Origin of the sequence: Synechococcus sp. H55.7 (genome assembly GCF_047462395.1) — a bacterium.
Lineage (GTDB): Bacteria > Cyanobacteriota > Cyanobacteriia > Thermostichales > Thermostichaceae > Thermostichus.
Window position 1 is genome coordinate 1 of sequence record NZ_JANSJD010000002.1, and the last position, 113,923, is coordinate 113,923.

At 60.8% G+C, this 113,923-nt stretch carries 101 protein-coding genes and 2 tRNA genes (1 of these 103 cut by a window edge); 50 read left to right on the forward strand and 53 right to left on the reverse strand.

Features of this window, described 5'->3' with window-relative positions; genetic code table 11:
• Window positions 1-338: 338 nt before the first annotated feature.
• Window positions 339-2,054 (reverse strand): HD domain-containing protein, encoded by a 1,716-nt coding sequence (locus NW851_RS00925; protein WP_414336061.1) that lies wholly within the window; start codon window positions 2,052-2,054, stop codon window positions 339-341.
• 176 nt (window positions 2,055-2,230) lie between these two features.
• On the opposite strand from NW851_RS00925, the gene thrS reads away from it, so the two are divergent.
• The 3 genes from thrS to NW851_RS00940 all read left to right on the forward strand — a co-directional run bounded on the left by thrS (window position 2,231) and on the right by NW851_RS00940 (window position 6,000).
• On the forward strand, window positions 2,231-4,042 hold the full coding sequence (thrS, locus tag NW851_RS00930; protein ID WP_414336613.1) for a threonine--tRNA ligase: 1,812 nt from the start codon (window positions 2,231-2,233) through the stop codon (window positions 4,040-4,042).
• 411 nt (window positions 4,043-4,453) lie between these two features.
• A complete protein-coding gene (fmdA, locus tag NW851_RS00935; RefSeq protein WP_414334726.1) occupies window positions 4,454-5,659 on the forward strand; it encodes a formamidase in 1,206 nt (401 codons plus the stop codon).
• A 65-nt stretch (window positions 5,660-5,724) separates the two neighbouring features.
• Entirely contained in the window at window positions 5,725-6,000 is a 276-nt protein-coding gene (locus tag NW851_RS00940; RefSeq protein WP_414334727.1) for an FmdB family zinc ribbon protein, read from the forward strand.
• 226 nt (window positions 6,001-6,226) lie between these two features.
• On the opposite strand, the gene malQ is transcribed toward NW851_RS00940, so the two are convergent.
• From malQ to NW851_RS00985, 9 genes are all read right to left on the reverse strand, one after another.
• Window positions 6,227-7,828 carry a 4-alpha-glucanotransferase gene (gene malQ / locus NW851_RS00945; RefSeq protein ID WP_414336616.1) on the reverse strand — a complete coding sequence of 534 codons (1,602 nt, stop codon included), beginning with the start codon at window positions 7,826-7,828 and terminating at the stop codon, window positions 6,227-6,229.
• A gap of 116 nt (window positions 7,829-7,944) precedes the next feature.
• Window positions 7,945-8,817 carry a polysaccharide deacetylase family protein gene (locus tag NW851_RS00950; RefSeq protein ID WP_414334729.1) on the reverse strand — a complete coding sequence of 291 codons (873 nt, stop codon included), beginning with the start codon at window positions 8,815-8,817 and terminating at the stop codon, window positions 7,945-7,947.
• Between the two features lie 29 nt (window positions 8,818-8,846).
• Window positions 8,847-9,467 (reverse strand): orotate phosphoribosyltransferase, encoded by a 621-nt coding sequence (gene pyrE, locus NW851_RS00955; RefSeq protein WP_414334730.1) that lies wholly within the window; start codon window positions 9,465-9,467, stop codon window positions 8,847-8,849.
• A 13-nt stretch (window positions 9,468-9,480) separates the two neighbouring features.
• A complete protein-coding gene (locus NW851_RS00960; RefSeq protein ID WP_414336619.1) occupies window positions 9,481-10,026 on the reverse strand; it encodes a GTP-binding protein in 546 nt (181 codons plus the stop codon).
• Window positions 10,027-10,084: 58 nt separating this feature from the next.
• The gene (locus tag NW851_RS00965; protein WP_414334732.1) at window positions 10,085-10,633 is read right to left on the reverse strand and encodes a protoglobin domain-containing protein; all 549 of its coding nucleotides are present in this window, start codon (window positions 10,631-10,633) and stop codon (window positions 10,085-10,087) included.
• A 52-nt stretch (window positions 10,634-10,685) separates the two neighbouring features.
• Window positions 10,686-11,054 (reverse strand): roadblock/LC7 domain-containing protein, encoded by a 369-nt coding sequence (locus tag NW851_RS00970; protein WP_414334733.1) that lies wholly within the window; start codon window positions 11,052-11,054, stop codon window positions 10,686-10,688.
• Between the two features lie 100 nt (window positions 11,055-11,154).
• The gene (locus tag NW851_RS00975; RefSeq protein WP_414334734.1) at window positions 11,155-12,042 is read right to left on the reverse strand and encodes a DUF4388 domain-containing protein; all 888 of its coding nucleotides are present in this window, start codon (window positions 12,040-12,042) and stop codon (window positions 11,155-11,157) included.
• A gap of 334 nt (window positions 12,043-12,376) precedes the next feature.
• Window positions 12,377-13,210: a DUF4388 domain-containing protein gene (locus tag NW851_RS00980; protein WP_414336622.1), complete on the reverse strand. Its 834-nt coding sequence runs from the start codon at window positions 13,208-13,210 to the stop codon at window positions 12,377-12,379.
• A gap of 279 nt (window positions 13,211-13,489) precedes the next feature.
• Window positions 13,490-15,946 (reverse strand): heavy metal translocating P-type ATPase, encoded by a 2,457-nt coding sequence (locus NW851_RS00985; RefSeq protein ID WP_414336624.1) that lies wholly within the window; start codon window positions 15,944-15,946, stop codon window positions 13,490-13,492.
• A 251-nt stretch (window positions 15,947-16,197) separates the two neighbouring features.
• On the opposite strand from NW851_RS00985, the gene NW851_RS00990 reads away from it, so the two are divergent.
• The 7 genes from NW851_RS00990 (at window position 16,198) to NW851_RS01020 (ending at window position 22,888) form a co-directional block, all read left to right on the forward strand.
• On the forward strand, window positions 16,198-16,695 hold the full coding sequence (locus NW851_RS00990) for a hypothetical protein (protein ID WP_414336626.1): 498 nt from the start codon (window positions 16,198-16,200) through the stop codon (window positions 16,693-16,695).
• A gap of 53 nt (window positions 16,696-16,748) precedes the next feature.
• Window positions 16,749-18,395, forward strand: a complete 1,647-nt coding sequence (locus NW851_RS00995; RefSeq protein ID WP_414336628.1) for a CTP synthase — start codon at window positions 16,749-16,751, stop codon at window positions 18,393-18,395.
• Window positions 18,396-18,426: 31 nt separating this feature from the next.
• Complete coding sequence (locus NW851_RS01000) at window positions 18,427-18,588, forward strand: DUF2256 domain-containing protein (protein ID WP_414334739.1); 162 nt, start codon at window positions 18,427-18,429, stop codon at window positions 18,586-18,588.
• 40 nt (window positions 18,589-18,628) lie between these two features.
• Window positions 18,629-19,084 carry a phosphate-starvation-inducible PsiE family protein gene (locus NW851_RS01005; RefSeq protein WP_414334740.1) on the forward strand — a complete coding sequence of 152 codons (456 nt, stop codon included), beginning with the start codon at window positions 18,629-18,631 and terminating at the stop codon, window positions 19,082-19,084.
• 241 nt (window positions 19,085-19,325) lie between these two features.
• Window positions 19,326-19,805 carry a peptidylprolyl isomerase gene (locus NW851_RS01010; RefSeq protein ID WP_414334743.1) on the forward strand — a complete coding sequence of 160 codons (480 nt, stop codon included), beginning with the start codon at window positions 19,326-19,328 and terminating at the stop codon, window positions 19,803-19,805.
• 110 nt (window positions 19,806-19,915) lie between these two features.
• Window positions 19,916-21,175 carry a gas vesicle protein GvpJ gene (gene gvpJ / locus NW851_RS01015; protein ID WP_414336631.1) on the forward strand — a complete coding sequence of 420 codons (1,260 nt, stop codon included), beginning with the start codon at window positions 19,916-19,918 and terminating at the stop codon, window positions 21,173-21,175.
• Window positions 21,176-21,319: 144 nt separating this feature from the next.
• Window positions 21,320-22,888 carry an NAD(P)H-quinone oxidoreductase subunit N gene (locus NW851_RS01020; protein ID WP_414336633.1) on the forward strand — a complete coding sequence of 523 codons (1,569 nt, stop codon included), beginning with the start codon at window positions 21,320-21,322 and terminating at the stop codon, window positions 22,886-22,888.
• Window positions 22,889-23,044: 156 nt separating this feature from the next.
• Here NW851_RS01020 and NW851_RS01025 read toward each other — a convergent pair whose 3' ends face one another.
• From NW851_RS01025 to NW851_RS01050, 6 genes are all read right to left on the reverse strand, one after another.
• Entirely contained in the window at window positions 23,045-23,614 is a 570-nt protein-coding gene (locus tag NW851_RS01025) for a photosystem I assembly protein Ycf4 (RefSeq protein WP_414336635.1), read from the reverse strand.
• Window positions 23,615-23,937: 323 nt separating this feature from the next.
• Window positions 23,938-25,092, reverse strand: coding sequence for an S-layer homology domain-containing protein (locus NW851_RS01030; protein WP_414336636.1), 1,155 nt, complete (start codon window positions 25,090-25,092; stop codon window positions 23,938-23,940).
• Window positions 25,080-25,394 carry a DUF3181 family protein gene (locus NW851_RS01035; RefSeq protein ID WP_414333375.1) on the reverse strand — a complete coding sequence of 105 codons (315 nt, stop codon included), beginning with the start codon at window positions 25,392-25,394 and terminating at the stop codon, window positions 25,080-25,082. Before NW851_RS01035 ends, NW851_RS01030 begins: the two co-directional genes overlap by 13 nt.
• A gap of 51 nt (window positions 25,395-25,445) precedes the next feature.
• Complete coding sequence (locus NW851_RS01040) at window positions 25,446-26,039, reverse strand: hypothetical protein (RefSeq protein ID WP_414333377.1); 594 nt, start codon at window positions 26,037-26,039, stop codon at window positions 25,446-25,448.
• Between the two features lie 35 nt (window positions 26,040-26,074).
• Complete coding sequence (locus NW851_RS01045; protein WP_414336638.1) at window positions 26,075-26,659, reverse strand: anti-sigma factor family protein; 585 nt, start codon at window positions 26,657-26,659, stop codon at window positions 26,075-26,077.
• 2 nt (window positions 26,660-26,661) lie between these two features.
• Entirely contained in the window at window positions 26,662-27,324 is a 663-nt protein-coding gene (locus NW851_RS01050) for a sigma-70 family RNA polymerase sigma factor (RefSeq protein WP_414333379.1), read from the reverse strand.
• Window positions 27,325-27,524: 200 nt separating this feature from the next.
• Between NW851_RS01050 and NW851_RS01055 the strand changes: the two genes are divergently transcribed.
• The 3 genes from NW851_RS01055 (at window position 27,525) to NW851_RS01065 (ending at window position 30,870) form a co-directional block, all read left to right on the forward strand.
• Window positions 27,525-28,250, forward strand: coding sequence for a Crp/Fnr family transcriptional regulator (locus tag NW851_RS01055; RefSeq protein WP_414336639.1), 726 nt, complete (start codon window positions 27,525-27,527; stop codon window positions 28,248-28,250).
• Window positions 28,251-28,281: 31 nt separating this feature from the next.
• Window positions 28,282-28,776 carry a DUF427 domain-containing protein gene (locus tag NW851_RS01060; RefSeq protein WP_414333382.1) on the forward strand — a complete coding sequence of 165 codons (495 nt, stop codon included), beginning with the start codon at window positions 28,282-28,284 and terminating at the stop codon, window positions 28,774-28,776.
• 99 nt (window positions 28,777-28,875) lie between these two features.
• The gene (locus NW851_RS01065) at window positions 28,876-30,870 is read left to right on the forward strand and encodes an SH3 domain-containing protein (protein ID WP_414333384.1); all 1,995 of its coding nucleotides are present in this window, start codon (window positions 28,876-28,878) and stop codon (window positions 30,868-30,870) included.
• A 42-nt stretch (window positions 30,871-30,912) separates the two neighbouring features.
• Here the strand turns inward: NW851_RS01065 and NW851_RS01070 are convergent, their stop codons facing one another.
• The 3 genes from NW851_RS01070 to groES form a co-directional block, all read right to left on the reverse strand.
• Window positions 30,913-31,698, reverse strand: a complete 786-nt coding sequence (locus NW851_RS01070; RefSeq protein ID WP_414336640.1) for a DUF429 domain-containing protein — start codon at window positions 31,696-31,698, stop codon at window positions 30,913-30,915.
• Between the two features lie 289 nt (window positions 31,699-31,987).
• A complete protein-coding gene (gene groL / locus NW851_RS01075) occupies window positions 31,988-33,622 on the reverse strand; it encodes a chaperonin GroEL (protein ID WP_414333388.1) in 1,635 nt (544 codons plus the stop codon).
• Window positions 33,623-33,720: 98 nt separating this feature from the next.
• Window positions 33,721-34,032, reverse strand: coding sequence for a co-chaperone GroES (groES, locus tag NW851_RS01080; protein ID WP_011433225.1), 312 nt, complete (start codon window positions 34,030-34,032; stop codon window positions 33,721-33,723).
• A gap of 248 nt (window positions 34,033-34,280) precedes the next feature.
• On the opposite strand from groES, the gene NW851_RS01085 reads away from it, so the two are divergent.
• A complete protein-coding gene (locus tag NW851_RS01085) occupies window positions 34,281-35,093 on the forward strand; it encodes a PhzF family phenazine biosynthesis protein (RefSeq protein WP_414336641.1) in 813 nt (270 codons plus the stop codon).
• Between the two features lie 55 nt (window positions 35,094-35,148).
• On the opposite strand, the gene NW851_RS01090 is transcribed toward NW851_RS01085, so the two are convergent.
• Both NW851_RS01090 and NW851_RS01095 read right to left on the reverse strand, forming a co-directional pair.
• Window positions 35,149-36,132: an apocytochrome f gene (locus NW851_RS01090; protein ID WP_414333392.1), complete on the reverse strand. Its 984-nt coding sequence runs from the start codon at window positions 36,130-36,132 to the stop codon at window positions 35,149-35,151.
• A 250-nt stretch (window positions 36,133-36,382) separates the two neighbouring features.
• Entirely contained in the window at window positions 36,383-36,901 is a 519-nt protein-coding gene (locus tag NW851_RS01095; protein ID WP_414333394.1) for a cytochrome b6-f complex iron-sulfur subunit, read from the reverse strand.
• 153 nt (window positions 36,902-37,054) lie between these two features.
• On the opposite strand from NW851_RS01095, the gene NW851_RS01100 reads away from it, so the two are divergent.
• On the forward strand, window positions 37,055-37,372 hold the full coding sequence (locus tag NW851_RS01100; RefSeq protein WP_414333396.1) for a DUF3067 family protein: 318 nt from the start codon (window positions 37,055-37,057) through the stop codon (window positions 37,370-37,372).
• Between the two features lie 3 nt (window positions 37,373-37,375).
• On the opposite strand, the gene NW851_RS01105 is transcribed toward NW851_RS01100, so the two are convergent.
• The 4 genes from NW851_RS01105 to NW851_RS01120 form a co-directional block, all read right to left on the reverse strand.
• On the reverse strand, window positions 37,376-38,722 hold the full coding sequence (locus tag NW851_RS01105; RefSeq protein WP_414336642.1) for a hypothetical protein: 1,347 nt from the start codon (window positions 38,720-38,722) through the stop codon (window positions 37,376-37,378).
• A 232-nt stretch (window positions 38,723-38,954) separates the two neighbouring features.
• On the reverse strand, window positions 38,955-39,467 hold the full coding sequence (locus tag NW851_RS01110; protein WP_414336643.1) for a tetratricopeptide repeat protein: 513 nt from the start codon (window positions 39,465-39,467) through the stop codon (window positions 38,955-38,957).
• A 16-nt stretch (window positions 39,468-39,483) separates the two neighbouring features.
• Window positions 39,484-40,038 carry a phycobiliprotein lyase gene (locus NW851_RS01115; RefSeq protein WP_414333401.1) on the reverse strand — a complete coding sequence of 185 codons (555 nt, stop codon included), beginning with the start codon at window positions 40,036-40,038 and terminating at the stop codon, window positions 39,484-39,486.
• A 164-nt stretch (window positions 40,039-40,202) separates the two neighbouring features.
• Window positions 40,203-41,504: a S41 family peptidase gene (locus NW851_RS01120; protein ID WP_414333403.1), complete on the reverse strand. Its 1,302-nt coding sequence runs from the start codon at window positions 41,502-41,504 to the stop codon at window positions 40,203-40,205.
• Between the two features lie 187 nt (window positions 41,505-41,691).
• Here NW851_RS01120 and petB point away from each other — a divergent pair, with 187 nt between their 5' ends.
• The 3 genes from petB to leuB all read left to right on the forward strand — a co-directional run bounded on the left by petB (window position 41,692) and on the right by leuB (window position 44,225).
• Window positions 41,692-42,339 (forward strand): cytochrome b6, encoded by a 648-nt coding sequence (gene petB / locus NW851_RS01125; RefSeq protein ID WP_414333405.1) that lies wholly within the window; start codon window positions 41,692-41,694, stop codon window positions 42,337-42,339.
• Between the two features lie 75 nt (window positions 42,340-42,414).
• A complete protein-coding gene (petD, locus tag NW851_RS01130; RefSeq protein ID WP_414333407.1) occupies window positions 42,415-42,927 on the forward strand; it encodes a cytochrome b6-f complex subunit IV in 513 nt (170 codons plus the stop codon).
• A 188-nt stretch (window positions 42,928-43,115) separates the two neighbouring features.
• The gene (gene leuB / locus NW851_RS01135; RefSeq protein WP_414333409.1) at window positions 43,116-44,225 is read left to right on the forward strand and encodes a 3-isopropylmalate dehydrogenase; all 1,110 of its coding nucleotides are present in this window, start codon (window positions 43,116-43,118) and stop codon (window positions 44,223-44,225) included.
• Window positions 44,226-44,284: 59 nt separating this feature from the next.
• Here the strand turns inward: leuB and dusB are convergent, their stop codons facing one another.
• The 5 genes from dusB to rnz form a co-directional block, all read right to left on the reverse strand.
• Window positions 44,285-45,364, reverse strand: coding sequence for a tRNA dihydrouridine synthase DusB (gene dusB / locus NW851_RS01140; RefSeq protein WP_414336644.1), 1,080 nt, complete (start codon window positions 45,362-45,364; stop codon window positions 44,285-44,287).
• A gap of 27 nt (window positions 45,365-45,391) precedes the next feature.
• Window positions 45,392-45,607, reverse strand: coding sequence for a 30S ribosomal protein S18 (gene rpsR, locus NW851_RS01145; RefSeq protein WP_414333413.1), 216 nt, complete (start codon window positions 45,605-45,607; stop codon window positions 45,392-45,394).
• A gap of 29 nt (window positions 45,608-45,636) precedes the next feature.
• Window positions 45,637-45,831 (reverse strand): 50S ribosomal protein L33, encoded by a 195-nt coding sequence (rpmG, locus tag NW851_RS01150; protein ID WP_011430486.1) that lies wholly within the window; start codon window positions 45,829-45,831, stop codon window positions 45,637-45,639.
• Window positions 45,832-45,921: 90 nt separating this feature from the next.
• On the reverse strand, window positions 45,922-46,794 hold the full coding sequence (locus NW851_RS01155; RefSeq protein ID WP_414333415.1) for an RDD family protein: 873 nt from the start codon (window positions 46,792-46,794) through the stop codon (window positions 45,922-45,924).
• A gap of 47 nt (window positions 46,795-46,841) precedes the next feature.
• Window positions 46,842-47,798 carry a ribonuclease Z gene (gene rnz / locus NW851_RS01160; RefSeq protein WP_414333432.1) on the reverse strand — a complete coding sequence of 319 codons (957 nt, stop codon included), beginning with the start codon at window positions 47,796-47,798 and terminating at the stop codon, window positions 46,842-46,844.
• Between the two features lie 141 nt (window positions 47,799-47,939).
• Between rnz and NW851_RS01165 the strand changes: the two genes are divergently transcribed.
• The gene (locus NW851_RS01165; RefSeq protein WP_414333417.1) at window positions 47,940-48,296 is read left to right on the forward strand and encodes a HesB/IscA family protein; all 357 of its coding nucleotides are present in this window, start codon (window positions 47,940-47,942) and stop codon (window positions 48,294-48,296) included.
• Here the strand turns inward: NW851_RS01165 and NW851_RS01170 are convergent, their stop codons facing one another.
• The 4 genes from NW851_RS01170 to NW851_RS01185 form a co-directional block, all read right to left on the reverse strand.
• Complete coding sequence (locus tag NW851_RS01170) at window positions 48,297-49,493, reverse strand: response regulator (RefSeq protein WP_414336645.1); 1,197 nt, start codon at window positions 49,491-49,493, stop codon at window positions 48,297-48,299.
• A gap of 10 nt (window positions 49,494-49,503) precedes the next feature.
• Entirely contained in the window at window positions 49,504-53,412 is a 3,909-nt protein-coding gene (locus NW851_RS01175) for a PAS domain S-box protein (RefSeq protein ID WP_414336647.1), read from the reverse strand.
• 151 nt (window positions 53,413-53,563) lie between these two features.
• Window positions 53,564-56,314, reverse strand: a complete 2,751-nt coding sequence (locus tag NW851_RS01180; protein WP_414336763.1) for a cation-translocating P-type ATPase — start codon at window positions 56,312-56,314, stop codon at window positions 53,564-53,566.
• Window positions 56,315-56,556: 242 nt separating this feature from the next.
• Window positions 56,557-56,907 carry a hypothetical protein gene (locus NW851_RS01185; protein WP_414336649.1) on the reverse strand — a complete coding sequence of 117 codons (351 nt, stop codon included), beginning with the start codon at window positions 56,905-56,907 and terminating at the stop codon, window positions 56,557-56,559.
• 227 nt (window positions 56,908-57,134) lie between these two features.
• Between NW851_RS01185 and gltX the strand changes: the two genes are divergently transcribed.
• From gltX to NW851_RS01200, 3 genes are all read left to right on the forward strand, one after another.
• Window positions 57,135-58,574, forward strand: a complete 1,440-nt coding sequence (gltX, locus tag NW851_RS01190) for a glutamate--tRNA ligase (RefSeq protein ID WP_414333424.1) — start codon at window positions 57,135-57,137, stop codon at window positions 58,572-58,574.
• 42 nt (window positions 58,575-58,616) lie between these two features.
• The gene (locus NW851_RS01195; protein WP_414336651.1) at window positions 58,617-61,616 is read left to right on the forward strand and encodes a GAF domain-containing protein; all 3,000 of its coding nucleotides are present in this window, start codon (window positions 58,617-58,619) and stop codon (window positions 61,614-61,616) included.
• Window positions 61,617-61,778: 162 nt separating this feature from the next.
• Window positions 61,779-62,867, forward strand: a complete 1,089-nt coding sequence (locus NW851_RS01200) for an isocitrate/isopropylmalate dehydrogenase family protein (protein ID WP_414336653.1) — start codon at window positions 61,779-61,781, stop codon at window positions 62,865-62,867.
• A gap of 25 nt (window positions 62,868-62,892) precedes the next feature.
• Here NW851_RS01200 and NW851_RS01205 read toward each other — a convergent pair whose 3' ends face one another.
• The gene (locus tag NW851_RS01205; RefSeq protein ID WP_414336655.1) at window positions 62,893-63,819 is read right to left on the reverse strand and encodes a D-isomer specific 2-hydroxyacid dehydrogenase family protein; all 927 of its coding nucleotides are present in this window, start codon (window positions 63,817-63,819) and stop codon (window positions 62,893-62,895) included.
• Between the two features lie 659 nt (window positions 63,820-64,478).
• Here NW851_RS01205 and NW851_RS01210 point away from each other — a divergent pair.
• The 4 genes from NW851_RS01210 to queA all read left to right on the forward strand — a co-directional run bounded on the left by NW851_RS01210 (window position 64,479) and on the right by queA (window position 69,340).
• Entirely contained in the window at window positions 64,479-65,615 is a 1,137-nt protein-coding gene (locus NW851_RS01210) for a phosphodiester glycosidase family protein (protein ID WP_414336657.1), read from the forward strand.
• Window positions 65,616-66,591: 976 nt separating this feature from the next.
• Window positions 66,592-67,224 (forward strand): cob(I)yrinic acid a,c-diamide adenosyltransferase, encoded by a 633-nt coding sequence (locus NW851_RS01215; protein WP_414333855.1) that lies wholly within the window; start codon window positions 66,592-66,594, stop codon window positions 67,222-67,224.
• 24 nt (window positions 67,225-67,248) lie between these two features.
• A complete protein-coding gene (gene dcd / locus NW851_RS01220; protein WP_414333857.1) occupies window positions 67,249-67,830 on the forward strand; it encodes a dCTP deaminase in 582 nt (193 codons plus the stop codon).
• A 328-nt stretch (window positions 67,831-68,158) separates the two neighbouring features.
• The gene (queA, locus tag NW851_RS01225) at window positions 68,159-69,340 is read left to right on the forward strand and encodes a tRNA preQ1(34) S-adenosylmethionine ribosyltransferase-isomerase QueA (RefSeq protein ID WP_414333858.1); all 1,182 of its coding nucleotides are present in this window, start codon (window positions 68,159-68,161) and stop codon (window positions 69,338-69,340) included.
• Here the strand turns inward: queA and NW851_RS01230 are convergent.
• From NW851_RS01230 to NW851_RS01245, 4 genes are all read right to left on the reverse strand, one after another.
• Window positions 69,292-70,113 (reverse strand): HAD family hydrolase, encoded by an 822-nt coding sequence (locus NW851_RS01230; RefSeq protein WP_414333860.1) that lies wholly within the window; start codon window positions 70,111-70,113, stop codon window positions 69,292-69,294. The genes queA and NW851_RS01230 overlap by 49 nt on opposite strands.
• Window positions 70,114-70,224: 111 nt before the next feature.
• Window positions 70,225-70,494: a hypothetical protein gene (locus NW851_RS01235; protein WP_414333861.1), complete on the reverse strand. Its 270-nt coding sequence runs from the start codon at window positions 70,492-70,494 to the stop codon at window positions 70,225-70,227.
• A 12-nt stretch (window positions 70,495-70,506) separates the two neighbouring features.
• On the reverse strand, window positions 70,507-71,787 hold the full coding sequence (gene fabF, locus NW851_RS01240) for a beta-ketoacyl-ACP synthase II (protein ID WP_414336660.1): 1,281 nt from the start codon (window positions 71,785-71,787) through the stop codon (window positions 70,507-70,509).
• 33 nt (window positions 71,788-71,820) lie between these two features.
• Entirely contained in the window at window positions 71,821-72,066 is a 246-nt protein-coding gene (locus tag NW851_RS01245; RefSeq protein WP_041436540.1) for an acyl carrier protein, read from the reverse strand.
• 210 nt (window positions 72,067-72,276) lie between these two features.
• Between NW851_RS01245 and rpsF the strand changes: the two genes are divergently transcribed.
• The 4 genes from rpsF (at window position 72,277) to NW851_RS01265 (ending at window position 74,468) form a co-directional block, all read left to right on the forward strand.
• A complete protein-coding gene (gene rpsF, locus NW851_RS01250) occupies window positions 72,277-72,567 on the forward strand; it encodes a 30S ribosomal protein S6 (RefSeq protein WP_414333865.1) in 291 nt (96 codons plus the stop codon).
• A 74-nt stretch (window positions 72,568-72,641) separates the two neighbouring features.
• Entirely contained in the window at window positions 72,642-73,040 is a 399-nt protein-coding gene (locus NW851_RS01255; protein ID WP_414336663.1) for a single-stranded DNA-binding protein, read from the forward strand.
• An 18-nt stretch (window positions 73,041-73,058) separates the two neighbouring features.
• The gene (locus NW851_RS01260) at window positions 73,059-73,751 is read left to right on the forward strand and encodes a M14 family zinc carboxypeptidase (protein WP_414336665.1); all 693 of its coding nucleotides are present in this window, start codon (window positions 73,059-73,061) and stop codon (window positions 73,749-73,751) included.
• A 183-nt stretch (window positions 73,752-73,934) separates the two neighbouring features.
• Window positions 73,935-74,468, forward strand: coding sequence for a universal stress protein (locus NW851_RS01265; RefSeq protein ID WP_414333870.1), 534 nt, complete (start codon window positions 73,935-73,937; stop codon window positions 74,466-74,468).
• Between the two features lie 26 nt (window positions 74,469-74,494).
• On the opposite strand, the gene NW851_RS01270 is transcribed toward NW851_RS01265, so the two are convergent.
• The 5 genes from NW851_RS01270 to purM form a co-directional block, all read right to left on the reverse strand.
• Window positions 74,495-75,880, reverse strand: coding sequence for a DUF4340 domain-containing protein (locus tag NW851_RS01270; RefSeq protein WP_414333872.1), 1,386 nt, complete (start codon window positions 75,878-75,880; stop codon window positions 74,495-74,497).
• Between the two features lie 18 nt (window positions 75,881-75,898).
• Entirely contained in the window at window positions 75,899-77,470 is a 1,572-nt protein-coding gene (locus tag NW851_RS01275; RefSeq protein ID WP_414336667.1) for a GldG family protein, read from the reverse strand.
• Window positions 77,471-77,491: 21 nt separating this feature from the next.
• Complete coding sequence (locus tag NW851_RS01280; RefSeq protein ID WP_414333876.1) at window positions 77,492-78,277, reverse strand: ABC transporter permease; 786 nt, start codon at window positions 78,275-78,277, stop codon at window positions 77,492-77,494.
• On the reverse strand, window positions 78,274-79,308 hold the full coding sequence (locus NW851_RS01285) for an ABC transporter ATP-binding protein (RefSeq protein WP_414333877.1): 1,035 nt from the start codon (window positions 79,306-79,308) through the stop codon (window positions 78,274-78,276). The genes NW851_RS01280 and NW851_RS01285 overlap by 4 nt, the downstream gene beginning before the upstream one ends.
• A gap of 205 nt (window positions 79,309-79,513) precedes the next feature.
• Window positions 79,514-80,569: a phosphoribosylformylglycinamidine cyclo-ligase gene (gene purM / locus NW851_RS01290; protein ID WP_414336670.1), complete on the reverse strand. Its 1,056-nt coding sequence runs from the start codon at window positions 80,567-80,569 to the stop codon at window positions 79,514-79,516.
• A gap of 145 nt (window positions 80,570-80,714) precedes the next feature.
• On the opposite strand from purM, the gene NW851_RS01295 reads away from it, so the two are divergent.
• A complete protein-coding gene (locus NW851_RS01295; protein WP_414336672.1) occupies window positions 80,715-81,818 on the forward strand; it encodes a septal ring lytic transglycosylase RlpA family protein in 1,104 nt (367 codons plus the stop codon).
• A 1-nt stretch (window position 81,819) separates the two neighbouring features.
• Here the strand turns inward: NW851_RS01295 and NW851_RS01300 are convergent, their stop codons facing one another.
• From NW851_RS01300 to NW851_RS01310, 3 genes are all read right to left on the reverse strand, one after another.
• Window positions 81,820-82,818: a response regulator gene (locus tag NW851_RS01300; protein WP_414336674.1), complete on the reverse strand. Its 999-nt coding sequence runs from the start codon at window positions 82,816-82,818 to the stop codon at window positions 81,820-81,822.
• Window positions 82,815-85,859 (reverse strand): PAS domain S-box protein, encoded by a 3,045-nt coding sequence (locus NW851_RS01305; RefSeq protein ID WP_414336676.1) that lies wholly within the window; start codon window positions 85,857-85,859, stop codon window positions 82,815-82,817. Before NW851_RS01305 ends, NW851_RS01300 begins: the two co-directional genes overlap by 4 nt.
• A gap of 195 nt (window positions 85,860-86,054) precedes the next feature.
• Window positions 86,055-87,053 (reverse strand): ribose-phosphate pyrophosphokinase, encoded by a 999-nt coding sequence (locus tag NW851_RS01310; protein WP_414333885.1) that lies wholly within the window; start codon window positions 87,051-87,053, stop codon window positions 86,055-86,057.
• A 132-nt stretch (window positions 87,054-87,185) separates the two neighbouring features.
• Between NW851_RS01310 and NW851_RS01315 the strand changes: the two genes are divergently transcribed.
• The 7 genes from NW851_RS01315 to NW851_RS01345 all read left to right on the forward strand — a co-directional run bounded on the left by NW851_RS01315 (window position 87,186) and on the right by NW851_RS01345 (window position 97,387).
• A complete protein-coding gene (locus tag NW851_RS01315) occupies window positions 87,186-87,368 on the forward strand; it encodes an ATP-binding cassette domain-containing protein (protein WP_414336679.1) in 183 nt (60 codons plus the stop codon).
• Window positions 87,358-87,603 carry a hypothetical protein gene (locus NW851_RS01320; RefSeq protein WP_414336680.1) on the forward strand — a complete coding sequence of 82 codons (246 nt, stop codon included), beginning with the start codon at window positions 87,358-87,360 and terminating at the stop codon, window positions 87,601-87,603. Before NW851_RS01315 ends, NW851_RS01320 begins: the two co-directional genes overlap by 11 nt.
• Before the next feature lie 74 nt (window positions 87,604-87,677).
• Window positions 87,678-92,006, forward strand: coding sequence for an NINE protein (locus NW851_RS01325; RefSeq protein WP_414336682.1), 4,329 nt, complete (start codon window positions 87,678-87,680; stop codon window positions 92,004-92,006).
• Window positions 92,007-92,039: 33 nt separating this feature from the next.
• Window positions 92,040-93,359 carry a rod shape-determining protein RodA gene (gene rodA / locus NW851_RS01330; protein WP_414333893.1) on the forward strand — a complete coding sequence of 440 codons (1,320 nt, stop codon included), beginning with the start codon at window positions 92,040-92,042 and terminating at the stop codon, window positions 93,357-93,359.
• A 158-nt stretch (window positions 93,360-93,517) separates the two neighbouring features.
• The gene (acs, locus tag NW851_RS01335; RefSeq protein WP_414336040.1) at window positions 93,518-95,476 is read left to right on the forward strand and encodes an acetate--CoA ligase; all 1,959 of its coding nucleotides are present in this window, start codon (window positions 93,518-93,520) and stop codon (window positions 95,474-95,476) included.
• A gap of 57 nt (window positions 95,477-95,533) precedes the next feature.
• Entirely contained in the window at window positions 95,534-96,754 is a 1,221-nt protein-coding gene (locus NW851_RS01340) for a cysteine desulfurase family protein (RefSeq protein WP_414336684.1), read from the forward strand.
• Window positions 96,755-96,787: 33 nt separating this feature from the next.
• Window positions 96,788-97,387, forward strand: a complete 600-nt coding sequence (locus NW851_RS01345; RefSeq protein WP_414336036.1) for a CPP1-like family protein — start codon at window positions 96,788-96,790, stop codon at window positions 97,385-97,387.
• A 271-nt stretch (window positions 97,388-97,658) separates the two neighbouring features.
• Here NW851_RS01345 and NW851_RS01350 read toward each other — a convergent pair whose 3' ends face one another.
• The 3 genes from NW851_RS01350 to lysA form a co-directional block, all read right to left on the reverse strand.
• Entirely contained in the window at window positions 97,659-98,405 is a 747-nt protein-coding gene (locus NW851_RS01350) for an isoprenyl transferase (protein ID WP_414336686.1), read from the reverse strand.
• A 5-nt stretch (window positions 98,406-98,410) separates the two neighbouring features.
• Window positions 98,411-99,334, reverse strand: coding sequence for a diadenylate cyclase CdaA (gene cdaA, locus NW851_RS01355; protein ID WP_414334907.1), 924 nt, complete (start codon window positions 99,332-99,334; stop codon window positions 98,411-98,413).
• Window positions 99,335-99,546: 212 nt separating this feature from the next.
• Window positions 99,547-100,923, reverse strand: coding sequence for a diaminopimelate decarboxylase (gene lysA, locus NW851_RS01360; RefSeq protein ID WP_414334906.1), 1,377 nt, complete (start codon window positions 100,921-100,923; stop codon window positions 99,547-99,549).
• Between the two features lie 185 nt (window positions 100,924-101,108).
• Between lysA and NW851_RS01365 the strand changes: the two genes are divergently transcribed.
• Together NW851_RS01365 and NW851_RS01370 are read left to right on the forward strand one after the other, a co-directional pair.
• A tRNA-Tyr gene (locus NW851_RS01365) sits at window positions 101,109-101,194 on the forward strand.
• 8 nt (window positions 101,195-101,202) lie between these two features.
• A tRNA-Thr gene (locus NW851_RS01370) sits at window positions 101,203-101,274 on the forward strand.
• Here the strand turns inward: NW851_RS01370 and miaB are convergent.
• Complete coding sequence (miaB, locus tag NW851_RS01375) at window positions 101,274-102,635, reverse strand: tRNA (N6-isopentenyl adenosine(37)-C2)-methylthiotransferase MiaB (RefSeq protein WP_414334905.1); 1,362 nt, start codon at window positions 102,633-102,635, stop codon at window positions 101,274-101,276. The two genes, NW851_RS01370 and miaB, sit on opposite strands and share 1 nt — an antisense overlap.
• A gap of 112 nt (window positions 102,636-102,747) precedes the next feature.
• On the opposite strand from miaB, the gene NW851_RS01380 reads away from it, so the two are divergent.
• The 4 genes from NW851_RS01380 (at window position 102,748) to NW851_RS01395 (ending at window position 106,940) form a co-directional block, all read left to right on the forward strand.
• Window positions 102,748-103,182, forward strand: coding sequence for a BlaI/MecI/CopY family transcriptional regulator (locus NW851_RS01380; RefSeq protein ID WP_414336689.1), 435 nt, complete (start codon window positions 102,748-102,750; stop codon window positions 103,180-103,182).
• A complete protein-coding gene (locus NW851_RS01385) occupies window positions 103,179-104,057 on the forward strand; it encodes a M56 family metallopeptidase (RefSeq protein WP_414336691.1) in 879 nt (292 codons plus the stop codon). Before NW851_RS01380 ends, NW851_RS01385 begins: the two co-directional genes overlap by 4 nt.
• A gap of 83 nt (window positions 104,058-104,140) precedes the next feature.
• Window positions 104,141-105,088, forward strand: coding sequence for an acetylglutamate kinase (gene argB / locus NW851_RS01390; RefSeq protein ID WP_414336693.1), 948 nt, complete (start codon window positions 104,141-104,143; stop codon window positions 105,086-105,088).
• 19 nt (window positions 105,089-105,107) lie between these two features.
• The gene (locus NW851_RS01395; RefSeq protein ID WP_414336695.1) at window positions 105,108-106,940 is read left to right on the forward strand and encodes an ABC transporter ATP-binding protein; all 1,833 of its coding nucleotides are present in this window, start codon (window positions 105,108-105,110) and stop codon (window positions 106,938-106,940) included.
• Here NW851_RS01395 and NW851_RS01400 read toward each other — a convergent pair.
• Window positions 106,937-107,143, reverse strand: a complete 207-nt coding sequence (locus tag NW851_RS01400) for a hypothetical protein (RefSeq protein WP_414334899.1) — start codon at window positions 107,141-107,143, stop codon at window positions 106,937-106,939. The two genes, NW851_RS01395 and NW851_RS01400, sit on opposite strands and share 4 nt — an antisense overlap.
• A gap of 179 nt (window positions 107,144-107,322) precedes the next feature.
• Here NW851_RS01400 and NW851_RS01405 point away from each other — a divergent pair, with 179 nt between their 5' ends.
• The 3 genes from NW851_RS01405 to NW851_RS01415 all read left to right on the forward strand — a co-directional run bounded on the left by NW851_RS01405 (window position 107,323) and on the right by NW851_RS01415 (window position 109,860).
• Entirely contained in the window at window positions 107,323-107,694 is a 372-nt protein-coding gene (locus NW851_RS01405) for a hypothetical protein (RefSeq protein ID WP_414334898.1), read from the forward strand.
• Window positions 107,695-107,881: 187 nt separating this feature from the next.
• Window positions 107,882-109,393 (forward strand): AAA family ATPase, encoded by a 1,512-nt coding sequence (locus tag NW851_RS01410; protein ID WP_414336698.1) that lies wholly within the window; start codon window positions 107,882-107,884, stop codon window positions 109,391-109,393.
• 116 nt (window positions 109,394-109,509) lie between these two features.
• Entirely contained in the window at window positions 109,510-109,860 is a 351-nt protein-coding gene (locus NW851_RS01415; protein ID WP_414334896.1) for a DUF1257 domain-containing protein, read from the forward strand.
• A gap of 119 nt (window positions 109,861-109,979) precedes the next feature.
• Here NW851_RS01415 and NW851_RS01420 read toward each other — a convergent pair whose 3' ends face one another.
• Window positions 109,980-111,218 carry a phosphoglycerate kinase gene (locus NW851_RS01420; protein WP_414334910.1) on the reverse strand — a complete coding sequence of 413 codons (1,239 nt, stop codon included), beginning with the start codon at window positions 111,216-111,218 and terminating at the stop codon, window positions 109,980-109,982.
• Window positions 111,219-111,389: 171 nt separating this feature from the next.
• On the opposite strand from NW851_RS01420, the gene pds reads away from it, so the two are divergent.
• The 3 genes from pds to NW851_RS01435 form a co-directional block, all read left to right on the forward strand.
• Window positions 111,390-112,802, forward strand: coding sequence for a 15-cis-phytoene desaturase (gene pds, locus NW851_RS01425; RefSeq protein ID WP_414334909.1), 1,413 nt, complete (start codon window positions 111,390-111,392; stop codon window positions 112,800-112,802).
• A 116-nt stretch (window positions 112,803-112,918) separates the two neighbouring features.
• Window positions 112,919-113,797 carry a phytoene synthase gene (locus NW851_RS01430; protein ID WP_414336700.1) on the forward strand — a complete coding sequence of 293 codons (879 nt, stop codon included), beginning with the start codon at window positions 112,919-112,921 and terminating at the stop codon, window positions 113,795-113,797.
• 74 nt (window positions 113,798-113,871) lie between these two features.
• Window positions 113,872-113,923, forward strand: partial view of an ABC transporter permease gene (locus tag NW851_RS01435; protein WP_414334894.1) — the start only. 749 nt of this gene lie beyond the right edge of the window; only the first 52 of its 801 coding nucleotides appear in the window; the start codon lies at window positions 113,872-113,874; its stop codon lies off the right edge, out of view.

Here is a 113,923-nt window from a genome sequence, read left to right on the forward strand (position 1 = left end):
GCTAGGCTTTGGCATGATTTGCTCCCTAGAAATTGTGAAGCAATACATCCAGAATCAGTCAGAGGGTGCTATCCATCCCCACTGTATAGACGGTGGGGAATTCCGCACCTTACGTTAAAGGCATACGATCCGATTGCCCAGCTATTGGCGATCACCGGCAGCCTGGTAGTTATAGCCATCTCAAATGGTAATAAAACATTTCTCTGCGTCGTCATTACTACGCAATGCTGTCGCGAACGCGCCGCTCTAACTCCCCTCTCCCTCTGGGAGAGGGGCTGGGGGTGAGGGCCAGCGGCAAAGTGTCTTCGTCTTGTTTGAAACGACTATATGCCCCTTGGCTAGACGGCTGCCTCAAAGGGATCCGCGCTGCGCTGAAGCTGGGTGGATAATTTGGGAATCACCTGCAGCTTGAACTGTTGCTCGAAGGCCTTTTTCTTCTCGTTCAAGCTCCACAGCTCCAGGGCACAGTCGTCGTTGGGATGCCTGGGATCCAAAATCAGCTCCATCTGGCGGGGGCCTTCTCCCAGAAGCTGAAAGCGGCAGTGGAGCCCTTGGATGGCCTGCAGGCGGCGGCGATCCAGAGCACAGGCCATGCGCAACAAGGGGCTAAGTTCCAACACCACTTGGCGATCCCGCTCGTCGCTGAGGCGCTGGAAGTTCTCGTGCTTCTTCTTGGGGGGCGACTTGCGGTGGTAGCGGGCCAGGTTGGCGATCACCTCCACCTCTTCTTCGTTAAAGCCCAACAGCTCCCCGTGGCGGATCAGATAGTAGGAGTGCTTGTGGTGGGCGGCATGGCTGATGAAATGGCCGCAGTTGTGCAGCATGGCGGCCGCCCAGAGAAGAGCCCGCTCCCGGGATCCCCAGGAGTGCAGGATGCCGCGGGTTTGATCGAAAAGGCTGAGGGCAAACTCCGCCACCCGCTCGGCATAGGGGATCTCCACCTGATATTTTTCCGCCAACTTGAGGACGCTGCGCCGCCGCACCGAGCTGTGGTAGCGCAGCCGATCTTCAATGAGCCCCTGGCCGATCATCCAATCTACGATCAGCCCTTCCCGCAGCGCCCGCTCGCAAAACTGGATCCGCTCCACCCCCAGCAGGCTCATCACCTCCTCCAAGATGACCGCCCCGGCCAGGATGATCTCCCCGCGTCTTTCTCCCAGACCGGGCAGCTTTTGCCGCTCGGCTACCGTGAGAGAGCGCAGCTCTTTGACATAGCCCCGCAGGGCTTCCAGGCTGAACTCATACCCCTGCAGGCGAGTGGGGGGAGCACCCAACCGGCGGCGGGCATCCAACTGGGCCAGGCACTCGATGGTGCCGGAGGTGCCCACCAAGGTCAGGGATCCCGGCTGTTGGGAAGCAGCAACGATGCGCCTCATCTGCTCGATGGGAGCTTCCAGCATGCCGCGGATGTGTTGTCGCAGGGCCTGCAGCTCGGCAGGGGTGGGTGGGTCGTGGCGCAAAAACGCTTGGGTCAGGCGCACCGCTCCCACCTTGATGCTGCGCAGGAACTCCGGCTCTTGGCCGTTGCCCAGAATCAGCTCGGTGGAGCCGCCACCGATATCCACCACCGCGTGCAGCCGGTTGTGGAACTCCATGGCCGAGAGCACGCCCAGGTAGATGCGGCGGGCTTCCTCCTGGCCTGAGATCAGCTCTATCCGCAGGCCCAGCTCCCGCTCGATCCGCTTCAAAAACTCCGGCCCATTGGGGGCTTCGCGCACGGCACTGGTGGCCACCGCAACAATATCTTGCACCTGAAAGCTTTCGGCAAGGCGGCAAAACCGCTCCAGAGCCACCCGCGCCCGTTCCATGGCGGCAGGCGTCAGGGCGCCCGTTTGGCTGCAAAACTCTCCCAGGCGGACGGTGGCTTTTTCGCGGGAGATGATGGTGAAGCTGGGGATGTGGGGGTTGATGCGCACCACCACCATGTGCAGGGAGTTGCTGCCCACATCGATGGCGGCGATAACCGGAGCAACTCCAGATTCAGAAGAGGAGACCGGTTTCGCTTCAGAGGCGGCGGCAGAGCGTTCGGCAAGGTTGGCGAGCGAAGAGACCATGAATCGAAGGGGTTGCCACACTTCTAGAATACTGTGTGCTTTCCCCCCTTTTTCCTGGCCGGGTTGTGGGTTGAGGTTCGAGGGGGCAATTCCCCCTGCCTGGGATCCCGTCTGCCCTGGGCTCAGCCTAAGATAGGGACACGGATAGTCGTTTTTTTGTCGTTAAGCGGGTTCCGATGTCTCAACCAGCCGCGTCGCCTCAGCAGGCCAACAGCCCTCTCAAGCTGCTGCGTACCCACGAATCTCCCAAGCTGGAGCGCATCCGCCACACCACTTCCCACGTTTTGGCGATGGCGGTGCAAAAGCTGTTTCCCAAGGCCCAGGTCACCATCGGCCCGACGACCGACTACGGCTTCTACTACGACTTTGACCATCCCCAGCCCTTCACCCCGGAAGATCTGGAGCGCATCAAAAAAGAGATGCAGGCGATCATCAAGAAAGGATTGCCGGTGATCCGCGAGGAGGTGAGCCGGGAAGAAGCCAGGCGCCGCATTGAAGCCCTCGGCGAGCCTTACAAGTTGGAGATCCTGGACAGCATCCCCGAAGGCGAGCCGATCACCATTTATCATCTGGGGGACGAGTGGTGGGATCTCTGTGCCGGCCCCCACGTGGAAAACACTAAGGAGATCAACCCCAAAGCTTTTGACCTGCTCAGCGTGGCCGGCGCCTATTGGCGCGGGGATGAGACCAAGCCCCAGCTTCAACGCATCTACGGCACCGCCTGGGAGACGCCAGAGGAGCTGAAGGAATACAAGCGGCGGCTGGAAGAGGCCAAACGGCGGGATCACCGCAAGCTGGGCAAGGAGCTGGGCCTTTTCATCTTTTCCGACGAGGTGGGGCCGGGCCTGCCCCTTTGGACCCCCAAAGGAACTACCCTGCGCTGGGTGCTGGAGGATTTTCTCAAGCAGGAGCAGCTCAAGCGGGGCTATCTGCCGGTGGTGACGCCCCACATCGCCCGCGTGGATCTGTTCAAGATCTCCGGCCACTGGCAAAAGTATCGAGAAGACATGTTCCCTATGATGGCGGAGAATGAGCAGGCGCGGGCGGCAGAGCAGGGCTTTGTCATGAAGCCGATGAACTGCCCTTTTCACATCCAAATCTATAAATCGGAGCTGCGCTCCTACCGCGATTTGCCGCTGCGCTATGCCGAATTCGGCACCGTCTATCGCTACGAACAATCGGGGGAATTGGGAGGCTTGACCCGCGTTCGCGGCTTCACAGTGGACGACGCCCATTTGTTTGTCCGCACCGATCAGTTGGAAGAAGAGTTTCTCAAGGTTGTCGATCTCATTCTGGTTGTTTTCGAGAAGCTCAGACTCAAGGATTTTCGCGCCCGCCTCAGTTTCCGCGATCCCAAGTCCGATAAATATCTGGGATCCCCGGAAGAGTGGGACATGGCCGAAAATGCCATTCGGCGAGCGGTGGAGAAGCTATCAATGCCGCATTTTGAAGGGATTGGGGAGGCGGCTTTCTACGGGCCAAAGCTGGACTTTATTTTCCGCGACGCGCTGGATCGGGAGTGGCAGTTGGGCACGGTGCAGGTGGATTATCAAAACCCGCAGCGCTTTGATTTGTACTATGTAGCCGAAGACGGATCCCGGCAGCGGCCGGTGATGATCCACCGCGCTCCCTTTGGCTCGCTGGAGCGGCTCATTGGGATCCTCATCGAGGAATATGCCGGGGATTTTCCTTTCTGGCTGGCACCGGAACAGGTGCGCATTTTGCCCGTTTCCGACCAATACCTGGGCTATGCCACCCAGGTGCGGGATCACCTGCGGGAACAGGGGATCCGCGTCCACATCGATGCCGACAGCGACCGCCTGCCCAAAAAGATCCGCAACGCCGAGAAGGCCAGGATCCCCTTCATGCTCATTGTGGGAGAACAAGAACAGGCAACCGGCACAGTGAGCGTGCGCCAGCGCCACGGCCAAGACCTGGGATCCCTGACGGTGGCGGAGTTCCTGGCCCAGGCGCGAGCGCTGGACTAGCGGCGGTTAGGCTACCTGTTCCAGCAGCAGCTTCTCGTTTGAATCTGGTTGAAATGTCCATAGTCGTTTCAAACAAGGTTAAGACTCTTCGCTGCCGTCCCAAGCGCTCCGCGCCGCTGACGCGTTCGCCTTTGCCGGCAGGGGGTGTTGGTACCCCCGACCCCTCTCCCGCAAGGGGAGAGGGGAGCTAGAGATCAACCAGCAAGCTGTTTCATAACCGTTTGCAATGACTATAGTTACTTTGAACCGAGGTGAAACAGCCTGTCGATCTAAGCCGTTCTCCTGCCCATACGATTGTAGACAACAGCACTATCAACTGTAGCCCTTACTACAGTATTGCTTCCTTCATCGGAGATACACTTTTAGGCATCTGCAGCCTGACTCCAGAGCGACGGCTCAAGGATAGATCCGATGCCCAAAACGCTGTTTAAAGTTGACCTGACCAAGCCGATGGATCAACAGGATCTGCCAGGTCACAACCGCTGGCATCCTGACATCCCTGCGGTGGTTTCTGTGAACCCCGGCGAAGTCTTCCGAATTGAGTGTAAAGACTGGACGGATGGACAAATTAAGAACAACGATGATCCTTCCGACATTGAGCAGGTTGACCTAAGTGTTGTTCATGTTTTAAGTGGGCCTATTTGGGTTAACGGCGCCCAGCCTGGAGATATCCTGATCGTCGATCTGCTGGACATTGGGCCACTGCCGGGAGACGAGTGGGGGTTTACAGGTATTTTTGCCAAAGAAAATGGCGGAGGATTCCTCACCGATCATTTTCCCAATGCGGCCAAGGCCATCTGGGATTTTCAGGGTATTTACACCACTTCCAGACACATTCCTCATGTGCGCTTTGCCGGCATTATCCACCCTGGCCTCATCGGCTGCGCTCCATCCCACAAGTTGCTGGCAACTTGGAACAAGCGGGAGGCTGAGCTGGTTGCTTCGGCTCCTGATTTGCGCACTTACGGCGCGGGCCTATCTGGTAATCAGCCTGTGCTGGCCGCCTTGCCCAATCCCAAGAACGCGATTTTGGGAACCCTGCCCAAGTCAGAGTATGAGCGGGTTGCTGCCGAAGCGGCCCGGACGGTGCCCCCACGGGAGCACGGCGGTAACTGCGATATCAAAAACTTGTCTAAGGGAACACGGATCTACTTTCCGGTTTACGTGGAGGGTGCCAAGCTGTCGATGGGAGATATTCACTTCTCACAAGGGGACGGAGAGATCTCTTTTTGTGGCGCCATTGAAATGTCAGGCTATATCGATCTCCATGTTGATCTAATTAAGGGTGGCGTTGAGAAGTACGGATTGGTTAATCCCATCTTTAAGCCTGGCCCTGTAGAGCCGCGTTACTCAGAATATCTTGTCTTTGAGGGCATTTCTGTGGACGAGTTTACAGGTAAGCAACATTATATGGATGTTCACATTGCTTACCGACGTGCCTGCTTAAATGCCATCGAATATCTGAAAAAGTTTGGCTTTACGGGAGAACAAGCTTATCTCCTGCTCAGTTCTGCACCCGTGGAGGGCAGGGTGAGCGGGATCGTCGATATTCCTAATGCTTGCTGTACGGTGGCCGTTCCTACACAAATCTTCGAGATAGATATCCTACCCAGGTAAATCCTTAGCTGTTCTTAGATGTTTCGAGCCATCTTGATATCTTTCTCAAGTGTTGGAGTAAGAAGATGCCCCTGTATGAGTTTAAGTGTCAAAGCTGTGGTGAGTTTGAGTTATGGCGACCTCTGTCTCAATACCGGGATCCAGCGTACTGCCCCACTTGTAAGCAAGAGGGTAAGCGTCTTATTTCGGTTCCCATGATTCAACTTTCTAGTTCCTTGCCAGCTCCAAAGGGTGAAAGAGAACCTAAGTTGATCAGGCGGGAACAGCACTCAAACTCTGACTCAAACTCCCGAAGGTATCGACTCCAATCTTGTGGGCGACCCTGGATGTTGCATCATTAGTCGTTTGTGGGCTGGTCAGACCAGATGAAGGAGCCCTGCAGACAATAGCAGCTATCAGGAGCCACAGCCCCGCTCTATTCGGCTGGGAAGCAACATGATGAATCAGCGCTTTATTTCATTTATTGGTGATTCGTAAGGGCCGCCTTGTGGGCGAACTCGCGCCCAAAGAGGCCACTGAAGAGCGTCTGGAACTGCTGATGGGAGATACCCAGGATTTTTCAGCAGCTCAGGAAAAGTTGGGGGTAGTTTGAGAAGACCCTGTTGCCCGCTCTTGGGCCAAAGCTGCCCGCCGCTGCTCCAAGTCTTGCGGGGAGATGCGCCCGTAGGTGACGCTCAGCTCCGCCAGCCGCTGGGCCAGCTCCGGCCGCAGCATCTCCTCGCGGTAGCGCCAGGCCCAGTTGTTCTCGGCCCTGCCGGGGAAGTTCATGCGCGCCTCTGCCCCCAGGCCCATCACATCTTGCAGGGGAATGATGGCCAGGTCGGCCACGGAAGCCAGGGCCAGGCGAATCAGATCCCAGTGGATGCCGTCAGATCCCTGGCAGCCCAGGTAGCGCAACAGATTTTGTTTTTCCCACTCCGGGCGTTCTGGGTCATGAAACCAGCCCACCACGGTGTTGTTGTCGTGGGTGCCGGTATAGACGACGAAGTTGCGCTCATAGCTATGGGGCAAATAGGGGTTATCGGGCCCCGAGCCAAAGGCAAAGAGCAGCACTTTCATGCCGGGCAAGCCAAATTGATCCCGCAGTTGCAACACTTCCGGTGTGATGTCCCCCAGGTCTTCGGCAATCACCGGAATTTCCCCCAGCCGGTCGGCCAACGCCTGAAAGAAGTCGGCCCCCGGCCCTTTCTGCCACTCGCCTTCTACTGCTGTTTCCGCCTCGCCAGGGATGGCCCAGTAGCTCTCGAAGCCGCGGAAGTGGTCGATGCGGACGCAATCCACCTGCTTGAGAATGGCCTGGATGCGCCGGATCCACCAGTCGTAGCCGCGAGCCTTGAGCACCTCCCAGTTGTAGAGAGGGTTACCCCAGCGCTGCCCAGTGGGGCTGAAATAGTCGGGGGGCACGCCGGCTACCTGCAGGGGCCGTCCCTGCTCATCCAGGTGAAACAGCTCGCGGTTGGCCCACACATCGGCACTGTTGGGGGCGACATAGATGGGCAAGTCGCCGATCAGCCGCACCTGATGCCGATGGGCATACTCCCGCAGGGATCCCCACTGTTGGGCAAATAGGTATTGCCAAAACATCTGTTGGGTAATGGCATCGGCATGGCGGTCGCGGGCCTCTTGCAAGGCCAGGGGATCCCGTTGTGCCAGGGCCGGATCCCATTGGGTCCACTCCTGGTCACCATACACCTCTTTGAGGGCCATGAATAGAGCGTAGTCCGGCAGCCAGTCGGCCTCGGCAGCACAGTAGGCTTGAAAGGCTTCCCAGTCGGCGGCGGTGGCCTTGTCTTTGAAAGTGGCCCAGGCGCGGCGCAGCAGGCCCAGCTTGAAGGGGATCACGGCTTCGTAGTCCACCTGCTCGGCATTCCCCGCCTGGATGGCCGGCCATTGGAGCAGATCCTGCCAGCCGCTGGGTTCCAGCCAACCGGCTTTGACCAGCAGCTCTGGGCTAATCAGCAGCGGGTTGCCGGCAATGGCAGAAAAGCTCATGTAGGGGGAGTTGCCCCAGCCGGTGGGCCCCAGAGGCAGCACCTGCCAGAGGCGCTGGCCGCTCTCCACCAGAAAATCCACAAACCGGTAAGCAGCCGGCCCCAGATCGCCAATGCCAAAGGATCCCGGTAGCGAGGTGGGGTGCAAGAGGATCCCGCTGAGTCTGCCCATGCGCATGGCTAAGCCTTTTTGCCCTGAGTGGTTTCACCGCCTATCGTGTCACTTTTGCAGCCCGATGGACAGCTCCAGAGGAGACAAAGTCCCAACCAAGTTGCAAAGGTGCCGGGATCCCGTCAGGCCATCTCAGGTGCAGGGCAGGCTTGGGCATACCAGTTGTAGAGGCCATCGCCGGTGGTGAGCCAAGTGTGGGGACGGGATTGGATGTGCTGCAGCGCTTTTTTCAAGGATCCCATGCGCAGAGGCTGCCCGACGATGAAGGGGTGCAGGCCAATGGCCATGATGCGGGGGGAGCGTTCCCCATCCTGCCAGAGGCGGTCGAACTGGTCGATGAGCGCTTGGGCAAAGGTTTCTGCCGGCAGGCGGGCGCTGAGACAGAGGCTGATGTCATTGGCCTCTAGCGTATAGGGGATCCCCAAGAGGGGGCCGGCGGCAGTCGGGAACCAATAGGGTTGATCGTCGTTCACCCAGTCGGTGGTGTAGCGGATCCCGGCAGCCTTGAGCAAGTCAAAGGTGTTCTCGCTAACGGAAAACCCCGGCGTCAGCCAGCCCCAAGGCCGGGAGCCCGAAACCTGCTCCAACAGGGACAAGCTGCGCTCGATCAGCTCTTGTTCGGCTGCGCGGGCCAGGCCGCTGTGGCCAGTGGAGTTGTTCCAGCCATGGGCCAGCACCGACCAGCCGTAGTGGCGGATCCCTTCGATGATGGGGGGGTAAAGCTCTACCATTTCCGCGTTCAGGGCGGCAGTTACCGGGATCCCCAGCTCGGCAAACAGCTCAAACAAGCGCCAAATGCCCACCCGATTGCCGTAGTCCCGCCAGCCGTAGTTGGCGATCTCAGGAGAGCTGGTGAGATGGGGTTGAATGGCCGTGCCCAGCCTGCCGAAGGTGAAGTGCTCGATGTTCATGACCACGTAGACGGCCACCCGCGCCTGATCCGGCAGGCTCGGCAACTTGCGGCTGGGCAGAGCTGAGTAGGCAGGCGGCAGCATCCCCCTCTCTCCAGACACTCCATACCACCTTAGCGGGCCAGCCGGCCTTTCGATTCCCCGGCAAAGGACAAAGCCCGCACCTCTTCCAGGGTAAACAGGCGACGAAACGGGATCCCCATCTCGCGGCAGCGGTCTTCTGCCCCTTCCAGCCGATCCACCAGCGCCAGGATCCCTTCCGCCTGATAACCTGCTGCCCGCACCCGCTCGACAGCCTTCAAGGCCGAGCCGCCGGTGGTCACCACATCTTCCAAGATCCACACCCGGCTGCCCGCCGGCAACTCCGGCCCCTCAATCCAGGCCTGGGTGCCGTGACCTTTGGGCTCTTTGCGCACGATCAGGGCAGGTAGGTTGGCAGGCTCAGCGTGCAGAGAAGCCAGGCTCACCGCCGTCACCAGCGGATCCGCCCCCAGCGTCATCCCGGCCACAGCTTCGGTTTCGGGAGGCAACAGCCGATGGAGCAGGGATCCCACCAGGTAGGCACCCTGGGGATGAAGGGTGACCGGCTTGCAGTTGATGTAGTAGGGGCTCTGTTGCCCAGACGTGAGAGTAAAAGATCCCTCCCGGTAAGCCAGTTGAGCAAGGAGATACAAGAGTTTCTCCCGCGCTTCCTCTGAAGAAAGGGTCAGGGGAGAGCAATCGAGAAGCAGCACAGCAGGGATCCCCTCAGACAACCACCTGAGCCATCAGTTGCTCGACCAGCAGAAGCAGTGTGTTGGCAACAGAAGCCGGCTCTTGGGCATTCAACGTGGCGTAGGGAATTGAGCCATCTTGAGGGTTCAAAAGCAACAAAATATCTTCTGGATCCCAGGCATTGGGGTGATCGACATGGGTGATCCCGATAACCGAGGGGACATTTGACCTCGCCTTCATAAAAGCTTGGATGGCCTGGGCATTGCGAAACTGTCCGGGCAAGTGGGCGGGCACCAAAAGGATGTACCCATGGGCGCGCTTGATCAAAATATCCCACATAAAGCTAAAACGGGCCTGGCCGGGGGTGCCGTAGAGATGCAGCCACATCTCTTCTTCCTCTTCGCCAATTCTCAGGCGGCCAAAGTCCATGCTGACTGTTGTGCTCTTCTTAAGTTCTGCCACCTCATCGGTGGCCTTGCAATCCGTATCGACCACTTCGATCTCGCTAATGGTGCGGATAAAAGTGGACTTTCCAGCCCCCACCGGCCCGGTTACAACAATGCGGAGAATATTGTCCATAGTTAGCCTCAGTCGTAAGCCCCCAGCGCAGACCCGCCTGTACAAGCTTAATGAATATTTAAGAGGAAGCTAAGCTGGTAGCGATCAGGCGTTTAAACAAAGCCTCGCTCATGCCCGTTTCTTGCTGAACAGCGTTATAGGCCACCTCAAGATAGGCTTGCTCAATAAAGGAAAGGTCGATCATACAAACTTTGCTTAGACTCATCCGCAGCTGCTCGGGCTTGCCCTCTTTGACCAGCCGGCGGCTCACCTCCTGCACAACCGTAGCCATAGCCGGCACCACGTGTTGAGGGCCGATGCCAACCCGCACATGAACTAGGCCGATTTTCCAGCGGCGCTCGGCATACTGGGGGCCCCAGTTATCCATGCCTGTGAACATTTCCTTAAACCAGTCGGCAAAAGTCTGGCCCAGCCGCTGCCGGTTATGCTTGGCAATGACAGCCGCCATCTCGGCATCGCGATCCAAATAGCCGTAAAAGGCATCCGACATTTCTGCGGCGATGCTGCTGCCCCAGTCGGCACTCTGCTGCAAAATCCTCTTATCTTCATCTGTAAATTGGGTGCGCGACATCAGGACTTGCAGCAGCTCCAGAGGTTTGATAGCCATAGTTCCCTCAAAATCAAGTCAAAATCAAACTTAGCTTCCCCACTTAGCCTCTCTACTTCATGGCTTCCGCAATGCTTGCTGCCACACGCTTCATCTCCAAAAACAGCAAGCCCTGCTTTACCTCAGCGCTGGCAATCGTCAGCAAGACAGCATCGGGGCCGCAACTGGCTAAAACTCCGTATCCTTTTTCTCCCTGCACAAAGATTCTCTCTATGGTCCCACGACCCAACTCTTTCCCAATCCGCTCCCCCAAAGAAAGCATGGCAGCAGACATGGCCGAGGTTCTTTCCTCGTCCATGCCTATGGGCAATGTGGATGCCAAGGGTAGTCCATCAGGAGTGACCACAGCCGCTCCTTGAATTTCTGGCGTGCTGGAAACGTAGTTCTGGAGAATTGCCTGCAAAGAGGATAAATTAGCCATCCTTTCTCTCCCCGCTTTCAAGTCTTTTTATCATCTTCCCGCCCACTTTACGGTTACTGATGATCCTGCCCGCTGCAGAAGATACTGCCACAAAACCCTCTCACTTATCACGGACTCCCTTCAGTAAAGTAGCCAGTCGCGCAACCAGTGAGGGCTTGACCCGGTCGCCTCCTTCCTGGAAAGACTTAGTGCCCAGCTTTTCTTTCGCAGCTTCCAATTCCAAACTGTCTGCCACCGCTGCCGACTTATCTGAGAAAACCAGAGGCGAAGAGGGAACAATGGCCGTTGGTCTGTCACAGGGGCTGATGAGCCCCAGCTTGGCCAGGCGGGCGCAGGCATAGCGAACTTCCAGAAGATCTGCACCCAACAGCCGGGCCAAGTCAGTCAGCCGGCGCGAAGGCGAAACCTGCTCCAGGATCCCCCACTCCAAGGCAGAGAGCTTGTACAAGGGCAGCTCAGTGCTGGTGCGCCAGAAATAGCTGTCCGGCTGCGGCAGGTTCTCCTCAGGAAGCTGATCGAGCTTAAGCTGCTGTAGCCCTTCTAGAACCACAGCACTGGCCCCCTTGCTCAGGCCAGTCATCTCCCGATAAGGCATAGGTGAGTTAGGTAGGAAGCTGAAGTGGCCCGCTTCCAGAGCAAACAAGCTGTAGAGACCCACCTGCAGTTGGTGGCGGAAGAGCTTGGCCAAAGCTGCCGGTGAGATCAACCCTTGCCGCTGCAAACACCGCCCCAGCGGCTCTTCCAGTCCACAGAAAGAAGCCAGCTTTTCCACCACCCGCTCGCTGACCAGGCCGGAACGGGCCAACAAACTCTCCAAGCGATGCTCCTCTTCGGGGGGCAGAGCCGCAATCACCCGACCTTGATAAAACCAGATTTTGTAGATGCCGTTTGGGGCCCAGATGGAAAGTTGCCCTGTCTTGCTGCCCCTTTCGATCAGTTGCAACAGATCGGGCAAAGAAAATTCCTGGAGGTCTCCAACGATGGCCATAGCAATTCTTTAGCCTCCCTTAAGTTGAGTATTGGCGCTTTCAGGGATCCTCAAAGACACCACCATTCTCATTCGCTGATTCCCTGTCAACAACCGTGTAGCAACGGCAAAGCCATCTTCGCTCAAGTACTCAACCTGGCAGCAATTTTACTGACGAACGATTTCATTGAAGAGATAGGGTCTAGGCATTGAGCTGCGTAGGATTTTGGCATCAATTCCTATCACTATTGTGTCGCTCTGATCTAGATCCGTTACAACCATTCAGCTCATCTTTACCTAAATTAACTTCGTAAAGCCAGCGTGGGGAAATAGCATAAGATTTTACCCTACCGGCTTATTTTTCGCGAATGGTTTTGAGGAGGGTGGAGAGGCGGCTGACCAAAGAAGGCTTAACCAGCTCCTTCTCTTCCCGAGGGTTGGGGAGAAGCTTAGAAGCCGCCGCGAGCGCAGGCTGGGGTGAAGCCGCCGAGCTGTCGCAGGGGCTGAGCAACCCCAACTTGGCCAAGCGGGCACAGGCATAGCGCACTTCCAAGAGATCTGCCTTCAGGGATTGGGCCAACTCAACCAGGTTGCGAGTGGGGGAAATCTGCTCTAGGATTGCCCACTCCAGCGGCGAGAGTTTGTACAAGGGCAGCTCGGTGCTGGTGCGCCAGAAGTAGCTGTCCGGCTGGGGCAGGTTTTCTTCCGGGCGCTGCTCCAACCGAAGTTGCTGCAGCGCTTCCAGAACCACGGCGCTGGCCCCTTTGCTTAGGCCGGTCATCTCGCGGTAGGGCAGGGGCACGTTGGGCAAAAAGCTAAACTGGCCAGCTTCTAGAGCAAAGAGGCTGTAGAGCCCCACTTGCAGTTGATGGCGGAAGAGCTTGGCCAGAGCTGCTGGCGAGATCAACCCTTGCCGCTGCAGGCAAAGGCCTAGAGGCTCCTGCAAGCTGCAGAGGAAGGCCAACTCCGCCACCACCTGCTCGCTGACCAGGTTTAAGCGCACCAGCAAGCGCTCCAACCGGTGCTCTTCTTGGGGAGACAAGGCCGCCACCACTCGCCCCTGATACAGCCAAACTCGATAAATGCCAGTAGGTGCCCAAACCGACAGTTGGCCCGTTTTTTTTCCTTTCTCCATCAAATGCAACAGGTCGGCTAGGGAAAATTCCTGAAGATCTCCGAGCATTGCCATGTTTCCGCGCTCCCTCCACCTATTGGATCCCGCCTTTTCAGTATTTTCTCGGTTTTTCCCTTGCTAAGCAAGTTACAAAAAAGGGCAACTCCGGGCAAGCTTAAGCTCGATTCTACACTTAGATGCTCAAAAGTTACAGCCAATTCATCTTTTCAATCAAACTTAACCAGAGTCCCCACTCTCTCGGCCTCAATGGAGCGGAAGTTGTGGCAAAAATCCAACAAAACTTCGGAAACAGCAACAGATAGCAGGTAGGCTATTTGTAGTTTTTAATACTTTTTAACTCTGACCATCAGAGGATCCACTGAATACAAAAGTTCGCTTGAGAAGGAGCGAATTGAGGACTACACTGAGGGAGCTAAAGGCCATGAGGCCGCCTGCTAGAGCGGGGCTGAGGCCGAGGCCGAATCCGGGCAGAAGCGCGCCGGCGGCCACCGGGATCCCGACCAGGTTGTAGGCGAAGGCCCAGAGGAGGTTTTGCTGGATTTTGCGGAAGGTGGCGCGGCTAAGGCGGATGGCTTCCACAACGTCCCAGAGGCGGTTGCGCATGAGGATGATATCGGCAGTCTCTAGGGCGGCAGCGGTAGCAGAGTGCAGGGCCATGCCCACATCGGCTTGGGCCAAGGCGGGAGCGTCGTTGATGCCATCGCCCACCATGGCAACTCTCTGGCCCTGGGCCTGCAGATCTCGGATAACCTGGGCTTTATCTGCCGGCTGCACCTCGGCAATGACGCGGATCCCTGGCACCTGTAGAGCCTGGGCCACCTGCTGGGCCACCTCGGCCCGATCCCCAGTCAGTAAGACCACCTGCAGGCCCATTTTCTGGAGCTGTTGCAGGGTTGCCGGGGCATCGGGCCGCAAGGGATCCTGCACCGCCAACAGCCCCACCAGAGATCTGTTCAGGGCCACGCCCACCACCGTTTTGCCGGCTTGCAGCAGCGCCTTGGCTTGGGTCTGCGCCTCAGGAGAAAGCGGGATCCCCAGGGCGGCAAGCCCCTCTAGGGAGGCCAAGAGGACCTCTTGCCCTTCCACCCGGGCCGAGGCCCCCACTCCCGGCTGGGTGTGAAACTCGTCGGCAGAAAGCAAGGGCAGTCCCTGCTCGCGGGCGGCCCCCAAAATGGCTTGGGCTAGAGGATGGCGGGTGCCGCTTTCTACTGTGGCCGCCAGTTGCAGCAGCCGAGCCGGATCCAGGGCAGGGTCGAGGGCAAGGCAATTCGTCAGGTGCGGATCCCCCTGGGTGAGGGTGCCGGTTTTGTCGAAGACGACTGTTTGCAGGCGGTGGGTTTTCTCCAGGATGTCGCCGCCGCGGATGAGCAGTCCCCGTTCCGCGCCCAGTCCGGTGCCCACCAAAATGGCTACGGGCGTGGCCAATCCCAGCGCGCAGGGGCAGGCCACCACCAGCACCGAGATGGCCAGCTTAAGGCTGAGGAGCAGAGGGGTAGGATGGGGGGGGTGATCCCCTAGGTGCAGAGAGGAGTGGAGACCAACCCCCATCAGGATCTCGCTTCCCCAGAGCGGGATCCCGATCCAGTACCAGAAGGCAAAGGTGAGAAGAGCCAGTGCCACCACGCCGTAGGTGAAGTAACCGGCCACCCGGTCGGCCAGGCTCTGGATGGGGGCCTTGCGGGCTTGGGCTTCTTCCACCAGGCGGATGATCTGGGCCAGGGTGGTGTCTTTGCCGGTGCGCGTAGCCCGACACAGCAGCAATCCCGATTGGTTGACCGTCCCGGCCACGACCGGATCCCCTGGCTGTTTGAGCACGGGTAGGGATTCGCCGGTGAGCATGCCCTCGTCCACCGTGGCCTGGCCGGCAATCACTTCTCCATCCACCGGGATCTGCTCCCCGGCCCGCACCTGCAGCCAATCCCCCACCTGCACTTGTTCGAGGGGGCACCACTCTCCCTCTGAGGTCAGGGATCCCGCAGTCTCTTGGGGTGGCACTCGGCGAGCCAAGTTGGGGCGCAGGCTCACCAAAGCTTGCAAGCTGCCGGCGGCCCGCAGACGGCTCTGCTGCTCCAGGGCCCGCCCCAGCAGGATGAAGCTAAGCAGCATCACCGGCTCGTCGAAAAAGCACTCCCAGCCCACCTGCGGGGCCAACAACCCCACCAAACTGGCCAGGTAGGCGGATCCGGATCCCAGGGCGACTAGGGTGTTCATGTTGGGGGCCAGCCGCCGCGCCGCCCGCCAGCCGTCCAGGACAAGGTTGCGGGCCGGGCCGACGAAGGTCAACGTCGCCAACCCCCAGTGCAGCCAGACGTCGTTGAGGACGGCCAAGCCCAGGCGGGCGAACAGATCCAGGTGGCCGGCAGCAGAGATGAGCAGTAAAAAAGCGGCGGTGAGGGCCTGGCGAATCTGGGCTTGGGTTTGCCGCCGCTGCCGCGCGATGGGATCAGCGGGCGCATCCAAGGCATGATCCCATCCATCTGGGGAAGGAGCTCGATCTTGGGGAGAATCGGCAGCGCAGGAGCTGGGAAACCCCGCCTCTGTCAAGATGCGGGCCAGATGCTCGGGGTCAGGGCGGCTGCCAGGGGCAAATTCCACAAGGGCCGATTCGGTAACTAGGTTAACGCTGGCTTTGACCACCCCCACCTGCTCGAGCAAGACTTGCTCGACGGCCCGAACACAGCCGGCACAGCTCATGCCGCCCACGTGGAGCAGCAGGGATCCCTCCTGAGGGAGCTCAGCCGGATCCCTTGGCCTGTCTGTCGCGTGGGTCATTGCATCTGTGGTGGCCATCTTCATCCTCACGTGGTTGACACCCTCCTAACTTGCCGCAACTGCGAGGAACTCCATAGCAGCTCTTGCGGGCAGCCCTTCTTCAAAGGAGCCTGTTCAAGGATGCTAGCAACCTCCGGGAGAGGGTGCGCAGACAGCCCCCGCCCTTGACCGTCCTTGGCAGCAGAGGGCAGGCTTTTCCCTCTGCTTTTGAGGAGAGAGACTCAGTAGAGTAATTCCAGCTAGATCAAAAACTTTGCCAGGAATTGCCCATGAAGTTCATTTTCCCTCTCTGCTTGGCTGGATCCCTATTGTCTGCCCAGGCACAGGGGATCACCCCTCTTTTCCCAGAAACTTCCCGAACTCCTATCCCGGTGGAGCCGCTGCCCCCCAGCCAGGATATTCCCACCCTGCCGATCGTGCCGGATCCCCAACCCCGACCAGCCCCCCCTGGATCCCGGAGACCGCTGCCCAGGGGCAGTTTTGAAGAGGTGAGCCGCTACTTCCGCGATCTCAACCGGGCCAAAAACCTGGCCCGCCAAGCGGCTGAAATTGCCAACGGGGGCTTGCAGCGCTACCGCGCCGAAGCTTCCATGCACGGGGCGGCCATCGACGCGCCGTTTGAAGAGTTTGCAGATGCCTGGATCTTCACCTTCCGCGGCGGCGAGCCCGGCTTTACTCGGCCCAGCATCGAAACCCAGGTGCGGGTGGATCGGCGCACCTTCCAGACCACCATCCTCTACAACGGCCCCATCCGTTCTCTGCGCTAATGGGATCCCCGCCATCCCTGGCATAATTCAGAAGAGGGCAAGGGATCCGGGGTATGACCAAGTTTGTCTTCGTCACCGGCGGAGTCGTCTCCAGCATCGGCAAAGGCATTGTGGCGGCCAGCCTGGGCCGTCTGCTCAAGTCCCGCAACTACACTGTGTCGATTTTAAAGCTGGATCCCTACATCAATGTGGATCCCGGCACCATGAGCCCCTACCAACACGGGGAAGTGTTCGTCACCGACGACGGCGCCGAGACGGATCTGGACTTGGGCCACTACGAGCGCTTCACCGACACCAACATGTCCAAGCTCAACAACGTCACCACCGGCGCCATTTACCAGGCGGTGATCTACAAGGAGCGGCGGGGCGACTACCAGGGCAGCACAGTGCAGGTGATCCCGCATGTTACGCAGGAGATCAAAGAGCGCATCCGGCGGGTGGCGCGCGAGACCAACGCCGATGTGGTGCTGGTGGAGGTGGGGGGCACGGTGGGGGACATCGAGTCGCTGCCCTTCTTGGAGGCTATCCGCCAATTTCGCAAAGATGTGGGCCGAGCCAATGTGGCCTACGTGCACGTGACCCTGGTGCCTCTCATCAGGGCGGCGGGGGAGATGAAAACCAAGCCCACCCAGCACTCGGTCAAGGAGCTGCGCTCGATCGGGATTCAGCCGGACGTGCTGGTGTGCCGCTGCGAGCAGCCCCTGCCCCGCGGCCTCAAGGAGAAGATCTCCGAGTTTTGCGACGTGCCGGTGGAATGTGTCATCCAGGCCCAGGATGCCCCCAGCATCTACGATGTGCCTTTGGTGCTGGAGCAGGAAGGGTTGGCGCAGCGGGTTTTGCAGATCCTCACCCTGGATCCGCAGCAGCCGGATCTGCGCGAGTGGGAGCTCTTGGTGCAGCGGCTGCACCACCCTCAAGAGCGGGTAGAAATTGCCATTGTCGGCAAATACGTGCGCCTCACCGATGCCTACCTCTCAGTGGCGGAAGCCCTGCGCCATGCAGGCCTGGCCCTCAATGCCGGCGTTACCTTGCGCTGGATCTCTTCTGAAGAAGTTGAGGAGCGGGGGCCAGAAGCCCTGCTGGCCGGTGTGGACGGCGTGGTGGTGCCGGGGGGGTTTGGCAGCCGGGGCATCGAGGGCAAGGTGGCCACCATCCGCCATGTGCGCGAGCGGGGCATCCCCTTCCTAGGGCTGTGCCTGGGCATGCAGTGTGCGGTGATCGACTGGGGATGCCACATTGCCCATCTGGAGCGGGCCAACAGCTACGAGTTCGATCCCGACACCCCCCACCCCGTCATCAGCCTGCTGCCGGAGCAGAAAGATGTAGAGGATCTGGGCGGAACCCTGCGCCTGGGCCTCTATCCCTGCCGCATTTTGCCCAACACCCTGGCGGCCAAGCTCTACGGCGAGGCCATCATCTACGAGCGCCACCGCCATCGCTACGAGTTCAACAACGCCTACCGCAGCCTATTGCTGGATTCCGGCTACGTCATCAGCGGCGTCTCGCCCGATAACCGCCTGGTGGAAATCATCGAGCTGCCCAGCCACCCTTTCTTCATTGCCACCCAGTTCCATCCCGAGTTTCGCTCCCGCCCCAACCGCCCCCATCCCCTCTTTTTGGGATTGATCCAAGCTGCCCTGCACAACCGTTCCCGGCCTCAAGCCTTGCAGTTGCAGAACACAGGGCAGTTATCTGGTTAAGTTATCCAAGGGTTGTTGTTTCCAGCGCGCCATGCCCCGCCACCGGAAGAAGTCGGATTTGCCGAGCAAAATCTGTCTCACCTGCGGCAGGCCCTTCACCTGGCGCAAGAAGTGGGCCGACTGTTGGCCGGAGGTGAAATACTGTTCTGAGCGGTGTCGCAACCATCGCTCCAAGGGATCCCGATCCTCCTAGACGTCTGGGGCAGATAATGGGGTCGTCAAAGGGGGGTGGCATGCGGTTTCTCAAGTGGCTCTTGCACAATCCTCACGAAACGGAAGAGGAGGATCCCTTTCTGCGGGCCATTACCCGCCTAGAAAGTCTGATCTCGAAGCTGCTTTCCATCTTGATGATCGGGCTGATTGGGGTGGCCGTGGTGGATTTGGCCCGCTTCCTGGTGGCCGATCTGCTGCAGGAGCCGACTGGCTTTTTCTCCACCACTTTGATCGAGATCTTCGGCCTTTTTTTGAATATCCTGATCGCGCTGGAGATTCTGGAGAACATTACCGCCTACTTGCAAAAGCAGGTGGTGCAGGTAGAGCTGGTGATTGTGACTTCTTTGATCGCGGTGGCGCGCAAGATCATTATTTTCGATTTTGAGAAGCTGGGGGGCCTGGATCTCATTGGGCTGGCAGCAGCGACGCTAGCTCTCTCCGTCAGCTACTGGCTGGTGCGACGAGCCAAGCCTTGATCCCTGTCGAGCGAAGGGCGGGCCTGGACAAATCCTGATAGGATAGGGGCGGAGCTTTCTGGCAAGAGAGATGCGCGTGCCCTCAGGGGTTGCCCACCTGTTGAAGCTAGCTGTGCTGGCGGTGCTGCTTTGGGTGGGATCTGGCTTTCTTCCCGCTCTGGCCCGCCCGCATTCTTCTTACGATTTGCTCCTGGCACAACAGTTGGGCAAAACCGTGAAAACCTACAACAGTCCCCCGCCAATGGTGATCGACCCGGCCAAGTCCTATACAGCCACGCTGGAGACCACCGCCGGCACGATGGTTTTGGAGCTGTTCCCACAGGAAGCTCCCCTTGCCGTCAACAACTTTGTCTTCTTGGCCCGAGATCATTTCTACGACGGCGTCATCTTTCACCGGGTCATTCGGGGCTTCATGATTCAGGGCGGGGATCCCACTGGCACGGGGCGAGGCGGGCCAGGCTACCGCTTTCCCGATGAGCCGGTGCAGCGCTCCTACACGCGAGGAACCTTGGCCATGGCCAACGCCGGCCCCAACACCAATGGCAGCCAGTTCTTCATCATGCATGCCGACTACCCGCTGCCGCCCAACTACACGATCTTCGGCCAACTGATCGAGGGGGAGGACGTGTTGGATAAAATTGCCACGGCGCCCACAGGCCCTCAGGATCGCCCGCTGAATCCGGTCGCGATCAAGTCTGTTCGCATCTCGGAATCGAACTAGGTTGGGCCAATCCGGCGAAACAGTTTGGTTAAATTAACTTGGCCTCTGGCCCCATTTTTGCAACTTGCTCTATGGGGGACTCAGTTATGGAGTTCGCTAGGCCCCGGCGAATGTCCCCCCGCATTCTAGTTCTGGATTTTGATGGTGTGCTCTGCGACGGACGGTCGGAGTACTTTGCTTCTTCCTGTCGAGTTTGTAGTCAGGTGTGGGGTTTAGCCCCTGCCCAGTTGGAGCCATTGCGCCCTGCCTTCGACCGCCTGCGACCCCTAATCGAGATTGGCTGGGAGATGCCTCTGCTGCTGTGGGGGCTACAGCAAGGGATCCCCGAAGAGGACTTGCGCCAAGACTGGCCGGGCTGGCGTCAGCAGTTGTTGCAGCAGGGGGGGGTTTCCGAGCGGGCTTTGGCCCAAGCCCTGGATAAGGTGCGGGATCGCTGGATCGAAGAAGATCTGCAGGGCTGGCTGGGGCTGCACCGCTTTTATCCAGGGGTGACGGCCTGGATGCGCCAGATCCAGGCTGCCGGAGAGCCGCGCCTGGCCATTCTCAGCACCAAAGAGGGGCGGTTTATCCAGCAGCTTTTGCTCCGCGAAGGGATCCAACTGCCGCGCCACCGTATTCTGGGCAAGGAGGTGCAGGCCCCCAAGGCCACCACCTTACAGCGGCTGCTAGCAGCGACCCAGGTAGCGCCTGAGGAACTCTGGTTTGTCGAGGATCGCCTGCAGACGCTGCGCCAGGTGCAGAGCGTACTGGAACTGGAGCAGGTGCTCTTGTTTTTAGCCGAGTGGGGCTACAACCTGCCGGAGGAGCGGGAAGCGGCCGCTCGGGATCCCCGTCTCCATTTGCTCAGCCTAGAACAGTTTTGCCAGCCCTTTGAGCAGTGGTTGGCCCTGCCTGTTCCTTCCCCTCGCCTTGCTGTCAGCCCGGCCAGCCCGGAAGACTTCACCCCTACCCGGAAACGCCCGGAAGCCGGTTTGGCCTCGCTGGTGCTGACCTTGGTGGAGCTGCTGCGGCAGTTGATGGAGGCCCAAGTGGTACGCCAGATGGAAGCCAATCGCCTCTCTGCAGAGCAAATTGAGCGGGCCGGCAGCAGCCTGCAAGCCCTGCGAGAGCAAATTCGGCAACTCTGCGCCCTGCTGGAGATCGACCCAGCGGATCTCAACCTGGACTTGGGAGATCTGGGCTCTCTCTTGCCCCGCCAGGGGGACTACTACCCCGGCCAGCCCCACGGCGAGGGATCCCTGCTGGAACTCCTGGATCGGCTGATTAACACCGGGATTGTTATCGACGGCGAGATCGACCTGGGCTTGGCGGACTTGGATCTCATCCACGCCCGCCTAAAACTGGTGCTCACCTCTAGTGCCAAGCTCTAGCGGGGCTGTGATCAAGAGTGGCCTGAGCATTGAGAGTCTTGATTGAGATGATTGGGAGAAGCCATGCCTGAAGCGAGAAGAGAACCCAGAAATCGCGGTATGCTGGCTTTGAATCCCGTTAATCTCTCTTCATAGTCTTCTCCTATGGATGTCTTCGCCCCAACCGGAAACCTGCATGCCGACGCCATTTGGCCAGAGGTGGTGGTCACCCTCACGCTGTTGATTGTCTTGGTGGTGGATCTGGTGGGTGGGTCGGCGGCGCGCAAAAGTCTGCCGGCCCTCTCCCTCTTCGGCTTGATCGGAGCCTTGGTGACCTTGGTGTTGCAATGGCAGCAGCCCCAGTTGGAGAGCTTCTTGGGCAGCTTTGCCGCGGATCCAATTAGCATTCTCTTCCGCGGCCTGGTGGTGGCAACGGCAGCTCTGACGGTGATGATGGCGGAGCGCTACATCGCCCAGGCAGGGACACCCACCGGCGAGTTTTATGTGCTGCTGCTCACGGCCACCTTGGGGGGCATGTTCCTCGCCGGGGCGACGGATTTAATCATGGTGTTCGTCTCCTTGGAAACGCTGGGCATCGCCAGCTACCTGATGGCTGGCTACACCAAGCGGGATCCGCGTTCTTCCGAGGCAGCCCTGAAGTACCTTTTGACGGGGGCCAGCAGCACGGCCATCTTCCTCTACGGCATGTCGCTGCTCTACGGCCTGTCGGGGGGGCAGACCCAATTGGCGGCCATCGCGCCCTACCTGGCCAATGCCGGCCTGGTGGGGATCCTTGCCTTGGTGTTCTGCCTGGGCGGCATTGGCTTTAAGCTGGCGGCGGTGCCTTTTCACCAGTGGACTCCTGATGTTTATGAGGGATCCCCGACGCCGGTGGTGGCCTTTTTGTCGGTGGGATCCAAAGCGGCAGGTTTTGCCCTGGCCATTCGCTTTCTGGCCACTGCGTTCCCGGCCATGACGGAAGAGTGGCGGGCGGTGCTCTCGGTGCTGGCCATTTTGACCATGGTGCTGGGGAACGTGGTGGCCATCGCCCAAACCCGCCTCAAGCGCCTGCTGGCCTATTCTTCCATTGGGCAGGCGGGTTTTGTCTTGATTGGGTTGGTGGCGGGCACCGAAGCGGGCTATGCCAGCTTGATTTTTTACCTGATGGTCTATTTGGCCATGAACCTGGGAGCCTTTCTCTGCGTCACCCTGTTCAGCCTCAAGACCGGCACCGACGAAATCAACGAGTACAGCGGCCTCTATCAGAAGGATCCCTTCCTCACCCTTTGCCTGAGCATTTGTCTGCTCTCTCTGGGCGGGTTGCCGCCGCTGGCGGGCTTTTTCGGCAAGCTCTATCTTTTCTGGGCCGGCTGGCAGGCAGGGGCTTACACGCTGGTGCTGGTGGGCTTGGTGACCAGCGTCATCTCCATCTACTACTACGTGCGGGTAGTGAAAACCATGGTGGTGAAAGAGCCGCAGGAGATGTCGCTTTCGGTGCAAAACTACCCTGAGACGAACTGGCAGGCCGAAGGCATGCCGGCTTTGCGGGTGGGCATGGTGCTGACGCTGGTGGCCACGATCTTTGCCGGGATCCTCTCCAATCCGCTCTTTACTCTCTCCACCCAGGCGGTGGAGCAAAGCCCGTTTTTGGGGTTCCCGACAGCCCAGGCTTTTGCTCCAGAGGCGACCAGCCCTTCTCTGACAGTTGCGGGACGAGTCCTAGACCTTTCTTGAGCACTCTGCAAGGCAGGGATCCCTCACCCCCAACCCCTCTCCCGAAGGGAGAGGGGAGTTTACTTGGACAATTGACCCGATGTTGTTGAGCCGGTTTCTGGGCTATCTCAATTCCTGGGATCCCTGACCAGCAGCCGTCCACAATCCAAGAGAATTTCAAATACCCTCTAGGCTGACATTGAGAAAGCGGGCAATCTCGGCTGCTTGGTTTTCGATCTCCGTCAGGGAAGGGGGCTGGCCAACGCCGGTGAGGGGGATGTCGCCGCGTCCTTTTACCCGCAAGTAGATAACCCGGCGGGGGTTGAGGCCTTCTCGCAGCTCGACCCGCAGGCTTTGCACCTCGGCAAAGTCGTATTCCAGCCGCACCTCGCGGTTTTTGCCCGGAAAGCCCTGCCGCACCAGCGTTATCTTCTGGGTGCGGCGGTTGAACTCGTTGTAGCCGCCCCCCAGGTTCCAGTACAGGCTCAGCCATTGATACAGCCCCGCCAGGGATCCGAGCACACCGTAAAAGAGCATGGCAATGCCCTGGGGAATGAACACCAGGCTGGCGGGATCGGAAAAGGGAAGCAAGTTGCGGTGGAAATAGCTGGAAAGACCGGCCAGGGTAAAGCCCAGCCCACCCCCTGTCAGCGCCACCGCCCAAAAGTAGACGCTGGGCCGCCGCGACCCAATCACGGTGTAGCGCAGCAGCTCTTCAGAGCGAATTTCGGGAACAGTCGCAGACACAGACGGGATCCCTGTCGATTTTCCAAAGTTGGCTTCTCCCATTTTATTTAATTGCAAACTAGAGCGAGACACTTCCCAAGCGCTCCGCGCCGCTCGACCCTCACCCCAAGCCCCTCTCCCAAGGGGAGAGGGGAGTTGGGGATAGTAGCGCGTTCGCGACAGCGTTGCGTAGCAATAACGACGTAGAGAGCGGCAACAGATCCTTTCCCGCCTTCTACAACAAGAGTCGCGGGGATCCTGGCTCCCCCTTGAGCGGTTGGATCTTTGCAATGAGCGCCAGCGCTTTAGACCTCTCTGCTCCCGCAGCTTGGGATCCCTCTAATTCAGGGTTGAGGCTGGCGCGGCGTAACGATTTCCCCTGCCCCTGGAGCAACTGCTGGGATCCTGAGTGGTGGGGATGGCTCAGGGTTGCTAGCAGCGCCGGGAGAAGGTTCGCCCTCAGGGGTGGGAGCGGGGGAAGGGGTCGGGTCTGGTTCGGCAGCAGGGGGAGAAGGCTCAAGATCGAGGGGCTTGGCTGCGGGAGTTGCGGTTGGCAAGGCAGCTTCTTGAGCCGTCCGCTCTCCAAAGGCCGACAGGGCAATTGCCGCTTCCCCGCGGCTGACGGGCTCAAAGGGGTTAAAGGTGCGGATGGGGCCGAAGGTGCGCAACACGGTGGAAGCATTCTCCAGGCCGCGATCCGCCACCAGGGGGGCAACCGCCTCCTCAGGGATCTGCGCCGCATCGGTAAAGCCCCAACGCTCCTCCAGCTCTAATCGGGATCCCTTGATTTGGCCGGGAGGCAAATCCAGAGGTGCCTTCATGCGGATCAGCTCTGCCCGCGACAGCAGGCTGTTGGGGCGAAACTCGCGGTTGGTATCGCCGCTAACGATGCCGGCAGCTCCCAGGGCCTGGATGTAGCGAAAGTTGGGATCCTCCTCCGGCACATCCAAAAAGAGGGGGCGCTCGCTGGCGGATCCCAAACGGATTTGGCGGCTGGGCTGGTCGGCGTGAATGGCGTTGTTGGCCAGCACCAACCAGCGGGCAAATTCGCCGCGACGAACGCTGCGCTGCGGCTGAAACTCACTGCCAACAACATCGGCAAAGACCCCCAGCCGATCCAAATCAGAGACAGCACGGGCCACCAGGGATCCGGGCTCCAGATCCGCAAAGCGGCTGCTGACCTGGCTGGGCGGAGGCGTGAAGGAAGCAGGGGGAGTCGCAGGAGCAGAGGGGACAGAGGTAGAGGAGGAGCGGGATCCCGGCAGAGGCGTGGGCGTCTCCGGTTGGTCTCCAGAGGGGAAGGTAGGCAGGCTCACCGGTCGCACCGCTCGTTGCAGCCGTTCTCCCCACTCGGTTCCCTGACAGGCCGACAACAGCCCCAGCAGCAGGACAAAACCAGCGGCCCTGAGCCAGGTGCCGGCTGGAGGCGGCGATCGCCTAGACTGCTTGAACCGATTGAGCTGATGCTGCAATGCTTTCTCCCCCTCTACTGAGCCCATTTGCGGCTGAACTCCTCCAGCACATCCAGTAAGTTCAGCAGGCTTTGCATGGGCAGCAGATCCGCCAGGGGCAGCTCTTTGCGCCCGCCCCCCACTTTCACCGGGATCCCTTGCAGGATCTCTGTAACGGCATTCTCATCCACCTTGCCTGCCATCACCTGGGGGGCCAGTTGTTCTGCCAAGAGGGTGTGCAGGTGGGCATCCCGCAGGTAGAGGTGCCACCGGGCCACATCGATGTAAACTTCCTCGCCAATGGCAGCGGCCAATTGCTCGATCTCTGGGTTGCTGGGCACTTGGGCCATTGCTCAGCTCCATCAGTGGTTGCCCTCTGCCGATCATAACCTGCTCCCACCTCAGGGAGAGCTGGCGGCAGAGCGGCCCGGTAGAGGCAGGGCAAAGTTCTCCTGCAACTGCCGCAGCAGCAACAGGTGCTCCAGCGCCAGGCGATCCCGTTCTGTGCGCAACTGGCTCAGTTGGGACTGAATTTGACGGATATCGGCCTCGTCAGAGTCCCAGTCTTGCAACAGGCGGTAGAGGCGCTCTTGTTGGTTGGCAATCTGCCGGTTCAGGCGGGCCAGGCGGCGGTTGAACTCCCTATCCATTGCTTCTGCCAGCTCGGGATCCGGCAGCAGGGCCAGGTGATCCCAATGGATGCCCAAGTCGGCCAAGGTTGGTGAGGGTGGATCCAACTCCTTAAGGAGGGGGAAATCGGGAAAAGGCGATAGCTCTATCCCGGGAGAGGTCGGTTGGTTTTGGGCGGGGGTGGGAGTGAGACGGGATCCCGGTGAGGGCAGGTTGGTGGGCTCCAGGGCATTGGGATAGGGACGTGAGTCCTGCGGCGCTGCAAAATGGCTGCCACTGGGGTCAGCCTGGGCCGGCAGGGATCCCAGACTGCATAGCCAAAGGCAAACCGCCAGACCGCAAGCTCTGCGAACGGCTTTTTCCACCCTCTACTCCTCAGTCTTTCTCAAGCCTGCTCAGGTCATTCCCGGCCCGTCTCGGCTCCGATCGCGCTGACAGGACGGAGTCCACGGTTGGGCGTTGTCTCAAACAAAATCGAGTAGGCATCTTGCTTTTGCCCCAGCTCGAACAGGTAGCGCTGGGCAACCCGGGCAGAGGCCGGCACGATGGCCACCCGCACCGGCGGATTTTCTAGCGATACCAAGGGCTGAGGATGCGACCAACGCCATCCCGCCCAGCCGGCTCCCGCCAAGGCCACCACAGCGGCTGCCACCCGTCCCCAAGGGGTGCCCCTGCGCCACCGCCAGCCCAGATCGAGCGCCGGCCTTTGGTCCAGCTCCTCGAACACGTGGCTGATCAGCAGCTCTGTCTGGATGGGATCCAAAGTTGGGGCCTTGAGATTGGCCAAACCGGCCTGCAAGGCTGCCAGTTGGCTGTACAGTTGCCGCGCTTGGGGATCGCTGGCCAGCCAGTCTTCCACCTGCCGCGCTTCTTGAGAGGACAACTCCCCATCCAGGTAGGCGCTCAACTGTTCAAAGCGCTCCTCCACCAGCGGCATCTCCTGCTGGGAATCCCTGGGATCGGGGTTGCGGTTGCCGCGAACCATGGTCATTCACCGTTGAGGTAGGGTTTTAGGGTGGATTGTAAGCGGGCGCGGGCGCGGGCAATGCGAGACTTAACGGTGCCCAAAGACACGCCTGTGATCTCGGCAATTTCCTCGTAGGCCATCCCCTGAATTTCCCGCAGCAGGATTGTCTGGCGAAAAACCTGAGGCAGGTCGCGGACGGCCTGGTGCAACTGCTCGTAAAACTCGCAGGTGGTGAGGTGCTCATGGGGGCTGGGGCTCTCGCTGGGCAGCTCCCATTCCATCTCACTGTCTCGCATTGCAATCGGCGCATCCAAAGAAAGAGGCTGCTGCTGCCGCTTGCGCCTGCGCAGCTCGTCATAGAACAGGTTGGTGGCAATCCGCCCCAACCAACTGCGAAATTTCGCCGGCTCCTGCAGCCGCTTTAGGTGGCGGTAGGCCCGGATCCAGACTTCCTGGGCCAGGTCGTGCCGGTCGGGCCAGTCCGGGGCGAGGTGGTAGAGCACCTTGTCCACATGGGCCTGGTGACGACGCATCAGCTCAGCAAAGGCCTCGCGGTGGGGCTGGGATCCCTGCTGACAGAGCAGCACCAGATCCCCATCGGCGAGCTTTTCGGGCCGCGCAGGCACGTTCTTCACCGAGACCGACCAGCGCTGGCCAGTGATGTCGCTGAGGGCAGCATCCATAGGCATCCATAGGTTATTGAACGACGGAGGGATCCCCTCCCAAGCAGAACCTCTGTTTCCTGACGCAACGGGGGAAGTTAGGTTCCCTCTCCCGATCTTGGCTCAAGGGGGCAGGGCGGTGCGAGAACCCTTTGCAGGATAGCCCTTGAGCCGGCGGCTGGGCTACAGTGGGCTTGCGGTACGGTCAACCTCCCTCCGGCATGACTCCTGATGTCTCTGCTGCCCTCCTCTCCGAGCTCAAGGTGGTGCCGACGCTGGCCCAACTCTCGGCAGCGTCCTTGCAATGGCTGGGATCCCAGGTGAAGCTGCGGGATATTGCGGCAGGACAAGCGCTCTTGATGCAGGATGCCTGGGGCAGTGTGGTTTATCTGATCCTCTCCGGCTGGGCCAAAGTGCGGCGGCCTGTGCGGATCGGCACAACAGAAGGGATACAAAGCAGCGCCCAAACCCTAGCTTTGCTCGGGCCGGGCGCTTGGGTGGGGGAAATGGCGGTACTGGACGAGGCCCCCCGCTCGCGGGATGTGCTGGCCCTGACCCCGGTGCGGGCTGTCGGGATCCCGGCGGCCACCTTCAAGGCGCTGATGCTGCAGGAGCCGCACCTGTGTTACCAGCTAGCCCGCAGCCTCTCCCGCCGCCTACGCCTGGCCAATTTGCAGGCCGATCTGGATCGACAAAGCCCCCCGCTGCGGGTGGTACATGCGCTGGTGCAACTGGCAGAGGCCTTTGGCGAGAAGACCGCCCAGGGAATGCGCATTGTTTACCCTCCCCTCCAGGATTTGGCCGATATCAGCCAGGTCAGCCGAGAGGTAGCGGCGGCGGTGCTGGGCCGTCTGCAGCAGCAGGGGGTGATTCAGGTGTTGCCGGAGCAACAGTCTCTGCTGCTGGTGCAGTACGCCAAACTGGTAGAGGCCAGCCGTCTGCTTTAGGTGCTGTCAGATCCTGCTTTGGAGACTGCCCATGCGCCCCCAGCCCATCCCGCCCCGGCCCGGACAAGAATCCGTCTGGGACTACCCGCGCCCGCCCCGCTTGGAGCCCACCGCTGAGCGGGTGGAAGTTCTCTTCAACGGCGAGCTCATCGCCCACAGCTGCCGCTGCTACCGTATCCTGGAAACCAGCCACCCGCCCACCTACTACATTCCCCCCAGCGACGTGCGGCTGGAGTATCTCCGCCCCAGCGCCCGCACCTCCTTCTGCGAGTTCAAAGGAACTGCCCGCTACTGGACGATCCAGGTCGGCTCCCAAGTGGCCGTGGATGCCGCCTGGAGCTATTCGGATCCCAGCCCAGAGTTTTGGCCCATCCGCGACTACCTTGCTTTTTATGCGGGCCGCGTGCAGGAGTGCCGGGTGGATGGAGAGCGAGTTCGGCCCCAGCCGGGAGATTTCTACGGCGGCTGGATTACCTCCAAGGTCGTAGGCCCCTTCAAGGGGGAGCCGGGGAGCTGGGACTGGTAGGTTCTAAGCAAGAGGGGATCCCTTTTGCTGAGGAAAAGACTACAGTTAAGTCGAGGCGGGTTCAGGGATCCGACGCGATTAGGAGAGCCGACAACAGCCATGACGGTGCGAGTGCCCCTCGACTACTACCGAGTTTTGATGCTGTCGCCACGGGCGGACGAGCATCAGATCGAGCAGGCCTACCGGGAGCGGCTCGATCCCAAACCGGGCGAGCGCTCTTGGCTGCTGGGGTTTTCGCCGCAGGCCGTGGCAGCTCGCGCTCAGCTTATCCAAGAGGCAGCCTCGGTGTTGCTTAACCCAGAGGCGCGACGAAACTACGACGAACACCTCATGCCGGCGGATCCCACCCTGACGGTGGAAGAGACCCTCTTGCCAGGCGTGCTGTGTTTGTATTGCGAAGCCGGAGACTACCAAGCGGCTTTGGATTTGGCTCAACAGATGTTGGAGCAGGGCCACCCTGCCCGTTCCGATGCCATTTTGGCGCGGGCCATCGCCCGTTTGGAGCTGGGCCGGGAAGCCTGGCAGCAGGGATCCTACGAAGAGGCGGCGCGTTCTTTGCAGGCGGGCCTGGCCGAGCTGGAGGAGTACCAGGCCTTTCCGCAGATGCAAGCAGAGTTCCGCCTTGATCTGGGCAAGCTGCGCCCTTACCGCATTTTGCAACTCCTCAGCCACGAGGCCAATGTTTTCTCCCGAACTGGCCAAGAGGCTGCCGATGCGAACGGGGAGCGACAGCAGGGACTGGCTCTCCTCAAAGCCATGCTGGACGAACGGGGCGGCATCGAGGGGATGGGTCAAGATGGCTCTGGCCTCAGCACCGAGGATTTCCTGCGCTTCATCCAGCGGGTACGTCGCCACCTCACCCTCAAAGAACAGCAGGAGTTGTTTGAGCGGGAGGCTGAGCGTCCCTCGATGGTGGCCGCCTACTTGGCCGTGCAGGTATTGCTGGCAGCAGGGTATCTGGAAAATCGTCCGGCCCTGGTGCGGCGTGCCCGCGGTTACCTGGTTCGCTTGGCGCAACGACAGGATGTGCATCTGGAGCAGGCCATCTGCAGTCTCTTGCTGGGACAAACCGAAGAGGCGCTCGAACATCTGCGCTCCACCCAAGAAGCAGAGGCCTTGCAGTTTATCGAAGAACACTCCGCCGGCTCCCCCGACCATCTGCCGGGTCTGTGCCGCTTCACAGAAAGGTGGTTTCAAGAGGAGGTGTTCCCAGAGTTTCGTGGCCTGGAAACTGCCCAAGCGACTTTGCAAGCCTACTTCGACAACCCCCAAGTCCAAGCCTACCTGGACGAGATGCCCAGCCGCGAAGACCCGCCGGCAGGGATGCTATCTCCGCGAGCCCCCTATCCCCCCCCTCATTTGCCGGCTATGGTGGGTGGCCCGCGACTGCTTGAGCAGACTCAAGAATGGCCTCGCCCACCCTCCCCCTTGCAAGGGGGAGGAACCATGCCCGAACCCCCGCGCCTCTCGGATTTGCCCTCTTACCGGGGCACCCCTAGGCCGGGTGTCTCTGCCCTTGCGGATCCCGCCAGCGGGACGGAGTCCTTTGAGGGGCTCCCTGCTCAGAACCCAGGTTTGCAGGATGGGGAACGTTACCGCCGCAGCCGCCTGGGATCCCGCCGTGGCCGGAGTGAGCGCCCTGCCCTTCCCGCCGGCATTCGTTTGGCCGGGGTGGTTGGTGTCGGCATCCTCTCCCTGCTGATCATCTGGCAAATGCTGCGGGGCCTGTTCACGCCACCGCCGGCGCCACCGCTGGAGCAGCCCCAGGTGCAAGTTGAGCAGCCGCCGGTTGCCCTCAGCCGTCCTGATCAGGCAGAGCCCACTCCTGAACCTGAGCCCACCGGCCCTCTGGCCGAGTGGCAAGGAGTTCAACAGGTGCGGGTGATCTCCAACGATGGCATCAACATCCGCCAGCAGCCCAGCCTGAGGGGAGCCATTGTCGGGACAGCCCCCCGCCAAGCTCTGCTGCGGGTGGTAGAAGTGCAAGCCGGCGAAGGACAGGTGCCCGTCTGGTTGCGCGTCGAGCGAGATGGGGCTCCGGGGGGATGGGTCGCTGCCCAATCCGGCTCAACCCGTTTGGTGGAACGGCCCTGAGCTGTCGGCTTTTGCTCTCTTGTTCAGGGGTTCGGTGGCCTATCAGCCCTTTGAGATGGGCAGGGGCGTGAAGATGTGTCCTTCTTGCAGGCTGCCGAAGCTGTGGCAGCGCTCGGATCCCCAGCGAAAGCCGTAGAGGGCGATGTAGGCGCACATCAGGGCATCGATTTGGTCTTCGTAGTTTTTGAGTTGGCGGCCCCTAAGGGATCCCACCTCCACCTGGAGCAGGGTTTCGTGGCCGCGCAGGGCAGGGTCGGCGTTGGTCAGGGAGCGCAGGTGCTGCCGGTAAAGTTGCCAAGCTTGTTCCCGTTCCGGCCAACTGCGTCGAGGGCGGGCCTTGTATTTCAGGGTGCGGCGGAGGCCGAAGAGGCTCACCATGGCGCTGTGGGGGAAGACTTCGGTGATCTGGCGGGCCAAGGATCCCCGCTCGATGCTGGCCTGCTCCCGAAAGCCATGGCGGGAGAGGGCTTGCACCAGGGCTTCCCCTCGCACTTGGCCGTTTTTTTCTAAGAGCCGGCGGTTGGCGGGGTGGGCGCCGGCGGCGTAGGCGCGAAACAGCTGGTTCAGCTCGGCTTCGGCCCGCCGCTGGCCGCTGAGGTTGGGGACGCGCAAGGGGGCGTCCACCGCCACCAGGCAGGGATCCCCTCCGGCTTGGGCTTGGATGTAGTCCACAATTTCCGGGTCGGTTTGCAGGATGCGACTGTCCAGCAGGCGGCCCGTCAGGTTCTGGGCTTTGGCATCCCCCATTTCGACCTGCAACGTCGCCACCCCAGAGGGGTTGCGGTTTGACCAGGCCAGGTCTAGGCCAATACAGATTAACCGAGCCATACCGCTTTCCCCTTTTCCACACGCTCGATCGAGGATTCCCTCACCCCCAGCCCCTCTCCCTCAGGGAGAGGGGAGTAGGGTTCCCTCGCTGTTCGACTGCCAGTAGCGCCCTCGCACGGCCTCTATCCAATTTGGAACCGTCCTCTAACATCCACCTCAAAACCTAAGAAGGGATCCCGCTAAGGGGGATCCCGAAAGATCTATCCTATTCAGGGCAGTGGACTACGAACCGGCGAGGCAGTAGGTTTTCTGATGAGTGGAGAAACCTCACCCTGCCCTCGCCAGAGGATTAGTAGTCGTAGTCACCCATGCCGCTGCCGCTGCTGGCCGGCGTGTTGGTTTTGGGCTCGGGCTTGTCCACCACGATCGCTTCGGTGGTGAGCACCATGCTGGCAATCGAGGCAGCGTTTTGCAGAGCAGAACGGGTCACTTTGGCCGGGTCAACGATACCCGCTTCAAACATGTCCACATAGGCGTCGTTCTGGGCATCGTAACCCACCGTGAAGGGTTTCTCTTTCACCCGCTCCAGCACGATCGAGCCGTTCTGGCCGGCGTTCTCGGCAATGCGGCGCAGCGGAGCGCCCAGCGCACGGGCAACCAGGTTGGCCCCCACCAGCTCATCGCCGGACAGGTTGGCCTGCGCCCACTCGGTGACCACCGGCATCAGGTGCGCCAGGGTAGTGCCGCCGCCCGGGACGATCCCTTCTTCCACCGCCGCTTTGGTGGCGTTGATGGCGTCCTCCAGGCGCAGCTTGCGATCCTTCATCTCGGTTTCGGTGGCCGCGCCCACTTTGATCACCGCCACACCGCCGGAGAGCTTGGCCAGGCGCTCCTGCAGTTTTTCTTTGTCGTAGGTGGAATCGGTTTCTTCAATTTGGCGACGGATTTGCTCGCAGCGGGCTTTGACGGCCGCTTCGTTGCCTTCCGCCACGATGGTAGTGTGGTCTTTGGTTACCGTGACGCGACGGGCCGAGCCGAAGGAGTCAAGACGGGCGTTCTCCAGCTTCAGGCCGCGTTCTTCGCTGATGACCTCACCGCCGGTGAGGATGGCGATGTCTTCCAGCATGGCCTTGCGGCGATCCCCAAAGCCAGGCGCTTTCACCGCTACCACGCTCAGCACGCCCCGCAGCTTGTTTACCACCAGGGTGGCCAGGGCTTCTTTCTCGATGTCTTCGGCGATGATCAGCAGCGGACGACCGGCGCGGGCCACTTGCTCCAGAACCGGCACCAGGTCTTGCACCAGGGTGATTTTCTTATCGGTAATCAGGATGTAGGGGTTTTCCAGAACCGCCTCCATCCGCTCCGTGTCGGTGACGAAGTAGGGAGAGATGTAGCCTTTGTCAAAGCGCATCCCCTCCGTCACTTCCAGCTCGGTGGTCATGGACTTGCCTTCTTCCAGGGAGATCACCCCTTCGCGGCCCACTTTGTCCATGGCCTCGGCAATCATGCGGCCCACTTCCTCATCGTTGCCGGCGGAAATGGACGCTACTTGGGCAATGGCTTTGGAGTCTTCCACTGGGCGGGCATGTTCGGCGATCTTGTCCACCAGGAACTTCACCGCCTTGTCAATGCCGCGCTTGAGGGCAATCGGGTTGGCGCCGGCGGCTACGTTTTTCAGCCCTTCTTTAACCATGGCATGGGCCAAGACGGTGGCGGTGGTGGTGCCGTCACCAGCCGTGTCGTTGGTCTTGGAAGCCGCCTGACGGATCAGGGAGACGCCGGTGTTTTCAATGTGGTCTTCCAGCTCGATTTCTTTGGCGATGGTTACCCCATCGTTGATGATTTGGGGCGCGCCAAATTTTTTCTCCAGTACAACGTTGCGCCCTTTGGGGCCAAGAGTAACGGCTACTGCTTCTGCCAATACATCCATGCCGTGCTCAAGGGCGCGACGAGCGTCTTCGCTGAAAATGATCGATTTGGCCATAGTTAACCTCTGACGTACAAACGCCGGTAAGGGTGAAACAAAGACTCAACGGCTCGACTGCTGAATTGCAGTTGAGTTGCTACCGAAGCACTGATGAATTACTGAACAATGGCGAGAATGTCCCGCTCGGCCAGCAGCACATATTCATCGCTGCCCAGCTTCACTTCTGTGCCGGCGTACTTGGAGTAGAGCACTTTATCGCCGGCCTTCAGTTCCATCGGGATCAACTTGCCCTCGTCATTGCGCTTGCCAGGCCCAACTGCGACCACTTCCCCCACTTGGGGTTTTTCTTTGGCGGTATCGGGCAAAAAGATGCCGCCTGCGGTTTTCTCGTCCTGCTGGGCAATCTTGACCAGCACGCGGTCGCCCAGCGGCTTCAGCGTAGAGACGTTCAGAGCTACTGCAGCCATGACAATTTTCCTCCGTGATCCGAAAGCACGAAGCTGAAGGGTTTAACCTATGAGTCGAGACCTTAAGCTTGTGCAAATCGAGGTTTTAGCACTCTCGACTTACGAGTGCTAGTTTATCAGCCAACTTTCTGGCCTGACAATAGCCCCTGTGGGCGGGATCCCGCTTTTGGGCAGGTACGGTTGGGTACGGATCTCTCTACTTCTGGGCCTGTTGTGGGATCATGGCCTGAGGGGGGTGGAGCAAGCAGGTGCGGATCCCGTTGTTTCAAGTGGATGCCTTTACGGCCGTGCCTTTTAGGGGCAACCCGGCGGCGGTGTGTTTGCTGCCCCAGGAGCTGCCGGCAGCTTTGATGCAAGCGATTGCGGCGGAGAACAATTTGTCGGAGACGGCTTTTTTGCTGCCCCAGGGATCCCTGGGCGCTGTTCCCCACTATGGGCTGCGCTGGTTTACTCCGACGACGGAAGTGGATCTCTGTGGCCATGCCACCTTGGCCGGTGCCTATGTGCTCTTGACCGGGGTGCACCCGGAAGCTCAGGAGGTGGCCTTTTCCACCCGCAGTGGCCGGTTGTCGGTGCGGCGGCAGGGGGAGCGGCTGGCGATGGATTTTCCCGCCCAGGCTCCCCAGCCCTGGCCGGAAGCGCAAGAGCAGGTGGCAGCGGCTTTGGGGATCCCACCTGTAGATCTGTGCCGCGGAGGCATGGGTATGGCGGTGCTGGCTTCGGCCCAGCAGGTGCAGCAGGTGCAGCCGGATTGGGCCCAGGTTCAGGCGCTCCCCGTTTCCGGCTTGATCGTCACCGCCTCTGGGGAGGATCTGAAGGATGGGCCGGATTTCGTCTGCCGCGTTTTCGCCCCCCAGTTGGGGATCGTGGAGGATCCGGTGACGGGATCTGCCCAGTGTCTTTTGATGCCCTATTGGTCGAGGCGCCTGGGCCGGGCTGAGCTCAAAGCCCGCCAGCTCTCGACGCGGGGAGGCGAGCTGTGGTGCCGCGATCTCGGCCCTCGTGTGGAGATTGCCGGCCAAGCGGTGTTGGTGATTGTGGGAGAGCTGCGGATCCCCTAGAAAAAAGCACCCCGGCTGGTTCCGGGGTGGTGGAAAAAGTATGGGAACGGTTGGGCTAGCCCAAAAGTTCTGCCGCCTGAATGAGTTCCACTTGCTTTTTCTTGAGCACCAGCAGGAGCTGGGTGATGGCCACCGCTGCCAGGAAGGCCACCAGCCATTTCACCCGATCCGGGCTTTGCAACACCAGATCCCGCTCTGCTTGGCCAAAGCCGCCCACGTTGGGGTTGTTGGTGACCGGATCCCCCTCTTGGACGCTGTCGCCCACGTTAACCACCAACTCCGGCCCCGGCGGCACTACCAAGTTTTGGATCCCGTTTTCGGTCTCGAAACTGAGCACCCGCGTGCCCGGCAACTCGTATTCGGGCGGCACCAGGGCGGCCAGCTCAGCTGGCAGGTCGCTGAGATCCGACTCGACGGTGGCAATGCTGGCCAGGCGACCGGTGGCGGGAGCGCGGAAGACGTTGTTGTTGCTGAGGCTGCCGTCGGGGTTGATCTGGCCACGACCGCGGTTGGCGCCGACATAGACCCGATATTTCATGAAGGCCACCGAGGGATCCTCTTTCGGGTCAGGCGCTACCACCGGGAAGACGATTTCCTGGTGTTGCTCGCCGGGCAAAGGGCCCACCAGAAGGATGTTGGGCTTCTCGTCGCTGTAGGGGGTGATGTAGGTCTCGGCGGTTTCCTGCCGCTGTTCCTCGGTCATCTCCTCTTCGGTAGCCAAACGGAAGCCCTCCGGCAACACCACCACAGCACCCACATTCAGCCCGCCTTTGCTGCCATCCCCCAGCACCTGCTGTTTGCTCAGGTCATAAGGGATCCCGACCTTGATGGTGAACACCTGGCCAGGGGTAACCGCCTGCGGCACTTCGGCACGGGCGGGCATGGCGTTCAGGTGGCAGTTGGCGCAGACAATTTTTCCGGTGGCCTCGCGGGGGTTGTCGTAGGCCATCTGGGCGTAATAAGGGTAGGCTGCCGCCGGACGGGATCCCATCCCCAGCAACAGCAGCAGCGCACACACGGCTAAGCAAATTCGCTTCATAAGTTCAGCTCAGAATGGATTGCAATCACAGTTTTGGAACACAATTGGGGAAGAGCGATCTCGATCATTCGCCCCACCTCGCTCGGCAGAAGCTGACCTAACCACAAGCGGCTCACCTCGCCATCGGGATCCTGACTCACCGTTTTAAAAGGACTCCATCCCGCTAGCACGACCGGGAATTCAGTTAACCTCAGTTAACAGTTGAACCCAATTGCCGCCGTAGAGCTGTCAGGATCCCTTGCTCCTTCAGCTAGGCCTCGCGGAAATCGGGGCCTTGCCAGGGGCTGAAGCGAACGTTGTCGCCATCCACCGTGGCGCTCACCAGCTCCAGCGAGCGGGGAGCCGGCCCCCGGATCACCTTGCCGTTGGCCGCGTACTGGGATCCGTGGCAAGGGCACTTAAACAAGTTTTCTCCCACATTCCAGGGCACCACACAGCCGAGGTGGGTGCAAACAGCATTGAGGCCGTAATTGGCCACCGCCCCGTTGTCGATCACGATATAGGTGGGATCCCCTTTCAAGCCTTGGGCCAGCACCCGATCCGTGGCGGCATGGGTGGCCAACAGTTCACTGACGCTGATGGGCTTGCCGAGGGCGTCCTGAGCGATGAGGCCCTCACCCCCTCCCCCGGACGAGGGCGGAATAAAATACTTCACCACCGGGTAGAGGGCGCCCACCACCACCACTCCCACCGAGCCACTGAGCAGGGCATTCAGAAAAACCCGCCGGCTCATGGGGGGGGCTTCAAAGTTGCTAACCGCTTCCGTCATAATGGCAAATGCAGACCTGAGAAGTTTTAACGTTCGTTGACAAGCGACACCATCCTAACCGACCCCTTTGGCCAATATCGTTAAGAAATGCAACGGTGAACCCAAGGCCTTCAGCCTACCCGGCAACATTGAAGCCAGTCTCAAGCCAGTGCGATGACGGGATCCGACTTTCAAGCTTTGCTGCAAGACAAGTGGGGCTGCTCCTACGACGTGCAGTTGCGGCGTATCCAGCAAAAGGTGGTGTTGCTGGTGATGTGGCGCTACCTGGAGCAGCCCTCTTTTCCCTTGAGCGAGGCCGAGTACCTGGCCCACTTGGAGAAGGTGATGGCCCATTTACAGGCTTGGGGGGTGTGGGAAACCGTGCGCCGCGAAATCGAAGCCACCCGTCAGAGGCCTCGCATGGGCAAAGCGGTGGCCATTCCTCTAGATTTGCAAAAGGTGGGGGAGCGGGCCTCCGAGTGGTTGCTGTAAGTCCTAGAGGGGACGCTGCTTGCGCACTGGTTCGGTTTCGGGGCGATCCTCCTGAGCTTCTGATTCCAGTTCCAGCAGCGTGCGGAATGCCGGCTCGTCCAGACGGTAGTCCCGCTGCTCGATCAGATCTCGGTCGGTCGAGTAAATGGTGTCGGACTCGGACACAACTTCCTGACGGCGGAAGCGGCGGGCAAAGTTGAGTTTGCGCAGCAGCGCCTCTGTGGGACGCTTCAGTTGCTCTCGCCAAAGCTGCCGGATGCGATTGCGCCGCTCCACCCCTTGATTGCGAATTTGCAAGGCCAGCCAGCGAACGGCAGGCACGGCCAAAAACAGCGTGCCGTAGAGGAAGAGGAATCCAATCAGCGGGTAGATAAACGCCAAAAAGGCGTTGCTGCCGGCGGCGGCGGCCACCTCTTCCCGCGCTCCGTAGAGAATGGCGGCCAGAAAGAAATTGAGCACCCCCAATCCCCCCGACAGGGTCAGTTGACCAGGTGTAGCGCGGCTAAACACCCAGGGTTTCTCTTGCAACACTTCAGGGATCCCCTTGGGCTGGCGCTCTGAGGCGGCCACCTGCAGCTCCGGGAAGCGGTAGACGATATCCCCGTCGTCGCTCACCTCCGGCTGACCGTCGAACTTGAGCAAAATCGGCAGCATGTAGTCTTCATACTCCAGGGCCGGGGATCCCGGCTCCACATCCAGATAGGGCAACACCTGCTCTGCTGTGATCACCCCTCCATTGGCGCGAATCAGTTGGCCGATGAGGGCATAGCGCTCCTCCTCTAGGTTGGCATTGGGATCCCCATCCCCAAACAGGAAGCTGTACACCGCCTCCAAAAAGTTCATCTCTGCTTGTTCCTGGCGGGGGCGCGCCCGACCGGAATAGTCCCTGTAGTAGTAGGGATAGGGATCCCAGAAGGGGTTGCCAACCCAAAGGTTGGGAAAGTAGTAAAACCCTATCCCCCGCGACCGGCTGCGATTGTCCTCCTCGCGGCTACTGGCCATCTGCAGAGCAATCAAGGCCAAAACGATCAAAACAATCGACACCACCAGCAGGATGCCAAAGGAGATGCGCAGCCCATAGAGAAAGCCCCCCCACAGCTTGCGACGCAGGGCGGCAAGCCGATCCTGCTGCTCTTTGCGCTTGAGAATGCTGCGAAAATCAGGCGGGAAAACGTAGGCGATCTCCCCCTGCCGGGAAACTTGCAGATGCCCCTCCGCCTTTTGGGCCAAATTCAGCAGCTCTTGTTTGGCCTCGTGTAAAGATAGGCCCGTGCTGGAGGCAATATCTCCCAGAGTGACCCGCAGGCCCAACTGTTCTACTGCGTCCATCACCAATGTTTGGGTAGCCACTCTTAACCTCCGCTTTTCGCCAAGACGCGCCGGGGAGCCTATCGGAACCCTTGACCCCGATCCGCTCCCGCATCGATCTATTTCCAGTATCTCCCCTCAACTCCGCGGCGGCGAGGGTCGTTGTTCCTCCCGCCAGCTTTTAACTGGGATCCCCATGAGGTGCCCTGCTGTTTTCTCCACAGCTTGCCGACCTGCCGCAACCTAAGCTTGGGGGAGTCTTATGTACCCCCATCTAGGGCAGCCAGGCCATCACGGCCAGCAGGGCAGAGAGGATCCCGATTAACGCCCAGGTGAGCGGCTTTGTATCCAACGGGGGAGCGGCTTCGCGAGGATCAAGGGAATCGCCAGATTTGGGGGAAGAGCCCTTGCGCTGAGATTGCCCATAGTCCAAGCGGTACGCCGGGGTGTCAGCTTCCTCGAGCCGGCTGAGATCGGGAATTTCGCTCAACCACTCCGCCGGACGCCGCAGACGGGGAGCTTGCCAGATGCCCAAAACATAGCGAGCCTGCTGGGCAACTTCTGGATCCGGGTTGCGCAGCAGGGTTTGGGCCAACCGGATGGCCTCCTGCGTTTCGCCAAGGGCTTCTTGGGCCAGGGCCTGCCAGAGCCGTAGCTTGCCCGACTGTGGGTAGCGGCTTTGGGCCTGCTTTATCTGTTCCAGTGCCTGCCGATAGTCTCCTCGCTCGAACTTCGACTGGATCAGGGCCAGGTGCTGGGTCAATCCCAGGTTTTCGGGAAGGGCCATCTTCGGGCTCCGCAGGCTAGGTCAGCTTCTGTTCTACTCCAAACCCCACCAGCAACAGCTCCTGCAAAGGCTGACCTTGAGGGGGGCGTCGGTAGGTGAGGATCTGCCGCAGGCGCAGACGAGGATTGAGTAGGGTGATGGTATCTACGGCAACCACGCGCGTGTAGGTGGTGGTCATCACCAGTTGCAGGGATCCAGGATCGAACCGGAAAACCGCCACCATCGGGCGATCTTCCTCATAGGCCCGATCCCGCAGATAGTCTCCCTCCAGACCCAGGGAGGTTTCTTGCCGAGGGACAAACAGCATGTTCAGCTCTTGCCCGGCCTCCTCCCCCGTTTCGGAAACCGTCTCAAAAGCCAAGTGAAAGCCCAAAAAACCATCCACGTTGTGGTTGGGGTAGTTGTTGTCGGCCAGCACCTTGTGCTTCAGCTCAGGGGTGAGGGTGCGAATGGTGAACTCGGTGCGGGAGCGCTCCACCTCGCCACGGTCTAGGTAATGGTAGGTGCGCTCGGTGCGCCAAGCCCCGATGCAGCAGTTGAAAAAGTGGTGGAATTGTTGGATGGCGTTCATGCAGGCGGGAGCGGACAAAGTCAGAGATCGACGCCGGAGCCGAGAAGTGGCCCAGGCAACTCTGCTCCCGATCCTAAAACGAATCGAAAACAAACAGGAGTCCCCATCCCGAATGCCAAAGATTGAGATCTCCACGGGGTGGAGACCTGGAACGCAATCCCCTCCTAGCGGCCTTGTGCCACCGGGATCCCCTGGGGCTGCCCCAACAGCTCCAGGGCTCGCTGAAGCTGGATGTCCTCCGGCCCGGCCAGGGTTTCTGCCGTTAGGGGAACGGATCCCTCCCCCACCACCACATCCGGCTGGATCCCCTGGTGATGGATGTTATGGCCGCTGGGGGTGAGGTACTTGGCCGTCGTCACCGCCAGCCCAGAGCCATCTGCCAGCTCCAGCAGGGATTGGATCAGCCCCTTGCCAAAGGTGCGCGTTCCCACCAGTCGGGCTCGCCCACTGTCCTGAAGTGCCCCGGCCAACACTTCACTGGCACTGGCGCTGCCCTGGTTCACCAAGACCACCAGCGGCGCCTCTGTGAGCACCTCGCCGGTGGCGGGAATGCTGTCTTGAATGCCGTGGCGATCCGTCACCAGCACGATGTCGCCCTTGGGGATCCAGAAGCGGGCGATCTCGATGGCCGCCTGTAAGAGTCCCCCTGGGTTGTTGCGCAAGTCGAGAATGTAGCCCCGCACCCCCTGAGCTTCAGCGGCCCGAATGGCTTGACGAACCTGAGCGGCAGCATTGCCGTTGAACTGGCTGAGGCGAATGTAGGCCACCGTTCCCTGAGGCAGCTCAAAAAAACGGGTGCGCACGGGGTTGATGGTGATCGACTGGCGCACCAGCTCCACCTCCCAAACGCGATCCTGCCGCTTCAGCTTCAGAGTAACCGGCGTGCCGCTGCGCCCCCGCAGCCGTTCGGCCACTTCGTCTAAGCTCAGCCCTGCCACCGGCACCCCATCCACGGCCAAAATCTCGTCCTGAGGTTGAATCCCGGCCTGCTCGGCAGGAGTGCCTTCCATAGGCGCAATTACCCGCACCGAGCCCTGCTCGTCGATGGCGATCTGCAAACCGACACCGCTCAGCTCCCCGGCTGTAGAGGTCTGCAAGCTAAGGTAGTGCTCTTTGTCCAGAAAGCGGGTAAAAGGATCCCCCAGCGTCGCCAACATCTCCTCAATAGCGCGGTAGGTCTCTTGCCGATCCTTCAGGGGCCGGGAGAGAAACCGTTGCCGCACCTGCCACCAGTTTTGCCCGTTAAACCCCGGATCTACATAGGCTCGATCCACATAGGCCCAGGCCTGCGCCAGCAGTTGCTGCTCTTCTCCCCAGCGACTGGCCTGAACTGGACAGGCATCCATGCCCAAACTCGCCCAGAGCAAACACCCCAGCAGAACAATGCGGATGCCCCAGGCCAACCTTGCTCGGATCCCCCACCATCTCCGATGGAGCCCTGTGTGTCTCAGCTTCTGCACAACCATCTATCCTAAAAAGTTAAGAAATGTGAACAAAACACAGCATTGAAAAGTCGTCTGGCCTGTCGGGATCGAGATCTGGCTCCCAAAGCTGAGCCTTGCGTCAGGATGGTGTTAAAGAATTGTGTTAGATTGCTGAGTGGAGCAGGCCTGCCCTGCCCTCAAGATCCACTTTTCAAAAACTGCAGGCATCATGAGCAAAGTTTACGACTGGTTGGACGAGCGGCTGGAGATTACGCCTTTCGTCGACGACGCAACTGGGAAATTCATTCCGCCTCACGTTAACATCTTCTACTGCCTTGGCGGGGTGACGCTGGTGTGCTTCCTTATTCAGTTTGCCACCGGCTTCGCCATGACCTTCTACTACCGTCCGACGGTGGCCGAGGCCTTTGAGTCGGTCAACTACATCATGACCCAGGTCAACTTCGGCTGGCTGCTGCGCTCCATCCATCGCTGGAGCGCCTCCATGATGGTGTTGATGATGATCCTACACACCTTCCGGGTTTATCTGACAGGAGGGTTCAAGAAGCCTCGCGAGCTGACCTGGGTGACCGGTGTGATCTTGGCGGTGCTGACAGTTTCTTTTGGCGTTACCGGCTACTCCCTGCCCTGGGATCAGGTGGGCTACTGGGCAGTCAAGATCGTCTCCGGTGTGCCCAGTGCGATTCCGGTGGTGGGTGACTTGTTGGTGCAGCTTATCCGTGGCGGCGAAGCTGTCGGCCAAGCGACTCTGACTCGCTTCTACAGCTTGCATACTTTTGTGTTACCCTGGCTGGCTGCGGTCTTCATGACCATGCACTTTCTGATGATCCGCCGCCAAGGGATTTCTGGGCCTTTGTGAGCAAAGTTTGTCTCTTGGCTCCGCAAACGGTGACCCTTTAGCTTCTGGTTCAGGATTTTTGCAAGGAGAACTCTCATGGCTATCTCAAAGCAGGTCATAGCGACTGAGGCCATTACCCGCAAAGTTGACCTAGACAACCCCAAGGTTGTAGCCAAGCTGAAGAAAAACATGGGCCATATGACCTATGGTGAGCCTGCTTGGCCCAACGATTTGCTTTTTATGTTTCCGGTGGTGATCCTGGGTACCATCGGTCTAATCGTCGGCCTGGCGGTCATGGATCCCGCAGGGGTGGGCGAGCCGGCGGATCCCTTTGCCACACCGCTGGAAATTCTGCCGGAATGGTATCTCTACCCCGCTTTTCACATTTTGCGTATTGCTCCCAACAAGTTGTTGGGGATTGCTCTGATGTCTGCTATTCCTGTCGGTCTTTTGTTTGTGCCCTTCATCGAAAACGTCAACAAGTTCCAAAATCCGCTGCGCCGCCCGGTGGCGACGACGGTGTTTTTGATCGGCACCTTGGTTACCCTCTACCTGGGTATCGGTGCCACTTTGCCCTTGGATAAGTGGGTCACCTTGGGCTTGTTCTAGAGCTTTAGCTTGAGGGTTTGCTCATCATTATTGTTATAGGGTGCAGCAGGTCAGTGGCCAGGCTGCACCTTATATCATCCCTGGAGAGAGCTTTTTGGGGGAGTTCTCCACAAACCTGTGTGCCAAGGGATGGCTGAGCCCGCTGAAATGGTAGTATTTCTACGCCATTGTCTTCAGCTTGACTGCTCATGAGCGCCGCAACTGCTCGAACCTATCGGATCACGGCCCTAGCCGGCGATGGGATTGGCCCAGAAATCATGCGGGTGGGGCGGGCTGTCTTGGATGCGGTTGCTGCCCAGATGGGGTTTTCCATTCAGTGGCAGGAGGGTCTGATCGGCGGGGCGGCCTATGAGGAAACGGGGGATCCCTTGCCGCCAGAAACCCTGAAAATGGCCCAGGAGAGCGACGCCGTCTATCTGGCAGCGGTTGGCGACTTTAAGTACGACACCCTGCCTCCTGAGAAACGCCCAGAACGGGCTTTGTTGGGCTTGCGGGCCGGCCTGGGGCTCTTTGCCAACTTGCGCCCGGTGAAAGTCTTCCCCCAACTGGTGGCGGCCTCTTCCCTGAAGCCGGAGGTTATCGCGGGGATCGACCTGGTGGTGGTACGCGAGCTAACAGGGGGCATCTACTTTGGTCAACCCAAAGGGATCTTCACAGATGCCAAGGGATCCCGGCGCGGCGTGAACACCATGGTCTACAGCGAGGCCGAGGTCGATCGCATCGCTCGTGTGGCCTTCGAACTGGCGCGCAAGCGGCGGCGCAAGCTCTGCTCGGTGGACAAGGCCAATGTCCTGGAGGTATCGCAACTGTGGCGGGAGCGGGTCAATGCCATGGCGGCTGAGTACCCCGACGTGGAACTTTCCCACCTCTACATCGACAATGCTGCTATGCAGTTGGTGCGCTGGCCCAAGCAGTTCGACGTCATCCTCACCGGCAATCTCTTCGGCGATATCCTGTCCGACGAGGCGGCAATGCTGACCGGCTCTATTGGTATGCTGCCCTCGGCCTCCTTGGGATCCTCCGGCCCTGGGGTGTACGAGCCGGTACACGGGTCGGCTCCCGATATTGCCGGACAAGACAAAGCCAACCCCATTGCCCAGGTGCTCTCCGGCGCTCTGCTGCTGCGTTACTCCCTGGAACAGCCGCAAGCTGCCGACCGCATCGAACAGGCGGTAGAGGCCGTTTTGGCACAGGGTTACCGCACCCCAGATATCTATTCCGAGGGAACAACCTTAGTGGGTTGCCGGGAAATGGGAGACAAACTGGTGGCAGCTCTGTCCCAGCAGCAGGCGTCGTAGCCTTGCAAGCAAGATTGAGATGCTTTACCCCCTCCCCCAAAAGGAGAGGGGAGCTACGCCTAACCCGCCTCAGGAAGAAGGTCGATCCCCTCAGTCGTTTCAAGCGCCTCTTCCGGTCGAGAGGTTGTTTCTTGGCAGCGCTCCATAGCTTGCAAAAGCAGGGTTTCCCCTTCTTGCAAGGTTTCGATGCGACAGAGAAGGGCGCGGAATTGAGAAGCCCCCACAAAATCTTTGATGTACCAAGTCATGTGCTTGCGGGCCTGACGGATGCCACGTTCTCCCTTATACTCCCAGAGGCCCCGCAAGTGTTCTAAAGCCATTTGAATCCGATCCAGGGGGGTAGGAGCTGGTCTTTCTTGGCCGGTTTTCAGGAAGTAATCGATTTGCCCCACCAGGAAGGGATAGCCCATGGTGCCGCGGGAGCACATCACCCCATCGGCGCCAGTTTCCTCCAGACACTTTACCGCCGCCGCTGGTGAGAAAATATCCCCGTTGGCAATTACCGGAATGCGCAGATGCTCTTTGACACGGCGAATCCAATCCCAACGGGCTTTGCCGTTGAACCCCTGAGCCCGTGTCCGGCCATGCAAAGTCAGCAATTGCGCTCCGGCCTCCTGCAGCCGGTGGGCAAAATCCAGAATGTTGATCTCCTGATCCGACCAACCCAGGCGAGTTTTCACTGTAACAGGTACGGGCACGGCTTTGGCCACCGCTTCCACAATCCGGGCTGCCGTGTCCGGCTCCCGCAGCAGGGCAGAGCCGCCGCCGTTTTTGGTGATCTTGTTCACAGGGCAGCCCATGTTGATATCTACCAAGGTCGCCCCCTCATCCACCGCCATACGGGCTGCTTCCGCCAAAAAGTGGGGTCGGCAGTCGAACAACTGAATGCCGATGGGCTGCTCCCCCTCCCCCACTTCCATAATGCGGGGTAGCTCGCGGGCATAGTGCAAGCCGGTCGCGTTCACCATTTCGGTGTAGACCAGGCTTTGCGGGGCAAAGCGGCGTACCAGCCCCCGAAACACTTTGTCTGTCACTCCCGACAGGGGTGCCTGAAAGACGCGACTAAAAATCTTCACCCCGCCAATCTCAAGGGGTTGGGCCATTCGAGCTTGCAATTGCGGCGAAAGCTGCAGGCTCATCGGGATCCGGAGAAAGCAACCAGCAACTTATCCTTCTTTGTTGACAAAGTAAAGTAGGCCCATGATGCGCGCCCGTTTGATGGCGGCGGACAGCTCCCGCTGCTGCTTGGCGGTCAGGCCGGTGATGCGGCGGGGCAGGATCTTGCCTCGCTCGGTTACAAATTTCTTGAGCAGCTCAACATCGGTGTATTTAATCGGCTCTCCCGGCTTGATGGGAGACAGGCGGCGACGAGCGTAAACCATAGGTCAGGGGAACGGTAAAGCGGCTTGAACTACTTGATCTCTTTATGGACGGTGTGGCGGTTGCACTTGGGGCAGAATTTCTTCAGCTCCAAGCGGGCCGTGGTGTTACGGCGATTTTTGGTGGTGGTGTAGCGGTTCACCCCTGGAGAACGCTTATTGACGTTGGTGCGGCACTCCGTACACTCCAGGGTAATGATGATGCGAGCACCCTTTGCTTTGGCCATGACGGATCCCAAGGTGGAGGAAGTAAAAGCACTTGGGAACCCCCAACCCCAGGGGTTGAGGCTGGAGATGGGTTCACCTCGTAAGCGCGATCACCAATTATCCAACTTTTCTTTGACGGAATCAACCCAGTTTTTGACTTGCTTGCCGGTTTGTTGTCTTAGGCTGCGGGTGTTCCGATCCACGTCCTTGCTCAGGCGCTGCATCTGCTGGGAAAGATCGCGCACTGCCTCGTTGCGTTGGGCTTGGCGCAACAGCTCGCGAGCGGCGGACTTGACGTCCTCGGCGGCGTCCCCCTCCAGGATGTCCTGCAGCAACCGCAGGGCTTTTTCATCCAGGTGGTAGCCCTGCTCCGATTCCACCACCAGGGTGCGCCCGGCCCGGTCGTGGATGCTCTGGCGTTTTTCCTTGTCGAAGAGGGCGAACAGGCCATCGGCCGCCAGGGGCACCAGCAGGGCTTCCGTGAGCACAAATAGGGAGAGCACCCCCTCGCGGGCCAGGGAGCGAACCAGGTGGGGCGGTGCCTCGGTTTCGGGATCCAAGGTTTTGAGGTTCAGCAGCCATTTGCCAAGGCTTTGGCCAGCGGGGCGGGATTGGAAGTAGCCGCGGTTCACCAGCCAGGTGGCGAAGAAGGCGATGTAGCCGGTCATGTCCACGGCGCCCGCATCGGCTCCCACCAGAGAAGCCAAGCCCTGCGCCAGGTAGGAGACCCCCAGCCCCAGCCCAAAATCCAGGGCAAAGGCCCCGATCCGTTTGCCCCAGGGGGCCAGTTTGGGCAGGTTTTCCTCGGCCTGGGGCGAGCTGGCTGCTTGGGAAGCCGGTCGCTCTGCTTGTACAGGAGGCAAGGAGGTTGCCGGGGGCAAGGCGCTGAAAGCTTGCCACTCGCTGGCGTTTTGATCCAGTTGCTCGGTTTTGGGCCGCTCTGGAAATGGAGGCCGTTCAGGATAGGGTCTGGGATCCGTCATCGCAGGTTGAGGCTGTCAGTCCTATCATTCTAGCTAGCAAGGCGGGTCTAGACCCCCACCGGCAGGGGAGCAGGGCTGCGGCGCGGGATCGCGTAGGTCATCCGATCCCGGGCCAGAATTGTGTTGGGAAAAATCGCTTGAGCTTCCGCCAGCAAGTCTTCTAGGGTGATGGGAGCTTCGGGGGTGTAGCGGGGACTGAAGTGGGTGAGGATGAGGGTCTGGGCCTTGGCTTCGGCGGCCACCCGCGCGGCCATGGCGGCAGTGGAGTGCTTGGCGCGCTGGGCCAGTTCGCGATCCGCTTCGGCGTAGGTGGCCTCGTGGATGACCAGGTCAGCAGCACGGGAGAGATCGACGGCGTTGCGGCAGAAGATGGTGTCGGTGCAGTAGGAGAACTTGCGCCCTGGGATGGGATCCCCCACATAATCTCGCCCGTGGAAGTGGCGGCCCTGCCAGAAGATGGATTGCCCGGCCTTGAGCTGGCCGTAGAGGGGGCCGGGCGGGATCCCGTCGGCCTGAGCCTTGGCCACGTCGAAAGTGCCTGGCCGATCCTGTTCCACCACGCGGTAGCCGAAGGCGGGCACCCGGTGATCCAGGGGCGCGCAAAAAACCCAATATTCTGGATCCTGAAGAATGAGACCTGTTTCTACGGTGTGAACCCGGAAGGAATAGGGGATCCGCGTCTCGCTGTAGCGCAGCACCGCCTTCAGGTACTCTTCCAGGCCGGGGGGGCCGTAGATGTCGATGTGTTGGGGGGTACTGCCCAGGCCACAGGAGGCCAACAGCCCCGGCAGGCCGTAGATGTGATCCCCGTGCATGTGGGTGATGAAAATGCGGCGCAACTGGCTGGGGCGCAGCTCGTCCAGCCGCAACAGTTGGTGTTGGGTGCCCTCGCCACAATCAAACAGCCACCATTCCGACCGCTGCGGAAACTGCACCGCCACGCCAGAGACATTGCGCTGGCGGGTGGGCATGCCGGAGCTGGTGCCCAGGAAGGTAACACGAATGGCGTTGGGATCCGTCACAAGGGCAGAACGGTAAAGTTGAAGGAATGGGATCCCTAGCTTATCAACTGTTCCTGCCGCGCGCAGGGAAAAGGCGGCCCAAAACCCTTGTTAGGATGAAAAGTAAGTGTCAGCTTTCCCGCCATGATCACCTTGACCGAGAGCGCCATCCAAGAGCTAAAACGCCTGCGCAGCAAGTACGAGAAGGAGGGATCCCAGCCCATCCTGCGGCTGGGGGTCAAGCCCAGCGGCTGCTCTGGCCTCTCTTACGTGATGAACTTCGAGCCCCAGGCCAACCCTGACGACCATACCTTTGACTTTGGCGATATTCGGGTGGCAGTGGATCCCTTGAGCATGACTTTGATCCAGGGCCTTACCGTCGACTTTTCCGAGGATCTGTTGGGGGGCGGTTTCAAATTCAAGAACCCCAACGCGGTGGCTAGCTGTGGCTGCGGCACTTCCTTTGCCACCGCCGAAACTGCCGCTGCCGTCGGCCATTGATCACATCCTGCCGGACAACTCTAGGCTGGGTAGGCGGAGTACAAAACACGTCCACCCGTCCTCGCTGCTGACTCGAACGTGGCCCTTGAGATGCTCCACCCACTGCTTCACCAAAGCCAACCCCAGGCCGCTACCTGGCTGGGCCCAGGGATCCGCAGTGGGCACGCGGTAGAAGCGCTCGAAGAGGCGGGGCAGATGTTCCGGCTCGATCTGAGCCGTGTTGGCGATCTTAAACTCAACCCCTTCAGGGATTGGCTGAACCTCTAGACGGATCGTGCCACCTGGCTGGGTAAACTTGCAGGCGTTGTCCAGCAGTTCTTTGAGGATCTGGGTCAGGAGCTGCGGATGGCTGTAAAACCGCCAGGGGGAGGGGGGCAGATCCCCCACCTGCAGCGTGAGGGAGCGGGCCTGGGTGCATTGCTGCGCCGACTCGATCAAGCTGTGCCAGAGGTGGGGCAGGTCAATAGCTGCAACGGCAGAGCCCAGGTCTTTCCCTTCCAGGCCCTGCAGATCCAATAGGTGGTTGATGAGCTGAATTTCGGCCTCGCACTCCTGCAGGGCAATGTCCCGGTATTGCCGCTGCTTCTCGTTGATGGGGGTGCGGCCCAGGAGTTCCAGGGCTAGCTTGATCTTGGTCAAAGGCGTGCGCAGCTCGTGGGAGACCCTGGCCAGAAAGTGGTCTTTGAGGCGGTTGAGCTGCTCCAGATCTGCCACCTGGCAGGCCAGTTGGGCGGTGCGCTCCTGCACCTTGGCTTCCAGTTCCTGGTTAATCTGCTGCAGACGGCGCTGGGCCTGGTTGGCTTGCAGCAAGTGGCGCAGCCGCCGCTTCAAAACCGACCAGTGGATGGGCTTGGGGATGTAGTCGCTGGCACCGGCGGCAAAGGCCTCACTGACAAAGGCTTCGTCTGCCAAAGCTGTGAGGATTAAAATCGGCATGTCGGGGTTTTGGGCGTGGAGGCGACGGCAGCACTCAAACCCATCCAGATCCGGCATCACCGCATCCAGGAGCACCATGTCCGGCTGATGGCGGCTTACGACTTCTAGACAAGCCAAGCCGCTGTCCGCTTCTACAACTTGGTAGCCTTCCCGCTCCAGGGCATAGCGAGCCAAAAGTCGCTGGCTGGGATCATCGTCGGCAATCAGCAGCAGCGGCTTTTCCTCGGCTCCAGAGAAGCTCCCTCCCCGCCAATCTGACATAGGCTTGGCATTAAGCTTCTGCATGGGTACTGGCAACAGGAGAAGGCCCAGACGCGGCAGCCGATAACTCCAGGGTAACTCGCTGGTACTCGGCTTCCAACCGTTGCAAGGCCTGCTTCAGGGTATCCCAGTTTACAAAAGCGGGAGAGGGGTGGCGAGAGAGGTTCTCCAGCTCCTGACACATCTGAGCTAGCGACTTGGCCCCCAGGGTGCTGCTGCTGCCCTTGAAGCGGTGGGCCAGTTGGGCCACGGTTTGGGCATCTTGCCGCTCCAGAGCCTGGCGCAGGGATCCCAGCAGGGCCTGGCTGTCTTGCTGGTAGGTTTGCACCATCTCCTGCCAGTCTTCGGGGGATCCCAGCATGCTGCGTAGGCTGGCCAGGGTGTCGGGATCCAAGGCTGGCTCCGGTTTTTCTTCCGTGCAAGAAGAAGAGATTTCCTGCAAAGCGCGCTCCAGCACAGCCGGCTGCAGGGGCTTGGTCAGGTAGCCGTCGACGCCGGCGGCCTCGGCAGCAGCACGGCTTTCCAGGAAAGCATCGGCGGTGAGGGCAAGGATGCGTGGCTGGCGATCTGGGGGAAGTTCGCTGCGGATGCGGCGGGTGGCGGCCAGGCCGTCCAGCTCCGGCATGTGCAGATCCATCAAGACCAGGTCGTAGGCGCGCAGTTGCAGCGCCTGCAGAGCTTCCAGGCCGTTGGCCACGATGTCCGGCTGATAGCCCAGCCGCTCCAGCATTAGGCGGATGACTTTTTGGTTGACGGGGTTGTCCTCGGCTACCAAGATGTGCAACGGGCAGCGGCTGGCCAAAGGAAGCTGGGGTTCCAAGTTGGAAGTAACGGCAGGCACTTTTTCCTGGCAAAGCAGAGCCCGCAGTTGCGAGGCCTTGACCGGCTTGCTCAGGGCAGGAAAAGAGCCAGAACTTGCCAAAGCCGCGCTGCGGGCCACCAGCAGCAAAGGCCTCAGGGGGGGCTGCTCCTGCTGCAGAGCCTTGGCCAGGGCCAGTCCATCGCCATCAGGCAGGCTGGTATCCACCAGGGCCAGCTCAAAAGTCTGGGCCTTGGCCAGAGCTTGGGCTTCTGCTGCAAAGCTGCAGGCCGTTACCTGCATCCCCCAGGCCTGGAGCAGGCGAGCCAGGAGCTGCCGTTGGCTGGCGTTGTCTTCCACCAACAAAACCCGCTTGCCGGCTAGAGCAGCATCGAGGGCTGGGGCTGCCAAGAGGGCCGGATCCGGAACACGCAGCGGGACACGGAAACCAAAGGTGGATCCCTGGCCCGGCTGGCTTTGCACCCAGATCTCTCCGCCCATCAGTTGACAGAGGCGCTGGCTGATGGCCAAACCCAGGCCCGTGCCGCCGTAGCGGCGGCTGATGGAGCTGTCCACCTGGCTGAAAGGCTTGAAGAGGCGATCCTGCTTTTCCGGCGGGATGCCGATGCCGGTGTCTTGCACCTGGAAGCTCACCCACTGCTCCTGGGCCTCGACGGTTACCACCACTTCTCCCTGCGGGGTGAACTTGATGGCGTTGCTGAGGAGATTAGCCAGGATCTGGCGCAGGCGGTTGGGATCCCCCACCAGGCTGGCTGGCAAGCTGGGATCCACCCAGGCCACCAGCTCCAGATCTTTGCTCTGGGCTTGGGCGGCCATGAGATCCAAGAGCTCCTCCATGAGCTGGGGCAGGGAAAAGGGCGTTTCTTCCAGCTCCAATTTCTGAGACTCGATCTTGGAGAAATCCAAAATGTCGTTGATGAGGCTGAGCAGCACCTCGCTGCCGTAGCGGATGGTCTGCACCCAATCCCGCTGCTGCGGATCCAGGGGGGTATCCAGCAACAGGCTGGCCATGCCCATGATGGCGTTGATGGGCGTGCGGATCTCGTGGCTCATGGTGGCCAAGAATTCGCTCTTGGCGCGGTTGGCCGCCTCGGCAGCTTCCATAGCCGCCTTCATCTGCTCTTCCGTCTGCTTGGCCAGGGTGATGTCCCGCCCGGCAGCGTAGGCCAGGGATCCCGCCAGAGAGGCGCGCCACTCGATAAAGCGGTAGCTGCCGTCTTGGGTGCGGTAGCGGTTGACTAAGCCATCCAGGCGTCCTTCTTGCAGCAGCTTTTGCATCGCCTTCTGCGTGGCCAGCAGATCTTCCGGGTGCACCCATTCCCAAAAGGGGTGCTGCTGCAGCTCCTCGAGGGAACGGCCCAGAACAGTCTCCCAAGCAGGGTTGAGGCGGCGAAAATACCCCTGCTCGTCGGCAATGCAGAGCAAGTCCAAAGCTACCGAGAAGAATTGCTCCAGCTCTGCTTCGGCCTGCTTGCGGGCGGTGATATCGACGGCGGTAAACACCCAGCAAGGGATCCCCCGCAGCACCAGCGGCTGGACGAAGACGTCTTCCCAAAACTCCCGGCCATCCCGCCGTTGCCAGTGCCACTCAAAGCGGGCAGATCCCTGAGAGCGAGCTTGCTCCAGGTGAGGCTGCAGCGAGAACCCCCTTCCCTGCAGGGCCTGGCGATAGGGGGACTGCTCCAAAACGTCGAAGGCCCGCAGCTCCTCCAGGCTAGAAAATCCATAGGCGGCAAGGGCGCGCGGATTAGCCTCCAAGATCTCGCCCGTTTCGGCATGGCGAATGAGGATGGCCACGGCAGCATTTTCAAACAGGGCGCGGAACTTCTGCTCGCTCTCTTGCAGGGCTTGCTGTGCCTGCACCCGCTCCGTGATGTCGCGAATGATGAGCACCACTTCCTGCGCATTCAGAGGGGCAATGCGCACCTCCTCGTGGCGCACCTCGCCATCGATTTCCAGGCTTTGCTCGTAGCGCTGCAGGGTTTGGGTGGCCAGGGCTTGGCGAATATAGGCAAGCCGCCGCTCCGCCAGGTCTGGGGGCAGGAGTTCGTGGGGTGAGCGCCCCAGGTAAGTTTCTGGCAAGCCGTAGGGCCGCACCTCCCCCCCACAGCTCACTCCCAGGCAAACGCCCTGGCTATCGAGGTGAAAGATGAGATCCGGGATGGCCGCCAAAATAGCTCTTTGCCTTTCCTCGGCAGCTTTGAGCTCCAGCTCGGCCTGCTTGCGCTCTGTGATGTCCCGCACCAAGACGTAGAGCTTCTCGCTGCCGTGGGCAACGATACAGGCCCTGCGATACTGCCGCACCCCGCCTGGCAGCTCGATCTCGTACTCCAGGTATTCGACGCTCTGGTTGGCCAGAGCCCGCCTTCCCAGAACCTCGCATTGCTCCCTCAACGCAGCAGGCAAAATCTCCTGGAGCCGACGGCCAATGTAGTCCTCGGGGGGGCGCAGAGTGGCGAAGTAGCGGGGCGGCTTGCAGTCGAGGATGCGACCGTCGGCAGCGATCTCCAAAACCATATCCGGGATTGCCTCGTAGAGGGCGCGGTAGCGGGACTCGCTTTCCCGCAGTGCCTGCTCCCGATCGACCTGCTCTGTGATGTTGCGGCTGGTGATGAGGATCCCGTCCCCCACCGGCACCACCTGGTGGTGGATCCAACTGGCCTGCAAGCCTGGCTGGCCGGAGATGGGAAACTCCTCTTCCAGGGGGATGCGGGTTTCCACCACCCGCTTGTATTTTTCAAAAAAGCCAGCCGTGCGGTTGATGGGCAGCAGCTCGCACAGCCTTTGGCCGAGGATCTCCTCCCGGCGGCGGGAAATCAGCTCCTCCCCCTTGGCGTTGACATCCACAAAGACAAAATCCGCAATCTCGCCGGTAAAAGGATCCCGCACCGCCTCCAAGAGATAGATGGCATCTAAGCTGGCTTCCAGCGCTGCGCGGAAACGGGCCTCTGGGCTGGAAGTTGGCAGCGATCCCTTGAAAATGAGCTTGAAAACTCTCTTGAAGAGAGGGATCCGCCGCCGGAGCCAGCCAAGCCCTAGAAGCGCTCCGAGAACCAAAACAATCCCCCCAAGCATAAAGCTGGCCCAGCCCGGCAGCATTATCTCTATCCCCAGCTCTTTTCTGGTGGCGGCTGCTTCCAGCTTATCTTCTGGCTTCCGCAGAATCGCTCAGTTAAGTTGCGGAAAAAAGCTGCCCTACCCTGCCCTGGGAAAAAGCTTTTGGCAAAGGAGGAAACCATGGAAGCTAGCCTTAACGGGGGCGCCAGCGGCAGTAGAGTTTTTCCAGATCTACCCAGACCATCACTACTGTGCTAAAGCCGACGCAAATGAGCAGCTCAGTGAGGGTCAGTTCTTCTGTCCCGAAAAAGTCGCGCAGGAAGGGCACATAGAGCAGGGCCAACTGCAGCAGCAAAGTGGTCAGCACCGCCCCCAGCAGGTAGGGGTTGGAAAAGGGGTTGAGCTCGATGGTCAGCTTGTCGTTGGAGCGAACCGCCAGCGCATGGCCCATCTGGGCAATACACAGGGTGGTGAAGACCATCGTGCGCCAGTGAACGATGTAGGCTTCCACAATCCCCATCATGAGGATCGTCGCCAAGCCAAAGACGACGCCAATGCGCACCATGTAGGCGCCGAGCCCTTGGGCAAAGATGCTTTCTTTGGGGTTGAAGGGGGGGCGCTGCATCACCCCTGGCTCTGCTGGCTCCATTGCCAAAGCCAAAGCGGGCAGGCCGTCGGTTACCAAGTTCATCCACAGGATCTGCAGGGGCGTCAGCGGCACGTCCTCTAGGCCCAGAAGGGGTGCAGCAGCCACGGTCAACACCTCGCCGATGTTGCTACCCAGGATGTATTTCACGAAGCGGCGGATGTTGCTGTAGACCACCCGCCCTTCTTCAATGGCCGCCACGATGGTGGCGAAGTTGTCGTCCAGCAGCACCATGTCGCTGGCCTCTTTGCTGACATCGGTGCCGGTGATGCCCATGGCAATGCCGATATCCGCTTGGCGCAGGGCAGGGGCGTCGTTGACGCCATCGCCGGTCATGGCCACAAACTGGTTTTGCTTTTGCAGGGCCTGCACGATGCGCAGCTTGTGTTCGGGAGCCACGCGGGCGTAGACGTTGACCCTCTGCACCGTCTCCATCAGCTCCTCAAAGCTCAGCCGGGTGAGGGTGCGCCCATCAATGGCCTGGTTCTCGGAGTCGAGGATGCCCAGCTCGCGGGCAATAGCGATGGCGGTGAGTTGGTGATCGCCGGTAATCATCAGGGTGCGGATCCCGGCCTGCTGGCAGCGGGCTACCGCTTCCCGCGCTTCGGGCCGAGGGGGATCGTACATGCCCACTAGGCCCAGCCACACCAGGTTGCGCTCGATCTCCTCCAGGTTCTCCGGGATCCGCTGCAACTGCTGAGTGGCCACCCCCAAAACCCGGATGCCCTGGCCGGCGAGGCGGTTGTTGGCGCCCAAAATGGCCTGGCGATCGGCTTCTGAGAGCATCTGCCAAGTTCCGCTTTTCTGGATATAGGTGCACTGCTCCAGCACCAGCTCGGCGGATCCCTTGACGTAGACGCGGTAGCTGCCCTCCTCTTGCACCACCACGCTCATGCGCTTGCGTTCCGAGCTAAAAGGGATCTCCTGCACCCGCGGGTGCTGCTCTTGCAAAGAGGCTTTCTGCAGGTTGGCCTTGGCGGCAGCCACCAGCAGGGCGGCCTCGGTGGGATCCCCCAGGATCGACCAGGTGGGGGCAGCGCCGCGCTGGGCTGAGAGATTGGCTTGCAACAGGGCATCGTTGCAGAAGACCACCGCCCTGAGAAGGGCCTGCAAATCGGGGGCACTCTGGGGATCGATGGGCTGGCCGCCGCAGTAGAAGGATCCCTTGGGAATGTAACCGCTGCCGCTGACCTGGTAGTGGCGCTCGGGGGTGAGGATGTCGGTAACCACCATCTTGTTTTCGGTGAGGGTGCCGGTCTTGTCGGAGCAGATGGTGGTGACGGATCCCAGGGTCTCTACGGCCGGCAGGCGGCGGATCAAGGCGTTGCGGCGCACCATGCGCTGGGTGCCGATGGCCAAGGTAACCGTGATTACAGCCGGCAGCCCCTCCGGCACCACCGCCACGGCCATGCTGAGGGAAGTTTCCAGCAGCGCGGTGAAAGGCGCCATGCTCCCGGCCTGGAGCAGCCCCACGATCACCACCAGCGCCACCAAGGCCAGGGATCCCGACACCAGCACATTGCCCAACTGGCTCATGCGCCGCTGCAGGGGGGTGGGCTCGTTTTCTACCGTCTGCAGCAGCCTGGCCACCTTGCCCAGCTCCGTGTTCATGCCGGTGGCAGTAACCAAGAGGATCCCTCGCCCCTGCAGCACCTCGGTGCCCATGAAGGCCATGTTGCGCCGCTCGCCCAGCTCTGTGTCTTCAGGGAGGACACAATCAGCCTGCTTGGTGACCGGTACCGCCTCTCCGGTCAGGGCCGCCTCTCGCACCTGTAGGTTCACCGCTTCCGCCAAGCGCCCATCGGCTGGGATCTGCACCCCCGCTTCCAGCAGCACCCGATCCCCTGGCACCAACTGGTTGGCAGGGATCTCCTGCCACAGCCCGTCCCGCTGCACCCGCACGCTGGGGGAGGCCAATTTTTTTAGGGCCGCCAGCGCTTTTTCCGCCCGGCTTTCTTGCAAGTAGCCCAGCAGACCATTGAGGCCGACGATCAACAGAATGGCCAGAGCATCCTTGGGGAACTCGCCTTCCTGCAAGTCCAGAGTCGCTGAGATCGCCGCCACGGCGATCAGCATCAGCAGCATAACGTTGCGGAATTGGTCGAGAAAGAGCTGCCAGGCGCTGCGGCCAGAGGTGGAGATCAGCTCGTTGGGGCCGAATTCCCGCTGCCTCTGGATCACTTGCTGAGCGGTGAGGCCACGATCGGGATCGGTGTGCAACTTCTGGATGGCGGCGGCAAGGGGGAGGCTATGCCAGGCAGCAACCGAAGAAAGAGGGGATCCATCCGGTGGGATCATCGCGACCACTCGAGGGTTCTTGCCGAATTTTGACATATTCCTCGTCCCGGCGGAGCCGCTGTTGCCGGGCAACACTGCGCAAACAGCCCCTAGACAGCCGTTTGGGTTTTTCGGTGCTCTCGCCGCTATGCAAGCCAAAAGCTGCCCCACCGGCTTGCCTCCGCGTAGGGGCAGAACGGGGCTCCAGACCCAACTTTTCGGCCACAAGAGCGAACTGCTGCTGGAGCGAACCCTGGATATCTCTAGCGCAAGATTTCAGAATCCAAAACAGGCTCTGTCTGGGTGACGCGATAGTAGCCGGCCTGGGTACGAACCGAGGCCTGGTAGGGGCTGGGCAGATCCAGCGAGCGCAGGGGTGGGATGTTGGCGCGCTGGTTGAGCAAAGTGGTGAAGAAGGCGGTGGTTCGCCGGGCCTGGGAGCGCACCACCTCTTCAGGGAAAATCACTGGATCCACATCTTTGCCCCTATCTAGCAGGATCTCATCCAGGGCATCCCCCACTGGGTAGGAAGGATAGGCGATTTGGGCAAAAGCGGATCCAACCGGGAGCCCAGCAGCTAGACAACCCAGAACAATGGCTAAGGCCAGACGCATGTGCCGTGATTCCTCCTACGCTACAGCTTGTTCCTCAACACCGGAAAAAAAGCGAGATTTGGGCGTTGCCCACCAACTTTTACCCCCGGGGAGCCTACCTGTTGACCGGCAGCTAAGGCGGATTCTACTCGACATGCCTCAATTGGCAACCACTTGCAGCCCCCAACATGACAAGGGATCCCGCCGCCGACTAGGATCAAGATGCTCTGCTTGGGATCCATAAGCCTGTGAGTGTTCGCGTTCGCCTTGCCCCCAGTCCAACTGGAAATTTGCACATCGGCACCGCCCGGACGGCAGTGTTTAACTGGCTGTATGCCCGCCGCCACGGCGGCCAGTTCATCCTGCGCATTGAAGACACCGACCGCGAGCGCTCTTCCCCCCGCTACACCCGCAACATTTTGGCGGGGCTGGCCTGGCTGGGGCTGGACTGGGACGAAGGGCCCATCTACCAATCCAACCGCATCGCCCGCTACCAAGCGGTGGTGCAGCAGCTTTTGGAACGGGGGCTGGCCTACCGCTGCTACGTCAGCGAGGCGGAGCTGGAAGCAATGCGCGCCGCCCAAAAGGCCGCCGGCAAAGCCCCTCGCTACGACAACCGCCACCGCTTTCTCACCGAGGAACAGCGCCGCGACTACGAAGCCGAGGGCCGGCAGCCGGTGATCCGCTTCAAGATCGAGGAGCCCCTGGAGGTGTCCTGGGTGGATCTCATCCGCGGCCCCATCACCTGGAACACCCAGGACTTGGGGGGGGATATGGTGATCGCGCGGGCGGATGGCTATCCTCTCTACAACTTGGCGGTGGTGGTGGACGACATCGACATGGGCATTACCCACGTCATCCGCGGCGAAGACCACATCGGCAACACACCCAAACAGATCTTGCTCTACCGCGCTCTGGGGCATGAACCGCCGCAATTTGCCCATTCCCCCCTCATCCTCAACCCAGAAGGGAAGAAGCTCTCCAAGCGGGATGGGGCGACCTCGGTAACCGAGTTTCAGCAAATGGGCTTTTTGCCGGAGGCCCTCAAAAACTACTTGGCTTTGCTCAGTTGGTCGCCCCCAGATGGGGAAGAGCTTTTCTTGTTGGAAAAGGCAGCTACACAGTTTGACTTCGACCGGGTCAACCGGGCCGCTGCTCGCTTCGATTGGGACAAGCTCAACTGGATCAACAGCCAGTACATCAAGCAGCTCTCGCCGGCAGAATTGGTGGAGCGGCTGACGCCCTTTTGGCAGGCGGCGGGGTTTGACCTGGGATCCGTGCCGGATCCCGGTTGGCTGGAGGATGTGGCTCGCCTCGTTGCCGAGGGCATCGACCGCCTGACCGAGGCCCCTCCCCTCAGCCGCTTTTTGTTTCAAGAGCCCCTTAGCTATACCTTGCCAGCTTTGGAACAGTTGCGCCTGCCGGGGGTGGCGGAAGCCATGGCGGCCACGGCGGCCACGTTGGCCGCTGCCGAGTTGCCCCAGCCCGTTGCCGCAGACAGCCTGAAGCCGCTGGTGGAGCAAGTAACCAAAAGTCAGGGCATGAAAAAGGGCTTGCTGATGAAAAGCTTGCGGGCCGCCCTGACAGGGGATCTGCAGGGGCCGGATTTGATGGCCTCTTTTGCGCTGCTGCAGCGGCGGGGCTGGGCTTTGGGGCGGCTGGAGGCGGTGCAGAAGTTGGTTGCCTGACTGAAGTTTTGAGTTTGCTCAAGTTTTTGATTGCTTGCTGCTATGCCTTTGCAGGCTTGTGTCGATCCAGATTCCTCGTTGTTGATCCAGCTCCAAGCTGCCAACCAAATCGTCCAGGAACTGGTGCTTCTCTCTTCCCAGGGATCCTCAGAAGCGGCAGAGCCGGAGGTGCTGGAGCAGGGCTTGCGCAGGTTGGCCCAGACCCTGGTGCAGCAGATGGTGAGCCGCTTGGGCGTGGCCTCCGCCCGCCTTTGGTTTTTCGACCCGCAGGAGGGCTGCTTTCAGTCGGTGGCCCATGCCGGCCTGGTCAGCCCTGCCCATGATCAAATTGAGCGGATCTACCCCGATGACAGCCCTATGGGGCGTGTGGCCCAGCAAGGGTTGCCCCTCTTGAGCAACAACCCGGATCAAGAAGCCTGGATGCCTGCCCCGGAGTGGGTGAGGGCTAATGGCCTGCGGGGCTTTGTCGCCCACCCCATTAACCGCGGGGAGGAGCGGCTGGGCGCTTTGGCCCTGCTGAGCCGGATCCCTCTGCAGGCCAGCTTTGTGGAGGTGGTAAAGTTCCTCTGCTCCTATACGGCCAGCGCCATCATCAATGCCAAACTGCTGGAGCGCAGCCGTCGGCAGGCGGTGCGGGAGGCGTTGCTCAACCGCATCACCAGCACTGTTCACCGCTTTTTGCAGTGGGATCAAATCGTCAGCACTGCCCTGAGGGAGCTACAACAGGCCTTTCTCCCGAAAGGCGTGCAGGGGCTGAGCCGCTGCTGTTTTTACAGTCTCAACCCGGACCAGCAGACGGTTCAGGTCACCCACGAAGCCCTGAGCCCTGGACTAGCCCCTTGCCTACGAGAGGTGTACCGGATCCAAGACTTTGGCTCGCTTTGCGAGCGCTTGCGGGCGGGGCAGGTGGTGCAAATCGCCCTGCCTCTGCCGCCGGATGGAGATCTCCTGCCGCCGGCGGGGCTGGCTGCCTTCCAGGCGCTACAAGCTCGCTCGGCGGTGCTGATCCCGGTGCAGTCGGTGGGAGCGGAGATCGGCGGGAGGGATCCCTATAGAGGACGGCCCGGTGTGCAGGGGGGGATGATCGGGTTACTGGGGGTATGCATCACTACACCCCATCCTTGGCAGCCGGAGGAGATCGACCTGTTGCGCTCGGTGGCCTATCAACTGGCGATTGCCCTGACCCGTTCCAGCTTGTTCGAGCATGCCCATCAGCAGACGGAACGGCTGGCGCTGTTGCACTCGATCACAGCGGCGATTCGCTCCAGCCTGGATCCCACCACTCTCTTCCACGCGATCACCCAGCAGATCGGGGCGGCTTTTCAGGCGGATGTGTGTATCTTGGCCCTTTGGCAGCCGGAGCAGGAGCTGCTGTGCCCCGTGGGCCTCTATGCGCCGCAGCTTAATCCGTCCGTTCTCGTGAGCGGCACGGAGTCCTCGTTGGATGCCCTGCTGATGGGATCCCCAGAACTCTCGGAGACAATTCTTCAGGCCAGGTTGCGCTGGGCAGCCGGTCTGTTGGCCACCTTGAAGGAGCCGGTGGTGGTGCCGGATGACTTGCAGCCGCAGCGGCAGGGAAGTGGGCTGTTGTGGGTACCTTTGTATGACCATCCGCAGCGGCAGCAGGAGCTGTTGGGGGGGATTGCCCTGCTGCGCGGCTCCCGGATCCCTTCTCCTTGGCAGCCGGAGGATCTGGAGTTGGCGGAAGCCGTGGCCGAGCAGGCAGGGATCGCCCTCAAGCAGGCGCAACTGTACGAGCAGACCCGCATCTCGGCTCAGCGGGAAAGCCTGTTGCGCCAGCTCGCCCAGCGCCTCAGCGGCACCTATGATCCCCAGCAGGTGGTGCAGATTGCCCTCGAGGGTATGGCAGAGGCTTTGCAGGTGGATCGCTGCGATTTTATCGCGCCCCCTGCAACTCCGCAGCCTTCATCTGCTTCTCCCCCAGAGCCCCTGGCCATTCACCAGGAGTATCGTCGTCAGCCGGGGATCCCTTCCCAGGTGGGACAGACTCTGCCCCCTGAGCTGGGCCAGCTCATCTGGGCCAATTGCTACCGCCAGCTAGACACATTGCTGATTGCCGATGTCCACACCTTCCCGCTGCCTGCCCACACACGCCAAAGTCTGCTCCAGAACGGCATCCGCTCCCTGCTGGCTGTGCCGATAGTCACCGATGCTCGCCAGGTGGCCGGGGTGCTCTGTGCGTTCATGCCGTCGGTTGAGCCCGGCAAAACCGCCGATGCCGTCGGACTTGCTCCCGGAGACGCGGACTTGGTGAACGCGCTGGCGGACATTACGGCAGTGGCCTTGCAGCGGGCCTCCTTCTACGAGCAAGTTCGCCGTCAGGAGGCGACAGCAGCAGCTTTGCGGGGTCTAACCGAGGGGCGAGAGGCGGAAAGTCGTCGCTTGGCCGCCGATCTCCACGACCAAACCTTGGCGGATCTGGGAGCTTTATCTCGCCAGATTCAGGAGCTCTCTGGGGATCCAGCCGTTGGCCCCGCTGTCCAGACCCAGTTGCAGGCCATGAGCGCCCAACTGAGGGAAACCATGGCCGAGTTGCGGGGGATCGTGGAAGATTTACAGCCGACGGCCATGCGGGCCTTTAACCTGGGCCCGGCCCTGCGCAGCCTCCTGGAACGGGCCGCCCAGCGATCCCCGCATCCCCTCCTCACCCGTTTCGACAACCAAGCCGATGGCCTGCTCTCCCGCCTCAGCCCCGCCTGCCAGAGCAACATTTTCCGCATCGTGCAGGAGGCCCTCAACAACATCGTCAAACATGCAGGGGCACGGCGCATCGATCTCATCATTCAGCCCCGGCAGGATACTCAGGCTCTCTGCACCCACTTGGAGCTGAAGATCATCGACGATGGCTGCGGTATGCCGGAGTCCAAGGGTGGGGCGGATCCCATGCCTGGCCATGGACATGGGCTGCTCAACATGCACTACCGAGCCGAGTTGATCGGGGCCGCCATTGCCTGGCGTAACCGCCGCTTCGGCAGTGGCACGGTCGTGGAGCTGCGGATTCCCTTGCCCCCGACTCCCTAATTTCGTCCCCGGCCCCGCCCATTGACAAGGTAGCGGATGCAGCATTTTCGCTCTCAACCTGTTCTATAGTCATTGAAGCCTAGGGGATCCCCGGTTATCTGACCTATCTATGGGGGGATCCGCCGGCAAGACGGAGTTTTCACGCTGCGAGGAGAAGCATCGGTGGCCTATCGTGTGACTTTGATTCCTGGGGATGGCATCGGCCCGGAAGTGACCAAGGCGATGACCACGGTTTTGGAGGCTACCGGGGTTGGGTTGGAATGGATCCCGGTAGAGGCAGGGGTGGAGGTGATCGAGAAATACGGCACCCCCTTACCGCCCCACGTATTGGAGTCGATCCGAGAGACCAAGCTGGCCATCAAAGGGCCCATCGGCACTCCCGTAGGCACCGGCTTTCGCTCGGTGAATGTGGCCATCCGCAAAGAGCTGGATCTCTACGCCAACCTGCGCCCGGCCAAGTCCATCCCGGGGATCAAAAGCCCCTTTCAAGACATTGACCTGGTGGTGGTGCGGGAAAACACCGAAGATCTCTACGCCGGGATCGAGTTTGAGCAGGGCACACCGGCAGCCATCCAAGCGCGGGAAGCCATGATGCGCCTTTCCGGCAAACCCATCCGCGAGGGATCCGCCATCGGCATCAAGCCCATCTCAGACTTCGGCAGCCGCCGCATTGTCAAGTTTGCCTTCGAATACGCCCGCCAAAACGGCCGCAAAAAGGTAACTGCCGTCCACAAAGCCAACATCATGAAGTTCACCGACGGCCTGTTTTTACAGGTGGCGCGGGAGGTGGCCCAGGAGTACCCCGACATCGAGTTTGAAGATCGCATCGTGGACAACATGTGCATGCAACTGATGCAGAAGCCGCAGCTCTACGATGTGCTGGTGCTCACCAACCTCTACGGGGACATCATCTCGGATCTGTGCGCCGGCATGATCGGCGGGCTGGGGGTGGCGCCAGGGGCCAACATCGGGGATGGCATTGCGGTTTTTGAGGCCATCCACGGCTCGGCGCCCAAGTATGCCGGCCAAAACAAGGTCAACCCCTCTGCCCTTATCCTCTCCGGGGCCATGATGCTGCGCTACCTGGGCGAGCGGGAAGCCGCCGCGAGGGTAGAAGCGGCAGTGCAGTCGGTCATTGCCGAAGGCAAATACGTCACCTATGACCTGGCGCAAGGGGATCCCGTCGGCACGCAAGAGATGGCCGAGGCCATTGCCGCTCGCGTGCAAGAGATGGCCCCCCGCGAGTCCTAGCTCCCCTCTCCCAAGGGGTGAGGGCTCAATAGCCCAAAACCGGATCCACCACCCCCAGCAAAGGTTCCCCCAGCCGAAAGCGGCGCACATTTTCCCGCACCCGCTCGGAGAGGGCAGGAACAATCATGGCGTCGGTAATGGCTGTGTGGGGGGTAATGAGGCAATTGGGCAAGCTCCAGAGGGGATGCCCAGCCGGCAAGGGCTCAGGATCCGTGACATCCAAGGCGGCCCCGCGAATCACCCCCTGTTGCAGAGCGGCCACCAAGTCGGGGGTCACGATGTGTTTGCCTCTTGCCACATTCACCAGCCAACACTGGGATCCCATCTGCTCCAGCTCCCGCCGGGCGATGATCCCCTCTGTTTCCGGGGTGAGGGCCAAGGCCAGGATCACCACATCCGCCCCTGCTAGCACCGCCTGCCGTTCTGCCAGCGTCACCAGCCGGCTGGCTCCTGGCAAGGGATCCGCCCTGCGCCGCACCACGTCAATGGAACAGCGGAAGGGCTGTAACAACTGGATCAGCGCCTGGGCAATGCCCCCCGCCCCAAAGATGACCACGCGGCTGCCCCAGAGGCTGGTGCCGGATCCCGCCTGCCAAGTCTGAGCCAAAGCACGGCTTTTCAGATCCCGCAGGCCGGCCAAGGTGAGGGCCAGGGCATGTTCGGCCACCGCCTGAGCGTACACCCCCTTACCGCAGGTCCACACATAGGCGGGATCCAAAACCCCTGCCTGGGCAAAAGGTTCCACCCCTGCCCAGGGCAACTGCACCCAGCGGATCCCCTTTCCTTCGGCAAGACACTGCTTGAGCTTGGGCACGTCAAAGGCATCTGCCCACACCAGCGCCTCCGCTTCGGCCAACGGCACCAGCTCACCACCCCCTGCCAAAACGGCCTCTTGCAGCCAAGGACGCAGATCCCCAGGTTCGACGGCAATACGCCTGCCTTGGATGCCCATCGGAGCGCTTGAAGAAGACTTTCCCTTTGCCAGGATATCGCCGGCAGAAGGGGAAAAGCCTCAGGGGTCGGCCATCGACGGCAACTGTTAAGGGATCCCAAAGGGAGGATGGGAAGGGCTGCCAGAATCGCTAGGTTGGGGACTGGTGCCCTCGGTTGTTGTTCTTTGTGCTGTCATGAGCCTTTCTGAGTTTTTAACCTTGGTGCTGCTGCTCTTTCCGGGCATTTTGCTCTCTTTAATTTTGATGGCCACCTTTGCCGCCGGCGGATAGGGGCTACCACAAGTGTCGTCGGCTGGAGGAGTAGTCATTGATCAAATAGCAAAATCAAATAGCAAAAAAACGTTTCTCTACGTTGTTATTGCTACGCAACGCTGTCGCGAACGCACCACCCTAACTCCCCTCTCCCTGAGGGAGAGGGGTTGGGGGTGAGGGCCTCAGAAAGAGGGGTTGGGGGTGAGGGACGCTCAGGGAGAGGGGCCGGGGGTGGTCGCGTGAGCGGCGCGAAGCGCTTGGGTGCCTCTGGGAGAGGGGCCGGGGGTGGTCGCCTATAGCAGCCTGGAGCGCTCAGGTGAGTGGCAAAGTGTCTTAATCTTGTTTGAAGCGACTTAGCTCCAAGAGGCTAGAGCAGCAACGAGAGGGGCTGGTGAAGAGGGTTGCTTTGCCTAAAACCTTGGCCGCTGTGGGAGCGACTCTCCTCCTGCTCAACAGCCCGGTTGCCCCTGCCCAGACGCTCCTCGACCGGCAGCCTGTGCGGGTGGTGCAAGGGATCCCTTTGTACCAAGAGGAAGTCTGGATTGGGGACGATCGGATCCCGGTTGCCATCGTGGTCATTTCCCTTACAGCGGGCCAACTGCGCCCCATCTGGGCCAATCCTGCCAGTTTGGTGGGTCTGGGAGAGCTGTCTTCCTTTGGCCCTCAACAGGGAGCTGTGGCGGCCATCAACGGCGGTTTTTTCAATCGCAACACCCGCCAGCCGCTGGGAGCCATTCGTCGGGATGGCCGCTGGATCTCCAGCCCCATCTTAGGCCGTGGGGTCATCGCTTGGTCGGATGGGACGACAGGGCAATCCGTGCGCTTTGCCCGTTTGCAGATGCAGGCAGAGCTGCGCAACGACCTTGGGGATCGGATCCCGGTGGTGGGCATCAACAGTGGCTACATCCTGCCCGGGGTTGCCCAGTACACCCCTGATTGGGGATCCACCTACACCACCCAAACGGATGGTGAAATGCTCCTGATGGTGCGGCAGGATCAGGTGCAAGACATTCTGCCGGCAGGCCTGGCCGGTAGTTTGACGGTGCCGATCCCGCCCAACGGCTACGTATTGGCAGCGCGGGGTCTGGAAGGTGCCCTGGAAGCCGGCAAACTGATCGCGGGGGATCGCCTCAAGTTGAGCTGGACTGTGGATCCGCCAGAGCTGGCTGCCTACCCCCACATGCTAGGGGCAGGGCCGCTCTTGCTCTTGGACGGCCAAGTGGTTCTGGATGCCCAATTAGAGGGATTTCAACCCCTTTTCCGCCGCCAACGGGCTGCCCGCAGTGCCGTCGGTCAACTGGACAACGGACATTTGCTGTGGGTGACCGCCGGCAATGCCCAGGAAAACCAAGGGCTCACCCTGCTGGAGATGGCGCAGTTGATGCAGCAATTGGGCTGTCGCCATGCCCTGAACTTGGATGGGGGCAATGCTTCCACCTTGGTGCTGGGGGGAGAAACCGTCAATTTGCAACACCGACACCCAGAACAACGCACACCCCGAGTTCACAACGGCCTAGGGTTTTTCCCCAGTTCAAGTCGTTGACATACTTTCTGACATAGAGGGTAAGGGTTCTTGTTACCGAAAACAGCGGTGCCCATCTCCACGGTCGTTCGGGCTATTCACGCCAGAGAAAAGACTTGGCTCCAGTTGCACAACGGGATCCCGCCAATCTCAGAACCCAAGGCTCTAGAGCTTGTATAGGTTAGCCTTAAGTGGGATCCAAACTGAATGTTCAATGCTTATTTCTCGTGATAGAAATAGAGATTAAACTGAGAACAGAAAATTAGCCTTGAGATCGACCAGAAAAATAATTGAAGAGATAACTTGGCGAAAAATAGTTCCAGGATATAGAGGTTACATAATTCTTTGCGTCCCTTCTCAAAAAATATCGTTGATAAGTTGTTTTTGATGAAGGCAATTAATGGATTTGTATTTCGTCGCTTTCGAAGTCAGAAATTAAGTTTAAGTTTTTGGACTTGCAGTCACACTTTTTCCAAAGTGAAGTCGAGACAACATGGGGGGCTCTCCAGCTCCTAGCCGAATAGATCCCCCGCTGGGCAAGGCTTTTGAGATGAGCAGAGCTTCGCCGCCATCTGGTGGCCAGGCCGCCGATATCGGTATTCCTGTTTGCAAGAGCTCATCTTATTCGGAAAACATTGATTCCTTGCTTGCATTTTTATAAGATACTTTTGTGCTTAAGTAAAATACCTCTACACTCAGATTTTTGTTTGGACTTGAACGTTAATTAAGATTTTGTTCAAAAGCTTTTCTTTTGGGCTCCTGCCTCTTGTGCCAAAAAGCTAAGATGGGCAAGGATTGTGTTTTCTGTCACTCTATTTGAGAGGATTTGTATGCCGGCCAGAAGCAGAACCAACTCGTTGACGGATACGCACAGGTGGTGTTTCATGGAATCCATAGCCGACGCTCTCCACCACTTGTAGGCCCTGTGAACCTAGGGCCTAGTTCCTTAACCCACTTGCGAGATCAAGCCGTGGTTTGCACTGCCTCTCCGAATCCTATGCCCTCCCCCAAGGATGCTGTTCCTGCGGCCCGGGTCAAGCAGCCTGCCGCTCACGACCGTTTCCTGCAGAGGGATGGAGCCTTCTCCACCCAGTTGATCCCCCAGGGATCCCTGCAGCTCTACACCCACCCCAGCCGGGGCATGTTTACACCCGTCATGGCTCAGGCGCTGCGGCTGGCCGGCCAGGGGACGCGGGTGTTGATCGTGCAATTTCTCAAGGGCGGGATCAACCAGGGGCCGGAAAATCGCCTCTCCCTGGGGCGATCCTTAGAGTGGGTTCGTTGTCGTCTGCACCGCTGCATCGATACGCCTCATCTGGAGCCCGAGGAGCGGGTGGCTCTGGATGAGCTGTGGCAATTTACTCAGGAGGCCGTCAGGAGTGGCCGCTACGACTTGGTGGTGTTGGATGAGCTGAGCTTGGCCGTGAAGTTGGGCCTGATCCCGGAGGCGCAGGTGCTGGATTTGATCGATCAGCGTCCGGCCTGGATGGACATGGTGATCACCGGGCCGGAGATGCCGGACTCCCTTCTGGAGCGGGCCGACTTGATCACGCAATTGCGCCTACGTGCAGGGATCCGTGCTGCTGATGCGAACGTTGCTTGTCCTCCCGATCCTCCTCAAGTCCCCTAGCTTTCCAGGGAGCCTGCTGCAGCCATGCTGAAAAACGACCGCTGGATCTGCGAGCAAGCGCGGCAAGGGATGATCGAGCCGTTCTGTCCTGAGCTGGTGAGGGCCGTTGAGTCTCGACCTGTTTTGAGTTATGGCCTGTCCTCTTATGGCTACGACATCCGCCTGTCGCCGGTGGAGTTCAAGATCTTTCGCCATGTGCCCGGTACGGTGGTGGATCCCAAGCGGTTTAACCCCAAGAACCTGGAAGCGGTGGAGCTGCACCACGACGAGATGGGGGATTACTTTATCATCCCGGCCCATTCCTACGGGTTGGGCGTGTCTTTGGAGCGGCTGCAAGTCCCGGATAACATCACCGTGATCTGCATTGGCAAATCTTCCTATGCTAGGGTGGGCCTAATTGCCAACCTGACGCCGGCTGAAGCAGGGTGGCGGGGCTATCTCACCCTGGAGTTTTCCAATGCCTCCAGCGCCGACTGCCGTGTGTACGCCAACGAAGGGGTGGTACAGCTTCTGTTTCTGGAAGGGGATCCCTGCCAGGTGACCTACGCCGACCGCGCCGGCAAGTATCAGGATCAGCCCCAGCAGGTGGTGGTGGCCAAGGTTTAGCTTAATCGGCGGGAAGCCCCGCACTGTATTGGTGAATTGTGTTGACTCAAGAGCCAATCAGTGTCGGGATGAAAGCCGTTCGTCCTACAATTGAGGAGAACAAGTTAAATCTCTGGAGAGGTTCCCGCCGTGGGTCGCACGGTGGCCGCACGCTGAGACCTCTGTACAAACAAGTCTGTGAAGCGTGAAGCCCATACTCTATCTAAGTTGCGTTTACTCAACGAAGATGAGTGTCGGGAGTCGTTCACACGCCTCCCTTCTCCTAAAGGGTGGAGGCTTCCGGTTGGTGATCCCCAATCCTGTTGGATCTCGTTTTCGATCCATCTCCATGCCCGACTTTTCTGCGTCCGCTTCCCCCAACAAGGTCGAGCTGCCGCTTGGCGCCGGCGACAGAAAGCCTGATCCGGATCTGCTCACCGCTGCCTACGATTACACCCTTCCTCCCGACCGGATCGCGCAAACGCCGGCGGAGCCCAGGGATCAGGCGCGAATGCTGGTGGTGTACCCGGATCGGCACGAGCATCGCCGCTTCTGCGACCTGCCCGATTACCTGCGGCAGGGGGATCTGCTGGTTCTCAACGATACCAAGGTGATCCCGGCCCGCCTGTTCGGGGCTAAGGAGCCCTCCGGGGCGCGGGTCGAAGTGTTGCTGCTGGAGCCTCAGTTGGAAGGGATCCCGACCGTTGCGCAGCCTCTGCCTGACCGGGTGGGGTGGCGGGTTTTGGTCAGGCCGGGCAAACGGGTCAAGGTGGGGGATCGGATTCGTTTTTGGAGCAAGGAAGGATCCCCCGCTGGGCTGAGGGCCACCGTTTTGGCTTTGGATCCTGAGACCGGCGGGCGAGTTGTGCAGTTTGAGTGGGAGGGGGCGCGGCCTTTTGAGGCAATCCTGGAGCAGGTGGGCCGGATCCCGCTTCCTCCTTACATCAGAGCTGCGGGCTCAGCCCAGGTTCGCCCAGGAGATTACCAAACCCTCTGGGCCAAACATCCCGGCTCGGTGGCCGCCCCCACAGCAGGTCTACATTTTACCCAGGAGCTGCTGCAGAGGTTGGCCCAGAAAGGGATCCAAATCGCCTACATCACCCTGAACATCGGCCTGGGTACCTTCCGCCCGGTAGAAGCGGAGCGGGTGACCGAGCATCGCTTGCACAGCGAGTGGCTCAAGGTGTCGGCAGAGACGGTGGCCGCCATCCAAGAAACCCAGGCCCGAGGAGGGCGGATCATCGCGGTGGGAACCACCGTGGTGCGCTCTTTGGAAACGGCAGCAGCCTCTGGCGCTCTGCAGCCCTGGCAGGGGAAGAGCGATCTGTTCATCTACCCCGGCTACTCCTGGCGGGTGGTTCAGGGCCTGATCACCAATTTTCATCTGCCCCGCTCCAGCCTGATGATGCTGGTGGCTGCGCTGATCGGGCGGCAAAGGCTGCTGGATCTCTACCAAGAGGCCATCGACCAGGGATATCGCTTTTATTCCTTTGGGGATGGCATGCTGATCTTGCCTGCGGGGGATCCCTGAGAGCTTTTGCAGGAACTGGCCCCGCCAGCCGGGGTTGAAGGACGGTCTTGCCTGCCGGCAAACCAGTTCCGGATGCGATCCCACTCCACCTGGTGATAGCCATCTGCCGCCCAATTGGCCCGCCGCTGCAACAGGTGCAGAGGAAAGAAGGTGGCCAAAGCCAGCACCGGGATCCCTGCCGAACGGGCTGACTGGATGCCGGGATAGGTGGCCTCAATGCTCAAACACGCCTGAGCAGACAGCTCCATCCGCTGCAAAAGCAAACGGTGGCGCTGCCCTGGGGCCTCATCCCCTGTCACGCGGTAGGAGCCGGCCAGCCGAGTCAGGGCCGGGCAACGCGACTGGAAACGCTCCAGAAAAGCACTGAGCTCGGCTGTCGATTGGCCACACAGCAGGCCGACCTTCAGTTGCAGCCGCTCCAGTGTCTCCAGGGTTTCCGCCAAGCCGGGAATGAGAGACCATTCCGTGTGCCCCTCTAAAGCTTGTTGGTAGTACAGGGCCTTGCGTTTTAGCAGCTCTTCCAGTTGTTTGGGGTTGAGCACCCGCCCCTGCTCTCCCCACAAAGCCGGCAGTCGCTCGCGATCCGGTCGGCCCAGGTAGTGCAGCCGGTAAAGCTCCCGCTGGGATCCCGACTGGGGCCAGCGTTGCGTAGCAACAACAGTCCAGGGGCGCAGGTTCTCTTCCACCAGCAGTTGGTTGATGGCCTGCAGGTGCAGACCCTCGTCATCGGCCACCACCCCACTCCAGTTCAGGATCACCCCTTGCAGCGCCATACAGGCCCCATCACCTTCTGCCCACAACCGCAGCTCGGCTGCCGGATCTCCACTCCATCAAAACTCGTTGACCTACTCCCCCATGGCGGCGCTGCAGCGTTTGCGGCTTGTCTATCCGTTTTGAACGCGACGCTCAAACTCCTCGCGGGTAGTGTCCACCAATTGCACCGCCTCTGGATAAAGCTCAGGATGGCTTTGCTTCAGCCAACTGAGCACCCGCGCCAGTTGGGCTGCACAGAGATCCAAATCGGCTTGAAAAATAACCGCCGCCGCCATGTGCTGAGCATATTCGGGCGGGTGGCCTTGCTGCGCCAGCTCTGCCGTCAAAGCGGCCAAGGCCTGCTGACGAACCGACGGCGACACACTTTCGGGAGAAGACATAGACCGAGCTCTTCAATCGGGAGAGTAGCGGCGCAAGGCTAGAGTGACGTTGTGCCCGCCAAATCCGAAGGCATTGACCAAAGCAGACTCGATGGCCATCGGCCGCCCCTTGTGGGGCACAAAATCCAGCCCCGCGCACTCTGGATCGGGGTTGTCCAAGTTGAGGGTGGGGGGAACCCAGCCGTGGTGGATGGCCAGAGCTGTGGCTACTGTGGCAATGCCACCTGCTCCCCCCAACAGGTGGCCGGTCATGGATTTGGTGGCGCTGATGGCCAAGCGGGGGGCATGCTCCCCGAAGACCGACTGGATGGCCTGGACTTCAGCGATATCCCCCACAGGGGTGCTGGTGGCGTGGGCGTTGATGTATTGAACTTGTTGAGGCTGGATCCCGGCGTCCTTGAGGGCCAACCGCATCGCCCGGGCTGCCCCCTCGCCGCCGGGGGCAGGGTTGGTCATGTGATGGGCATCGCACGTGAGACCGTAGCCCACTATCTCGGCGTAGATCTTGGCACCGCGGGCGCGGGCGTGCTCCAATTCTTCCAGCAACAGGATCCCGGCCCCCTCTCCCATGACAAAACCATCCCGATCCCGGTCAAAGGGCCGGCAGGCTTGTTCGGGGGCGTCGTTGCGGGTGGAAAGGGCCTTCATGGCGCTAAATCCCGCCATCGACAAAGGGGTGACCGCTGCTTCCGTGCCGCCCGTAATCGCCACCTGCACTTCTCCCCTTTGGATAAGCCGAAAGGCATCGCCAATGGCATTGGAGCCGGAAGCACAGGCCGTAACCGTACAGGAATTGGGGCCTTTGGCGCCAAAGTGAATGGCCACGTGTCCCGCGGCCATGTTGGCAATCATCATCGGTACCATGAACGGGCTGCAGCGATCCGGCCCCTTGTGCAAGTAGATAGTCTGCTGCTCCTCCAAAACCCGGATGCCGCCGATGCCGGTACCCAAAATCACTCCCACCTGCTCGGCGTTGAGATCGGTGATGCGAAACTGGGCGTCCTCCAGCGCCTGTTGGGTGGCGGCCAAGGCCAGATGGACAAAGCGATCGGTACGCTTGGCATCCTTGCGCTCCAAATAGTCGAGGGGATCAAATCCCTTCACCTCCCCGGCAATACGGCACTCGTGGCGGGAGGCATCGAAATGGGTGATCGGACCAATGCCGGAGCGCCCTGCCAGCAAGCTCTGCCAAAATTCGGCAGGGGAGTTGCCGATGGGGGTAACGGCGCCCAGCCCCGTAATCACAACGCGGCGGGTCGGCCTGAGAGCAGTGGCGGGATCCAGGGTAGCCATCGTCTGGTATCAGCCCAGAGGTATGGGGGCAGGTTAGGCAGCTTTCTTCGAGAGAATGTAGTTAACAGCATCTTGCACCGTAGCAATCCCTTCCGCATCTTCATCGGGGATCTCTAGGTCGAACTCCTCTTCAAAAGCCATGACCAGCTCCACCGTGTCGAGGCTGTCGGCTCCCAGGTCGTTCTGGAAATTGGCTTCCGGAGTCACTTTGTCGTCCTCTACGCCCAGTTGATCGGACACGATCTTGCGAACACGGCTGTAAACTTCGTCTGCGCTCATGCTTGGAATCCCAACTCTCGATTCAGCGTGTCTTGGCCAGGCCAACCGGCGGCCAATGAAGCAACCCTCATTGTATCGAACAACGGATCCCCTTGCTGCTGCAACCAGGGGATGTGGGGGTTGGGCCACGGCCTTTTCGGCGGTGAGAAGGAGAGGTTAGGATAGTTTACTGCATCTCTACAACTGGATTGTCAAGGAGACCTCGCTTCCATGCCCCGCGCTTACGAAACGATGCTGATTGTGCGTCCCGATGTGTCGGATGAACCCCTCGAACAACTGCTCAGCAGCCAGGAGGCGCTCCTGCGAGAGAACGGGGTGACCCAGGTGGAGATTACCAATAGGGGCAAGCGCCGCTTTGCCGGCTTTGAGATGAAAAAGTTCAAGGAGGGCCTGTACATCCAATTCAACTATGCGGCTGAACCGAGCGCGGTGGCCGCCTGGGAGAAAAATCTGCGCATCAACGAGAGCGTGCTGCGCTACATGACCCTCCGCGTCGGCTAGGTTTGACGGGATCCCCATCTGCGGGCATGATGGAAATGCTGGGATCTGCCCTTCGACCCCTGAATGGCCCTGTCATGAACTCGATTGTATTGATGGGCGAGGTTCTGTCCGAGCCGGAGCTACGCTACACTCCCGATAACTTGGCTGTTACGTCCTTGGTAATCGGCTTTCCCAGCCTGCGCCCGGATGAGCCACCCTATCGGGTGCGCGTTTCTTCTTTTGGGGAACTGGCCAAAAGGGTGGTGGACACTTGCCACGTGGGGGATCAGGTCACGGTGGAGGGCCAACTGCATATGAATGTGGTGGAGCGGGATGGGCGTAAGGAAAAGCTGGCCGAGATCACCGCGCGTCGCGTCCACCAACTGGGATCCGCCCAGGTTCTCTCTCTGACGGGGATGGGTGAGTTTGCAACGGTGGACTCCTCGGAAGGAGAGGGGGCTTCCCCACCGGAGCCGGACGATATCCCGTTCTAGCAGCGCCGGGGATCCCCCATGTTTGCGGAACTTGGCGCCGGATCCCCGCAAGTTATCGGCTACTCGCTGCAGGGGCGCCCCATTTACCTTTGCCGGCTCACCCAGGGGATCCGCTCCTTGCTGCTGGTCGGGGGAGTACACGGGGATGAGGTAGAAGGCTATGCCCTGATCGAGCGCTATGTGGCCTCTGGGAAATGGAGATCCTTGGAGGGCAGGGCAGCGCTTTGGGCGATCCCACGCCTGAACCCGGATGGCTGTGCCCTGGGGCAACGGCTCAACGCCAACGGCGTGGATCTCAACCGCAATCTGCCCACGCAAGATTGGATCCCGGCCTCTTTGGAAGCTCGCTATCCGCCGGGGCCAGCACCAGGCTCCGAGCCCGAGACACAGGCGTTGTTGGCGAGTTTGGCCCAGATTCGGCCTCAGTTTATCCTCTCTGCCCACTCCTGCCAAAGCAATCCCTGCGTGAACTACAACGGCCCTGCCCTTGAGCTGGCCCAGGTGATGGCTGCTCACAATGGCCTGCCGGTAACCGACGACATTGGCTATCCCACCCCCGGCTCTTTGGGCACCTGGGCAGGGCAGGAACGGCGGATCCCCACCCTGACGCTGGAACTCCTGCGGGGCACTCCCCTCGACCAAGTCTGGCAGGAGCAAGCCGAGGCGCTGCAGGCGGTGCTGGAGTGGGCGGTTCAGGACGATGGGTTCTGACCTGTGTCAAGATCTCTGAACTTTCATTGCCAATCCGACAAGTCATCCGAGATGCCCGCGGTTTTCTCGCCCAGATCTTCTACAACACAGATAGATGGAGGTAAAGAAAAGAGGAACTTGGAGTCGAAACCGAAGTCAAGCCTTGTCTTTTGCCCATCTGTTGGCCATTTGGAGGAAGTCGGTATGTTCAGCAGGATTTTGGTGGCGGTGGATCGGTCGGAGCTGAGCCAGGGAGTGTTTCAAAAGGCCGTCCAACTGGCCAAGGCCATGCAGGCCGAGATGATGCTCCTCCATGTTTTGTCTCAGGAAGAGCCCGGTGCGCCGGAGCCGCCGATGATCCTAGGCGTAGATTACAGCTCCACCATCAGCGCCGAGCTGTGGCAGTCTTATCGAGAGCAGTGCGCCATCTTCGAGCAAAACCAGATCGACTATCTGCGCTCGCTGGTGGAGAAAGCCGCTGAGCAGGGAGTTCGCGCCGAGTACAGCCTCAACTACGGCAACCCCGGTCGGGTCATCTGCGATCTGGCCCGCTCTTGGCCGGCGGACTTGATTGTGGTAGGCCGCCGCGGCCATTCTGGCCTGAGCGAGCTGTTTTTGGGCAGCGTCAGCAACTACGTGCTCCACCGCGCCCCCTGCTCGGTGTTGACGATCCAGGGCGAGTCTCTCAAAAAAGCAGCGCCAGCCAAAGAAGAGACAACCACCGCCTCTGCCGGCTGAGATAAGGCCCGCCGGCCACCGCCTTCCTAGGAGCCCGCAGAGGATTCTGCCCCACTCTCCAGCAAGCGATTCACTTCGGTTTCTACGCTGTTGAAGGTGCTGAGGTCGATGACGGCAATGTCCGGCTGATAGCTGCTTCGTACGTAGGCGCGCAGACCGGCAGACGTCAAGCTCAACGTCAAGGGATCCCGACCGTCCTCGGTTTTGGGCTCAAAGGTCAGCTTCAGATCCGGCTCGGCCAGGGCTTTTTGGGCGTCGGGATCCGTCTCCGGCACGAACTCCTTGGCGCGGGCGGCGTTGAGGCTGGAGAAGAGAGAGCTGAGGTTGACCGGCTGGCCCGGTCGCTCTGGATTGTCCCAGCGCAGCTCCAGGGATCCCTTCTCCTGCGGCAGAGGGTTGAGGGTGAGCTGCTCCCCTTGAGACTCCAGGATGACTTGGCCCACCTGGTTGGGGTTGAGGCGGGCAAGGCGGTGATCCCGCAGCTCCTCGAAGTCGGAGCGGAGAATGTCGGCGGTGCTGGTGAGCAGGGCGGCCACCGCCGGGTGCTCCGAGGTGATGACATAGACTTGACCATCTTTTTCCGATCCCAAGGCCACCCTCAGGGTTTTGCCGTCCTTGAGCTCAACGGTTAGCTGAGCAGAAGGCTTCTCCAGACCATAAGGAGCCAGCTCCGCCTTGGTTTCAGCCGGGAACTCCACCGCCTGCAGGCGAGACAACGTATTGAGCAGACGGTCGACGTTGAGGTCATCAGCAGGCAGCGCCCTGGGCTCGACGATCTGCCAAGTATCTTCTTGCCGCTGCAAACGAACAACCTCTGGATCGGCCTCAGCCAACTGCACCTGCAGAGACTTCACTGCCGCCGTCTCGAAGCGCAGCAGAGTTTTGTCCCGCAAAGCCAAAAGGGAAGGCAGCAGGGATCCCTTCTGGGCGCTGGCCAAGAGCACCACCTCTCCCCCTGCTGGCCGGGCGTAGAAGCCGGAACTGTCGAAGTTGTCGTTGCCGATGTCCAGGCGGTAGGGATCCCCTTCTTGGGGGAAGAGGGCGATCTGGTGGCGCGGCTGATCAAGACCAAAAGCGGCCAGGTCGGTGGCCCCTTCCAGCGTGATTTGAGGCGTGAGGCGGGAGAAGGTGTTAAGAAGTTGCTCCACCGGGAAGTCCAGCGCCGCCGACTGGATGGGACGGATAATGCGCCAACGGGATCCCTCTTGAGGGGCGCGCTCCAAAAGGATCTCCTCCGGTTCCCCCTCTTGGCGGAGCTCAATGCGGGCAATGGTGTCGGGGGCAAAGTGAAAGAGCCGCGCCCGCTCCGCCTGCTGCTGCTGCCGCAGTTGCTGGAAGTTATCGAAGAGGAAATACCCCAGCAGAGCAGCCACCGCCAAACCCAAAAGAATCCAGGTGCTGCGCTTGAACATGCTTGTCCTCCTTCGGCTCTACCGTCTTTGCCACCAGAGCACAGCTCCCGATCCCAACGCCACAACCGGCAGGAGCACCGTCGATCCCAGCACCAGCCAGCGGAAGTTTTGGCCGGTCAGGGTGAGACGGCGATCGGTAATGGATTTGGGGCGAATGGAGATTTGTTCAGTTCGCTCGGTGAGCCAGTTAACCGTGTTGAGGAAAAGATCGCGGTTGCCCTGCTGCCTCAGGTTGCCGTCGAGGGCAAAGTTGACGTTGCCGATCACCACCAGGCGGGCCTCGGTCGGCGACTCCTGGGCTTCTGAGTTGTTCTGATCGCCTTTCACCTGCCGGGTCAGGGCTACGCCCAAGGTCAGGGGGCCGGGCTTGTCTTGATTTGGGTCAAATTGCACGGGGCCAGCTTCCAGGTTGGGGCTGGTCTCCCCCCAGCTCTGCGGGCCGGTGCGCAGCAGGGGTGTGGCCTGGATCCCTTCGCGGGCTTGGGTTTCCACCGAACGGGCCAGAGGAAAGAGGGTCATCAGCCGCTGCTCGGCCAAGGGGGCGGTGATGGGGTGATCCCCGTAGGTGGTAACTAGGGCAACTGCCGGCCCCGTGCCCAGGAGTTGGCTGACGCTACTCACCTCGATAAGGATGTCATCTCCCAGGACTACGCCCCACTCCTCCAGCAAGGGATCCAAGCCGGCATCCACCCGCGGCCCAATGAGCAGCAGCAGCCGCCCCCCTTTGGCCAGGTAGTCCTGCAGCTTCTCCACCTCGCCGGGGAAGAGAGCCCGCTGTGGCCCCGCCAACACCAAAACCTCTGCCTTGTCCGGGATCTCGGCCTGCACCAGGTTCAAAGGCTCCACCCGATAGCCCTCCTGGCCGAGGGCTGCCACCGCCTGAGCCAGCGTTGGGGTGCCTTCCCGCGCTTCTAGGCCCACTTCCCCATGCCCTTGCACGAAATAGGCCAGCAACTCCCCGCGGTTGACCACTTTAGACAAGACGGGGGTCAGCTTGCTCTCCAGGTCAGGGGCAGGGGGCTGCGGCAGTTGCTGCCGGCTTTCTCCGGCCTCCACCACCAGGGTGTTGTTTTGCGTCACCTGCAGCCGCTGAATGGTGAGGGGATCCCGATTGGGATCGACAAACGCAAACTGGAAGCGCTCGGGGTTGAGGCGGCGGTAGCGCTCCAGTTGTTCCCGCAGGTTGGGATCCGGCGCCGTGGTAACCACCCAGACTTTGACGGGTTGCGCCAATCCCTGCACCAGTTGCCGGGTTTGAGGCGACAGGGTAAACAGGCCCTCCTCGGTGAGATCCAGGCGCAGGTCGTAGCGCACCGCTACCACATTCACCAGCACCAGGATGACGGCCATCGCCGCCACCGCCACCAGGATGTTGGCGTTGGTCTGGGTGGAGCGCAGCCCCAAGAACAGGCTCACTTCCTGCCGGTGGGTGAGACCCCACACCACCACCAGGGCCAGGCCTACTGCCAGCAAGCTGAGGGGCACCGCCGTCCAGCCGGTGAGAGCGGATCCCACCAGCAGGCCGATGGCAATCACACCAAGGCCGACGATCCCCGCCCAATCTGCCAACGCCCGCCAATCTTTTATCACCGCACACCTCCCAAGACAACCTTAGCTCTGCTGCCAGCGCAGGCTTTCTACCGATTGCACCGTGGCAAACAGCCCCAGCAGGATGATGCTGAGGAAAAGGACGACGCTACTGCTGCTGAGGATCCCTTGCACCCAGTTGCTATATTGCTGCAGCAAAGAAATATGCCTCAGGGTAGCGGCAATCCAGTTGTTCTCTTGGCCAGCCGCCGCGTCGATCACCCAGAGCAGCAGGATTAGCCCAAAGGTGGCCACCGCGGCAATGAGGGTGCTGTCCGTCAGGGAAGAGATGAACAACCCCAAGGCCATGACACTGCCCGCCAGCAGAGCAAGTCCCACATAGCCCACCAAGGTCAGGCGGTAGTCCACTGCTGGGTTGGCGCTGCTCAGCACCAGCACGTGGTAGACCAGCGGCGGCAACAGCAGCGTCATAAAAAACACCCAGACCGCCAGCCACTTGCCCAGGGCCACCTCCAAGTTGGTAATAGGGGAGGTGGCCAGCAGCTCCATGGTGCCCCGCCGCCGCTCCTCGGCGTAGGAGCTCATGGTAAAGATGGGCAATAAAAATAAGGAAAGCGTGCCCAAGAGGTTGAGAAACTGCTGCGACAGGATGGTGGCGGCATCAAAGGGGTTCTCTTGGCCAAACTGGGCAAAGAGATCCACCTGCTGGGAAAAGCTGATCACCCGCACCAAGATATTAAAGAAGAAAAACCCCGCCAGCCCCCAGAACACCGCCGCCACCACATAAGCAATGGGGGAGGTGAAGTAGCCGCGCAGTTCTTTACGAAAAATGGCCACTGCTCCGTTCATGCTGCTTCCTCCAATGCGCCCTCAGATCCCTCTTGGGTGGTGAGCTGCAGGAAAATCTCTTCCAAAGAAGCCTGGGGACGGCCGATCTCGTAGAGGGCGATCCCCGCCTGCACCAGGGCCCTGGCCACCTCCGGGATCCAGCCTAAGGACTCTGTCCCGCCGTCGCGAACAGCAGCAGCGTTGCTTTTAAGCTGCACCTGCCAGCGAGGGGGATCGGATCCCAGGGGCTGCAAACTCACCACTTCGACCTGGGGCAAATGCTGCAGGGCCGACCGAATGGCTGCTGCTTCAGGAGCGCCCACCACCAGCTTCGCCTGCTGCCGATCCTGAAGCTGGGCTGTCAGCTCGGCGGGCGTGCCGATGGCCGCCACCTGGCCGCGGTTGATGATCACCACCCGGTCGCAGGTCATGCTCACCTCCGGCAAGATGTGGGTGGAGAGGATGATGGTGTGCTCTCCCGCCAAGCTCTTGATCAGGTTGCGCACCTCGATGATCTGCTTGGGATCCAGCCCAATCGTGGGCTCGTCCAGGATGATCACCGGCGGGTCGTGCACCAGAGCCTGGGCCAGTCCCACCCGCTGCTTGTACCCCTTGGAGAGCTTGCGGATCAAGGTGTGGCGCTTGTCTTCCAGGCTGCAGCGGCGGATCACCTCGTCCACCCGCCTAGGCCGGTCGCCGGGGCTGACCCGCTTGATCTGGGCGACAAAGTGCAGGTAGGCCTCCACGGTCATATCGGGGTAGAGGGGCGGGTTTTCCGGCAAATAGCCGATGCGCTGCCGCACCGCCATCGAGTTTTCGTGGACATCAAACCCGGCCACCCGCGCCGTCCCCTCGCTGGCGGGCAGATACCCGGCCAAAATGCGCATGGAGGTGGTCTTGCCGGCGCCGTTGGGGCCCAAAAATCCCATGATCTCGCCGGCGTTGACCTGGAAAGAGATATCGCGAATGGCCGTAAAGCTGCCGTAGGTTTTGCTCAGATGCTCCACTTCGATGGCAGCCGTGGTTGCAGGAGCAGTGGATAAACCTATCATCGGCGGCTCCTAACCTAGAGGGTCAGCGTGAGTTGGCCAACAGCCTAAGTCTGTAGGTGTGTAAAGCGAGCAGCCCCTGTCTTGAAACAAACAGAGGTGGGGAGCGACAGAGGCGGCGGCGCTGAGGCCATCAGCAAACTTAGCACAGCGGCGGCGGGGATAAGCAAACGGCACCGGGATCTCCTCCCCCCTTTTGGTGGGGTGCTCAGGGGGCCAGGGATCCCCACGCTTCCAACCCCAAGACTCGGCTCTCCCCAGGACAGGGCGCCACCACCTCGCCAATAGGGAAGGCTTCCGGCAGCAGCGATCTCAGCAAATCTTCCGCCTCAGGGGGCACCACCAGCACATAGCCCACCCCCAGGTTAAAGGTGTTGAACATCTCCAAAGTCTCCACCTGGCCCTGCTCCTGCAGCCAGAGAAATTCCTGTGGGATGGGCCAACTGTGGGGCTCTAGTCGCGCCGCCTGGTCAGGAGCCAAACAGCGGGGCAAGTTTTCCGGGATGCCGCCGCCGGTGATGTGGGCCATGCCGTGGATGGGGATCCCTGCTGCTTGCAGCCTCTGCACCGCCTGCACGTAGATGCGGGTGGGGGTGAGAAACACCTCTGCCAAAGGCCGATCCCAACCAGAGGGCTGGTGATCCCAGCGCCAGCCCCGCTCGGCCACAATGCGTCGCACCAGGCTGAAGCCGTTGCTGTGCAGGCCGCTGCTGGGCAAAGCCCACAGCCGATCCCCAGCCTGCACCCGCGAGCCGTCGAGAATGTCCGCCCTCTCGACAATCCCGACACAAAATCCCGCCAGGTCGTACTTGCCGGGCGGATAAAACCCCGGCATCTCCGCCGTCTCTCCCCCCAGCAGTTGGCAGCCGGCCTCTTGGCAGCCCTCCAGAATGCCGTCGATCACCTGCCAGAGAGCTTCCGGCTCCAGCTTGCCGGTAGCCACGTAGTCCAGGAAAAACAGCGGCTTGGCTCCCACCGTCAGCACATCGTTGACACACATGGCCACCAGGTCGATGCCCACTCCGCGGTGCTGCCCCCACTGCTGGGCAATCTCCAGCTTGGTGCCCACCCCATCGGTACCGGCAACCAAAACCGGTGCCCGGTAGCCCGCCGGCAGCTCGAACAGGCCGGCAAAGCCGCCAATGCCCCCCAAGGTTCCTGAAGAACCTGAAAACGGGACTTTAGTTCGTTCAACGCGCTCCCGAACCCCCTTGACAAAGGCGCGGCCCAGATCGATGTCAACCCCTGCTGAGCGGTAGTCCAAGATGCCGAAAATCCTTGTGCTGACGGGACTTAGGCTTTTGCCCTCGACCGGGCAAGCTTGTCAACTTAGAAACCTATGGTACATTAACTTCTGTTTTACTGTCGCAGTGGATGTTGTACAGGAGTTTCGAGAGGAGCGCGGCCTCATGCGAAATTGGAAGCGGCTAGGACAGGGACTGGCTCCCGCCCGCCAAGTGGGCTTAGTCGGCTGTCTCTGTGTTACGGCTCTCAGCTTGCCGGCAGGCATGTTGGGCAGCCCGAACTCGCAGGCACAAGCCTCAACTCGCAGCGGATCTCCCAGTGCCAGAGCAACCCAGCCATCCCCCAAAGCCCACTCGCTCTCCCCGGCAACTGACCTTATCTCCCCTTCCCAACCCAACGCCCCCCTGCCGGCCAAACTCGGCACCTTGCACTCGCAGGACTCGGAGTCTCTCCTCCTATCTCGACAGGCGATCCCTTCGCGGCCGGCAGAAGAACCTACCCTCAAGATCGGCGAACAACAGCAGTCGTCCAGCCAGCCTGTCTCCACCCTCTACGACTACCAGATGGACGGTCGGCAGGTGGTCACTGTCTATGTGAAGGATTTGCCTATTGTCAGCTTTGTCGAGCAGCCTGGGCTGGAACCACCGCTGCTGCGGGCCAGCACCCTGGTGGCCCGGCTCAACCAAATGGCCCAGGGATCCCTGAAGGACACGACCATCGCCCTGGCTTGGGCAGAGCCCCAATCCGGGGATCCCCTCTACGCAGTTCAGGTCAACGGCGAGGAATTGCTGCGCATCGACGGGGGAGTGCTGCTGCCAAATCACCAACGCCCGGTGGATACGGCGGTTTTGGCTGCCAATCGTCTGCGCCGTCTGCTGCTGGATGCGCCCCCCATTTCGGCTCCGGCCCTACCTCAACCGGCTGCTCTCACCGCCAAGGCCACCGTTGTAGGCCCTAAGCCAGAAACAGCCGCTCAACCAAAACCTGCCCCTGTCCGTACCGTTGGGCCTGTGCAGGAAGGGATCGCCTCTTGGTATGACCTGCACCCCACCCGCCATGAGATGACGGCTGCCCACCCCACTCTGCCCTTCGGTACCGAGGTGCGGGTCACCAACCTGAGTAACGGGCGCCAGGCCGTCGTGCGCATCAACGATCGCGGCCCCTTCATCCCCGGTCGGATTATCGACCTTTCCCTGCGGGCGGCAGAGGCCCTGGGGATGGTGCGCTCTGGGCTGGCGCCGGTGCGGGTGGAAGTGGTGCAGCCCTAGGCTAGGGTACAGGCGAAAAGCGCTTGGAATCGGGGGAATAGCGCCAAGAAATGCCGTCGGGATCCCGGCTGCGGCTCCACTCCGGAAAACCGGTTTTGAATTTCCAGTAGGTGATGGCGGAGACCACTACCCCCAGCCGCTCCGCCAACTGAGTTTGGTTGAGGGGGCGCAGCGTCGCCCGCGGCACCGTAACCGCCTCCTGGGCAGCCGGCTCTTGAGGGGGCACGGGCAATGAGGCTGTGGCTGCAGTTGCCAGTGCCTCCCGTTCCAACGGACGACTGGGACTGGGCCGCAGCAGGCTGAACTGGCTCAATAGGCCGACGTTTTCCAGGTTCAGAAGATTTTCTAGGTTAGAGGTCTGATGGATTAGCTCCAGCTCACGGCGCAACTCATCCTCCAGCACTCGCAGATAGTGTTCCCGCTTTTGCTCCGACTCGGCATCCTTGAGCAGACCCAGGGCAAAGCTGAGGTTCGAGAGGGGCTCACTCAGATCTTGCAAGAACTTCTTGAACAGAGTGCCCTTCACATCCGTGAACTGCTGCAACTGCTGCAGTTTTTGCCGCAGTTCCTCGATTCTTTTCTCTTCCAGCTTGCGGCTCTCCAGGCTCTGCCGGTGGTTGTGCAGGGCAATTTCAATGGTGGTGTAAAGTTCCCGCTCTTTGAAAGGCTTGATGATGTAACCGAAAGGCCGGGTCTCTTTGACGCGGGAGAGCGTATCGTCATCGGCGTAGGCCGTCAGATGCACCACCGGAATGTTGAAGCGCTCGGTGATCCGCTTGGCGGCTTCGATGCCGTCGATATCCCCCTTCAAGACGATATCCATCAAGACTAAGTCCACCGACATCTCTTCCAGCCGTCGGATCGCTTCTTCGCCGGAGGAGGCGATGGCCGGCACCGCATAGCCAAATTTTTTCAGGACGTTGGCGATATCCTTGGCGATGATCTTCTCGTCTTCGACAACCAGAATGCTGCCTTTGGCAAGCATGGGAACTTTCTTCAAGGCTGGCTCCTCGGAAAGGTAATGATGAAAGTGGTACCCGATTTGTTTCTCAATTCTATCTTGCCCTGGAGCTGATCGGTGAGGGTTGCAACCAGTTGTAAACCCAGAGATTGAGTTTCCTTGAAGTCGAAATCGCGGGGCAAGCCGATGCCATTGTCAGAGACGCGCAACTGAGTATATTTGCGGGTTTGGCTAAAACAAACCTCTATCTCCCCGCTGCGACCTTTGGGGAAGGCATACTTGAGGCTGTTGGTGACCAGCTCGTTGATGATCAGGCCACACAAAACTGCATCGTCGAGGTTGAGGCGGATCCCTTCGGCGCGGATGCTGGCGCGAATGCTCTCGGGGTTCACTCCGTAGGAGTGAAAGAGGTTGGAGATCAAATTGTGTAAGTATTGCTTGAGATCCACAGCGGCCAGATTGTTGGATTGGTACAGGCCCTCGTGGATCAAAGACATCGCTTGAATGCGGCTGCCGGCATCCTTAAAAACGCGGGCGTACTTGCGGCTTTTGATTTGATCCGCCTGGAGCCGCAGCAGGCTGGAGATGATTTGTAGGTTGTTTTTGACGCGGTGGTGAATCTCCCGCAGCAGAATCTCTTTTTCCTGAAGGGCAGCCTGGATCTGCAGCTTCGCCTGTCTTTCTTCAGTAATATCTTCGCAAATGCCAATAACGAAGAGGTTTTTGCCTTCGGGATCCCGCACTGCCGAGACCGCCAGGCGGCACCAAACCACCTTGCCGCTGCGGTGGATGTAGCGTTTTTCTAGGTGGTAGTGATCTTGTTGGCCGTTCAAAACCTCCTGGAAAAGTTGCCAATCTTTGCCGATATCTTCCGGATGGGTGAGGTCGCAAAAACTCATGTGGGTCAGTTCGGCGGCGCTGTAGCCCAAGATCTCTTCCAGGGCGGGGTTTACCTTGAGGTAACGGCCCTGTCTATCGACGATGGAAATGCCCAGGGCCGACTGCTCGAAGATGCCCCGCAGGCTCAGCTCGCTTTGGCGCAGGGCCGCCTCCGCTTGTTTGCGCTCGGTAATGTCCAAAATTTGGCTGAGAAAGTAGCTGGGATCCCCTTGGGCGGTGCGCACCAGGGTGATGCGGAGAAGGGCGTAGACGATTTGCCCGTTCTTGTGGATGTAGCGCTGTTCCTGTTCGCAGTGGTGCACCTCGCCGGCCAGCAGGCGGTTACTGTTTTCCAAGGTGACGGCGATGTCGTCGGGATGGGTGATGTCGAGGACGGTTTTTCCCTTGAGATCCTCTAGGGTGTAGCCCAGGGTTTCGGTAAAGGCGGCGTTGATCTGCAAATAGGTGCCGTCCACCTGGGTCATGGCCTTGGCAATCGGGGACCACTCAAAAGATTGGCGGAAGCGTTCTTCACTTTCTTTGAGGGCGATTTCTGCCTCGACGCGGGCGCTGATGTCGATCACCTGGTTGAGAAACTGGGTGGGCTGCCCTTCCTCATCGCTGAGAAGCGTAGCCTGAAACAGGACATGGACGACCTGACCGGAACGATTGATGTAGCGAATCTGGCGCTGGCTGACAGAGACTTTCCCCACCAACAAAGCCTCATTGGCCCCCAGCAGTTGATTGACATCTTCCGGGTGGAGAATGTCCAGTTGTTGCCGATGTTTCAATTCTTCGGGAGTATGGCCGACAATCTGGGCAAAAGCCTCGTTGACCTGGATAAATCGCCCCTGCAAATCCACCAGGGCAATTCCATTGGGGGCCAGCTCAAAAATCTGCCGGAAATGGTTGGCACTCTGTTGCCAGGCTTGCTCTATACGACGACGTTCGGCTTCCAGTTGCTTGGACTCGGTGATGTCTTCGACGATCCCTGCCACTCGATAGATTTTGCCCTCTTTGTCGGCAATAGGAAAGGTACGTTCCCGCAGCCAGAGGATACAGCCATCGGGGCGGCAGAGGCGAAAAACCACATCGGTGGGTTGGCCCTGAAGTTGGGCTTGAAAAATGGTGGGGAACAGCCAGCGATCGTCAGGGTGAATGTGGCGCATCCAGGCCTGGGGATTGGCGTAGGCCTCTGCAGGGGAAAGGCCCCAAATGGTTTCACAGGCGGGGCTGACGTAAATCAGCTCTTTGCCGCAGAGCGTTGAAATCCAGAACAGTTGTTGCGTATTCTCCGCCAGTTGTAGAAAACGATGTTCGCTTTCTCTGCGGGCTTCTTCTAACTGTTGTTGTCGTTCTTTAAGCTGGCGGGATGCTGTGATATCAGTAACAAATCCTTCAAAATAGAGGGGATCCCCCTGCTCGTCGTACAGGGTGCGGGCATTTAAAGAAATCCAGATGACTTTGCCGTCTTTGCGGCAGACCTGGCGCTCTGCATCCACGACTTGACCTTCTCTCAGCATGTGCTGCAGGAACTCAGATCGCTGCTCTGGGTCGCTATAGATTTGGGTGCCGATATCGGAGACATTGCGCATCAAATCTTCCGGGGATTCGTAGCCGAAAATATGGGCCAGAGCTGGGTTGGCAGCCAGATATTTTCCCTCAGGGGTGGTTTGAAAAATGCCTTCGACGGCGTTCTCGAAGATCTGTTGGTAGCGGGCAGCGGTGCTGCGGCTGTGCTGCAGTTGCGCCCGAAGTTGCGCGAGGGCTTGTCGCTGCTCCTGGGCCTGGAGCAGGATGTGTCGCAGGCTGAGGGCGATGAGGTCGATCTGTCCCCGTTCGGGGAGGCTCAGTGGGCGGGGGCGCTCCCCCCGCAGGTGAAGTGTCGCCAGCGGCCTCCCGCCCTCATCCAGCAGGGGAAAGGCTTCCTGAAAAGGCCAAGATCCGCCGATGGGGTTGGGCGGCTCGTTGCCGGGGATCCGCTGGGGGTCGCGGTAGAGGATCCCTTTTGCAGGCGAGTCGGGATCGGATCCCGGCTGGACCAGTTCTAGATAGACCAAGGGGACGTTCAGCAGTTGCCCCAGCAATTGCAACAGCGGGTACAGCGCTGCAGCGGACTCCGTATTCAATTCTGTATTCAGTTCAGTTTGAAGGGACGGCTCCTCCCTGGCGGCGGCCTGCCCGGCAACAAAACCGTTCACAACGGATCTCGGTGACCTAGAAATGGGAGGCGACATGGGAAAAACTCGGCTGGGAAGCTAGCTCTACCCAGTCCATCGCGATAGATGGGGGGCACCTGCTGAGTTGGTCTTCACAGGGCAAAAAGCAAAGGATCCCCGGCAGGTACGCCCGTTCTGCACCCACTATCTATACTTTAGCGATGCTCTGGAGAAACTTTAGTGAAACATGCTGCTGACGGAGCTGTCTTCGTGGATGCGCCAGATCGCCTCTCCCAGCACGTTCGCCACCGAGAGGACGGTCAAGCCTGGAAAATGCCGCTCTGGAGGAATGGGGATGGTGTTGGTGACGATCACCTCTTCAAACAGTCCGCCCTGCAGGCGTTCGATGGCCGGATCGGAAAAGACAGGGTGGATGGCGCAGGCATAGACCGCCTTGGCCCCCGACTTGCGCAGCAGCTTCGCCCCTTCCGAGATGGTGCCTGCCGTGTCGATCATGTCGTCTACGAGGATGGCGATTTTACCGCGCACATCGCCAATGAGGTTCATGACTTCCACGTCGTTGTGGGCCTGGCGGCGCTTGTCGATGATTGCCAGCGGAGCTTCCTTGAGTTTTTTGGCAAAGGCACGCGCCCGCGCTACCCCGCCCACATCGGGAGAGACGACCACAATATCTTCGTCGAGCAGGCCTTTTTCTTTGAGGTAAGCCTGCAGTACCGGCTGGGCGTAGACGTGGTCGAGGGGAATGTCGAAGTAGCCCTGGATCTGGGCCGAGTGCAGATCCATGGCCAGCACCCGGTGTGCCCCCGCCTGGGTGATCATGTTGGCCACCAGCTTGGCGGTGATGGCTTCCCGTCCGGCGGTTTTGCGGTCGGCGCGGGCGTAGCCGTAGTAGGGCAAGACGGCAGTGATCTGGCGGGCCGAGGCGCGGCGGCAGGCGTCGATGATCACCAGCAGCTCCATCAGGTGATCGTTGACCGGGCGGCAGGTGGGCTGCACCAAGTAGACATCGGCACCCCGGATCGACTCCTGGATTTGGATGTACAGCTCGCCATCGGCAAAGCGCTTGCGCAACATAGGCCCCAGATCCATGCCCAGGTAGCGCGCCACCTCCTGGGCCAAATCCGGATTGGCGCTGCCTGAGAAGATTTTGAGGCGGTTACTATCTGAGATGGGTGGCAGGGGAGAAGGGCGAAGCAGAGGGGCAGGGCGAACCACAGATCGATGCTGAACTCGTCCGTAGCCAACGCCTGACGGCGAGCTGCCGCTATCGTAGCACCGACGCTTGCAACCTCAGCAACTGTATTCTTCGGGATTTTGGGTCTGGGGGGGCAGGTTAGCATAGACGGGATGAAGGTGGAGCTGCTGCACATCCACAAGCGCTTTGGGGCGGTACAGGCGAACCGCGATGTGTCCTTGCGGGTGGAGGCGGGCACGATCCACGGTCTGCTGGAGGAAAATGGGGCCGGCAAAAGCACCTTGGTCAAGATCCTGAGCGGCTTTCTGCGCTGCGATCTGCGGGTTGGACATTGAGTCGGCGCTGTGGGTCTGGAGTCAATTGCTGGAACGCGCCCAAGCAGGGACGGCTATTGTTTTTGCCTCGGCGGATTTGGACGAGATCTTGCCGTACAGCAACCGAGTCCTGGTGTTCAGCAGCGGACAGGTCTCGGAACCCATGCCGGCGGCGGAGCTCACCGTTTCGCGGCTGGGGCAGTTGATGACTCTCCCCGTCCTGCCCAGCACCCACGCTTTGCTGGAGCATTTGTGAAGAGCATAGCAATCCAACAGAGCAAGGCTTAGAGTAGCAGTGGCCCCAAGCCTTTTTGCTCAACGAATCCGGCCATGGGATCCCAGGATAACATTCCACCTGAGGGAGCCGAGCAGTCCCGCTCTTACTCGTTCAACTTCACCGTTTCGGGATCCCGGCAGCAGGTTTTGCGGGGGTTGCAAGCCTTGCTGGAGCTGGGTTTGCTGACGCCGGAGCACTTTCGCCATCTGGTGGAGCAGTATCGGCTGGAGGCGGAATCGGCGCCAGGAGCCACTTCTGTCGGCGGGGGGATCCCAGCCAGTCTGGGCTCGGCCTACGTGCTCTGGATTTTAGGTTTGTTCGGCCTTTGCGGTCTGCACCGCTTCTATCTGGGTCGCTGGCGCACAGGGCTGCTCTGGCTGCTGACTTTTGGGCTGCTGGGGATCGGCCAGCTCCTCGATTTGATCTGGATCCCGCAGATGGTGCGGGAAAGAAATGCTGGCTTGGCCGGCTCTGGGGTTGTCGTGGCGGGGGAAGAGCCGCCAACCGAAACCAGGGAGCTCTCCTCTCCCCCGGGGATAGCTGTGTTGTTGCACAACTTGCTGTCTGAGCTGAGCGTAGCTTGGCTGCTGCTCCTGGGCCTGTTTTTGGTGGTGGTCTCTTCGGGGGTGCTGGCGGCCAGCCGCTGGCAAGAGTTTTCCCCGGCAGCTCAGTACGGGGTGCTCTTGGCTTATACGGCGGCGTTTGGGGTGGGAGCGAGGTGGGCGCAGCGGCAGGACGGGCTGCGTCTGACAAGCCAAACTTTAGAGGCTGTTGCTTTGCTGCTGCTGCCGATCAACATGTGGGCGCTGGACGGGCTGGGGATCCCGTGGGGGATCCGAGCTGTTGCTTTGGGGTTACTCACAGGGATCCCGTGGGGAGCCTGGCGACGGGCCGACTTGCTGGGGGCGGGTTCTGCTTTCTACGGAACGTTGGTGAACTTCTTATCTCTTTCTGGTTTACACCTCTTCTGGAGCCTAGGGCCGCCGGAGTCTCGTCCCACTCTTGTCCTTGGGATCCTCTACTTGGGGATCCTCAGCACCGTGATTTACACCTGGAGCCGCCGCTCGCTGGCCCGGCTGTGGCTCATCGGGGCGGCTGGATCCCTGTTGATCTTGCGGGGGTTGCTCTCGGGGCAGGTGCAGGTGTCGCAGTTGGGGTTGGCGGTGGCCCTCTTGGGTTGGCTGCCCCAAAGCCCGGCTGAGGACTACGAGCCGGCTCAGGTGGGGCGGCCCTGGTGGAGCGGGGTGCTGTTGATTTTGGGCTGGCTGCTGGCGGCCAGCGACTGGGGGGAGAACGCCTGGCAGGTGTTGGCCATCAGCCTGCTGGGAATCCGCTTCTTGGCGAGGCGACTGAGCCAACGTCAGCAGAGGGTGGAGTTGGCGCTGCTGTTTTTGCTGGGTCTGGAAACTGCCTGGGCCTTTTGGCAGGTGTGGCCGGCAAGCTGGCGGGAGAGCGTGCTGGCGCTGTTAACGGGTGGGTTGCAGCCCCTCGACTCTGTTTGGGGGCTGCTGGGGCTGGTGCTGTTGCCCTATGAGGTGCTGTGGCTGGGGCTGGCGGCCCGCTGGCAGCAGAGACCTCGGGAAGGCGAGGAGGCGGGTTTTGCGGCGCTGGCAGAACCGACGGAGCGCTTGGTGTTGGGGCTGGGCGGATCCCTCTTGCTTTTGAGCTTTCCCCAGCCGGCGATTTGCTTTTGGCATTTGCTGTTGAGTACTGGCATCCTGGCCTGGTGGCTGCGGCAGAAGTCCAGGGTTGGCGCTGGGTGGGTATTTCTGACCCATGCCTATGGGCTGGGGGCGCTTCTGGCCGGGATCCGCTGGCTTTGGCCTGATTGGAGCCTGTCCAGTTGGGGGGCCATCTTGCTGCTGCTGGGCTTGCTGGAATGGACGGGGCGGGTGGCGCTGGGCGGGCGGTTGTTGGCAGCCTCAGGACATTTTGGGGGACTGCCGGTGCGGCTGTGGCAGCAGAGCGCCGAAGGGATGGGGCTGGTGCTGCTGGGATCCAGCTACTTTGTGTTTTTGGCGCAGGGCACGGAGTCCATTGGCTGGCTGTGGCTGGCGGTGCCCTCGGTTTTGACGGCGGCGCAGGTGTGGGCCTGGCCGCCCCTGGCGTTTATGCCTCGCTGGTTGCAGATCCCGGAGCAAGGGGGATCTTTTTCTTGGCGACAAGGGATTCCGGCGCGGGGATCCCTGCGCCTTCTGGCGGTGCTTTCCCTGGTGATGGCCCAGGGGCTCACCCTCGGCAGGCCGGGCCTGGATCTGCTCGGGCTAGGGCTGGGAGTGCTGCTGCTGGCAACTCAGGTGTGGCTGTGGGCTTCTCCCTCTCCCAGTTCTCCTACTCCAGAAGCACTGCTGGCGGTGGCCTTTGGTGTAGGGATCGGCCTGGTGGGAATCAGCCGGCTATTGCCGACGCTCACGGAAGCGGAGTGGCTGCTGGCCTTGGCGGTGCTGGGGTTGCTCTTGAGCGGCTGTCGCTACGGAATTTTGCGCCTCTCTTCTCGCCTACAAGCCGCTTACCGACCGGCCCTGGATGGCTGGGGCCTGCTGTTGGGGTTGGTGCTCCTCTTTGCCCTCACAGTGGCGACAACGGCGGCCCTGGCGGATCCTTCTCGGCTCCCCATTTCCGTCGGCAAGCAGCCCATGTTCCCCGGCGCTCTGCCCTTGGCGGCTGGGGTGGCCCTGGTGGCGCTCGGCCTGCGGCTGGGGGTGGCTCTCTCAAGGGGTGGCTCGGCGGTCGTTGGCGCCGACGGGACGGACTCTGCCACCGGCTCGGTTTCCTGGGCGGTGGTGGAAGGGATCGCCTACGGGCTGATCTGGGCTTTGGAGCTGGGGGCGACCGGCATCCTGCTCTGGGTTGTGCAGGGATCCCGTCCCGTCCTGCCTCTGTGGGCCGTCCTCAACCTGGGCTTGGGGATCCTCTTCTGGATAGGGCCGGAGAAACTCCTGTTCCCCGGCGGGGGAGAGCTCCTGCAGCGAGTCCAGACCCTGAGTTGCTGGAAGACAGGGCCGCTGATCTATGCCGGGCTGGGTTGGCTGGGATCCCATGCCCAGTGGAGCGAGCTGACGGGCGTGGGCAGCTTAGGCCTGGCCATCGTGTTGTTGGGCCTGGGGCAGGGGATCCCAGGGGCACAAGAGCAAGGTGGGGACTCCGTCCCACTTACGCGAACGGAAGAAGACCCTCCCGTCAACTGGAAGGGGATCCTGGGGGCCTGCGGGATGTCACTGGCTGCCTACGAGAGCTGGATTCACTTCCTGAGCCAGCAGACAGGGGGATCCTGGGGAGATGGACTGGTGCTGACCGCGTTGCTGGGATGGCTCCTGGCAGTGGTCTACCGCCTTTGCCCCCCTTGGCTGGTGGCGACCCTGCAGCTTAAAAGAGCTTGGCTGCGCTGGATGGCCTCGGCCAACTGGGCCCTGGCCAACCTCGTCCTTTGGCCTGCGCTTTTCGATCTTCGCCTCAGCCGGTGGGGGCGGCTCCTCTGGGTGCTGACGGGATCCGGCCTGGCGGCCTATGCCGCCGCCCAGGGGAGAAGATCGACGCCGGGATCCCCGACAGAGCCGGGCTGGCTGCCAACGGCCTGGTGCCACCTCAGCGCTTGGCAGGGAGTCGGCATCTGCCTGGGTAGTATGTGGCTGGGCTTCCCCAGCTTGAGGGTGGAGCAATGGGCCGGATCCCTGCTCTGTGGGCTGGGACTCCTCTATTACTTTCTGCCCTGGCAACGGTGGGGCTGGCCGGCGGATCCCTGGTCAAATACGGCCTTGGTGGCGCCGTTGCTGGCCCTGGTGGTGACGGCGGGCGGCGACAACAACAGCAATTTGTTGCTGGGGGCAGCCTACTACGCTTTCTTGGCCATCTGGCGCTCCCAGGTGCGCCTGGGCTACATCAGCTTGTTTTTGAGCAACTGGATCCTGTGGAATTACGGCTGGCAGCAGGATTGGGCTTCCCTGACCCTCTATGCCCTGCCTCTGGTGGGATCCCTGCTCTATGTGGCCCAGGTGGATCCCGGACTGCAACAGGCTGGTGCTCGAGAGAGTCGGCACCGGCTGCGGGCCTTCTCGTCGGGTCTATTGGTGTTGGTGACTTTGATCGAAACCCACGGGCAACTGGGGGCGGGGTTTTGGCCGGTGGGGCTGGGCTTGGCTTTGGGGGTACTGGGTTTGGCGCTGCGGGTGCGGGCCTACCTGTGGGCGGGCACCCTGGGCTTTGGCCTGGGCGTCTTGCGGCAGGGGTGGCTGTGGGTAACCACTGACCCAATCCTGTTGTGGGGGATGGGGATCTTGCTGGGGGTGCTCTTGATTTGGGCAGCAGCCAATTTTGAGCAGCGCCGAGAACAGGTGGGATCCCGGCTCTCTGCCTGGCTAGAGCAACTGCAGGGCTGGGAATAGAGATAAACTGGTGCCGGCGTCGCTCCATCAGATATGGCCCTCTTCCTGTCCAGCGCTGATCCGAAAGTGCCCCCCCAGTCAAGGTGGAAACAGCTCCTGCAGCAAATCCTGTTGCCTTGGCGGGAGTTCGACGGCATTTTGCTGGCCACGGTGCTGGCCTTGACGGGCATCGGCATCATCGCCATCCGCAGCGCTGTCTGGGAGCGTCCCATCAGCCACTACTGGCTGCAGCAGTTGATCATGGCCGGGATCAGCCTGGTGTTTTTGGCGATGGTGGCGCGGATCCCCTACGAGCGGCTGCTGCGCTGGCATTGGTTCACCTATGGCCTGACCTTGGCGGGCTTGATTGCAGTGCTCTTTTTCGGCACGGCGGGAGGAGGGGCAGAGCGGTGGATCTCCATTGCCGGCGTCCAGGTACAGCCTTCCGAGTTTGCCAAGTTGGGGGTCATCATCACCCTGGCGGCCATTTTGCACCACTGGCCAATCAAATACTTCAGCCAAATCTGGGTGGCTGTTGCCGTCGTCGCTCCTCCTTGGGTTTTGATCTTCCTGCAGCCCAACTTGGGCACTGCCCTGGTGTTTGTGGTGATCTTGCTGGTCATGCTCTACTGGGCCGGGGCCAAGGGCAGTTGGATCCTCCTGCTGCTGTCGCCGGGGGTGGGGGCCATTCTCTACGGCCTGCACACCCGCGCGGAGTTGAGCTGGATGCTCTGGGTCTGGCTGATCTGGTGCCTGGGCATGGCGAGCCTAGCGGCTTGGCGGCTGCCTTGGCGGTGGACAGGAGCGATGACCTTTGGAGTGATCAACCTGCTCTCCGGGCATCTGGGCCAGGTGGCCTGGCACATCCTCAAGCCCTACCAGCGGCGGCGGCTGGAGATTTTTATCGATCCCATGCAAGAGCCCTGGGGATCCGGCTACCACCTGATTCAATCCCGCATCGCCATCGGCGCCGGTGGGCTCTGGGGCCGTGGCATCCAGCAGGGCACCCAAACCCAACTGGACTTTATCCCCGAGCAGCACACCGATTTCATTTTCTCGGCCATTGGGGAAGAGATGGGCTTTGTCGGCACCCTGACGGTGCTGATCCTGTTTTGGATTCTGTGTGCGCGGCTGATCTGGATTGCCCAAGGAGCCAAGGACAATTTCGGGTCTCTCATTGCCATCGGGGTGTTGGCGATGATCCTCTTTCAGGCGGTAGTCAATATCGGCATGACGATTGGCTTGGCCCCCATCACCGGCCTGCCCTTGCCTTTTTTGAGCTATGGCCGCTCGGCTCTGTTGACCAACTTTCTGGCCATCGGCCTGGTGGAATCGGTGGTGATGCACCGCCAACGCACCACCTTTTTCAAGTAATTTCAAGAGTTCCCCTCTCCCTTTGGGACAAGGGCCGGGGATCGATCCCTTGCTCTACCCCTGCTGGGGTAGGTATCCTATTCCCACCCCCCTCCCGTCGTTCCTTGTAGGGAGCTGCGGCGCGGTTGGGATCCCTTGTCTGTACCGGTCTTGTCGCCATGTCTCAACCGGCCCTGGAGTCGATTCTGCAGGAAAAACGCCTTTTCCCGCCGCCTCCCTCGTTTGTGCAGCGGGCTCGCATCACCCCTGAGCGCTACCAACAGATTTGCCAAGAGGCGGAAGCGGATCCCTTGGGGTTTTGGGAGCGGCTGGCACAGCAGGAATTGCACTGGTTTCAGCCTTGGCAGCAGGTGTTGCACTGGGATCCGCCCCAGGCGCAATGGTTTGTGGGGGGACAGCTCAACCTCAGCTACAACTGCCTGGATCGCCATTTGGACAATGGCCGCCGCCACAAGCCCGCCCTCATCTGGGAGGGGGAGCCGGGGGACACTCGCACCCTGACCTACGAGCAGCTCCACCGCGAGGTCTGCCGCTGGGCCAACGGCCTCAAGTCTCTGGGCATTCAAAAAGGGGATCGGGTGGGGATCTACATGCCGATGATCCCGGAGGCCGTCATGGCCATGCTGGCCTGTGCGCGGATCGGGGCAGCCCATACGGTGGTGTTCGGCGGGTTCAGCGCCGAGGCCCTCAAGGAGCGGCTGCGGGATGCGGAAGCCAAAGTCGTCATTACCGCCGATGGGGGCTGGCGCAAAGATGCCATCGTCCCCCTCAAGCCCCAAGTGGACTTGGCGCTGGCGGAAGGGGTGCCCAGCGTCGAAAAAGTCCTGGTGGTGCAGCGGACAGGACAAGCTGTGTCGATGATCCCGGATCGAGATATCTGGTGGCATGAGCTGGCCCCCAGCCTAGAAGAAGCCTGCCCCGCCGAGCCTATGGACGCGGAGGCGATGCTGTTTATCCTCTACACCTCCGGCACCACCGGCAAGCCCAAAGGCGTTGTCCACACCAGCGGCGGCTACAACCTCTACACTCACGTCACCTGTCAGTGGATCTTCGATTTGCAAGAAGAAGACATCTACTGGTGTACTGCCGATGTTGGCTGGATCACGGGCCACAGCTACATCGTCTATGGCCCCCTCTCCAATGGTGCGACGGTGTTTATGTACGAGGGGGCGCCCCGACCTGCTAAACCCGATTGTTTCTGGGAGCTGATCGCCCGCCACCGCATCTCGATTTTCTACACCGCCCCCACGGCAATTCGGGCTTTTATGAAAAGTGGCGACGCCCTGCCCCGCCGGCATGACCTCTCCTCGCTGCGGCTGTTGGGCACCGTGGGCGAGCCGATCAACCCGGAAGCCTGGATGTGGTACTACACCGTCATCGGCAGTGGGCGCTGCCCGATTGTGGATACCTGGTGGCAGACCGAAACCGGCGGCATTATGATCTCGCCCCTGCCGGGAGTTACACCCACCAAGCCGGGATCCGCCACCCGCCCTTTCCCGGGCATTGCGGCAGATGTGGTCGACATGGAAGGGAACCCGGCCCCAGAAGGGGGTTATCTGGTGATCCGCCGTCCCTGGCCGGGCATGATGCGCACCCTTTACAAAGATCCGCAGCGGTTCCGCTCCAGTTACTGGGAGCGGATCCCACCCAAGGATGGGCAGTACTTCTACTTTGCCGGGGACGGCGCCCGCCGGGATGAAGATGGCTACTTTTGGGTGATGGGCCGGGTGGACGATGTCATCAATGTTGCCGGCCACCGTCTGGGCACGATGGAATTGGAATCGGCGCTGGTCTCTCACCCAGCCGTGGCGGAGGCAGCGGTGGTGGGGCGACCGGACGAGATCAAGGGAGAGGCGATCGTGGCTTTTGTCATCTTGGCGGAGGGCTACGGGCCGGGCGAAGCGCTGCGCCAAGCGCTGATGCAACATGTGGTCGAGGAGATCGGAGCCATCGCCCGCCCCAGCGAAATTCGCTTCACCGAGGCGCTGCCCAAGACCCGCTCTGGCAAGATCATGCGCCGCCTGCTGCGGCAACTGGCTGCCGGCTCCGGCATCAGCGGCGATACTTCTACTCTGGAAGACCTGGGGGTGCTGGAACGGCTGCGGCAAGGGGTGTGAACTGCCAACGCGCCGGCACTAAGATGGGGACATCGAGTCCTGGGTTGTCAAGCTCGCATGTCGCCTCTGGATCCCGCACTTTACTTTGACCACAGCGCCACCACTCCGCCTCGGCCTGAGGTGATCGAGGCTATGGGGCTGGTGATGCAGGAGAGTTGGGGCAACCCCTCCAGCTTGCATGGGTGGGGAGAACGGGCGGCCATGGCCATGGAACGGGCGCGGCAGCAGGTGGCCGAGCTGCTCAACTGTGAGCCGGAGACGCTGCTGTTTACCTCTGGCGGAACGGAGTCCAACAACCTGGCCCTGTTTGGGGTGGCGCAGCGCTACTCCACTCCCCAGCATCTCATCATCTCCAGCGTCGAGCACGCCTCGGTGGAGAATGCCGCCCGTCGGTTGCAGGCCCAGGGCTGGGAGGTAACCCGTCTGCCGGTGAACTCCGCCGGCCAGGTGGATCCCCAAACCTTGATCCAGGCGTTGCAGCCCAAGACCGTTCTGGTCTCCATCGTCCACGGCCAGAATGAGGTGGGATCCCTACAGCCGATTGCCGAGCTGGGCCGCCTCTGTCGCCAGGCTGGGGTGCTCTTCCACACCGACGCGGTGCAGACGGCGGGGCGGATCCCCCTGGATCTGGCGCAACTGCCTGTAGACCTGCTCTCCCTGTCTGGGCATAAGCTTTACGGGCCGCAGGGGGTGGGGGCGCTCTATGTGCGCCCAGGGGTGGAGCTGCAACCGTTGCTGCGGGGGGGCGGGCAAGAACGGCGGCTGCGAGCCGGCACCCAAGGGATCCCTGCCATTGTCGGCCTAGGGGTGGCGGCGGCTTTGGCAGCCCAAGAGCTGGAGCGGGAGACGGCCCGCCTGCGGCAGTTGCAACGGCAGCTGGCCCAGTTGCTGGCCTCTGTGCCGGGTTTACGGCTGATCGGCCCCTCGGATCTGGAGCAACGCCTGCCCCACCACCTCAGCTACTGCACTGCCGCGATCCCGGGGCACGTGCTGGTGAGGGAGATGAGCCGCCAGGGAATCGCCATCAGCGCCGGCTCTGCCTGTAGCAGCGGCCAGCGGATCCCCAGCCGTATCCTTTTGGCCATGGGCTATTCCGAGGTCGAGGCCCTGGGATCTATCCGCCTCAGCCTGGGCAAGGCCACCACCCAAGCCGCGGTTGAGCAGGTGGCCCGCTCCCTGCAGGCTCTCCTCCGCTCTGCTGCTGGATCCCTTGAGGAGAAGGCAACCCAACCCCTGCCGTCGGCTCCTGCCGCTGAATTGGCGGCTGGGTTAAGGTGATAGAGAGTTACAGGGCTGGTCGTCATGGCTGAGATGAGTCCGTATCAGGTCTTAGGGGTCAGCGAAGAAGCCTCCTTTGAGGAGATCCAATCGGCGCGGGCCCGGCTCCTGGCCAGCTTGGGTGCGGATGAACAGCAGCAGGAGCGGGTGGAACAGGCCTACGACGCCATCCTGATGCAGCGCCTGCGCCTGCGCAAGGAGGGCAAGATCGCCGTCCCCGACCGCATTCGCTACGCCGAACAACGGGCTAGCCGTCCAGAGACAGAACCGAGTTTGACCCGTCCTGCTGCCCAAAATCCCCCCTGGATCAGCCGTTGGCTGGATAGCCCTTCTGCCCCGGATGTGCTCTGGCCCGCCGTGTTGCTGGGAGGGCTGGTGGGTTGGGTTGTCTTGGCCCCTGATGAGTATCCCTCCCTGCAACTGGCGCTGGGGCTGATGACCTGCATCTATTTCCTGTACCGCAAGGAGCGCCGCTTCCTTCGCGCTTTTCTCTTGGCGCTGGCAGGACTGAGCCTAGGACTGATGTTGGCCTACGGCATTGCCCTTCCCCTCACCGGCGGCGATGCCCCCGGCGCCCTGTTGGTGGGGATCACGTTTGGGGTGATGTGGCTGATAACCAGCTTTTTGCGCTAGTTGGGGAGCTTCAGGTATACATTTGTGCTGCCTGTTCATTCAAGTCGTCCCAAGCCGGCTTGAGATACAGCCACTTCAAACAGCAACGAAACGGTTCGTTACGTCGTTCCCTAACTCCCCTCTCCCTCAGGGAGAGGGGTTGGGGGTGAGGGCCCTGAGGGAGAGGGGTTGGGGGTGGTCGCGTGAGCGGCGCGGAGCGCTTGGGCTAGCTCCCTGAGGGAGAGGGGTTGGGGGTGAGGGTCTGGTTTGATTGAACCAGGCGGGCATCCTCTCATCTGCCGAAGCGCCGCTGCCGCGACTGATAGCTGAGCAGGGCTTGGTGAAAGGCGGCGCGGTCGAAATCCGGCCAGAGGATGGGGGTGAAGTACTGCTCGGTGTAGGCCATCTGCCAGAGCAGGAAGTTGCTGATGCGCATCTCGCCGCTGGTGCGGATCAACAGGTCGGGATCGGAGAGGCCGGTGGTGTAGAGAAATTGGGAAAAGAGGGCTTCGTCGATCTGATCCGGTTCCAAAAGTCCCTGTTGCACCAGGGTGGCAATCGAGCGGCAAGCCTGCAGGATCTCCTGTCTGCCGCCGTAGTTGAGGGCCACCGTCAGGCAAATGCCCTCGTTGTGCTGGGTGCGTTCCACCGCATGCAGGATCGTGTCCTGCAAAGACTGGGGCAGGGCCGACAACTGGCCGGCAAACTGGATGCGCACCCCCTGCTGCACCATTTCCGCCAGCTCCTGCCACAGCACCTGCTCAAACAAAGTCATGAGAAAATCGACTTCTTCGCGGGCGCGGCCCCAGTTCTCGGTGGAGAAGGCGTAGGCGGTGAGGGCGGGGATCCCCCAATCATCGCAACAGCGCAACAGCTCCTTCAGGGCCGCTACCCCGCGCTGATGCCCGACACTGCGGGGCAAACCCCGTTTTTGCGCCCACCGCCCGTTGCCATCCATGACCACTGCCACATGGCGGGGCAACAACTGCGGATCCAGGTCGGCAGGCAACTGCAGAAGATGGACAGGAGAAAGGGTCATGCGGCTCAGTCTTTGGGAAGGGTTTTCTCGGGTTTGCGAAAGCGTTTGGCCAGATCGAGCAGGGATCCCCACCAGCGCAGCAGTCCATTGCGCAACCACGGGTGGGCCCACAATCCCTGCAGCGGGGCATCTCGTTTTTTAGCATCGCGGGGATTGCGCAACCGCTGCACCAGCAGTTTGTGTAGCTCGGCACTGGTCAGGGGTCGCTCCAGGCGTCCGCCTTCTGCCAGCGAAATGGATCCCGTTTCTTCTGAGACCACAATACACAAGCAGTTGGCTTGTTCGGTGATCCCCATGGCGGCGCGGTGTCGTGTGCCCAGTTGTCGGGAGGCGGCCCGCTCCGAAACCGGCAGGATCACCCCCGCTGCGCGAATGCGATCCCGGTGGATGACAACGGCCCCATCATGGAGCAAAGTTGAAGTCTGGAAAATCGTCTGCAGGATCTCCCGCGACACCCGCGCCTGGAGAGAGACCCCTTTGTCGGTAAACACCCGCGAGTCAATGGGCTGATCTGGCTCGATTACAATCAGCGCCCCTGTCCGGTTTTGGGAAAGCTCTCGCACCGCCTGCACCAATTCTTCCACCAAATCCTCCTCAGGGTCGTCCTCGTCATTGCCTGCGTTGCCCGGCCACTCAACGCGGATGGCCCTCGCCAGTTGCTCCAGCAGCCGCCGAAACTCCGGCTGAAAGAGCACGCCCATGGCTACAGCTGCGGCCAGGAGCAGGCGATCCAAAATCAGGTGCACCAGCGGCAAGGAGGCTGTGGCCAGGTAGAGCACCAGGAGCACCATAAATCCCCGCACCAGCACCCCGGCCCGGCTCTCGCGGGTGTAGTAGAGGGCCAAAGCCAATAGCAAGACAGCCAGAGCCCAGTCCAAGAGGCTGAGAAAGGTAAATTGCTGTAGCCAAGCCCATAAGGCTGCCAGCATGCCAAAAAACCCCGTTCACGCTCCCCTCATTGCAGACCTTCTGCCTGTGCCGCTCTCAGAACCCTTGTTGACTGCGGCCCCCAGACCAGCCTACCACCCACCTCCTATCTGTTTTCCAGTCTCGCCCGCCCAAGACCGATGTGAGTTGCCCTTGCGGGACAAGCGGTACCCCCTTCCTCAACTGAGACGGCTGTGGTCAACCAACCTCCGCCTCACCGCCGCAGCCGCTCCGGTAAAACATCTTGACGAATTAGGTCGGCATAAGTTTCTCGCCGCAGGATCAGCTGGGCCTCTCCCTCATTGACCAGCACCGCGGCTGGTCGAGGAAAGCGATTGTAATTGGAAGCCATGCTGTAGTTATAGGCCCCCGTTGCCAAAACCACCAGCACTTCCCCTGCCATTGGGGCCGGCAGAAGCACATCCTTCAACAGCACATCTCCCGACTCGCAGTGTTTGCCGGCAATTGTGACCCGCTGCGTGGCCTCGGCCTCAGGGCGGTTGGCCAGAAGGGCGGTGTAGCGGGCTCCGTAGGTGATGGGGCGGGGGTTGTCGGACATGCCGCCGTCGATGGTGATGTAGAGACGTCCTTCGGGCAGGCCATCGCCCGGCGGGATCCGCTTTTGCCCCCCCAGGGTATAGGCGGTAACAGCAGCCGGCCCAATCACGGATCGTCCAGGCTCGCAGAGCACCTTGGGCAGCGAGATCCCGGCTTCTGCAAAAGCCTGTTGCACCGCTGTCGCCACTGTTTCCACCCACTCCGGAATGGAGGGGGGATCGTCGGATTCGACATAGCGGATCCCCAGGCCCCCACCCACATTCAGCTCTTGCAGAGGCAGCCCTCGCTCCAGCCCTTGCCGCCAGATCTGAGCCAGCACCCCTGCCAGATCCCGGTGTCCTTGCAGATCAAAAATCTGGGATCCGATGTGGGCGTGCAGCCCGACGCACTCCAACTGGGGATGGGCAGCTATCCGATCCATCGCTTCCGGCAGTTGCCATCGCCCGATGCCGAATTTGCTATCGGTTTGGCCGGTGCGGATGTACTCGTGGGTGTGGACATCGATACCGGGGTTAACCCGCAGCAACAGGCGGGCTGGTCGTTCAGAGGTGGCCAGGGCAGCCACCTGCTGCAGCTCGTAGAGGCTATCCACCACCAAAGTACAGCCCGTTTCCAGAGCCAGGTTCAGCTCCTCAACAGACTTGGCGTTGCCGTGCAGGTAGAGATCTTCGCCTTTGGCTCCTGCCTGCACAGCCGTGTACAGCTCCCCGCCGGAAGCCACATCCAGTCCCAGCCCCTCCTGCAGGGCCAAAGCACAAATGGCCAAGCAATTCCAGGCTTTCGTGGCGTACAAAACCCGGAATTCCCCCGCGTAGCAGCGGGCCCAGGTGTGGCGGTAGAGCCGGCACGCCTGCCGCAGAGTCCACTCGTCCAGGATGTAGAGAGGGGATCCAAACTGGCGCACCAGCTCCACCACGTCGCAGCCGCCAATTTCTAGGTGCCCCCGGCTGTTGATGCGGCTGGTCAGGGGGCGCAAAGACTGGTTGGGAGAAACTTGTTCGACGGGGGTGGGGGTGCCAAGGGTTGAAACCATAGTGACGAGCAAAAAGACTGTCCTACACCCTATCAAGTTTTCTCTCCAGTTTGGCCGAGGAAAGGCCCTCAAGCCCGCGCTTGCCAGGGGGATGGCTGCCTGCCCGGCCCCGCTAGGGCACGTTCCTCACAAGTGGATTCGATCTTGGCTGGCACTTTCTGCTACTATAGAAGGCCAGTGTCTGGGGGTCGATGCCCGAGGGGTTAAAGGGGGCGGACTGTAAATCCGCTGGCTTACGCCTACGTTGGTTCGAATCCAACTCGGCCCACCATCGGGTTTGCCCACGTGGCTCAGTGGTAGAGCACCCCCTTGGTAAGGGGGAGGTCACGAGTTCAATCCTCGTCGTGGGCTTACAGGATGTGGGTGGCCCCTGTTGGCTGGGGCAGAGTCTCGCCTGGCTTGCAGACCTCGCCGCTGAGAGAGAAGGCCCGTGTAGCCGTGATGCGCACCGGCACCAGGGATCCCTTCAGTTGTTCCGGATCCCCTGCGAAGAACACCAAGCGATTGCCGCGGGTGCGCCCCATGGCCTGGCGGGGGTTTTTCGGGTTGGGGCCTTCCACCAGCACCTCCTGCACTTGGCCCAGGAGTCGAGCGCTGCGGGCGGCAGCCACCTCGGCCACCAGTCGGTTCAGCCGTTGCAGGCGATCGCTTTTTTCCTCTTCCGGCACTTGGTCAGGCCACTCCGCCGCAGGGGTGCCGGGACGGGGGGAGTAGGCGGCGGTATTTAACAAGTCAAAGCCGATATCCCGCACCAGTTGCAGGGTTTCTTGGAACTGGGCTTCTGTTTCGCCCGGAAAGCCGACGATGGCATCGGCGCTGATGGCCGCTTCCGGCATGTATTGGCGGATGAGCTGGATGAGTTGGCGATAGCGATCCTGGGTGTAGCCGCGCCGCATCCGCTTGAGCACGGCGTTGCTGCCTGCCTGGAAGGGGATGTGGAAGTGCTCGCAGACTTTGGGCAGCTCGGCGCAGGTGGCGATCAGCTCCTCGGTGAAGTAGCGCGGGTGGCTGGTGGCAAAGCGGATCCGCTCGATCCCTTCCACCGAATGGACGAAGCGCAACAGGCTGGCCAGGTTGGTCTTGGGATCCAGATCCCGCCCGTAGGCGTCGATGTTCTGGCCCAGCAAGGTCACCTCGCGGTAGCCCGCCCGGGCCACGTCTTCGATCTCGGCGCGAATGGCCTGAGGTTGGCGCGACTGCTCTTGTCCCCGCACCAGCGGCACGATGCAATAGGTGCAGCGTTCGTTGCAGCCGTAGATGACGTTGATCCAAGCGGTTACCTGGCTGTCGCGGCGGGGCTTGGTGATGTCTTCTGGGATCTCGATGGGATCGGTGGCCACCACCTGGTTGCCGGCCTCCACCTGCGCCAGCAGATCCCCAAGGCGGTTCACGTACTGGGGGCCCATGACCAGATCCAACTCGGGGACGCGGCGCAACAACTTTTCTCCCTCTTGCTGAGCCACACAGCCGGCCACGATGAGCTTGATGGCCGGGTTTTTCCGTTTGCGCTGCGCCTGGATGCCCAGGTAGGAATACACCTTCTGCTCAGCATTGTCGCGGATGGTGCAGGTGTTGTAGAGAACCAAATCCGCCTGCGACTCATCTTCGGTGGCCACATACCCCAGCGACTCCAGGATCCCGGCCATGCGCTCGGTGTCGGCGCGGTTCATTTGGCAGCCGAAGGTGATGGTGTGGTAAGTGGGAGCAGCCATGGGAAGAACAGCACCAAAAGCCATCATTTTGAGCTTAGCGGATCCCTGACGGTTACGGAGTTTGCGACTGCATCGGCTAATCTGGAAAGGATCCTTACCCTGGCAAAGGTGCATGTTGCCAAAGCATCGTCCCAAGCAACTGTCGCTGGGCCCTCTGGAATCGGAAATCCTGGATATCCTTTGGGATTTGGGCAGTGCCAGCACCCGGCAAATCCACGAGCGCATCTTGGCCGATCCGGATCGAGAGCTGGCCTATGCGTCGGTAACCACCGTCTTGCAGCGCCTGAGCCAGAAGGGCTGGGTGAGCTGTGAGCGCCGCACCGATGCGCAGGGGCGAAACCTACCGATGCTGTGGCGGCCCCGTCTTTCTCGTCAGGAAGCGGCCAGCCTCAGGGCCTTCACCCGCCTGCAACAATTTTTGGCCGTGGGGGATCCGGATACGGTGGCAGCCTTTGCCGACAGCCTGGATCAGGCCAGTGTGTCCCAGTTGCAGGCGATTGCCGAACGGCTGCGGGCAGCTCGTCAAGCTAGGAGGGAGACGCGATGAGCCACTTGGGCATGTTGGCACTGGGCTTAGGCCTCAGTTGGCTGTGGCGGGCGCAAGTGCGTCTGGATAAAGGTGGCGGGTGGGGCCGACGTTGGCAGCGAGCTTGGCTCCATTTCTTGCTGCCGCCGCTGCTTTTGCTGACAACTGCTTTGGCCTTGGCCTGGATGGGGCCATGGGGACAAATGGCCGGGTCGGGGGGCTGGTTCTGCTACGGCTGTGCCCTGCTGCTGCTGGCTGTGGCCGGCGGCGTGGCCTTGCGCTGGATGTGGGAATACTGGTGCTCCTATCGACGCGCCCACCTACAGGCTCTGGCCCAAGTGGATTTGCATGGCTCTCCAGCCTATGTGCTGGACTTGGAGATCCCTTTTGCCGCCCAAGTGGGGGTGTGGAATTCGCGGCTGGTGGTCAGCCGCGGCCTGCTGGAGCAATTGGATGAGGAGCACTTGCGGGCTGTGATCGCCCACGAAGAGGCCCACCGCCACTACCGCGACACCCTCTGGATGTTTGGGGTGGGCTGGCTGCGACGCCTCACCGGCTGGCTGCCCAACACCGAGATCCTCTGGCAGGAATTGCTCACCCTGCGGGAGCTGCGGGCGGATCGCTGGGCGGCCCAACGGGTGGATCCCTTGCTGTTGGGAGAAGCCTTGCTGCAGGTGGTGGGCTATGGGGTGGGGGATCAACTGGCATCAGCTTGGGTTGGCTTTGCAATGGCCGTGAGTTCAGACCCAGGACAACGGCTGCAAGAGCGCATCGATGCCCTGCTGCAGCAGGCAGAGTTAGAGCCTGTCGATCCCTTACCCAGTGCTCCAGTTCAGGGTTGGGCTTGGTTAGGGTTGGCCCTGTTGCCTTTGCTGGCGATTCCGTTCCATAGCTGATTGCGGTAGCGGGACGGAGTCCCAGAATCTGGCAGAATGCGCTACTCTAGGTCAGGCTTTCTGACTTCTACCGACTTACGGCAGTGCAGACCAACTTTTCCCTTTCTGAGGCGACTGGGTCGGCCTGTGATCCCCTGACGCGGGCGCAGATCCTCATTGAGGCTTTGCCCTACATCCAGCAGTACCAGGGTCGCGTCATTGTCATCAAATATGGCGGCGCCGCCATGGTGCATCAGGAACGGCGGGCCGAGGTGTTACGGGACATCGTCTTTCTGGCCTGCGTTGGCATCCGTCCGGTGCTGGTGCATGGAGGAGGCCCGGAGATTAACAGTTGGCTGCAAAAGCTGGACATTCCCTTCAAGTTTGTGGACGGCCTGCGGGTGACCGATGCCGCCACCATGGAGGTGGTGGAGATGGTGCTGGTGGGCAAGGTCAACAAGCAGATTGTACAGCTCATCAGCTTAGCGGGCGGCTCGGCGGTGGGGCTGTGCGGTCGGGATGGCAATTTGATCAAGGCGCGCTCCCAGGGCCGGGCGGAAATCGGCTTTGTGGGAGAAGTCAGCACCATCAACCCCCAGTTGGTGCAAACTCTGTTGGAGGGCGGCCAGATCCCGGTGATCTCCAGCGTGGCCGCCGACGAGACGGGCCAAGCCTACAACATCAATGCCGATACGGTAGCCGGGGAGCTGGCGGCCTCTCTAGGGGCAGAAAAGCTGATCCTTCTCACCGACACCCCCGGCATTCTCAGGGATCCCCAAGATTCTGGATCCCTGATTACGCTTCTGGATATCGAGATGGCCCGCCAGTTAATCCAGAGCGGCGTGGTCAGAGGCGGCATGATCCCTAAGGTGCAGTGCTGCATTCGCGCCTTGGCTCAAGGGGTGCGGGCCGCCCACATCCTAGACGGGGGATCCCCACATTCTCTGCTGCTGGAGATCTTGACCGATGCCGGGGTGGGCACTAAGCTTGTCCCTTCCCAATTTTCCGCCCAGTTGGAGGGACTGAACAGCGGGCCTGCTAGGCTTCCTTAACGTTTTTGGGTGTCAGTCAGTGAGCCTTGCCACCTCTCCCCCCGCTGCCGATTTAAGTAGGGATCCCCAACCCCGGCGAGAAAGTGACTGGCGACTGCTGCGGCTGCTCTGGCCCTATGCCCGGCGGCACCTGAAGCTGTTGTTGGCCGCCTTGGCCTTTTTGCCGCCCCTGGCCCTAGCCGATGCGGTGCAGCCCTTGATCCTACAGCGAGCCCTGGACGGCCCCATCGCCCAAGGCAACAGTGGGATCCTCGCCGGCCTCTGGCCCTACGTGGGCCTGTTGATCCTCACCCTGCTGGCCCGCTGGCTTTTTCAAGCCTTGGAAGGGTATACCAGCCAGAAGCTGGGGCAGTTGATGACCCGCGACATCCGCAATGATCTCTTTGCCCACGTGCTGGCCCTGCCGGCCCAATTTTTCGATCGCACCCCGGTGGGCAAGTTGATCACCCGCATCACCAGCGATGTAGAAGCTCTGGGGGATGTGTTTTCCACCGGCGCGGTCGGCATCGTCAGCGACCTCTTTACCCTGGCGGTAATCGCGGTGGTAATGCTCAGCCAGCGCTGGGATCTGGGCCTGCTGCTGATCCTCATTGTCCTGCCGGTTAGCGCTGTGGTCATCGAGCTGCAGCGCCGCTTTCGCGATGCCAACTTCCGCGTGCGGGAAGAGCTCTCCAAGCTCAACGCCTGGATCCAGGAAAACGTCTTGGGCATTGCTGTGGTGCAACTGTTTCGGCGGGAGCGGCTCAACAGCGAGATTTTTCAAACCATCAACCGGCGCTACATCCAAGAGGTGGATCAGACCATCCTCTACGACTCTGCCCTTTCCGCCGTTTTGGAGTGGGTTGCCTGGCTGGCGGTGGCCGCTCTCCTGTGGGTGGGGGGGCAGCAGGTGCTGGCAGCCGGAGGGGGATCCCTGCCTTTGCCCCGAGACCCCCTCACCTTCGGCAGCCTCTACGCCTTCATTCTCTTTTCCCAGCGCTTTTTCAACCCCCTGCGCCAGTTGGCGGAAAAGTTCACCGCCCTGCAGGCGGGGTTCACCGCCGTGGAACGCATCGACCACATCCTCAGCCTGCCCGTCGCCATCCAGGATCCCGTCCAGCCGCGCCACCTGCCCCCAACGGCCAAAGGGGAGGTGCAGTTCGAGCAGGTCTGGTTTGCCTACAACCCCGGCGAGTGGGTGCTCAAAGACCTCAGCTTCACCATCCGCCCCGGCGAAAAGGTCGCCCTGGTGGGGCCCACCGGCGCCGGCAAAAGCTCCATCATCCGCCTACTTTGCCGCCTTTACGAGGTAACTCGCGGCTGCATCCGCATCGACGGCGTGGACATTCGCGATCTGCCCCAGGCCGAGCTGCACCGTCACCTGGGCGTGATCCTGCAGGACGGATTCTTGTTCTCTGGAGATATCCAGCAAAACATCACCCTGGGAGAGAAGGGCGAGCTGGCAGAAGTAGAGCGGGTGGCCCGCCAACTCCACCTGCACGAGTTCATCCGCGAGCTGCCCCAGGGCTACGCCACCCCCGTGCGGGAGCGGGGCAGCAACCTCTCCAGCGGCCAAAAACAGCTCATTAGCTTTGTGCGGGCCCTGTGGCGGGATCCGAAAATCTTGGTCTTGGATGAGGCCACCGCCAGCCTGGATGTGGGCACGGAGGCCCTGATCCAATCCGCCCTGGAAACCCTGCTACGGGATCGCACCGCCCTCATCATCGCCCATCGCCTCTCCACCATCCGCAATGTGGATCGCATCTTGGTTCTGCAGCGGGGGGAACTGAAAGAACAGGGATCCCACGCCGAGCTCATGGCCCGCAACGGCCTCTACGCCAAGCTCTACCGGCTGCAAGGTCTGGGCGGCTAGCGACCGGCACCAAAGCGAGACCCAAGCGCCCGCAGGGTGGTGAAGCTGGCGTCCGCAAGGGCAACTCGAGCTTTGCAGAGCAACAGATTGCCACTGTCCAGGGCAATGTCCTTTAAGCTGGCCAAACCATCGCCGGTTTGCACCAGGGCACGGCGGCCCCAACTGGAGAAATTTTTGCTGAGGGTGTTGATTAAGCGTTCCATAGGGATTGCCCACTCCGCTCCTGAGTCTCCTACTTAGCCTACTCCCCCACCCGCAGATGTCCACAAGCCCAAAAGATATCGAGAAAATTATTACAGATTGTTAAAAGCTTGCCGTCAAAGCGGCAGGCTGGCTATGATGGCCTTCAAGTTTGGCAAGCAACTCAGAAAAGCGGTTAGCCATGAATCATCGGCCAGAAGTAGTGGAAGGCACAGAGGTCAAGCAGAAGGTAACTCTGTATCTCTCACCTGACCTGTACCGGAATCTGAAGATTCGGGCTGCCGTGGAGCAAGAGCCAATGTCAGCGGTGGCAGAGAAGGCCCTCACCTTTTATCTGCTGCACCCAGAAGTTATCGAAGGCGTACAAGGCAGCGCCTACCGCGTCCATCGGTGCCCTGAGTGCGGCCATCGGTTTGTCATCCGCAACGGAGAGGTGGTTTCGCTGCACCAGCCATCGGCTGAGGAAGCCATTCTCGAAGAGGTGGAGCCAGAATACTGGGGATCGGCTGCCGGCTCGGAAGAGCAACGGCAAGATGCGTTGGTGCCCTGCTAAAACGCTTCTAGGTGGGCTCCTTTGGCAACTGAAGCTAGACAGGAGCAAACACCAGCACAAAAGGTTTCTAAGATTCACTCAACAAGGACATCTTCCCAAGCGCGATCCAAGCCCAAGCAACCCAAACTCCGTTTTTCTCCCTTTCTGTCGCTTTCCTTAGATTTCCCCTCTGCAGTTGGTGTTTCCCATGCAAGAGCTCAGCATCCTCATTCAAGCTCAATACCCACTGCTGTACCTGCTTACCCCAGAGGAGGAACGGTCGGAAGCGGCTCTGGCAGCGATTGCCCGCACCCTGAGGCCCCAGCGCCGCCTATTCATCTGGACAGTTACCCACGGCATCATCGAATACGGCAACCCCCGCAGCCTCACCCAGCACAACACCCAATCTCCCCAGCCGGCCATCCAGTGGGTGATGGAGCAAAAGGATCCCGCCATCTGCGTCTTCAAGGATCTGCACGACTTTTTGGACAACACCGAGGTCAAGCGTTGGCTACGCGATGCCATCGCCAGCTTGAAGGGATCCCACAAAACCATCTTGCTCATGTCGCCGGTGCAGGTGATCCCCGTCGAGCTGGAGAAAGACATTTGCGTAGTCGACTTTCCCCTGCCGGACATGGCTGCCCTGGAGCGCACCCTCAACCGGCAGTTGGAGCAGCTTCCCCGCGGCGGATCCGTAAGCCCTGAGACGCGAGAAAAGCTGGTCAAAGCGGCCCTGGGCCTGACGCAGGATGAGGCGGAAAAAGTTTACCGCAAGGCGGTGGTGACGCACGGTCGCCTCAGCGAGGCGGAGGTCGATATCGTTCTCTCTGAGAAAAAGCAACTGATCCGCCGCAACGGCATCCTTGAGTTCATCGAAGAAGATGAGACGATCGAGGCGGTCGGCGGTCTGGAGGAATTGAAGCGTTGGCTGCTACAGCGCTCTGAGGCCTTTACCGAGCGGGCCCGTGCCTACGGCCTGCCTCAGCCCAAGGGGCTTTTGATTCTGGGGGTGCCCGGCTGCGGCAAGTCCCTGATCGCCAAGACCACCGCCCGTCTCTGGGGTTTGCCGCTGCTGCGCCTAGATATGGGCCGCGTCTATGATGGCTCTATGGTCGGCAAGTCAGAGGCCAACCTGCGCAGCGCCCTGCGCACCGCCGAATCGCTGGCACCGGCCATCCTCTTTATCGACGAGCTGGACAAAGCCTTCGCCGGCTCGGCAGGCTCCAGCGACTCCGATGGCGGCACCTCCAGCCGCATCTTTGGCTCCTTCCTCACCTGGATGCAGGAGAAGCGTTCGCCGGTGTTTGTCATGGCCACGGCCAACCGCGTAGAGCGCCTGCCGGGCGAGTTCCTGCGCAAGGGCCGTTTTGACGAGATTTTCTTCGTGGATCTGCCCAACATCAACGAGCGCATGGAGATCTTCCGGATCCACCTGAAGAAGCGGCGGCGCGACATCAGCCGCTTTGATCTGCGTCAGCTAGCAGCGGCCTGCGAGGGCTTCTCCGGCGCGGAGATCGAACAAGTTTTGATTGCTGCCATGTACGAAGCGTTTGCCCAGAACCGCGAATTTACGCAACTGGACATTTTGGCAGCAACGAAAGCAACTCAACCGCTATCTCGCACCATGACGGAGCAAGTGGTAGCGTTGAGGGAATGGGCCCAGCAGCGGGCTCGGCCTGCAGCAGCCTCTGTAGCCGAGTACCAGCGGCTGGAGTTCTAGGAGGAGTGAGAAGCCAGAGTTGCCTTGGCAGAGGCAAAAATGGCAAAACCCCCACTTTGAACGTTGCCCATTGTTTGTGTTGATGTTCCAAACCCTAAACACAGGAGAGAAACACCATGTCTCATTTTAGCACCTTGCGCACCAAGATCACCGATGGCCAGATTCTGGTTAACTCCCTGCGCGATCTCGGCTACACCGTCAAGATGAACGCCGATGTGCGTGGCTACAACGGCCAGCGTGTTCGTGCCGACATCGTGGCCCAATTGGAAGGCGACTACGATCTGGGCTGGTCCAAGAACCCCGACGGTTCCTACGACCTGATCGCCGATCTGTGGGGCGTGGCCAAGAAGCACAACCAAACCGAGTTGATCAACTCCATCAACCAGAAGTACGCCGTCAACAAGACCTTGGCCGAGGTGAAGCGTCCTGGCTTGAACAACGCCAACGTTAAAGTGGTGATGCACTAAGCCGGATCCGATCTCGCCATTGCTGCGGCCATCTGAGCCGAGTACAGCAAAAGAGGGGCTGAACTCAGCCCCTACTTTTTTGCTGCTTTTGGGTTGGATGAGCCGAGCAGGAACCTACACTACACTTCGCTGAGGACGGCAATGCCGGGCAGCTCTTTGCCCTCCAGCAGCTCCAGGCTGGCGCCGCCGCCGGTGGAAATGTGGGTCATTTTGTCGGCCAGGCCGACTTTTTCCACAGCCGCCACCGAGTCGCCGCCGCCAATGATGGTGATGGCCCCGGCCTGGGTGAGGTCGGCCAGGGTGCGGGCAATGGCTTCTGTGCCCGCGGCAAAGCGGTCGAATTCAAATACGCCCATCGGCCCGTTCCAGACTACGGTTTGGCACCCCTGCAGGGCAGCCTGGAAGGCTTTGACCGATTCGGGGCCGATGTCCAAGCCCATCCAGTCGTCGGGAATGGCGTGGATGGAAACCGTCTGGGCGTTGGCGTCTTTGTCAAACTTATCGGCCACCACCACATCCACCGGCAGCAGCAGCTCTACGCCCCGCGCTTTGGCCTTCTCCATCAGAGAGCGGGCCAGCTCCAGCTTGTCAGTTTCCACCAAAGACTTGCCGGTTGGGATCCCTTGGGCTTGGTAGAAGGTGAAGATCATGCCGCCGCCCAGCAGGAGCTTGTCCACTTTTTCCAGCAGCCGCTCAATGACGCCAATCTTAGTAGAGACTTTGGAGCCGCCGATGATGGCCGCCAGAGGTCGCTGGGGGTTCTCGATGGCGCCGGAGAGAAACTGCAGCTCCTTTTCCACCAGGTAGCCGGCCACGGCAGGCTGGAGGTAGGCGGTGACGCCGGCGGTGGAGGCGTGGGCGCGGTGGGCGCTGCCAAAGGCATCGTTGACGAATAGATCAGCCAGGGAGGCCAGCTTGCGAGCAAACTCCGGGTCGTTGGCTTCCTCTTCCGGGTAAAAGCGAACGTTTTCCAAGAGGGCCACCTGTCCGTTTTCCAGGCGGCTGACCACGGCTTCCGCCTCAGGGCCAATGCAGTCGGGCGCAAAGGCCACCGGCTGGCCCAAGAGCTGGGAAAGACGGGTGGCCACAGGGGCGAGGCTATTGCCCTCGCGGGTGATCTGGAGGGCGCCGGTCTCTTTGTCTTTTTTGATGGGGCGGCCCAGGTGGCTGGTGAGGATGACCTTGGCCCCCGCCTGGGCCAGAGCTTGGATGGTGGGCAGCGAGGCGCGGATGCGGGTGTCGTCGGTAATGTTGCCCTGGGGATCCAGAGGGACGTTGAAATCGGCGCGCACCAGCACACGCTTGCCGGTCAGATCAAAGCCCGATGACAGCAGGGATCCCAGTGTTTGTTTGGCCATCGTCGTCCCTCCCCCTGGAACCAAGAGAATCGCTTTTTTCTCCCGTATCCTACCAGGGATCGGATCCCGGCGGGAAACAAGTGCTCTCCGGGTTCTCTCCCCACCGCCGGTGGCTGGAGCGATTGTAACGGTTTGCAAATAGAATAAATAATGTTGCTCATTGTCATCATCATGCGTGTTGCCATTGCTGGAGGGGGGCTGGCGGGGCTGGCCTGTGCCAAGTATCTATGTGATGCCGGGCATCAGCCGCTGCTGTTTGAGCGGCGGGATGTGCTGGGGGGGCTGGTGGCCGCCTGGAAGGATGCCGACGGGGACTGGATTGAGACGGGTTTGCACAACTTTTTCGGCGCCTACCCCAACACCTTGCAACTGTTCCGGGAGCTGGGTATCTCCGATCGCCTGCAGTGGAAGGAACACAGTTTGATCTTCAACCAGCCGGACAAGCCGGGCACCTACTCCCGCTTTGACCTGCCGGACATTCCCGCTCCCTTCAACGCCATTGTCGGCATCCTGCGCAACAACGACATGCTCACCTGGAGCGAAAAGGTGAAATTTGCCCTGGGCCTAGTGCCGGCCATGGTGCGGGGCCAGCGCTACGTGGAGCAGATGGATCGCTACAGCCTCTTAGAATGGCTGCGCCGGCAGGGCATCGATGAGCGGGTCAACACGGATATTTTTATCGCCGTCTCCAAGGCGTTGGCGTTCATCAACCCGGACGAGATCTCGGCCATGGTGCCCCTGACGGCCCTGAACCGCTTTTTGCGCCAAAAGGACGGCTCGAAGATCGCCTACCTGGATGGCGCCCCGCCGGAGCGGCTTTGCCAGCCGATGGTGGACTCCATCGTAGCCCGCGGCGGCCAGGTGCATTTGAATGCGGCGCTGCAGGCCATCGACCTCAACCCCGACGGCAGTGTAGCGGGCTTTCGCTTTCTCACCCCTGCCGGGCCGCTTCAGGTCACCGCCGACGCCTACGTCTCAGCCCTTTCGGTGGATGCACTCAAAGAGCTGCTGCCGGCCCGGTGGTGGGAACTGCCCTATTTTCAGCAACTGCGCGAGCTGGAAGGGGTGCCGGTGATCAGCCTGCAGATTTGGTTTGACCGCAAGCTCACCCACATCGACCACTCGCTGTTTTCCCGCTCGCCGCTCTTGAGCGTGTATGCCGACATGAGCAACACCTGCCGCGGCTATGCGGATCCACAGCGCTCGATGCTGGAGCTGGTGCTGGCCCCGGCTGCCGAGTGGATCGACCGCAGCGACGAGGAGATCTTCGCCGCCACGCTGGAGGAGCTCCAAAAACTCTTTCCCCAGCACCTCACCGGCCCCAACCCGGCGCGGGTGCGCAAATGGGTGGTGGTGAAAACGCCGCGCTCGGTCTATAAGGCCACACCGGGCCGGCAGCAATACCGTCCCACTCAGGTCACCCCCATCCCCAACTTTTTCTTGGCGGGCAGCTACACCCTGCAACCCTTCCTGGGCAGCATGGAGGGGGCCATCCTCTCCGGCAAGTGGGCAGCCGAGGCCATCAGCAAGGGGAGCCCATCCCCGGCGGCTGCGCTCTCAAGGTTGGCAACCGCAGGGGTTTGATCGCCTCATTTGGAGCAACCTGACTGTCGGGGCTATCCAGCCTGTCCGCTTTCCCGTAGTGTTGAGATGTGCCCTCGCTGTCCCCATCTGGCCCCGCGCCCCTGGAGATGAGCCCGATGAGTCCGCTGGAGCAATCTTTTGCCCTCTGCCGCCAGATCACGGCCAAGCACGCCAAGACGTTTTATTTGGGATCCCTGCTCTTGCCTCGACCCAAGCGGCGGGCCATCTGGGCCATCTATGCTTGGCTGCGGCAGACCGATGAGTTGCTGGATGGGCTGGAGGCCAGCCAGACGGCGGTGGAAGTCACCCGCAGCAAGCTGGAGCAGTGGGGATCCCATCTGGAGTCCTTGTTCCAGGGGGGGGAGCCGCAAGCCCCCACCGACCTGGCCTTGATCCACACCATCCACACCTACCGCCTCTCGATTGAGCCCTTCCGCGAGATGTTACGGGGGCAAAGCATGGATCTGGACACCCAGCGCTACGCCACCTGGGAAGACCTGCGGGTTTACTGCTACCGGGTGGCCGGGGTGGTGGGTCTGATGTGCTCGGAGATCATGGGGTTTGTGCCGGGTCGGGATGGCCGCGAGGAGGCGGTGGCCCTGGGGATTGCCATGCAACTGACCAACATCTTGCGCGATGTGGGGGAAGATGCCCGCCGCGGGCGGATCTATTTGCCTCTGGAGGACTTGCGCCGCTTCAACTACTCAGAGCGGGATTTGTTTAACTATGTCATCGACGAGCGCTGGATGGCCCTGATGGACTACGAGATCCGGCGAGCTCGAGAGCTCTATGCCCAAGCGGAACGAGGGATCCCTACCCTGCAGCCGGACTCCCGCTGGCCGGTGGCCGCTTCTTTGATGCTCTACCGGCAGATCCTCAACGCCATCGAGCGCAACCACTACCAGGTGTTTCGCACTCGGGCCTATGTGTCCACCCTGAGCAAGGCGCTGGCGCTGCCGGTGGCCTGGTGGCGCTCCAACTACTACGGCTATTAGTAGTGACAGCAAGCCGTTTCCCACTGCGGATCCCAGTGGGCAAGCCCCAAACCCGTAAAGAGCGAGGAAAACCTATGGTGATGCCCTATCGGCAAATCTGGGAAGACAGTTTAACCATCTTCTGGC

Bases quoted from the DNA above. Each gene is read 5' to 3' on its own strand.
- NW851_RS01175 (WP_414336647.1), bottom strand. From the start codon at position 53,412: ATGCTGCCGGGCTGGGCCAGCTTTATGCTTGGGGGGATTGTTTTGGTT.
- NW851_RS01260 (WP_414336665.1), top strand. From the start codon at position 73,059: ATGTTTGCGGAACTTGGCGCCGGATCCCCGCAAGTTATCGGCTACTCG.
- NW851_RS01295 (WP_414336672.1), top strand. From the start codon at position 80,715: ATGCGAAATTGGAAGCGGCTAGGACAGGGACTGGCTCCCGCCCGCCAA.
- malQ (WP_414336616.1), bottom strand. From the start codon at position 7,828: ATGCGCATGGGCAGACTCAGCGGGATCCTCTTGCACCCCACCTCGCTA.
- NW851_RS01110 (WP_414336643.1), bottom strand. From the start codon at position 39,467: ATGGCCCTTCCCGAAAACCTGGGATTGACCCAGCACCTGGCCCTGATC.
- NW851_RS01095 (WP_414333394.1), bottom strand. From the start codon at position 36,901: ATGACGGAAGCGGTTAGCAACTTTGAAGCCCCCCCCATGAGCCGGCGG.
- NW851_RS01035 (WP_414333375.1), bottom strand. From the start codon at position 25,394: ATGGCCCAAGTGCCCAGCAACCCAGAGATCGAGCAATTGGCCGCTGCC.
- gvpJ (WP_414336631.1), top strand. From the start codon at position 19,916: ATGTCCCCCCGCATTCTAGTTCTGGATTTTGATGGTGTGCTCTGCGAC.
- NW851_RS01385 (WP_414336691.1), top strand. From the start codon at position 103,179: ATGAGCCACTTGGGCATGTTGGCACTGGGCTTAGGCCTCAGTTGGCTG.
- NW851_RS01100 (WP_414333396.1), top strand. From the start codon at position 37,055: ATGACGGGATCCGACTTTCAAGCTTTGCTGCAAGACAAGTGGGGCTGC.
- queA (WP_414333858.1), top strand. From the start codon at position 68,159: ATGCCCGACTTTTCTGCGTCCGCTTCCCCCAACAAGGTCGAGCTGCCG.
- rpmG (WP_011430486.1), bottom strand. From the start codon at position 45,831: ATGGCCAAAGCAAAGGGTGCTCGCATCATCATTACCCTGGAGTGTACG.
- NW851_RS01285 (WP_414333877.1), bottom strand. From the start codon at position 79,308: ATGATAGGTTTATCCACTGCTCCTGCAACCACGGCTGCCATCGAAGTG.
- NW851_RS01185 (WP_414336649.1), bottom strand. From the start codon at position 56,907: ATGCGTCTGGCCTTAGCCATTGTTCTGGGTTGTCTAGCTGCTGGGCTC.
- NW851_RS00970 (WP_414334733.1), bottom strand. From the start codon at position 11,054: ATGGCTAATTTATCCTCTTTGCAGGCAATTCTCCAGAACTACGTTTCC.
- fabF (WP_414336660.1), bottom strand. From the start codon at position 71,787: ATGGCTACCCTGGATCCCGCCACTGCTCTCAGGCCGACCCGCCGCGTT.
- NW851_RS01120 (WP_414333403.1), bottom strand. From the start codon at position 41,504: ATGGTTGTGCAGAAGCTGAGACACACAGGGCTCCATCGGAGATGGTGG.
- NW851_RS01345 (WP_414336036.1), top strand. From the start codon at position 96,788: ATGAGTCCGTATCAGGTCTTAGGGGTCAGCGAAGAAGCCTCCTTTGAG.
- NW851_RS00960 (WP_414336619.1), bottom strand. From the start codon at position 10,026: ATGGACAATATTCTCCGCATTGTTGTAACCGGGCCGGTGGGGGCTGGA.
- pds (WP_414334909.1), top strand. From the start codon at position 111,390: ATGCGTGTTGCCATTGCTGGAGGGGGGCTGGCGGGGCTGGCCTGTGCC.
- dcd (WP_414333857.1), top strand. From the start codon at position 67,249: ATGCTGAAAAACGACCGCTGGATCTGCGAGCAAGCGCGGCAAGGGATG.
- NW851_RS01340 (WP_414336684.1), top strand. From the start codon at position 95,534: ATGTCGCCTCTGGATCCCGCACTTTACTTTGACCACAGCGCCACCACT.
- NW851_RS01000 (WP_414334739.1), top strand. From the start codon at position 18,427: ATGCCCCGCCACCGGAAGAAGTCGGATTTGCCGAGCAAAATCTGTCTC.
- NW851_RS01195 (WP_414336651.1), top strand. From the start codon at position 58,617: ATGCCTTTGCAGGCTTGTGTCGATCCAGATTCCTCGTTGTTGATCCAG.
- NW851_RS00995 (WP_414336628.1), top strand. From the start codon at position 16,749: ATGACCAAGTTTGTCTTCGTCACCGGCGGAGTCGTCTCCAGCATCGGC.
- NW851_RS01430 (WP_414336700.1), top strand. From the start codon at position 112,919: ATGAGTCCGCTGGAGCAATCTTTTGCCCTCTGCCGCCAGATCACGGCC.
- NW851_RS01265 (WP_414333870.1), top strand. From the start codon at position 73,935: ATGTTCAGCAGGATTTTGGTGGCGGTGGATCGGTCGGAGCTGAGCCAG.
- NW851_RS00980 (WP_414336622.1), bottom strand. From the start codon at position 13,210: ATGGCAATGCTCGGAGATCTTCAGGAATTTTCCCTAGCCGACCTGTTG.
- NW851_RS00950 (WP_414334729.1), bottom strand. From the start codon at position 8,817: ATGCTGCCGCCTGCCTACTCAGCTCTGCCCAGCCGCAAGTTGCCGAGC.
- NW851_RS01255 (WP_414336663.1), top strand. From the start codon at position 72,642: ATGAACTCGATTGTATTGATGGGCGAGGTTCTGTCCGAGCCGGAGCTA.
- NW851_RS01020 (WP_414336633.1), top strand. From the start codon at position 21,320: ATGGATGTCTTCGCCCCAACCGGAAACCTGCATGCCGACGCCATTTGG.
- NW851_RS01205 (WP_414336655.1), bottom strand. From the start codon at position 63,819: ATGGGCATCCAAGGCAGGCGTATTGCCGTCGAACCTGGGGATCTGCGT.
- petD (WP_414333407.1), top strand. From the start codon at position 42,415: ATGGCTATCTCAAAGCAGGTCATAGCGACTGAGGCCATTACCCGCAAA.
- NW851_RS01090 (WP_414333392.1), bottom strand. From the start codon at position 36,132: ATGAAGCGAATTTGCTTAGCCGTGTGTGCGCTGCTGCTGTTGCTGGGG.
- NW851_RS01215 (WP_414333855.1), top strand. From the start codon at position 66,592: ATGCCCTCCCCCAAGGATGCTGTTCCTGCGGCCCGGGTCAAGCAGCCT.
- NW851_RS00925 (WP_414336061.1), bottom strand. From the start codon at position 2,054: ATGGTCTCTTCGCTCGCCAACCTTGCCGAACGCTCTGCCGCCGCCTCT.
- rpsF (WP_414333865.1), top strand. From the start codon at position 72,277: ATGCCCCGCGCTTACGAAACGATGCTGATTGTGCGTCCCGATGTGTCG.
- NW851_RS01350 (WP_414336686.1), bottom strand. From the start codon at position 98,405: ATGACCCTTTCTCCTGTCCATCTTCTGCAGTTGCCTGCCGACCTGGAT.
- lysA (WP_414334906.1), bottom strand. From the start codon at position 100,923: ATGGTTTCAACCCTTGGCACCCCCACCCCCGTCGAACAAGTTTCTCCC.
- NW851_RS00985 (WP_414336624.1), bottom strand. From the start codon at position 15,946: ATGGCCACCACAGATGCAATGACCCACGCGACAGACAGGCCAAGGGAT.
- fmdA (WP_414334726.1), top strand. From the start codon at position 4,454: ATGCCCAAAACGCTGTTTAAAGTTGACCTGACCAAGCCGATGGATCAA.
- NW851_RS01405 (WP_414334898.1), top strand. From the start codon at position 107,323: ATGAATCATCGGCCAGAAGTAGTGGAAGGCACAGAGGTCAAGCAGAAG.
- NW851_RS01270 (WP_414333872.1), bottom strand. From the start codon at position 75,880: ATGTTCAAGCGCAGCACCTGGATTCTTTTGGGTTTGGCGGTGGCTGCT.
- miaB (WP_414334905.1), bottom strand. From the start codon at position 102,635: ATGGCTGCTCCCACTTACCACACCATCACCTTCGGCTGCCAAATGAAC.
- NW851_RS00975 (WP_414334734.1), bottom strand. From the start codon at position 12,042: ATGGCCATCGTTGGAGACCTCCAGGAATTTTCTTTGCCCGATCTGTTG.
- NW851_RS01155 (WP_414333415.1), bottom strand. From the start codon at position 46,794: ATGACGGATCCCAGACCCTATCCTGAACGGCCTCCATTTCCAGAGCGG.
- NW851_RS01325 (WP_414336682.1), top strand. From the start codon at position 87,678: ATGGGATCCCAGGATAACATTCCACCTGAGGGAGCCGAGCAGTCCCGC.
- rodA (WP_414333893.1), top strand. From the start codon at position 92,040: ATGGCCCTCTTCCTGTCCAGCGCTGATCCGAAAGTGCCCCCCCAGTCA.
- rpsR (WP_414333413.1), bottom strand. From the start codon at position 45,607: ATGGTTTACGCTCGTCGCCGCCTGTCTCCCATCAAGCCGGGAGAGCCG.
- NW851_RS01280 (WP_414333876.1), bottom strand. From the start codon at position 78,277: ATGAACGGAGCAGTGGCCATTTTTCGTAAAGAACTGCGCGGCTACTTC.
- NW851_RS01245 (WP_041436540.1), bottom strand. From the start codon at position 72,066: ATGAGCGCAGACGAAGTTTACAGCCGTGTTCGCAAGATCGTGTCCGAT.
- NW851_RS01420 (WP_414334910.1), bottom strand. From the start codon at position 111,218: ATGGCCAAACAAACACTGGGATCCCTGCTGTCATCGGGCTTTGATCTG.
- NW851_RS01235 (WP_414333861.1), bottom strand. From the start codon at position 70,494: ATGTCTTCTCCCGAAAGTGTGTCGCCGTCGGTTCGTCAGCAGGCCTTG.
- NW851_RS01070 (WP_414336640.1), bottom strand. From the start codon at position 31,698: ATGGCTCGGTTAATCTGTATTGGCCTAGACCTGGCCTGGTCAAACCGC.
- NW851_RS01065 (WP_414333384.1), top strand. From the start codon at position 28,876: ATGACGGTGCGAGTGCCCCTCGACTACTACCGAGTTTTGATGCTGTCG.
- NW851_RS01005 (WP_414334740.1), top strand. From the start codon at position 18,629: ATGCGGTTTCTCAAGTGGCTCTTGCACAATCCTCACGAAACGGAAGAG.
- NW851_RS01030 (WP_414336636.1), bottom strand. From the start codon at position 25,092: ATGGGCTCAGTAGAGGGGGAGAAAGCATTGCAGCATCAGCTCAATCGG.
- groES (WP_011433225.1), bottom strand. From the start codon at position 34,032: ATGGCTGCAGTAGCTCTGAACGTCTCTACGCTGAAGCCGCTGGGCGAC.
- NW851_RS01315 (WP_414336679.1), top strand. From the start codon at position 87,186: ATGAAGGTGGAGCTGCTGCACATCCACAAGCGCTTTGGGGCGGTACAG.
- NW851_RS01055 (WP_414336639.1), top strand. From the start codon at position 27,525: ATGACTCCTGATGTCTCTGCTGCCCTCCTCTCCGAGCTCAAGGTGGTG.
- dusB (WP_414336644.1), bottom strand. From the start codon at position 45,364: ATGAGCCTGCAGCTTTCGCCGCAATTGCAAGCTCGAATGGCCCAACCC.
- petB (WP_414333405.1), top strand. From the start codon at position 41,692: ATGAGCAAAGTTTACGACTGGTTGGACGAGCGGCTGGAGATTACGCCT.
- NW851_RS01165 (WP_414333417.1), top strand. From the start codon at position 47,940: ATGATCACCTTGACCGAGAGCGCCATCCAAGAGCTAAAACGCCTGCGC.
- NW851_RS01010 (WP_414334743.1), top strand. From the start codon at position 19,326: ATGGTGATCGACCCGGCCAAGTCCTATACAGCCACGCTGGAGACCACC.
- NW851_RS01230 (WP_414333860.1), bottom strand. From the start codon at position 70,113: ATGGCGCTGCAAGGGGTGATCCTGAACTGGAGTGGGGTGGTGGCCGAT.
- thrS (WP_414336613.1), top strand. From the start codon at position 2,231: ATGTCTCAACCAGCCGCGTCGCCTCAGCAGGCCAACAGCCCTCTCAAG.
- NW851_RS01415 (WP_414334896.1), top strand. From the start codon at position 109,510: ATGTCTCATTTTAGCACCTTGCGCACCAAGATCACCGATGGCCAGATT.
- NW851_RS01045 (WP_414336638.1), bottom strand. From the start codon at position 26,659: ATGGTTCGCGGCAACCGCAACCCCGATCCCAGGGATTCCCAGCAGGAG.
- leuB (WP_414333409.1), top strand. From the start codon at position 43,116: ATGAGCGCCGCAACTGCTCGAACCTATCGGATCACGGCCCTAGCCGGC.
- NW851_RS01050 (WP_414333379.1), bottom strand. From the start codon at position 27,324: ATGGATGCTGCCCTCAGCGACATCACTGGCCAGCGCTGGTCGGTCTCG.
- NW851_RS01115 (WP_414333401.1), bottom strand. From the start codon at position 40,038: ATGAACGCCATCCAACAATTCCACCACTTTTTCAACTGCTGCATCGGG.
- NW851_RS01410 (WP_414336698.1), top strand. From the start codon at position 107,882: ATGCAAGAGCTCAGCATCCTCATTCAAGCTCAATACCCACTGCTGTAC.
- NW851_RS00990 (WP_414336626.1), top strand. From the start codon at position 16,198: ATGAAGTTCATTTTCCCTCTCTGCTTGGCTGGATCCCTATTGTCTGCC.
- NW851_RS00965 (WP_414334732.1), bottom strand. From the start codon at position 10,633: ATGGCTATCAAACCTCTGGAGCTGCTGCAAGTCCTGATGTCGCGCACC.
- cdaA (WP_414334907.1), bottom strand. From the start codon at position 99,334: ATGCTGGCAGCCTTATGGGCTTGGCTACAGCAATTTACCTTTCTCAGC.
- NW851_RS01060 (WP_414333382.1), top strand. From the start codon at position 28,282: ATGCGCCCCCAGCCCATCCCGCCCCGGCCCGGACAAGAATCCGTCTGG.
- NW851_RS01380 (WP_414336689.1), top strand. From the start codon at position 102,748: ATGTTGCCAAAGCATCGTCCCAAGCAACTGTCGCTGGGCCCTCTGGAA.
- acs (WP_414336040.1), top strand. From the start codon at position 93,518: ATGTCTCAACCGGCCCTGGAGTCGATTCTGCAGGAAAAACGCCTTTTC.
- NW851_RS01180 (WP_414336763.1), bottom strand. From the start codon at position 56,314: ATGATCCCACCGGATGGATCCCCTCTTTCTTCGGTTGCTGCCTGGCAT.
- NW851_RS00940 (WP_414334727.1), top strand. From the start codon at position 5,725: ATGCCCCTGTATGAGTTTAAGTGTCAAAGCTGTGGTGAGTTTGAGTTA.
- NW851_RS01170 (WP_414336645.1), bottom strand. From the start codon at position 49,493: ATGTCAGATTGGCGGGGAGGGAGCTTCTCTGGAGCCGAGGAAAAGCCG.
- NW851_RS01400 (WP_414334899.1), bottom strand. From the start codon at position 107,143: ATGGAACGCTTAATCAACACCCTCAGCAAAAATTTCTCCAGTTGGGGC.
- groL (WP_414333388.1), bottom strand. From the start codon at position 33,622: ATGGCCAAATCGATCATTTTCAGCGAAGACGCTCGTCGCGCCCTTGAG.